Here is a 115,343-nt window from a genome sequence, read left to right as displayed (position 1 = left end):
TGTCAGATGATTTCTCGCCTCAAGTCAGATGAGCGCTTTGACGGAATTCAGGTGGTTGGCGGCAACGTAGCTACTGAAGAGGGCGCCCAGGCACTTATTGACGCTGGGGTAGATGCAGTGAAGGTGGGAGTCGGGCCTGGCTCGATTTGCACCACGCGCATCGTTGCAGGCGTTGGGGTTCCCCAGATTACGGCCATTATTGAGGCGGCGAAGGCGTGTAAGCCTGCAGGAGTGCCACTAATAGCCGATGGTGGCTTGCAGTATTCGGGGGATATTGCAAAGGCGATCGCTGCGGGAGCAGATACCGTGATGCTAGGTTCGTTGCTGGCGGGTTGTGAGGAATCACCTGGTGAACTCGTATTTATGAATGGTAAGCAGTACAAGCACTACCGGGGTATGGGTTCCTTAGGTGCGATGAGCTCGCGAGGGCGTAAGTCTTATTCGAAGGATAGGTATTTTCAGGCGGATGTGTCTTCTGATGACAAGATCGTCCCTGAGGGTATTGAGGGACAGGTTCCGTATTCTGGCTCTCTAGCGGCGGTTGTTTATCAGCTGCTCGGGGGGCTGCACCAGTCGATGTTCTACGTTGGCGCTGTGGATATTCCGACCCTGAAAGAACGTGGAAAGTTTGTGCAGATTACTGCGGCAGGGCTGCGTGAGTCCCATCCGCATGATGTGCAGATGACTGTGGAGGCACCCAACTACCACGGGCAGTCTCAAAAGTAGGTATTTTCGGGGGGCTTGCAGGGCCCTGACCCAGGGTTTTTAAGTGTACGTTCACTCTTCAGAAATTTCGAGGAGTGAACGTACACTTAAAATTGTGAAAAACGATGGAGCAAATGTGACCCCGCTCGAAGCTTGGCAAAATACTCGTGTGCTTGGGTTCGATACTGAAACAACAGGTACTAACCCTCGCGAGGACCGTATAATTACTGCTTCTCTCATAGGGCGTCTCTCGCCCTCGGAGAGTACGAACTGCAGCGAACGATCATGGATCGTGAATCCTGGAGTACCAATTCCGCCTGCTTCAAGGGCTGTCCACGGGATGAGCTCTGAGTTCGTGGAAGCTAACGGCATGGAGCCTGCGGAGGCGCTGTCAGAAATTGCGGCGACGATCGCCGAGGAGACCAGTGCAGGATCCGTCCTCGTAATATTCAATGCCAGCTACGATCTGACGATTCTTGAGAGTGAACTTGCGCGTTATAATCTTCCTGCGCTCCGTCACCGAGTTGATACTGGGCACGTCCCCGTATTTGACCCTTTGGTTTTGGACCGCGCGTTCGTTCCGCGCCGAAGGGGTAAGCGTAGGCTTGCTGATTTGCTAAAACATTACGCGGTGGAAATGCCCGATGGGCTCCACAATGCTGGCGTAGATGCTGCAGCAACGCTCAATTTAGCCAATGTTATGTTGACATTTCATCGCCAATTCGCTGAGGTCAGTCCGGAGCAAATAAACGCCTTGCAGAAGGCTGCCCACGAACAATGGGCAGTAGATTTTGAAACATTTTTGCGTGAGCGCCGCGGCGATGGGGTACACATTGATCGTAATTGGCCACTTGCTGAAGGGATGGGCCAGTGGTAAAGAAAATTGGCTGGGCTCTGTGGTCGCTGGTGTTGCTAGTAGTACTAGCTGGGCTGTGCTATTACGTGTACGGGGTTTCAACGGGCAAGCTTGGGCCAGCTGCCCAAAAGGTCGGCGGTAAGGCCACGGTTGCCCCCAGTAGTGCTGATCCGGATGATGTGGTAGTTCCCCAAGGAGCTGATAGTTCAATTGGTGCTTTGTTGGGCATGCCGAGGTCGGATTTGGCGAGTTTCAAGGTGGGGAACGCTTTGGTTTTTCGTTCAGAGTCCGGGCATGTCGTTTGTTCCTTCTCTGACGCTGGTGGAAAACTTGGTACGGACCTGATTTTGCCGTATAGGGGAGCTGATGGTTCAACTGCCGCTTCGCCTAGCATTCAGTGTGGGTTGGTGCGTGCGTTGGATTTGCATACTGAGGATCAGGTGGGTTGTGTAGAGGGCAACCGTACGGGTGACACGCTTGCTGTTTGGCCCGGAGGTCGTGGAATCGGCGCCTGTGTTGTTAAAGGGCAGCCTCTGCGCTATGACGCGGAGGTTGAAGATAATCCGGATCCCAATCAGCGAATGAAGATTCGTTCGTTGGAGTATGGTAAACGTATACAAAAGGACGGTTGGGCTTGCGGCGACGACGGCGAGAACTTGGTTTGTGCGGAACTTGCTAGCGGGCGAGGCTTCTTGATTGGTTCTGACGTATATCGGTTGCTGGGCCCTGAGAAGTAGTCCTTCCCCATTTCAGATGTGAACGTACACTTAAGGGCTTAATGCTTTTAGGTGTACGTTCACTATTTAATGTGTCCACAGGTGCGTCGGTCTATGTTTTCCACAGCTTTCCGGGATGGTACTGGCAAAGTGGTGTATTTTTGCCGAAACTTCATGTATGTTCACACAACGAAGGCGTTATAGATACAGGCTTAAGCCTCCAATGGGGCTTGTTTTCCACGCGCGGAGGCGCTGTAGTGATGGTGATTCTTCGCTAGTACGTGTAAGTCCAAATGCTTCCGTGGTTCCGATTGAGGTCGGGCCTTTAGCTGCAGACGTCGATTTCTTACGTCGCGCGCGAGTGCTCGCGAGTATTGACCGGTGTGGTGGGGGCGTAGCTTGCCTAGAGTCAGCTGCGCTCATCCATAAGATTCCTTATATGGCTACTAATCCGGACGTGCACCTTTTAGTTGACAGGACGTGCAGGAAGCGTTTGAATTTGCCGTCTTTGAAGGTTGGGAGAACACGGTTGCGGGAGGCCCAGGTGATTCGGCATGAGTGGGTTGTGCCGCCCCACGTCGAGCGCATAGGTGGGGTTTGGGTAACTAGCGTCGAGCAGACAATTTTAGATATGCTGCGGCTTGCTCCACCTGCTGATGCGGTAGCGTTTGGTTGTATGGCTCTTCGTAAGCTTGTTGGGTTTGATCGCGACGATCCGAAGGCCTCGTATAGTGCCGCTCAGAAGGTGTCGGCCAGAATTTATAAGCGTCTGAGACGAGAATATCCGCCTGACCGGAGGTTTCGACAAGCCGAGCGGTTATTAGACTTACTAACTCCCGCTGTGGATTCTGTGTTAGAGGCTGTAATGGTTTGGGTTTGTTATTTGGCAGGATTGCCGAGGGCGAAGCTTCAGGAGAGGGTATGGACCGGGACTGGGTGCCGTTATATTGATGCGTTTTATCCGCAAGCCCTTGTTGCGTTGGAGTTTGATGGTCGTATTAAGTTGGGTTTTTCTGCAGAGGCTGCCATGTACGAGAGGACTCGGCAGTTGCACCGCGATAGGGAACTTGAGAGTTTAGGTATTCATGTGGTGCACGTCAGCTCAGATGAGGTTGGAAACTTTACTGTGTTGGTTGCTAGATTGCGTAGGGAGCTTTTCAGTCTCGGTGTTGGGGATTATGCAGTGAGGGGATGGATCACTACTAGAATGCGATCCTGGAGGCCGCGAGGATCTACCGGGTGGTTCTGAGGGGAGCGTAGCAAGTTATGGTTTGTCTATGTGTTTCCCTCATTCAATATTTGTGAACGTACACTAAATAAAAGTGTGGGGCCTGTTCTCGAGGGCAACTCTGAAGGGTGCGGGTCGGAGTTTTGATCCTGGCATGTGGAGGACCTGAGGGCGAGGAAGATACTCAGCAAATTATCTCGACATCGAGTAATCTGAGAGTAAAGGACATCTTTGCAACTCGATTGAGGAGACTTTATGACCAAAATAAAGGTCAAAGGGCCGATTGTGGAGCTTGATGGCGATGAGATGACTCGTATTATGTGGCGTTTTATCAAGGAGCGGCTGATCTACCCGTATCTTGACATTGATCTGCGCTATTTTGATCTAAGTATCGAAAGTCGCGATGCGACGGATGATCAAGTGACGATTGATGCTGCGAACGCCATAAAAAGGCACGGCGTAGGTGTCAAATGTGCAACTATAACTCCTGATGAGGCGAGAGTTGAAGAATTTAGTCTCAAGAAAATGTGGAAATCTCCCAATGGCACGATTCGGAACATCCTTGGTGGGGTTGTTTTCCGGGAGCCGATCATAATTTCTAATATTCCGCGCCTGGTACCGGGGTGGAAGAAACCAATCGTTATTGGGCGCCACGCTTTTGGAGATCAATATAGGGCTACGGATTACAAGGTTCCCGGTGCAGGAACCGTGACGTTGACGTTTACGCCTGATGATGGCTCGGAACCAATTGAGCATGAGGTTATACGTACTCCTCCCGAGGGCGGGGTAGTTATGGGGATGTATAACTTTCACGAGTCCATACGCGATTTTGCCAGGGCCGCTTTCAACTATGGGTTAGATCGTGGCTTTCCGGTGTTTTTGTCGACCAAGAATACTATTTTGAAAGCCTATGATGGGGCGTTCAAGACCATATTTCAAGAGGTATTTGATTCGGAATATAGAGAAAAATTCGAGGCTGCAGACCTAACCTACGAACACCGCTTGATAGATGACATGGTAGCGTGCTCGCTTAGGTGGGAGGGCGGATACGTATGGGCATGCAAGAACTACGACGGCGATGTTCAGTCCGATACTGTAGCTCAGGGGTTTGGGTCCCTGGGGCTTATGACGTCGCTCCTTATGACACCGGATGGCAAAACAGTGGAGGCCGAGGCTGCGCATGGCACGGTAACGAGGCATTACAGAAGATACCAACGGGGGGAGCCGACTTCCACTAATCCGATAGCTTCAATTTTTGCTTGGACTGGGGGATTGCGCCACCGTGGAAAGCTTGATTCTACCCCGGAGGTCATCGGTTTTGCCGATGTGCTAGAAAAGGTCGTAGTAAGAACTGTAGAAGGCGGAAAGATGACGAAGGATTTGGCGCGTTTAGTAGGCAGCCAACAACCGTTTTTGACGACGGAACAGTTCTTGGAAGAGCTGGACGAAGCAGTTCAGCAGGAGCTAAGTTAGCCCCCCTTGAAAATAAGATAGTGAACGTACACTCTAGCTTGGTTGCAAGTCCCCCCTCGAAATTGTGAACGTACACTATCCGGGGAAGTAAGGAAGGTAGGGGAGGCACAGTATGTTTTGCAGGTTTCAGTATCTTTGTCCTACTCACGTTGCGGAAATTAGGGAACAATAGAGTTGCGAGTCACTAAACGCTTCGCAGAACCTTGCTTACCAATGGAGGGATGAATGGGCAGCGAACGTACACTTAACGACCTGAGGGGCAAATATTCAAATCCTGACGGCAGTCAGATCAAAGTTGGAGTTTTGACGTCTGGTGGGGATGCCCCGGGCATGAACGCAGCTGTACGTTCAGTGGTTCGTACTTGTATTGCCCTCGGCGCCCAGCCTTACGCGATACTAGACGGGTGGGCTGGTGCGGTAGCGGGTACTGACCGGATCCGGCCGCTCCGGTGGGGGGACGTCTCTTCGATACTCAACCGAGGCGGAACTGTAATTGGTACTGCCCGCTCAGCTGAGTTCCGCGAACGTTCGGGTATGAAAAAAGCTGCACGAAATCTGCTGGAAAAGGGCATTTATCATCTGATCGTGATTGGTGGTGACGGTTCACTGTCGGGAACGGAAGAGTTCCGTGCAGAATGGCCGTCTATGCTTGATGACCTGGTGGCTGAAGGAGTCATTTCAAACGAATTGGCGAAGGCCCATCCCACACTTTATATCGCAGGTATTGTTGGTTCCATTGACAATGATCTGGTTGGCTCAGACATGACTGTGGGTACTGATTCTGCCCTTCACAGAATATTGTCGGCAATCGACGAGATTTCTTCTACCGCAGCCTCCCACCAGCGCACGTTCGTCCTCGAGGTTATGGGACGCCACTGCGGTTATCTGCCGCTTATGGCTGCTGTGGCAGGGGGGTGTGATTATGTTTTCATCCCCGAGGAGCCTCCCGCCCCGGGTTGGGAGAAAGATATGGTGCAGGCCTTGAAAGTAGGCCGAGCTGCAGGCAGACGGGAGTCTATTATTATCGTGGCCGAGGGCGCCGTGGACACTGAAGGTGAAAAGATTACGGCGCAAACGGTGGCCGATGCAGTTGAAAAGTACGCTGGTCAGCAGGCTCGAATAACTATTTTGGGGCACACTCAACGGGGCGGTACGCCCTCGGCATATGATCGGTGGATGCCGACCGCTCTCGGGTATGCGGCCGTGATCGAGGTATTGAAGGCGACGCCAAAGTCTGAACCCTATATTTTGGGTTCGCGTAAGAACAGGATCGCGCGTCTGCCGCTCGTGAAATCGTTGGAGCACACTCGCAAGGTAAAAAAGTTGACTGCGGCGCATTGTTATGAGGAGGCCGTGCGCGCCCGCGGCCGTTCGTTTACCAATATGCTCGCTTTGAATCGGATACTGTCGTTTCCGCCTGAAAGGGGCGAGTGCGAAACTTCTGGGAGGTCGGCTAAGCGTGTGGCAATAATGCACGTGGGTGGGCTTGCTCCGGGGATGAACACTGCCGCTAGAGCCGCGGTGCGTATAGGCGTGGACAAGGGTTTCGAAATGCTGGGCGTGCAAGGATCGTTCGCTGGCCTGATGGATTCGAAGATTGTGCCTTTGGCGTGGAGGGATGTTGAGGGATGGGGATTTGACGGGGGCGCGGAACTGGGAACCCGGCGGCATATTCCCGAGGTCGATGAGCTCTACGCAGTGGGTAGGGCGATTGAGAACAATAATTTGGACGGCCTCGTTATTGTTGGCGGAATGAACGCCTATCTTGCGGTTTACCGGATGGTTTCTGAGGTGGGGCGTTATCCGGCTTTTAGAATTCCAATTGTGTTGGTGCCGGCGACTATTGATAATAATTTGCCGGGTTCTGAGTTGTCGATTGGGACGGACACGGCTTTGAATAATGTTGTTTGGGCATTGGATCGGATTAAGGAGTCTGCGGCGGCGTCTAAACGTTGTTTCGTTGCTGAGACGATGGGCCGATATTGCGGATATTTGGCGCTTATGGCTGGGCTTGCTTCTGGGGCAGAGCGAGTGTATCTAAATGAGCTGCCAACGAGTTTGCGCGAGATCGAGCAGGACGCAAATCTTATGCGCTGTTCTTTTGAGCAGGGCCGGAGATTATTTTTGGCGGTTCGTAATGAGGAGGCGTCCGGCTTGTACAATCTTGAGTTTTTGGAGCGCGTGTTTGAGCAGGAGGGGCGTGGCCTTTATGACGTGCGTGCGAGTGCAATTGGGCACTTGCAGCAGGGCGGTTCGCCTACGCCGTTTGATCGGTTGTTGGCCACGCGTCTTACTGCGCGGGCTATGGACGAGGTCGAAGCCCAGTTTGAGGAGGGCAGGTTTAGGGCCGTATATGTTGGCGAGTCTGAGGACGATGCCGTCGTTTTCCCTGTTGAACGCATGATGGATCAGTTGGATTTGCAGCATAGGCGTCCTTTTGAGCAGTGGTGGACGCAGTTTGTTCCTATGGTTCCGGTGGTTAGCCTTGAGGAGGCTGCTTGTCCTGTTCCGCCCATGCCAACGATTGGTCCAGATAACTTGGAGTGCTTCGAATAGGGTAGCGTCGGTTGGAGCATCTACTGGCCGCCCGTTTTCGCTCTCTCGCTGAAAGGAGTGAACGTACACTTAATTTTCTTGTTGGCGACTAGAACGTACACTTGGGTATGAAACGGAAAGGAACTAGCATGAGCGACCATGTAGAACCGATTGATCCAACTCAACTTGCGTCTTGGCGAAAACTGCAGGACTTGAAGGATAATTTCGAACCGGACTTGCGTGGATGGTTCAATGATGATCCTGAACGCGCCGACAATCTGACGTTCAAAGCCGCTGATTTGTATGTGGATCTGTCAAAAAATCTGATTACGAAACCAATTTTTTCGGCCTTGCTCGAACTTGCCGAGGGGGTGAACGTACACTCAATGCGCGCGGCAATGTTCTCGGGCGAACATATTAATGTGACTGAGGACAGGGCTGTTTTGCATACGGCTTTGCGTCGGCCAGTATCAGATCCTTTGCAGGTTGACGGGCAGAATGTCACGGCGGATGTGCAGGATGTTTTGCAGAAGATGTTCTCTTTTGCGAAAAAGGTTCGTGCTGGTGAGTGGAAGGGCGCTACTGGCAAACCGATTGAGACTGTAGTCAATATTGGCATCGGTGGTTCGGATCTGGGACCTGTTATGGCATACGAGGCGCTCAAGCCTTATTGTCAGGATGGTTTGCAGTGCCGGTATGTTTCTAATATTGATCCAACAGATATTGGCGAGAAAACTGCGGATCTTGATCCTGAAACAACGCTTTTTGTAATCGCGTCTAAGACTTTTACGACTCTCGAGACTTTGACTAATGCGAATGCTGCTAAGCGTTGGCTGTTGGCGTCTTTGAGGGATCGCGGGCTGATTTCTGGTGATGGTACATCCCAGGATGAGGCCGTAGCTAAACATTTCGTTGCGGTTTCGACGGCGTTGGATAGGGTTCAAGCGTTTGGTATAGACCCTGCTAATGCCTTCGGCTTTTGGGATTGGGTTGGCGGACGTTATTCGGTTGATTCGGCTGTCGGGCTGTCATTGGCGATTGCGATAGGGCCGCATGGGTTCACTGATTTTCTGTCGGGTTTCCGGGCTATGGATGAGCATTTTATGCATGCTCCTGCGAACGAAAATGTTCCGTTGTTGATGGGGATGCTGAATGTTTGGTACCGGAATTTCTTGGATGCTCATACGCATGCTGTTTTGCCGTATGCACAGTATTTGCATCGGTTTCCGGCGTATTTGCAGCAGCTGACTATGGAGTCAAACGGCAAGAGTGTGCGTCGCGACGGTTCTCGAGTGACTACGCTAACTGGCGAAGTGTTCTGGGGCGAGCCTGGAACTAATGGTCAGCATGCGTTCTATCAGCTAATTCATCAGGGCACTGAGCTGATTCCAGCAGATTTTATCGCGGTGGTAAATCCTGCTTGGCCGCTGAAGGCTCCGGATGGGGCCGATCAGCACGAATTGTTCTTATCTAATTTCTTTGCCCAAACGAAGGCTTTGGCTTTTGGCAAGAGTGCTGAAGAGGTGCGGGCTGAGGGAACTGCTGCAGAGATCGTGCCGGCCAGGGTGTTTGAGGGCAACAAACCTACTACGTCTATTATGGCGACTGAATTGAGTCCTAGAGTGCTGGGAGAACTGATCGCCTTATATGAGCACATAACTTTTGTAGAGGGCGTTGTCTGGGGAGTCAATTCCTTTGACCAATGGGGTGTTGAGCTGGGAAAGGTACTAGCGAAGCAAATTTCTTCTGCCGTTGCGGGTGACGAGGAGGCTTTAGAAATGCAGGATTCGTCCACCAAGGGGTTGGTGCAGTTCTATTTGGATAACCGCCGGTAGTTGTGCAGGAATGTGAAAGAGGGCGGTGAGTTCGTCCTCTTTCGCGCGTTTCTGTGCGATCTGTACCCCAGTTTTAGTGAACGTACACTTAAGCGATTAGGTGAACGTACACCTTAGCAAGTAACGAAAAGGCGGGCCCACAGGCTGTGTCCGTGGGCCCGCCTAATGACCTCTGTAGCCGCGGGAGATACCGTAACTATTTAGAAATATCGACCGTATATTTTAGAGTGTGTGTCTTCCCAGACTTCAGGCGCAATGTGTCGTCTAATACGTTGGCGCCTTCGATACAAACAAACCGGCGCCATTGAGAACCCTCAATATCGGCAAAATCCTTCGCCCTTTTTGCACCGGGATTCCAAATTACGATGTTTGACGCACCGTCAGTCGATACCTCTATCCGCCGGGCGCCATCTACAATTTCTACCGGCCCCGAACCAAAGTAGATTCGATCTGTTTCGCCAGAGAAGGTGATCGGCTTTTTCGCGCTCCTAGTGGCCTCCTGGCCTGGCACTTTATCTAGATACTTGACCTTCTCTAGGCCTGTAATTTGGATTTTCTCTACATCGGATACCAGCAGGTAGGCATGCAGAGCATCTTCAAATTCAACCGGCTTCTTACCCTCGTTGGTGATTGAAAGTTCCAGACGTAGCTTGTTACCGAAGGAGGCCTCAAAAGTCGCAGAAAGATTCTCCCAGCCTGCACGTTGCCCCTTCAGCGATCCTTTAGCTAGATGCCACTTGGCAACTACGCGGCCGCCCTCGTTATTTTGCTCCACGAATTCCCAGGATTGGCTTCTAGCCAAGCCGTGCTTTGGGGTCAAGTTCCCGTCTTTGCCGGAACCAAACCAGGGTAGACAAATAGGAATGCCTCCGCGTACGGCTTCGCCTGCAACCGGCTTCTTACTAGATGCCCAAAGTGCTTCGTCCTTGCCAACTTTCCAGGAAGTTACCTGAGCGCCAAAATCATAGGCTGCCCCGGTAGCATTTTTCCCTTCGAATTTTCGGGCTACGGTTGCCGCGTCAGCATCCGGATTCAGCTTGGCGACTTGAGCTTTCAGATCGGCTGCCTCGCCAGCGCGCTGGGGAGTCTTCTTGGCCTTTTCTTCCTCATAGTCCGATAATGTCTCTTCTGGCATCGTCGCGAGAACGCGCTGGCGTTCGGCGGCCACATCGTACGTGGGCTTCGGCCAGGTCGGATTCATATCTGCCAGTGTTCGTAATATTATTTCGGCGATTGCATGCCTCGAATACCACTTGTGATCAGCTGGAATTACATACCAGGGGGCTACGTCTGTGTCTGTGTGCTCGAGTATTTCTTCGTAGGCGGACTGGAATTTGAACCAGTCGGAACGCGTGTCTATATCTCCAGGAGAATATTTCCATTGTTTGTCAGGACGGTCTACGCGTTCGAGTAGCCTCTGGCCTTGTTCGTCGTAGCTGACCAGGAGAGCAAATTTGACCAACGTGATGTGTTTTTTCTTGAGCTGAGCTTCCCAGCGGTTTATTTTTTCGAGGCGTTTGGTTAGGTTCCCGCCCTTTAGCTTGTTTGCCACGTAGGGTACGAGCACGTCCTCGTAGTGGGAGCGGTCGAAAAAGCCAATGTAGCCGGGCTTGGGGAGGGCTTTTTCTATGCGCCATAAAAAGTCGTGTTTGGCTTCAACGGGGGTGGGTTTCTTGAAGGCGGTGATGGCTACGCCTTGCGGGTCTACCATTGCGAGGACGTGCCTTGCGATTCCGCCCTTGCCGGCTGTGTCAAGGCCTTGGACGAGCACTAATAGACTGTCTTGGCTTTGCCCCGTATTTGCTTGAGCCCACAGCCGTTCTTGCAGTTCAGCCATAATTTCACCGCGTTTAGCGGTTTGCTTCAGTGCGGCTTCCTTGCCTGAAGTCCAACCTGGGGTTGAGTCGCGTTCGAACTTTGCAATGGGCACGATTGCTTTTGCTCGTAGTAGTTTTCGAGGGTCCGCGCTCCAACCGTCGAGCGCGCCGTCTTTGCCGTCTTTGGTCGAGGGCGAATTTTGGGTTTTGGCCATGGGTCCACCTTTCTAGCTATTTTCACTTTACTTGGCTGCATGCACCGGCGCATCACAACTGTATTTTTGCGTCCCCATAAATTCCTACGTTAGGTGTACGTTCACTACTTTGACGGACAAATTACGCGTGGTGGGACTTATGCTGAAGAAAAAAGATAGTGACGGATCTATCCTTTAACCGTGGCGCAACGCCAGGGCGTATGCAACGCCTAATCCACGAAGGAGTTTGAGATATGGCACAGACGAAAGAACCGGTAGTTGTCACAGTTACAGGCGCGGCCGGGAATATTGGCTACGCGACCTTGTTCCGCATTGCCGCGGGCGACATGTTGGGCGCGGATCAGCCAGTTATTATTAACATGCTGGAAATTCCGCAGGCTGTGAAGGCTGCCGAGGGGACTGCGATGGAGCTGCGGGATGCAGCATTCCCCACTTTGGCCGGCTTGAATGTTTACGATGACGCGAATAAGGCCTTTGAAGGTTGCAATTATGCTCTGTTGATTGGTGCTCGCCCTCGGTCGAAGGGGATGGAGCGCGCGGACTTGCTCGAGGCCAATGGTGGGATTTTTGGGCCGCAGGGGAAAGCTATCAATGACCATGCTGCCGACGATGTGCGGGTCTTGGTAGTTGGCAACCCTGCTAACACGAATGCGTACATCGCTGCTGCGTCGGCTCCGGATGTTCCTGCCGAGCGGTTCACCGCTATGATGCGGCTCGACCATAATCGTGCTATTAGCCAGCTTGCCGAGAAGACTGGTGCTGCCGTGAGCGATATTAGGAAGGTCGTTGTTTGGGGGAATCATTCGGCTGACCAGTTCCCGGATATTTCTTTTGCGACGGTGGGCGATAAGGCTGCTACGGAGTTGGTTGACGAAGAGTGGCTGGATTCTTACTTTGTTCCGACTGTTGCTAAGCGGGGGGCCGCGATCATTGAGGCGCGCGGGGCATCTTCGGCTGCTTCGGCCGGGTCTGCGGCGATTGACCATATGCGGTCGTGGGCTTTGGGTACTCCTGAGGATGATTGGGTTTCTGTGGCGTTGCCGTCTAAGGGACAGTATGGCATTCCTGAGGGTCTTGTGTATGGCGTTCCGTGCACTTCCGATGGTGGTGAGTGGAAGGTCGTTGAGGGGCTTGATTTGAATGCGAAGCAGAAGGAGCAGTTGAAGAAGAATGCTGAGGCTGCCCAGGTGGAAATTGAGACTGTGAAGAAGGCTGGCATTTTGTAGTCAGTTTTGAGGGGTCCCGGCGGGCGTGTCCCGCCGGGACCTTTTGCTGCGTTTTAAGTGTACGTTCACTAGTTTGCGGGAGAACCTAAGGTGTACGTTCACTAATTTTGGGGGTGGCGCCTCCTTATTAAGTGTACGTTCACTATTTCAGAGGGCCAGTGTGCGTACTTTGAGCGTTTTCGTTGGGCGCTTCGGCGGCTGCGCCAGGTGGCTGCTGGCCTAGACTAGGGCGCGCGGCTATTACAAGTTATATGGGCAAACATTTTGGCTCGTTGATGTGAAAGGGGCAAAAGCGTAAAACTGCATGGGATAAGATAGGCGCGCAAAGAGATAGCTGGGGAAACGACGTGGTTTCCCATCTCTAACGCCAATGCAAAGGAGCATTAATGCGTAAATTAGTAGCGCTAGCTGGAGTAGCCGCACTGTCCCTCTCTCTTACCGCTTGTGGCGGTGGTAACGAGGCTAAGACTTCGAGCGGAGGTAAGGAGGATGCCTCCCAGGTGGATGTTGTGACTTGGTGGTCAGCTGGTTCTGAAAAAGAGGGCCTCGCTGCACTACAGAAAGTTATGCAGAAGCAGCACCCCGATACGAAATTCCAGAGTCAGGCTGTTTCTGGTGGGGGTGGTGACCAGGCGAAGCAGAAGCTGCAGGCTGATCTTGCCGCCAAGAACCCGCCTGACACCTATCAAGCTCACGCTGGTGCCGAGATTAGCGAGGACATCAAAGCCGGCTACCTCGAAGACCTTTCGGGACTTTATGACGAACTCAAACTTCGCGACGCTTTCCCCAAAGATTTGATTGAGCGCCTAACTGTTGACGGAAAGATCTACTCTGTGCCCTCGAATATACATCGAGCGAATGTTACTTGGGTCTCGAAGGCGGCTTTGGATAAGGCTGGCATAGATCCTTCGAAAGCACCTGCGAACATCGAGTCTTGGATCGCCGATATGGAAAAGCTGAAGAAGTCGGGAGTCAAGTATCCGATGGCGGTGGGGAATTCCACGTGGCAGTTGCACCTGCTCGAAACGATTTTGATAGCGGACATGGGAGCTGACGGATACCAGGCGCTCATGGATGGAAAAGGTGATTGGCATTCGGCGGACGTAACTAAAGCCTTCGAGCATTATAAGAAGATTATGGAATATGCTGATCCGTCCCTTCTAAATGAAGATTGGGAGCCCGCAATGAAAGGCGTCATAAATAACGATGGAAGTCAGGCTTACACTGTTATGGGCGATTGGACTCCTCCTGCTTTTGATGCTGCTGGGAAAAAGATGGGTAAGGACTACTTTGCCTGGCCGGTGCCCGGGACCGAGGGCGTATTCGACTTTCTTGCGGATTCGTTCACTATGCCCGTGGGAGCAAAGCATGCGGGAGGCACCAAGGCGTGGCTCGATACTATTTCCTCTAAAGAGGGACAGATTGCTTTCAATTCTGTGAAGGGATCCCTTCCTGCGCGCGCGGATCTTAGCGAGGACGAAAAAGCTAAGTTTAGCGATTACCAGAAGAGCGCCATGAAGTCTTTCAGCGAGGACAAAATTGTTTCGTCTGTTGCACACGGGGCAGCGCTGCCTTTGAAGGTGACAGAATCTATGAAGAAGGAAGGCCTAGGAAAGTTCACTGCGGGCAATTTTGATGCGAAACAGCTGCAGGAACAATTCGCGAAGTTGGCAGAAACAAAGTAGTTGCTGCCTTACAAGTATTGGGGGTGGGGTTAGTCCCACCCCCAATCATGAGGATTTGCCATGTCAACAGTAGAAATAAAAAAGTATAAACGGAAAAGATCAGTTGGTGGTATAAAGCAGTGGGGGCCAGCACTCTTATTGATAAGTCCTTCCGTGATACTGGTTGGATTCTTTGTCTATGGACTCATCGGCACCAACATTTATACTTCGCTTTTAGACAATCATACGGCGGGACAACTTAATGGCGCGGACCCGGTTCATTTTGTGGGGCTAGATAATTTCGTCGCCCTCTTTAATAATCCTGACTTTCTATGGTCTTTTAGAAATTTGATAGTGTTTACTATTGTGTTTCTTCTGGGGACTTTGATCTTGGGGTTCCTGTGGGCGTGGCTTTTGGAACGGCCTATAAAAGGGGACAGTTTTTTCCGGTCCGTATACATGTTCCCAATGGCTGTATCGTTTATTGCCTCGGGTGTTGTGTGGCGCTGGCTGCTGAATTCGGGCCAAGGAGCTGATGCCTCCGGGCTGAACCGACTGTTCCAGTCTATTGGCCTTGGATTTTTGCAGAACAGCTGGATCTCTTCGCAGCGGTGGGCAATTCTTGCGGTTGCAATACCCGCTATCTGGCAGCTGTCCGGGTACATAATGGCCTTGTTTCTCGCAGGTTTTCGGGGCATTCCTGATGAGTTGCGCGAGGCGGCACGTATCGACGGCGCGAACGAGTGGCAATTGTATAAGAATATTATTTTCCCACAGCTAACTCCTGTAGCTCTGTCGGCAATAATTATTATTGGGCATATGTCATTAAAATCTTTCGATCTAATCATGGCAATAGCGGATAAAAACTGGTATCAGACATTTGTTCCGGCTGTGGACATGTACAACGCGATGACTGTGAACGATCATTCCCGTGCTGCTGCAATTGGTACGGTGTTGCTACTTGTGGTTGCGGCCCTAGTTATCCCTTATTTGATTCATGATGCAAGGGGGAGGAATACTCGATGAGCGCAAAGCTTGAAGCAAAGACTCTGCAATCTGCGTCACCTAGGAGGAAGGGCACATCGAGGATTTCGAATGCGCTGCGTTACTTTGTGCTTGCGATGATTTTGTGCCTCGTTTTAATACCGGTGTATGTGCTTATCGTAACGTCTTTTAAAAGCGGGGCGGAGGTTAGTCCGGCCAGCGCCTGGTCACTTCCTAAAGATTGGAATGTGGATAATTGGATGAGGGCGTGGAATGCGCTAAAAGGTGGAATCGGTAGATCGCTAATACTGGTAATCCCCTCATCTATTATTTCTGCCATGCTTGGCTCGGCTAATGGTTTTGTGCTCAGCCGGTGGAAATTTCCGGGAGCTAATATAGTTTTCACCCTGATATTATTTGGTATGTTCATCCCTTATCAGGCGGTTATGATTCCACTCATGAAATTAGTGGTTGGAGCGGGACAGGCTTTAGGAGTAACGCCCTTTGGTATTCCAGCTTTGATGGTATTGCATATAGTCTATGGCGTTCCTATCTGCACGCTTATCTTCAGAAACTACTATGAGTCTGTCCCTGAGGAACTGGTGGAGGCTGCCAGGGTAGATGGAGCGGGGATGTTGCGTACCTACTTTTCGGTGGTTTTGCCTATTTCTGTCACGTCGTTCGTGGTAGTAATTATCTGGCAGTTTACTCAGGCGTGGAATGATTTCTTGTTCGCCCTATTTTTTGGCGGGTCTGCTCAGACGGGGCCTGTAACTCTAGCGCTGAATGAGTTGGCGCACGGCTCGATCATGGCGGACTATGGCGGCTCGATGGCGGGCGCCCTCATAGCTTCCGCGCCCACATTACTCGTTTATATCTTCCTTGGAAAGTACTTCGTGTCGGGAATGATGTCGGGATCGGTCAAAGGATAAAATGACGTTTTGTGCGGTAGCCTGCCCTGGTTGCGGGATTTTGCCTTGGGTCAGGGTAGGCTATCGCCATGATTAGTGAATCGACCTCTAAAGATGATTTTGTTTTAACTATTTCGTGTAAGGATAGGCCAGGCATCGTACATGCTGTAACCGGCGCGATTGCACGTGGTGGCGGAAATGTTGTTCAGTCTCAGCAGTTTGGGGATCCGGAAAGCGGCCTATTTTTTATGAGGGTTGAAATTTCCTGTGCCAGCGGGGTTGAAACTTTAGAGAGCGGGATTAGCCGCGTTGCCGAGTCGTTTTCTATGCAGTGGAAGTTGTATTCGGCAGGGAAGCGAGTGCGTACGATTTTAATGGTGTCTAAGGAAGGGCACTGTCTCGCTGATCTGTTGTACAGGCAGGACTTTCAGGGGTTGCCGATTGAAGTTGTTGCTGTGGTGGGTAATCATCCTGATCTGGCGCCTATTGCTCAGTTTCATTCGGTTCCTTTTATTTGCAAGCCTGTTACCAATCAAAATAAGGCACAGGTTGAAGCTGAGTTGCTTGAACTAATTGATGCGGAGGGCGTCGAATTAGTTGTGCTGGCGCGTTATATGCAAATTCTGAGCGACAGCATTTGTCGAAGGCTGGCGGGCTCTGTGATCAATATTCATCATTCGTTTTTGCCGTCATTTAAGGGAGCGCGTCCTTATGCGCAGGCTCATGCACGCGGGGTGAAGCTAATTGGGGCGACTGCCCACTATGTTACGGCGGATCTAGATGAAGGTCCGATTATTGAACAGGATGTGACTAGAGTCGATCATGCGGATTCAACGCTGGACATGGTGCGCCTTGGACAAGATGTGGAGCGGCGCGTGCTAGCGAGGGCGGTGAAGTTCCACGCGGAGCACAGGGTGCTGCTAAATGGCGCTCGTACGGTGGTTTTCTCCTAATTTTTTTAAGTGTACGTTCACTGTAGCGGCAAAAATTTTAAGTGTACGTTCACTAGTTCCAGGGGTAGGCGCACTTCTAAGGGCGGGCTCTTAAGTGTACGTTCACTACGAAGGCGCCGAAATTTTTAAGTGTACGTTCACTGTGTGGCGCGGAAGGCGCCCCTTGAGATACCCTTGAGCCGTCGCAACTGGCGCCTAAGGTGGACACCACCGGGGAGCGGCATTGAAAAAGGCACCCAGTCGCTCGCCTGGGCTGGTGCCTGGAACACTTCGTACCGCGACTGGAGGATAAATTGACTGACCCCCTGCAGCAATCCCTAGCTGAACTAGACCCGCAAATTAAAGAGGCGGTGGATGCGGAACTGGACCGCCAGCGCTCCACGCTCGAAATGATCGCCTCGGAAAATTTCGTTCCCCAGGCAGTGCTCGAATGTCAGGGCTCCGTCCTCACGAACAAGTATGCCGAAGGCTACCCGGGGCGCCGCTACTATGGTGGCTGCGAGCATGTTGACGTAGTTGAACAGCTGGCCATCGACAGGGCCAAAGAGCTCTTCGGCGCCGAATATGTGAACGTACAGCCCCACTCGGGGGCGCAGGCGAATGCCGCCGTGCTGCACGCACTCGCCAAACCGGGCGATACCATCATGGGCCTCGCCCTCGACCAGGGCGGTCACCTAACTCACGGCATGAAGATCAACTTCTCGGGTCGCCTTTACAACGTTGCCGCATACGGCGTTGATAAAGAAACCCTGCGGATCGACATGGATCAGGTGCGCCAGCTCGCGCTCGAGCACAAGCCCAAGGTCATCATCGCTGGTTGGTCCGCCTACCCGCGCCACATCGACTTCAAGGCGTTCCGCGCTATAGCAGACGAGGTCGGCGCTTACCTGTGGACCGACATGGCTCACTTTGCGGGGTTGGTTGCGGCTGGCTTGCACCCCTCCCCGGTGCCGTACTCAGATGTGGTTTCTACTACCGTGCACAAGACTCTGGGCGGCCCCCGTTCCGGCATGATCCTCTCGCGCGACACTAAGCTTGCTAAGAAGCTCAACTCTGCGGTGTTCCCAGGCCAGCAGGGTGGCCCTCTGATGCATGTGGTTGCCGCCAAGGCTGTGGCGATGAAGTTGGCTGCCTCCCCAGAATTCAGGGACCGCCAGGAACGCACTCTTGAAGGGGCTAGAATCCTCGCCGCACGGCTCTGTCAAAAAGATGTAGCTGATCAGGGGATTAGCTTGCTGACGGGGGGAACTGACGTCCATCTTGTGCTTGTGGATTTGCGCAATTCTCGGCTCAATGGGCAAGAGGGCGAAGACCTGCTTCACCGGGTGGGTATTACCGTAAACCGCAACACGGTTCCCTTCGATCCGCGCCCGGCTTCAGTTTCTTCTGGCTTGCGCATTGGCACTCCCGCCCTGGCTACGCGCGGGCTGGGTAAAGATGATTTTACGGAAGTTGCCGACATTATCGCTACGGCTCTGGTGCAGGGAGCTGCCGGGCAGGAAATTGACGAGGCCGGTCTGCGCGCCCGCGTCGACAAGCTGACGGCGAAGTACCCGCTGTACCCCGAACTCGGCTAGTGCGCTATCCGTGGGATGGTCCCGCCTCCCTTATGGACGGGACCGCCGCGGCCAGCCAAATTAAGGCCGAGCTCGCGGTGCGCGTCGAGACATTAAAGAAGAAGGGCCGCATTCCGGGGCTAGGCACTATTTTGGTGGGTGAGGACCCCGGTTCCAGGAAATACGTTGCTGGTAAGCATCGTGACTGTGCTGAGGTGGGTATTACCTCCCACCGCATCGAGTTGCCTGCTACGGCCAGCCACGCCCAGGTTATGGCGGCAGTCGAGCAGATGAACAATGATCCGGCAGTAACCGGCTTTATTGTGCAGTTGCCGTTGCCTAATCAGGTTGACACCAATGCCGTTTTGGAGGCTATTGATCCGCAAAAGGACGCCGACGGGTTGCATCCTGTGAATTTGGGAAGGCTGGTTCTGCGGGTGGGCACCACCGTGGATTCCCCGTTACCTTGCACTCCTCGTGGGATTGTCGAGTTGGGTAGGCGCAACGGCGTGAATTTTGATGGGGCTAACGTTTGCCTGGTCGGTCAGGGACTTACGGTGGGGCGGCCGCTGGGGCTGCTATTGGGGCGCAAGGACTGCAATTCCACGGTCACTTGTTGCCACATTGGTACCCGCAACTTGGCCGAGCACGTACGTGCCGCCGACATTGTGGTGTCGGCTGCCGGCGTGGCGAATCTCATCACTGCGGACATGGTTGCCCCCGGAGCGGCCGTATTTGATGTGGGGGTTTCACGCACTACCGATCCGGTTTCCGGCAAGTCGAAAATTGCTGGTGACGTTGCCGAGGGCGTAGACCAAGTTGCCGGAAAGATCTCGCCTAATCCCGGCGGGGTGGGGCCAATGACTCGGGTCTTCTTACTTGCAAACGTGGTGGAAGCTGCCGAGCGCAGTTAACATGGGGGCAGTGTACTTTCTAAGGAGCCCCTATGCGTAAAGCACTTGTTCTGACCGTTATCGCGGCGCTTAGCTTCTCGTTTGCCGCTTGCTCTGGTGGGCAAAAGGCGGCTGAGCCTGCGTCTTTGGATAAGGCCTGTCTGGTTACAAATCAGGCAGGTCCCAAAGACGGGGGGCTCAATGAGGCGTCTGTAGCTGGCCTTGAGTCTGTGCGCACAGCTAAGAAGGCACCTAAGACTCAGGTTTACGAAGCTAAATCGTCTTCGGACTACCAGCAGGTGTTGCAGAAGGCTGTTGCTGATAAGTGTTCGATTGTGGTGGCCGTCGGTGCTCAGATGTCGGAGGCTGTGGGGAAGGTGGCTAAGGCCCACCAGGATTCGCGTTTTGCCCTCGTCGACGCTCGCCCAACGCTAAATGGGAAAACCGTTGAGCTAGATAACGTTCGCCCGATCCTATTCGATACTGCCCAGGGAATGTTTTTGGCGGGCTATTTGGCGGCGGGTACCACCACTACTGGTCTCGTCGGTACTTATGTGGGCCAGGTAAATGAGTTTACGCAGGCGGCCGCTTCCGGCTTGGCCGAGGGGATCGACCGGTACAACGACGCCAAGGGCACTTCGGTGTCGCTGCAGGGGTGGGAGCCGGATGGCAAGTCCGTGCTTGCCGTGGGCGATTTTGTCAATAAGGAGAAGGCAGGCCAGCTTACCCAGTCTCTGTTGGATAAGAAGGCGGGGGTAATTGTGCCCATTGCTGGTGCGGCCTCTGAAGGTACTTTGGCGAAGATCGGAAACAATCGCGATTTGGGAATTATTTGGGTTTCTGCAGATGGGGCAAGGAAGCATCCGGAGCAGAAGGATCATTTTGTGACCTCGGTGTTGAAGCGGGTAGATCGCGGAGTGCAGGCTGTGGTCGAGGGGTCTACGGCCTCGTCTGACTCTGCGGGAGCTTGGGTGGGCACCTTAGAAAACGGGGGATTGGCCCTGGCCGGCTATGGGGCTTACGATTCTAAGCTTACGCCGCAGCTGAAGGAAGAGGTTAGGGAACTTCTAACTCAGGTGAAGAAGGGGCAAATTCGCGTTCAGTCTTCCATTTTGCAGGGGGAATAGGTGCTAACTGTTGCTTCTATAAATGTAAACGGGATTCGTGCGGCCTTCCGCAAGGGTATCGAGGGGTGGCTCGATTCGGCTGCTCCGGATGTGGTGCTGGTGCAGGAGGTGCGTGCCGACCAGCAGATTGCCGCGGACCTTTTTGGTCCTGCTTGGCGGGTGGTCACCGTGCCGTGTCGGCTGAAGGGGAGGGCCGGGGTCGCCATCGCTGTGAAGGCTGATGCGCCGGTGCTTTCAAGTCGCGACTATTTGTACGAGGGCGAGTCCGATGTAGATTCTGGGCGTTGGGTGGAGCTGACTTTGGACACGGCGGATGGAAACGGCAATGCCTGCCCGTTCACGCTGGTGTCGGCGTACTTGCATTCTGGGGAGTTGGATACTCCTAAGCAGGAACAGAAAATGGCTTACCTGGCTAAGGTGGGGCCCCGTCTGGAGCAGCTGCAGGGCGCCTGTGTTGTGGCGGGTGACTTTAACGTTGTGCGCTCGGAGTTTGACATTAAGAATTGGAAGCCGAATCATAACAAGCGCTCGGGGGTGTTGGATTCCGAGATCGCCTATCTGGATGGTTGGATGAGTGGGCGTTGGCACGATCTGACCCGCACTAAGTTAGGTGAGGGCGTTAGAGCTCCTTACACCTGGTGGTCTTTTAGAGGGCGGGCTTTCGACAACGATGCGGGGTGGCGCATAGACTACCAGATGGTCACTGACGAGGCCTTGGCCCTGGCCGGGCCAACTAGGGTGGACCGGGCTAGTGGGCACGATTCTCGTTGGTCGGACCACGCCCCGCTCGTGGCCACGTATTCTTTGAGTTACAGGTAGTAGTCGGCCTCGGCCTTTTGGAGGCGGCGGCGCAAGTGTTGCAGTCGCCAGGTTTTGTACCTTCCGACTAGGCCTCCCCACTTTGGGGTGCGGGGGGCTGTTTCTATGGTCAAAGGGTCGTGTTTAGGGTCTGGCTCTATGGCCCCGGTTAGCGACTGGTGTGGCCAGGCGAGCGTGTGCGGATAGGTTACGGAAATGTAATTGGGGGTTTCGTCTGCGTGGATGTGTTCGCGGTTGGCCGGGATTGCCGGCCGGGGCGGATTTGCCATAAAAGCACACACCATGAGGGTGACGCGGGCAAGTAGGTTTACCCACAGCAACAAGGTTACGAGGGCGGCGGCTGAGGCTAACAGTGGATTGTCGGATACGGAGGCTACTAGCGAGGTGCCGGCCCACCGCAAGATTCCTGCTCCTAGTGCGAATACCACGAGTCCTTTTAGTAGGTCGGCCTTTGGAACCTTTACCGCTGCGATGAAGCGCACTAGCATCCAGAAGACGCCGGCGTCGATTAGGGCCGCCCCGGCGAGCACTAGAACGCGGATTAGGAATGAACCAATGCCGCCTGGAAGGCCGATGGCAGCGAAGATGGTTCCGCCTGCGGTGGAGGCAACCACGCCGACCGCTGCTGTAGCGAGTACAGAGAGGGCTATTACTACGAATCCTGCGGCGTCGCGCAGTTTGTCTGAGAGGGCAGAAACGGGCATTACTGTAATGCCGAACATGTCGCGGATTGAGACTTTTAGAGCCTGCATCACCCGGGTTGCGGAGAGTAGGAGCGAAATTAGCGCTATCAGGCCGGCAAGGGTGAAGGGAGAAGATAGCACAAGCGATTCCGGATCTACTAGCCCTTCCTTTCCGCCTACGGTGATTAGCCCGGGCATGGCTGAGTTAATTGCTTTGAATACTGACTCGCGTAGTTGCTCGTTTGACCCCAGTAGGGCCATGAACACCGTGATCCCAATGGCTAGTGCGGCAAACAGGCTAAAGAGGGCGGTGTAGGAGATTCCGCCGGCGAGCAGCGCTCCCCGCTGGACCCCGTAGCGAGCCAGAAAACGGCCGAGGCGCGAATCCTTGTACCAAGAGAGCAATGCCTTTATTTTCGCCCCCGCTCCTTCTTGCGACAGGGCGCTTTTGAGGGTGTGGGCACCTTCGGGGTACGTGTGGTGGTAGGGGTCGGCTCCCGTTGTTACTTGTGCGTTTTTGGCCATGGCTCAAGGTTACAAGGTATTAGACAGGTGCGTATTGGATCGGGCTCCTCCTGTAGGATTGGAGGGTGAGTGAAAGCGTTTTGTTGCCAGCTTGGTCCCGCGAGGAAGCGTCTGCAAAGGTGAAGCAGCTTTTTGCGGCGACCTTTTCGTATGCCCCGCAGGGGGTTTGGTTCGCGCCTGGGCGGGTGAATTTGATTGGCGAGCACACTGATTACAACGGGGGGCTCTGCCTGCCCATTGCGCTGCCGCACGCGACCTATGTTGCTTGCGCGCGTCGCCAGGATCGTTTAGTGCGCATCGTTTCTGCCCAGGTGCAGGGCGTCGCCGAGGTTGACCTGGATCGCGTGAGCCCGCGAACGCGCCAGGCCATTCCCTCTTGGGCCACCTATGTCGTGGGGGTAGGGTGGGCTCTCGCGGAGGCTGGCTTCCACGTTTCTGGTCTCGATATTGCGGTCGATTCCTGCGTGCCGTTTGGGGCCGGGCTTTCGTCTTCTGCAGCATTGGAGTGCGCCGTAGCGGTGGCCTGGTCAGACCTCAATTCTTTGGCGCTTGCCGAGGGCGGCCGACAGGTTTTGGTAGAGGCCTGTAGGGAGGCCGAGAATCAGATTGCGGGGGCTCCTACGGGTGGTTTGGACCAGTCGGCCTCGTTGCGTTGCGCTCGCGGAAGGGCGCTGGAACTGGATTGCAAAGATATGTCCGGGCGCCAGGTACCTTTTGAGTTGTCGGGGGCTGGGGCACAGTTGCTGGTGGTAGATACTAGGGCTACCCACGAACTTACCGATGGCCAGTATGGCAGCCGCCGGCAGGCATGCGAGCGGGCAGCTGAGAGGTTGGGTCTGCATTATTTGGCGGAGCTTACCCCGGATGCTCTTCCCGCGGCGGTGAAGAGGTTGCCTGCCGGGGAATCTGTGCGACTGGTGCGTCACGTGGTTACAGAGGTGGCGCGCGTTCGCGCGGCGGTGCGCCTGTTGCGGAGCCGGAAACTGGATGTTGGCTTGGCAAAGCGTTTGGGGGAGTTGTTTGTGGCTTCCCACATCTCGCTGCGCGACGATTATCAGGTTTCTTGTCCTGAGTTGGATGTGGCGGTCGAAGCAGCTTTGAAAGCAGGGGCTTACGGGGCCAGGATGACGGGTGGCGGTTTTGGTGGCTCTGCGATTGCCTTAGTAGACGGGGCAAAGACAGGGCGGGTGCAGCGCGCAATCGCCGAGGCTTTTGAACGGGCAGGTTTTACTCCGCCCAGGTTTTTGGTTGCCCTCGCCCAGGATGCGGCAGGGAGGATTAGCTAGTGCGCGCTATTATTCCAGCAGGGGGAGCGGGAACTCGCCTGTGGCCGTTGTCCAGGCGCAATCGTCCCAAGTTTTTATTAGATCTGGCTGGTTCGGGCCAGTCGCTGCTTGCCGATGCTATAGGGCGTTTGCGGGGGGCAAAATCTGTCATGGTGGTCACCGGGCTCATGCACGAGGACGCAGTGCGCGCGCAAGTTGGCCGTTCGGTGGAAGTAATAACTGAGCTTTCCCCTCGCGATTCGATGGCCGCGATCGGCCTTGCGGCAGCTATTGTAGAGGTCCGCTACGGGCGCGAAGAAGTTGTAGGTTCTTTCGCAGCCGACCACGTGGTTGCCGACAATACTGAATTCGCCAGAGCTGTTAGGAGCGCTGAGGAGGCCGCTGAGGCCGGGTGGATTTGTACTATTGGCATCGGCCCACGTTTTGCTGCCACTGGCTTCGGCTACATTGCCCCTGGCGATTCCACCGAGTCAGGGGACACTTTGCAGGTAAAGCGTTTCGTTGAAAAGCCCGACCAGGAAACTGCCAGCCGGTACGTGCGCGAGGGGTATTTGTGGAACGCCGGAATGTTTGTGGCCAAGGCGGGATTGCTGCTCGATACGCTCAGCCTAAATCATCCCCACCTGGCCTCCGGATTGCGGCAAATCGCTGCTGCTTGGGATAGCCCGGACCGCGACGACGTACGCGAACGCGTTTGGCCGGGCCTAACTAAGATAGCCATTGATCACGCCGTAGCTGAGCCGGCTGCCGCCCTCGGCAAAGTAGCGGTGGCCCCCACCGCGCCCACTTTGGGCTGGGACGACGTAGGCGATTTTGGAGCCCTGGCTAAGATGGACAACATTTTGCAGGTGGGACAGGCCCGCGCCGAGGTGATCGCTTCTGGCTCTACGCTTGTGGCCACCGACCTGGATAGTACCGAATTGATCGCCGTGCTCGGCATCGAGGACGCCGTAATTGTTAGAACCAAAGACGCCACGCTCGTGGCCAGCCCGCAAAAGGCCCAAGAGATAAAACAGCTTACTGCCTCCCTTCCTGCCGAATACCGATGAAAAAGTATCTGCCACTCCTGCTCGCGATAGGTCTCTTTGCAGGCTGCCAGGCGAATGAACCCGAACGTGTAGCCGCCCCTGTGCCGAAGGCTTGCGCGGTGATGGAAGGAGCCGACATCGCTGGCACAGGCGCTTCGGCAGTGGGCAGAGGGGTCAGTGCGGCTGGGGCCGCTACTGGCCAGCAGATCTCAGCACGGTTCGTCAGCGAGCCAGCTGAAGGGCAAAAAGCTATGGAGACGCTAATAGAGGATGGATGCAACCTGCAGGTGGTGTTCGGTTCCTCCCTGGAAGCCGGGGCGTTGAAACTAGCCAACTCCCACAGGCAAGTTCGCTTCGTGTTAGTGGGAATGTCATTGCGGGCAAAGGACGTGCCCGAAAATGTAAAACCCGTAGTTTTCGACCTGTCTGTTCCCGCCTGGCAGGCAGGCTATGCTAGCGCAGCCTACACGCGCACTAAGAAGATCGGGCTCGTAGCCGGGGCATACAACGACCAAAGTGCCACATTGCTCGCAAATTTTTCTGCGGGAATAGGGGCGCGCGACACGGCCAACTCTAAACAAAAACCTGCCCAGGCTAATGCTACAGATAAGGGCGAGGGGTACTACCTGGGGGCTCAAGCCGCCTACGAACAGGGCGAAGAGGCCGGCCGCCAGCTTTACAAGGCCGGTGCCGACGTAATAGTTGCGGCTGCCTCCGAGCAAGCCAACAAGGCGCTGGTGCGTGCGCTCAAACAGAAAAGGGACGAAACTAAAAAGGTCAAAGTTATTGTTCTTTCGCCCTCGGCAATTTCTAAGGAACAGGCGGCCAACCTGATTGTGGCCACGGTGGAACCGCGCTACGAGGTAGCCCTAAAAAACCTGCTAGTTTCCTCTATAAAGAATGGCTTTAGCTCCGCCCGCTACATAGCGAACGCTCAAAATGGGGGAGTGGGCATCTCTCTCGCAGGCGCCGGCGAGGGCGAAGCAGAGCCATTTGCGAAGGCGCTGGAAAGTGCGAAACAAAGGCTTTCTAAAGGGCAAAAGCTCCTGGTAAAACCCGATTCGGCACCCGGTCAGATTAGTGCGACAGCTTTTGCGCCCCCTACTGAGGCGAGTAAAGAACTGGACGAAAAGTAAGCGTTAGTCTGAAAAAATGGTGAACTCGAGGTCGCAAATCGGAAAAAATTATCCAGTTGGCACACAAAATATTTGAGTGTAAGGCATGCTGGTTTAGTGAGTAAAAGTGAAACGTATAGACGCGGCCCGGTGATGCTGCGGGGGCGGATGATCCCAAAGGAAACTACCGACACTAGACTACTAAAGAAGGGCCAGGAATCCGACTGGCTGCACATGGATCCGTGGCGGGTCATGCGCATCCAAGCCGAATTCGTAGAGGGATTTGGGGCCCTCGCCGAATTGGGGCCGGCAGTATCAGTATTCGGATCCGCCCGCTCGAAAGTTGGTTCTGAACACTACAAATTCGCTTATGAGGTAGGCCGGCTTTTAGCTGAGCGCAACATAGCCACCATTACGGGGGGCGGTCCCGGGGTGATGGAAGCTGCCAACAAGGGGGCGCACGACCACGACGGCGCCTCGGTGGGCTTAGGGATCGAATTGCCGCATGAACAGGCGCTAAACCAGTGGGTGAACCTGGGCGTGAACTTTAGGTATTTCTTCGTCCGCAAGACCATGTTTGTAAAATATGCTTCCGGGTTTATTGTGATGCCGGGTGGATTCGGCACTTTGGACGAAATGTTTGAATCAGTCACGCTAGTGCAAACCCGCAAGATCAAGAAATTCCCGATTGTGCTCGTGGGGGGTCACTACTGGAACGGGCTGCTGGACTGGATTAGGGGAACGGTTTTGGAAGCCGGCTACATTGCGGCCGAAGACCCTGACATGTTCCGGGTAGCTAACACTCCAGAGGAAGCCGTCCGCTTGGCTACGGCCGATATCTAGCCCATCTCGGGCCGCTTTTATATCGATTTGATAAAATGGGCTCATGCTACTTCTGTAGCTGGCAATCATGCCAAGAAATGTAAGGACAGGTGCGCACATGGCAGCAATGAAGCCCAGGACTGGCGACGGTCCACTTGAAGTTGTCAAAGAGGGTAGGGGGATCCTTATGCGGATTCCTTTGGAAGGCGGCGGCAGGCTGGTCGTAGAGCTCAGCGACGACGAGGCTCAAGATTTAGCCAAGGCACTCGAGAACCTATGAAAGTAAGGGGCGGCTTAAGGGCCGCCCCTTCGCTTATCCCCCTTACGCTGGGGGTCTGTCTATTTGCGTGCTATTGCAATAGCTAGCCCGTCACCGACTGGGAGCAGGGAGGTTATCCACAGATCCTTGTCTAGCAGAGTTTTCACAGCCTCGCGCATCGCGACTGTTTCTGGGTCTCGGCGGGCCGGATCTGCCACCTGGTCGTGCCAGAGGGCATGCACCAGCGCCACCACGCCGCCCGGGCGCACGAGCAAGCGGGCGTGCTGCAAGTATTGTCCGACTTCGGCCACGTCCCCATCAATTACCACCATGTCGTAGGCGTTGTGTGCCATGCGGGGGAGCACATCCAGCGCCCTGCCTGTGATTAGGCGCGTGTGTTGCGTGGGGATGCCGGCCTCCCTAAACAGCTTTCGGGCGGCCTTGTGGTACTCGGACTCTATGTCAATAGAAGTAAGGACCCCGCCCTTTGCCATACCCTCGAGTAGGTAGAGGGCGGACGTGCCCGTACCCGTACCAATTTCTAATACTGTCCGGGCGCTGGCAGCTCCAGCAATCGCACGCAGGGCACCTCCACATGCCCTCGAGACAGCGGGCGCACCGAGTTCTTCGCCTAGCGCACGCGAGGCTCCAATAACTTCGTCTTGGTATGCGATCTCTTCGGCATAAGTCCAGGAGAGGGCTTTCTCGGACAAGGTAACTCCTTAGGAAATGAACTAGCCGGCTGTTAACAAACTAGTTTAGCGCCCTACAGGGGCGAAACTCCCAGATTGCGTCCGGACAGGCCGCGCGAATGGTGAGCGAGCTTGCCGGCTAGCGCTTGCAACGCGCTGGCAGCTTCGCCTTCAGAAAGAGCAACGGGGGTGCCGTTGTCTCCGCCGATGCGCAGGTCCATGTCCAACGGAATCTGGGCTAGCAGCGGTACGGGATAGCCGAGCACTGTGGCCAGGCGGGCCGAAACGGTTTCCCCTCCGCCCTCGCCGAATATCTGAAGCTTCTGCCCATCGGGGGTGGACATGTAAGCCATGTTTTCAACAACGCCAATGACGCGTTGGTGGGTTTGGGCGGCAATAGACCCGGAACGCTCCGCCACTTCGGCAGCGGCAATCTGCGGGGTGGTAACGAGCAGGATCTCGGATCCAGGAAGGAGCTGCGCGATAGAGAGGGCGACATCGCCGGTGCCCGGTGGGAGATCCAGGAGCAGCACGTCGAGGTCGCCCCAGTAGACGTCGGTGAGGAATTGTTGCAGAGCGCGGTGCAACATGGGCCCGCGCCAAACTACAGGTTGGCCGTCGGGAACGAACATGCCGATGGACATGACCTTTACGTCGTGAGCCACAGGAGGCACAATCATGCCGTCGATCATGGTGGGTTCGTGTTCTACGCCCAGCATGCGCGGAATCGAAAAACCGTAAATGTCGGCGTCGACTACGCCAACCTTCAAGCCTTGCTTCGCTAGCGCAACCGCCAGATTCGCGGTGACCGATGATTTACCTACGCCGCCTTTGCCGGAAGCTACCGCAATGACCCGCGTTAGCGAATCCGGCTTCGCGAAGGGAACCTCGCGAGTAGGTCCACTCAACTTTTCACGAAGTGCCTTGCGCTGTTCTTCATTCATAACGCCTAGGCGGATCTGGGCCTGACTGATGCCTTCGACGGTAAGAGCCGCTTTAGTAGCGTCCTCTTTAATAGTGCTCTGTAGTGGGCAGCCAGCCACAGTCAGGTCAATATCAATTGTGGCGACTCCGTCTTTTACGGAAACTTCGCGCACCATGTCGAGGTCGGTAATTGGGCGACGCAATTCTGGATCGATCACGGATTGCATCGCTTGGGTAACGGCTTGTTCTAACTCGGTCATATTTCCAATCGTATTGGGTTAGGTTTGGTGGACGGCAGAAGGTTATGCCTTTGGCGAATCTGAGCTGGCCCCATCGGAGGCCGTAGGGCGCAGTTCTTCTAACAAATCGCGTATTTCGGAACGGACGAAATCGCGCGTGGCAACATCGTTCATCGCGATGCGCAACGAAGCAATTTCGCGCGTTAGGTATTCCGTATCTGAAAGCGAGCGCTCTGCCCGGCGCCTATCTTGTTCGGCAAGGACTCGGTCGCGATCATCTTGCCTGTTTTGAGCAAGTAGCAAGAGGGGGGCCGAATAGGAGGCCTGGGTTGAAAAGGCTAAGTTCAGCAAAATGAACGGGTACGGATCGAAAGGGGAGGCGCCGTGCACCCGGGCCAAAACCACATTCGAGATAATCCAGGCTCCTACGAAGATGGTCATCCACAGCAGGAATTTGGGGGTGCCGAAAAATCTGGCTATGGCCTCGGCAGCGCGCCCAAAGGTCTCGTTTTCGCCGCCGGAAGATCGTCGTCTGGAGCGGTTCATAAAGCGTCCGAAGCGGCTCCCCGATTTTGAGGGGGTATCTAGGCGCTCATTCATCAGAATGCTCCCTATCCATTGACTGGTCAGTTATCTGCTCGTCGGCTTCGCGCCAATCGTCAGGCAGAAGTTCGTCTAGTACGTCGTCTACTGAAACAGCTCCTAGTAGGTGCCCGTCGGCATCTACCACCGGCAAGGCAGTTAGATTGTAGGTTGCCAGTAGCCTGGTTATGGTGCCGATGCCCACCGAGGCATCCACCCCGTCTAGGTCCCCGTCCAGGATTGACCCCAGTAGCGTTTGGGGGGGCTCCCTTAGGGCTCGTTGGATGTGTACGATGCCCAAAAATCGGCCCGTGGGAGTTTCCAGCGGGGGGCGCACAACGCAGACAAGTGCGGCGAGGGCGGGGGGCACATCTACCTTGCGAACGTGTGCCAGCAAGGTGGCCACATTGGCGTCAGGGGGCAAGATCACGGGCTCTGTAGTCATCAGGCCACCCGCGGTGTGCTCGCCATAGGCAAGCAAGCGGCGTACGTCCTCGGCCTCTTCGGGCTCCATCAATTCCAGCAGCTGGCTGGCCTTATTGTCAGGTAATTCTTGTACGAGGTCGGCCGCGTCGTCAGGCTGCATTTCGTCTAGCACGTCTGCGGCCCGGGGGGCAGCTAGGTGGGCCACGATCGAAACGCGGTCCTCCTCGCCCAGTTCTTCTAGAACGTCAGCTAGCCGTTCGTCAGGTAGCTCGGCAGCCACTTCCAGACGGCGATCGTCGGGGAGATCGTGGAGCGCGTCGGCCAAATCTGCCGCTCGCAGCCCCTCGTAGGTAGCCAGTAGGTGTGAGGTGTCGGCGGGAATCATATTTACGCGCATGCCGGTAATCTGGTTGGGATCAACCAGTGCTTCTCCGCCGGTACGTTTAAAACCGAAGGTTCCGGGCCGGCCTCGCTCTACGTAAACTTTCGAGATGTACCAATCAGAGTTTTGGTCCTGCTCTATAGCTAGATCGGCGATGCGTCCCTTTCCGGACCCATCGCGGAACGTGACTAGGCGCCCCAGAACTTCGCCAACCACGAGCGATTCGACAGGTCGTTGGGAAAAACGCCGCAGATTCAGCATGCCCGTAGTAATAACTGCGCCCGGTTTAATCGAGGTAACGCGGGTAAGTGGCATAAAGACGCGACGCAGGGAACCGACCTCGACAACTAGACCTATTGCCCTGTGGTTGCCGGTGTAGCGCATCATGACAACCACGTCAGAGACCTTGCCAATGGCGTCACCTACCGGATCGAACACGGAGGTGCCTGCGAGTTTGGCTACGAATACGCGCCCACCAACACTCTTTACCGTTTTCGTATTGTGGTGCATGGGGACCTCCAGTTGGCGAAATCATGGCTAGCAAGCGCGCCGGCGGCAGTTTTCTGGCAATATCAATAATATGTCTACACCACTAAACTTTACTTCACCAGTTGGCAAGGCACCTGCGCCTACCGGAACTGAGGTGGCTTCATTTAGAACTTATGCTGAGGCCCAAACTGCCGTAGATGCGCTGGCTGAGGCGGACTATCCCGTGCATACGCTCACTATCGTCGGCACTGATCTGGTAATGGTTGAACGGGTCACAGGGCGTGCTACCGCTGGGAAGGCTTTTGCTCGCGGCGCCCTCAATGGGCTTTGGTGGGGGGTGATGCTCGGCTTGTTGAGTGCTTTCATCAACCCCGATTTTGGCGGAGCCGTAATCGTTATAACCGCAGGCGTAATAACCTTACTGTTTGGTCTTATCAACGTTGCAGTGCACGCTATGGCTGGTAAAAAACGACGTCAGGATTACACGTCTGTAACCTCGGTTGCTGCTTCGCGCTTCTCGGTGCTTGCTCTCTCGGATGCGGCTCGGGCAAGGCAGGCACTTGCTGGCGCGCCCGGGAACCAGCTGCAAAGGCAGAACCGTCCGCTCACTTCCGCGCCTGCCAACGAATCCCAACGGGAGCAGCAGCCGCAGGGGGCCCCTGCCTACGGGGTGCGCTTGAGTGAGGAAGAGAAGGCCGAGCGTGCGCGCAGCCAGGGCCATGGCCGCCACCGCGGCCCCGAACCTGACGAGGAGGCCTCTGAAAAGCCCCAATCGTGATCAATACCGCCTCGCCTGGGGCGGGAATCCTAATGAGCTAGACGTACCATTTTAAATGGTCAGATTGGCCGCTAAGAGCCTTAAGGAGCAATATGGCAATTCGCCAAGACCTTCGAAACGTCGCAATCGTTGCCCACGTCGATCATGGCAAAACTACGCTGGTAGACGCCATGCTCTGGCAGTCTGGTGCCTTCGGCGAGCACGACACGGTCGAAAGTCGTGGCGAGCGCATTATGGACTCGGGGGATCTGGAACGCGAAAAGGGCATCACGATCCTCGCGAAGAACACGGCTGTGCGCTACTCAGGGCCCGCGGTCAAGCACTCTGGCTGCGACGAGGTAGTGATCAACGTAATTGACACCCCCGGACACGCTGATTTTGGCGGCGAGGTTGAACGCGGCCTTTCCATGGTTGACGGGGTAGTGCTGCTGGTAGATGCTTCGGAAGGCCCGTTGCCTCAGACCCGCTTCGTGTTGCGCAAGGCACTAGAGGCCGGGCTGCCCGTGATCGTGGTAATCAACAAGGTGGATCGCCCCGACCAGCGCATCGACGAGGTGCGCGAGGAAACCATGGACCTCCTGTTGAACCTAGCCGACGACTTGGTAAACGACGGCGCGGATATAGACGTGGATGCCCTTTTGGATGTGCCGGTGGTCTACGCTTCCGCAAAGGCAGGTAAGTCTTCTCTCAACCAGCCCGCTCCCGGTGAGCTTCCCGATTCGAACTTAGAGCCGCTATTCGAAACGATTATCAAGCGTATTCCTGGACCCTCCTACGATCCGGAGGCCCCGCTGCAGGCCCACGTGACGAACCTGGACGCGTCGCCTTACCTAGGCAGGTTGGCGCTGTTGCGCATTCATAATGGGACCTTGAAAAAGGGGGCCACCGTTGGTTGGGTGCGCCACGACGGTACTATGCAACGCGAGCACATAGCTGAACTGCTGGCTACCGAAGCGTTGGACCGAATTCCTGTTGAAGAGGCCCACGCGGGTGACATTGTTGCCATTGCGGGCATTCCCGACATCACTATTGGCGAGTCCCTAGTGGACTTAGAGGATCCGCGGCCGCTGCCGCTCATCAAGGTGGACGATCCGGCGATCTCGCTGACTATCGGGATTAATACTTCGCCCATGGCCGGCCGCGTAAAGGGCGCCAAGGTTACAGCCAGGCAGGTAAAAGATCGTTTAGACCGGGAACTCATAGGCAACGTCTCGCTTCGCGTTTTGCCTACCCAGCGCCCCGATACCTGGGAGGTGCAAGGGCGCGGCGAACTCGCCCTCGCGATTTTGGTCGAGCAGATGCGCCGCGAAGGCTACGAATTAACGGTTGGCAAACCGCAGGTAGTCACCAAGGAAATTGATGGCAAGCGGTACGAGCCCATGGAAAATATGACCATCGACATTCCCGAAGAGCACCTGGGAGCGGTCACCCAGCTTATGGCAGCCCGCAAGGGGCGGATGGATTCCATGGCAAACCACGGCACCGGTTGGATCCGGCTCGAATACGTAGTGCCGGCGCGCGGTTTGATCGGATTCCGCACCAAGTTCCTGACCGAGACCCGTGGTACCGGTATTGCCTATTCCATTTCGGCCCCCTACGAACCGTGGCATGGCCACATAGAACGTCGTCTGACTGGCTCGCTTGTGTCTGATAGGGCCGGCAAAGCCATCCCGTATGCGATGATCAAATTGCAGGAGCGGGGTTCCTTCATGGTGCAGCCGGGCTCCGAGGTATATGAGGGGCAGGTAGTTGGCGAGAATGCTCGTAATGAAGACATGGACGTCAATATCTGCAAGGAAAAAGAAAAGACCAACATGCGTGCGGTGAGTGCGGATTCTTTCGAGGGGCTGGTGCCTCCGCGCACTCTGACGCTCGAGGAATCTTTGGAATTTGCCGCCGAAGATGAATGCGTCGAGGTCACCCCCGAGGCAATTCGCATCCGCAAGGTGGTGCTGAATGCCCAGGAGCGTTTCAAGATTGCCGCTAGGGCACGTCGGGAAAATAAGTAGTTGATCTGTTACTAACGAGGGCGGCAATGCCGCCCTCGTGTTGTATTGGGCGGGCGAAAGGCGACAATAGCCACGTTATAGGTAAAGTGTTTAACGCTGGCGGGCGGTGATAGGTCTCGTTACAGTAGAGCTGTCAGTTGCGAATACCGCAAATGCGATCTAAGGAGTTTATCTTGTCTCTTATTAACACCAAGGCTCCCGAGTGGAAGGGTACCGCCTACCACAACGGTGAATTCGTTGACGTATCGTCCGACGACTACAAGGGCAAATGGGCAATCATCTTCTTCTACCCGGCCGATTTCACCTTCGTATGCCCGACCGAACTCGAAGATATGGCCGAAAACTACGACGAGTTGAGCTCACTCGGCGTCGAGGTGTACTCCTTCTCGACCGATAAGCACTACACTCACAAGGCTTGGCACGAAACTTCCGAGCGCATCGGCAAGATCAAGTTCCCCATGGTTGGGGATCCCACCGGCGAAGTGGCCAGGGCATTTGAATCGCTAGATGAGCAGGAAGGGTGCGCTCACCGCTCTACCTTCGTGATCGATCCCAACGGTGTAATCCAGTACCTAGAAACTTCCGCCGAGGGCATTGGCCGTAACGCCACCGAATTGGTGCGCAAGGTCAAGGCCGCTCAGTACATTTACAACCACCCGGGCGAGGTCTGCCCCGCAAAGTGGGAAGAGGGCGAGGAAACCCTCACTCCTAGCTTTGATCTGACTGGCAAGCTCTGATGCTCGAAAAAAAGGTTCTAGATCAGGTCGCTGGCGTAGTTGGCATGATCGCCAATCCCGTCGAATTTGTGGCCTCCCTAGACGATTCTTCGCGGTCGGGTCAGATGCGCGAAATGCTCGGGCAGGTTAGTGAGCTCTCTCCACTAATTTCAGTCGTGGAAGCTCCCGCAGAGCGCACTCCGTCTTTCGGTATTCGCCAAAAAGGCGAGGCCGAGTCGGTGCGCTTTGCGGGCCTGCCCATGGGCCACGAGTTTTCTAGCTTCGTTTTGGCTCTCCTGCAGGTGGGAGGCCATCCTGTAAAAGCTGATCCCGAGGTCATTGAAGGGGTAACCCGGCTTGAAGGTAACTTCGAGTTCGTGACCTACATGTCCCTCACCTGTCAAAACTGTCCGGACGTGGTGCAGGCACTAAACGCTATGGCGGTGCTAAACCCTAACGTCAAGCACACTGCGGTCGAGGGAGGAGCTTTTCGCGAGGAGGTAGACGCCAAGGGAATAAAAACAGTCCCAAGCGTGTACCTAAATGGCGAGCCGTTTGGCCAGGGGCGCATGAGCATGAGCGAAATTTTGGCTAAGCTCGACACCGGTGCAGCCGAGCGGACAGCGGAAAAGCTCAGTGCCAAACCACCTTTCGACGTGCTTATAGTTGGCGGAGGCCCAGCCGGAGCTGCGGCGGCCATCTACTCAGCGCGTAAGGGACTAAAAGTGGGCGTTGCTGCCGAGCGCGTCGGCGGGCAGGTAAACGATACCGCTGGTATCGAGAATTTGATCTCGGTAACTAAGACGGAGGGGCCTGAGCTAGCAGCCCAGCTGCGCCAGAATATGACCTCAAACGGGGTTGAGCTGATGGAGTCCCTGCGTGCCCAGAAGCTCTTACGAGAAGATGGCAACTTAGTCGTCGAGTTTGCCGGAGGGGGAAAGCTTTCTGGTAAATCCGTAATCTTGGCTACCGGAGCCCGCTACCGCACTACGGGCATGCCGGGTGAACAGGAACTGCGCAACAAGGGCGTCACCTTCTGCCCGCATTGTGATGGACCGCTGTTTACGGGTAAGCGTGTGGCTGTCATTGGCGGGGGCAACTCTGCCATAGAGGCGGCTATCGATCTGGCGGGACTTGCTAGTCACGTAACGGTGGTTGAGCTCATGGATCACTTGGGCGCTGACCAGGTACTGATCGACAAACTGAATTCACTTTCGAACACCCGGGTGCTTACCTCTGCCTCTTCGAAGGAAATTAAGGGTACTGACTCGGTTTCCGGCCTCGTGGTATCCCACGACGGAATCGAAGAAACGCTCGATGTGCAGGGCGTATTTGTGCAAATTGGTTTGGTTCCTAGCACCGACTGGCTCGAGGGTACCCTGGAACTCGAGCGCGGTCAGATCGTAATCGACGAGCAGAATGCGACCTCTATGGAGGGCGTATTCGCAGCGGGTGACTGCACCACGGTGCCACGCAAGCAAATCGTAGTAGCTATGGGCGAAGGCGCGAGGGCAGCCCTCGGCTCTTTTGATCATTCCATCCGCAATTAGGCAGAAGGAGTCCTGTTGAATCTTAGGTCTCTACAATATTTAGTGGCTCTGTCCCAGCAGGGCTCCTTCCGCTCCGCGGCCAACGCACTAGGGGTAGCCCAGCCGTCTATTTCAACCCAAATTAGGCGTTTTGAAGATGAACTGGGCGCCAAGCTCGTAGTGCGCTCAACTCAGGGGGCTCAGCTCACTGAGTTGGGGCAGAAGGTAGTAATTGAAGCCCTTGAAATTTTCTCGATAGTCGACCGAATAAAGTCGCTTGCCAATGGGAAGGATCCTTCCCATCGCGAGATTCGGTTGGGCGTATTTCCCACCTTGTCTCCGTATTTGTTGCCTTACCTACTGCCGCAACTGCGCAAGGTGGCTCCCGATATACACGTGTTGGTCTACGATCAGAAGTCGCCTGTGCTTGTGAAAGAGCTACAGGAGGAAACTATCGATGTGGCTATCTTGGCAGACGACAACTTTGACGATTCATTGGCGCAGTTTCCGGTGCTTGACGAGTATTTCGTGCTGGCTCTGCCTACCGACCACCGGCTGGCTCGCTCGTACGGTCCTATCGATGCGCGTGAGCTGAAGGGTTCCGAGTTGTTGTTGCTGGGCGATGGCCACTGTCTACGCGAGCAGACGCTCGTACTCTGCTCTGAGGTTGGGGCGAGTGAGCGCAAAGACTACCACGTGAATTCTGTGGAAACTTTGCGGCAGATGGTGCGTTCCGGAGTGGGGCCGGCCCTGCTGCCGGCACTGGCGGTATCCGGGGCTGACGAGGCTAGCCAGGATATGCGCTTTAGGCGTTTTGCCGCCCCCGCTCCCAAACGCGTGCTGCGCGTGGTAGTGCGTCGGGACGATCGCCAGGCTGATTTTGTGCCCCTGTTGCGCAAGGCACTGGGGACTATGCCTCAACGCGTGCGCAACCCTGGGTTGCGGATACATCCCGCCTAAATACGGAAGGCTAGAGTAACTTTTTCCGCCTCGCCCGCTAGTTAATTCGCTACCAGCGCCGAGGCGGAACTTTCTTTCCCGTCACCATTTTTTCTGCGGGTACTCGCACTTTGCCTTTGCGGGTCATGATGTCCACAAAATCGGTCTCCACCTGCACTACTTCGCCGAGGGCGTCGTAAAAACCATCCTCTTTGCGGTAGCGCAGCACCACTCGCTCGCCCTCGTTCCAGGCAAGCCACGGGAGGGCTGGAGGGTTAGGGCTCTCACATGAATAAGCTTTTTTCTCCATCGTGGGACATACTAGTTTAGACGCTTGGAAAGCGGAAGAACCAGGAAGGTGTATTCATGACTTATGTCATCGCTCAACCGTGTGTGGATGTGAAGGACCGCGCCTGTGTGGACGAATGCCCGGTGGATTGTATATACGAGGGCGCCCGCACTTTGTACATTCATCCTGATGAGTGCGTTGACTGTGGGGCCTGTGAGCCCGTTTGCCCCACTGAAGCTATTTTCTACGAGGACGATCTTCCCGAGGAATGGTCTGACTACTATCGTGCGAACGTCGAGTTCTTTAACTTGAAAGACCTGGGCTCGCCAGGTGGGGCCGCCGCAGTAGGGCCGGTAGATTATGATGATCCAATGATTGCTGAGCTTCCCCCGCAGGCGTAACATGTTGCCTCGCGCTCTAGAATTGCCAGTATTCCCTTGGGACACACTGGTTTCGGTAAAAGAATTGGCTGGCCGCCACGCGGGTGGCATTGTAGATCTTTCGATTGGTACCCCCATCGATCCTGTCCCCTCGTTTGTTCGGCAGGCGCTTGTAGGTGCCTACGACTGTCCCGGTTACCCGCCAGTTGAGGGGCTGCCTAAGCTGCGCGAACAAATTGCCGAGTGGTATAGGATCCGCCGCGGCGCCAGTGCGGTTACTGCTACGGGGGTTATTCCCACGGTAGGGTCCAAGGAGCTAGTCGCGGGGCTGCCCTTTTATCTGGGACTGCGGGCAGGCGACAGGGTGCTGCGCCCCAAGGTGGCATACCCAACGTACGAGGTCGGCGCTCGGGTTACGGGGGCAACGCCCGTGGCGGTGGGGCCTGACCCTAGTACTTGGCCTAGCGCGCAGATGGTGTGGCTCAATTCGCCCTCGAACCCTGACGGGAGGGTGTATTCGGTCGAGCAGTTGCGCAAGATAGTGCGGTGGGCTCGCCATCACGGAGCGATTGTAGTGAGTGATGAATGCTATGCAGAACTCGTGTGGGATGGCTCTGAGGCCCCCTCTATTTTGGAAGATAGGGTTTGCGACCGCGACACTACAGGCCTGCTGTCGGTGTACTCACTTTCGAAGCAGTCGAATTTGGCGGGTTACAGGGCGGCATTCATGGCTGGCGATCCAAAGCTAGTGCAAACGGTGTTGGGAATTCGCAAGCATTGCGGAGCTATGGTGCCCGGCCCAATACAGCAGGTTATGTGTGCGGTCCTTGCTGACACGGAACACGTCGCCCTCCAGCGCGAAACATATTTGCGCAGGCGCAACAAGTTGCTTGCCGCTACTGCTGAGGTAGGGCTTTCTCACGACCCGGAGTCGGTAGCTGGCCTCTATTTGTGGCTTTCTGCTCCGGGAGCTGATGCATGGAAAATTACTGAGGCTTTAGCAAAACTTGGGATACTTGTAGCTCCCGGTACTTTTTACGGTGATGAAACCCATGTGCGCATGTCCTTGACCGCAAGTGATGAGCGTATTGCCGCCGCTGAGTATAGACTTGGTAAAGAAGCGGTAATCCTCCGCTGAAGATTTACCTCTTTTGGCGCTTTCGCGCCCGAGGTCTACCAGGTAGGGGGCGCAATGGGCGAGCCAAACTACAGTGCAACGCTGCAGGTAGATGGGAAGAAACTGGAACTTCCCCTAGTGGAATCCACTGCGGGTTCTGCCGGAATTGATATCTCGCAGGTGCTAGGTGAAACCGGCCGGGTAACGCTCGATTCGGGATTTTCCAACACGGCCTCATGCGAATCTGAAATAACTTATATCGATGGGCGAAACGGAATCCTCCGTTACAGGGGCTATCCAATTGAGCAGCTGGCTAAGCAATCTACCTTTTTAGAAACTGCCTACCTGTTGATATATGGGGAGCTACCCACACTTGGGCAGTATGCGCAGTTTATTGAGCGCATCATGCGGCACAGGCTCCTGCACGAGGATTTCAAGGCTTTCTTTACTGCTTTTCCGCACGACGGCCATCCGATGGCTATTTTGCAGGCGGGCATTGCTGGGCTGGCCACGTATTACGAGGACACTATCAACCCGTTAGATCCTGAAAAACAAGACTTACAAACTGTCTTGCTGCTGGCGAAAGTGCCAACCATGATCGCCTATATCGCTAAGCGGGCAGCGGGTTTGCCCTTGCTGTATCCCACTTCGGACAAATCCTATACCGAGGATTTTTTAAGGCTTACGTTCGCCTTGCCGTATCAGTCCTACGACATTGACCCCGCCATTGTGCGGGCGCTCGACACCTTGTTTATTTTGCACGCGGACCACGAGCAGAACTGTTCTACTTCTACTGTGCGGGTGGTGGGGTCCGCTCACGCTAATACCTACGCAGCTGTGTCCTCGGGGATTGGCGCATTGTCCGGCCCGCTTCACGGGGGCGCGAACGAAGCAGTTTTGCGCATGCTGAGGCAGATTCGGGACGAGGGGATGTCGGTTTCCGAATTCGTAAAGAAGGTAAAGAACAAAGAAGACGGAGTACGCCTGATGGGGTTTGGCCATCGAGTGTACAAAAATTACGACCCACGGGCGGCAATTGTAAAGGAGCTGACCCACGACGTGCTCAACTCGATGGGCCAATCCAACGACCTCTTGGAAATTGCGATGGAGCTAGAAGGGGTGGCGCTCGAGGACGAGTATTTCAAAGAGCGCAAGCTATACCCCAACGTCGATTTCTATACGGGTATAACCTATTCGGCGATGGGATTCCCAACCAAAATGTTCACCCCGCTGTTTGCTCTGGGTAGATTGCCTGGCTGGATAGCCCAGTTCCGCGAAATGCTTTATCAGTCCAAACCGCGTATAGCGAGGCCGCGGCAAGTGTATGTGGGCCCAACCGAACGCGACTATGTGCCAGCGCGCAGGCGCAACAACTAAGCCCATAAGTCCGGCCAAAAACCGCCCAATTCGGTGTACATTTTGCGCAGCAGAGGCAAGGAAATGCCCACTACGCTGTGGTAGTCGCCCTCGATAGAGGTAACGAAGGGGCCACCCAAAGAATCTACGGTGAAGGCGCCGGCTACCTCTAGGGGCTCCCCGGTTTTTACGTAGGCCTCGATTTCGGCGTCGGATAGATCTGCAAAATTTACTGTGGTTGCGCAGGTTGCGCCGCGGCTAGCCCAATTTTTCGATGTGCCCACCATTAGGAAATGCCCGGTGAGGAGGTTGCCAGAACCTCCGCGCATCTTTTTCCAACGTTTTGTAGCTTCTTCTGGGGTGTGGGGCTTGCCTACTAGGGCACCCTCGATTAGCAGCATCGAGTCGCAGCCAACGATGCAGGTGGGATGCTGGTAGTTAGTGCTCGCTGCGATTTTTTGCGCCTTGGCACGGGCCAGGTGCTGAACCCGCTCTGCAGGGGTCTTATCTTTGTCTGCCTCCAGTAGGGCCTCCTCGTCAACGTTTGCTACCTGTACATGCGGCGAGAGACCCGCGTTTTGCAGAGTCTTCAGGCGGGCGGGGGATTGGGAAGCGAGAATTAGATCCATACCTTCATTTTATGGACACTTCATAAGTGGCGGCGCGTCGCCTGCCAAAAACGGGTAGTGTGAACTAGGCGATATCGTCTACTGGAAGGTAAGGGAATTGACCCAGGCGCGGGAATCAGCGAGCTCATTTTCAGGAGCCACCATCGATACAGCCAGAAATCTGCTTATCGGTGGTAGACCCACAATGAACCTGAAAGAGCTCGCTCAGGCGGCAGGATGCGAGGTAGCCTACGCGGAGCGATTTTGGCGGGCCATGGGGTTTCCCGATCTGAAGTCTGACGAGGACATGTTCACCGAACTCGACCTGGCTTCCCTGAAGTCGTGGCTATCTCTTATGACTGAGCTGGGGCTCAAGACGCGTTCGGCAACTTCTCTTATACGGGCCCAGTCGCACACGATGGACCGTTTGGTGCTGTGGCAGACCGAGGCCATCGTACAAGACTTGGTTAGCCAGTACGACCTAGACGACACAACTGCCCGACTGTTGCTGCTAGACCGTATAGATCAGTTCACGGGCATCTTGGAAAAGCAAGTTCGCTACGCTTGGAGGCGCCAGTTGGCTGCGCTGCTCACCCACATTGACGACGAGGTCGGGCAGCGGGGCATGGAAGACATGACTGCCGATACCTATCCCTTGCGGCGCACTATGGGGTTTGTCGACATGGTTGCCTATACTCGCCGGTCCGCTGGCCTGGGTGCAGAGGCGTTGGCGGATCTAGTAGAAGGTTTTGAGTTTCGCTGCCGCGACGTAGTAACACGCAATGGTGGCAGGGTAGTAAAGACTATTGGCGACGCTGTGTTGTGGGTGTGTGACGATTTGCAAACTGGACTTGCGATTGCCTCGAAGCTGGTGCACTCGCTGGTTACTTCCGCCGAGCTGTTACCTGTGCGGGCCTCGATAGTTTGCGGGCGGGTGGTATCTCGCTCCGGGGATATATTTGGTCCGCCAGTGAATTTGGCCTCGCGTCTGGTAGACATTGCGCCTACTAAAGCAATTTTTCTGGACGAGGCTACTGCGCAGATGCTGTATGAATTGAGCGACTTCGATTCTGGGTTAATCAAAAAGGCTGATCCTGCTGATTTGCGCGGGGTGGGTACGGTGGTTCCATATTCCTTCGACTGGGAAAAATATTTGGCTAATCTGTAGGTACCTGGTCTCACACCGGGGGAATAGTCAAGTTCTAGTAAATGTTAAATATTCAGATAGTAAACGTATTTGTGGCTCAATAACAATTTTTTGCCCCGGTGCGTTACGATTGAGCCGTGACTAGAGTTTTACTTGTTGAAGACGACCCAGCAATTTCTGAGCCGCTTGCGCGTGCACTAGGGCGCGAGGGGTATACGGTGTCTGCACACGGTACTGGCAAAGGCGCCTTGGCCGATCTAGCTGGAACTGACCTGGTGGTGCTAGACCTGGGGTTGCCTGACATTGACGGTCTAGACGTGGCACGGCAGATTCGGGCCGGGGGCTCCTCGGTTCCGATTATGATTCTTACGGCTCGTACTGACGAGGTCGACATGGTGGTTGGCCTCGACGCGGGATCTGACGATTATGTGACAAAGCCATTCCGCTTGGCCGAGCTGCTGGCTAGGGTTCGCGCGCTCCTACGTAGGGCGGGTAGCGAAGCTACCGATGGGTACCTGGAGGCTCAGGATATCCGCATCGATGTTGCTGCTCACCGCGCCTTCCGCGGCGATGTGGAGCTGCAACTTACCGCCAAAGAATTCGAGCTGTTGCGCGTACTGGTTCGCGAGGCCGGAAACGTGGTTGAACGCGAGACACTAATGCGTGAGGTTTGGTCTTCTGATCCAACTGATTCCACTAAAACATTGGACATGCACGTATCGTGGCTGCGGCGCAAGCTAGGCGACGATGCTGCCCGCCCCCGCTACATCACCACGGTGCGGGGCATGGGGTTCCGCTTCGAAAAAGAGGCATAGGTGCGCCGCCGTGCGCTTTTGATGTCTTTGTGGGCGGCAACTGCCGGCGTCTTATTGCTGGGGTTGCCGCTCGCCTTCTTGGGGTCGGTCTACGTTTGGACCTCCACAACGGCTTCACTCAACGACAAGGCGACTTCTATAGCTAGGCTTACCGATCATACCGTTGGGGCCGGCAATTCGATGGACGGAACCAATCTCAGGTATTGGGGAGCTGGCCCTTCAACCTGGATTCGTGTATACGGGCCGGACGCGGCTGTAACCGAGGCTGGTAAACGTCCTTCCTGGCCGTCGCTAGCGGTATCTACCGTTTCCTCCAACGGCAATACGGTTTCCATCGAAACCTCCGCATGGCCAACTATTGGGCAGGCCGCGATCCTGGTGTTGCTGGTAGTGCTCCTTTCGGGAGTAGCGCTCGCGGTGGCCTCGATTTTGGCATTGCGTTCTTCTAGGAGGCTGTCGGCTCCGCTCATATATTTGGCTGCGCAGGCCGAGCAGGTCGGCCAGGGGCAGGTGCGCGCCCGCATGAAGCCTTCGGGTATCGAAGAGATTGATCTAGTTGCCCAGGAACTGGCTCACACATCTGAGCGCATAGCTGGTCGCCTTGCAGCGGAACAACAGTTTGCCGCCGATGCCTCCCATCAGCTGCGTACTCCGCTTACCGCTCTGTCTATGCGGATCGAGGAAATCGAATTGATTTCCGACGACGAGGAGGTGCGCAAAGAGGCAGGTGCCTGTTTGGAGCAAGTGGAGCGGCTGACCCAGGTAGTAACTGATTTGCTCTCGTCTCAGCGGCGCAGTGGGGGAACAACTCAGGCAGTAAAACTAGAGCCTATTTTTGCCCAGCAGAGCGGGGAGTGGCAGCCCGCTTTTGAAGCGGCTGGGCGTGAACTCGCTTTTGCAGATCAGGCAAAGCGGGTTGTGCTGGCAACACCGGGTAACCTTTCGCAAGCTCTTGCCACGCTAATCGAGAATTCCCTGCGTTATGGGGCTGGCAAAGTAAGCGTGTCCACCCGCAGGGGGAAATCGTCCAGGTCCGTTTTCATTGAAGTCAGTGACGAGGGCGAGGGGGTGGCAGATGAACTGGCGCCAAGAATTTTCGAAAAAGGAGTATCTGGGCACGGCTCATCGGGGATTGGGCTCGCCTTAGCCCGCGAATTGGTACAAGCGGACGGGGGGCGGATCGAGTTGACGCAGAGGCGCCCCCCGGTGTTTACCATTTCGCTTTCTGCGCTGCCCACGTCTTTAGATCCCGACAAAGTTATGCCACAAGGTGCTATGGTCTCGATGGGCCGTCGGCGGCGCCGTTTCTGACTATATAGTTGTAGGATTTTATGTCCCGGCGCAGGCACCTTCCTCCTTTCAGAATGGAGAAAAATGGATAAAGGCAATGCCCTTTCTGCACCGCTGAAGGCAAGAAGATCTTCTTTACTTGTGTGGGCCTTTGGGTTCGGATTGGCCACTACGTTTGCCGACCTTGCGACGCAGCTGGTTCCCCGCGACAAGGAACTGCCTTGGGGAGGGGGCTCTGCATTGCGCCTTGTGGCAGTGTTCGTTGTTTCAGGAGCCGTATTTGCGCTAATTGCCGCGCTCTCGAATCGATTTGCCAAAACTTCTCCCTCTCGGAGTTGGAAATGGCGCGCAAGCGCCTTTTTTGTACCGCTAGCGTGTTGGGGGATTCTATTGGCCCACCTGTGGCCTGCAGTATCGATGAACGATTCGTGGTGGATAATTGCTGATCCGGTGGGTGCGTCTAATCAGCACCCGCTGGCATATGGGATTTACCTGCGAGGCCTCACTGACGTTGGGAAATTCTTGCTGGGCACTTATTCGCACGGACTCGCTTTCACCGCATTAGTGCAGATGTGTCTCTGTGCCGCGGTGGTTGCATTCATGGCCGACACGCTAGATTGGCTGGGTGCTCCTCGAGTGGTCTGGGGGGCTTTCGTTGGTTACATGGCGCTGATGCCGCTCGTGGGCGACTACGCTATCGCCCTCGTTAAGGATTCCCCGTTCGTTATTGCGCTCGCTGGACTTGCGCCGTTCTTAATTCGAATATGGCACAGCCGGGGGCGAGCCTTTAATAGTGTGTATTTTGCCGTGGCATTCTTCTTGGACCTGGTATTCGTTGGGGCCATGCGAAATAATGGGCTAGCGGTTGTGGCTGTGCTTTTAGTCGTCATATTTGTCATCAGTGGAAAGTTCCGCTTTCGAGCGGTGACGGTAACACTGCTAGCTCTGGTTGTCGCTTGCCTACCCTCGCAGGTGTCTAAGCACTATGTGGGCGAACATAAATACGTGGAATCAGTTTCTATGCCGCTGCAAATGATTGGCTACGGCCAGTGGGCTCATCGAGACTGCATTCCAGTTTCCACGCAGCGCTACTTTGCGCGTATTATGCCACCGCAAAAATGGGCAGATGTTTATTGGGCTCAATCGGTAGACGCCACCAAGGATTCGCCAGATTTTGACAAGAAATTCTTGCAAGAAACGAAAAAAGACTTCCCACGTCACTTTTTGAACTATGTAAAATCATGTCCTGCAGCGGCGGCTAAAGGGTATCTGATCCATACTCGCACCTACTGGTCGCCGCTTACGTTGCCGCTTGGAAAAACTGAGCAGTCGCTGTTTACTTCCCTAGTGTCCAATAAGTCAGGGGCTACAGCTGCCATCGTTGCGCGCTTGAAAGACCAGGGAGTAGCAAACCATTCGCTATTACCAAAGACGCTGGATGCGCCGGTGCAGGCCTGGTTTAGTATTGGCACTAAGTATTTGCCTGGCCCGGGTACCTGGATGTGGCTGTTGCTTGGCATACTGGTAGGTTTCTTCTATAGATCGTGCGTTGCCGAGGGCGTATTAGTGGTTTTGCCAGCGGTGTTGATTTACCTCACATTGTTGGTGGCGTCGCCGGTTGCTTTCCCCTTTAGATACGTAGCCTTCTTAGCTTTTTATGCACCTTTTGCTGCCGCCGTTCTAACGATTCGGCCTAGTTGTCAGGCCGTGGCGGAGTCAAAAATAAAAGATCGGTTATTGAGCGAGTGAAGCTGCGTCGCGGTGGCGTTCTAGCTGGCAGGGCGAGTGCCAATATAATCAGTGCGTAAGTTTTCGCAGCCAGCTACGTAGCCGAGGCGTTTTAGAAAGGTTCACTTTGGGGAAGCGAGACCAGATTGCAGTAATAATTCCTTGCTACAACGAAGAGGCAGCAATTGGCACCGTGGTGGCAGATATGTCAGCTGCGCTGCCCGAGGCAACCATCTACGTATACGACAACAATTCGACGGACAATACTGCTGCGGTTGCCTCAAAGGCTGGAGCTATTGTTCGTACTGAGCCCCGACAAGGCAAAGGCAACGTAGTGCGGCGCGCCTTCGCCGACGTTGATGCAGACATTTATCTAATGATCGACGGAGACGATACCTACGACGCTGGTGCTGCTCCGGCGATGGTAGCAATGCTGAAAGAACAGGGGCTGGATCATGTGCTGGGGTGCCGGCAGGATAACCCGGCAGCCTCGGCATACAGGCCTGGGCATGCCCAAGGCAACAGAATATTTAACCGGTTGGTTTCTTGGCTCTTTGGAATGCCGGTAACCGACATGCTCTCGGGTTACCGGGCCTTTTCGCGTAGGTTTGTGAAATCTTTCCCCGCGTTGTCGCAGGAGTTCGAAATTGAAACAGAACTGACAGTACACACTATGCGTTTAGGGGTACCCCAAGGCGAGTACGCGGTCGGATTTAAGGATCGGCCTGCTGGCTCTGATTCCAAATTGCGCACGTTTCACGATGGATTTAAGATCTTGGGAACCATTGCGCGCTTACTTTCGCACGAGCGCCCCTTTGCTACCTACGGTTTTGTAGCACTTGTGGCAGCTGTGGCCTCTCTGGCCATAGGAGTGCCGGTAATTTGGGAATTTGCGCTAACCGGGTTGGTGTCCCGCCTACCCAGCGCCGTGTTGGCTTCAGGGCTCGGGATTATCGCTTGTCTATCGGTGACGGTGGGGCTGACTCTAAGTGGGGTTTTACGAGGGCGGCAGGAACTGGCACGCCTGGCCTACCTGCAATACGAGGCGCCTGGGCATGCTGAGTAAGAAAATTTCTCCTTCGCTAATTAAGTACCTTTTTGTAGGAGTAGGCACTTCTCTTTTAGACTTCGTGCTATTTCTGACGTTTTCGTCTCTATTGGGCATACCTGAAGTTGTGGCAAACATATTGTCTACCACCATTACTATTGTGGTCTCGTACTTTGTTAACAACTTCTTTGTCTTTGAGGCAAAAACTCCATCCTGGCGTTCTTTTTTCTCGTTTGCAGGACTAACTTTGTTTACCGGAATGGTAGTGCAATCGGTAATTATTTGGGCAGTCATGCATATTCTATCGCTCTGGTGGGTAGGGCCGATTGTGGCTTTTAGAGCGGGCGCAAAAATTTTGGCTATGGCAGTTGGAGCTACCTGTAACTATCTAGGTTATTCAGCCCTATTTTCTAAAAGGAAGTAGGCGCTGGGGTGGAGCGTCGTTGAGGGGAGTAGTATGCGCATAGCACAAAAAATAACTGGTCAGGTTCGTACGGTTTTATATGCGCTGTTAATTGGGGCTATTTTCGCAGCTATAAATGCGTTCGGCATATGTGTCGCTCGACAACTCAATGCTGACGTGCCGGCGGTAAACTTCCTCAAAATTTTCACGTACTTCCTGCTCGGAGCAGGGGCGTTTGCGTTCTTAGTGTGGGGCTCTAAAGCAAAACAGCTCCCCAAAGTTGCACCGCTCCAAAGGCGAAGGCTAAATGTTTGTACTTTTGTGTTACTAACCTGCTCTTGGATAGTTCCATTCGCCCATTTTTGGCCAGCAGTGGCAATGAATGACACGTGGGCAATATACGAGGGGCCGGTGCGAGTTTCGAACCAACATCCGCTGGGGTACGGTCTGTACCTGACGGGCCTTAGCTCAGCTGGAACCGCGATTTTCGGTTCTGAGGCAAGGGGATTGGCGTTCGCCACAGCAGTGCAAATACTGCTCTGGGCGGCCGGTGTGGTGTTCGTAGTCGACACGTTGAACGTCCTGAGGGTGAAACCAGCATTTATTTGCGCGTTTGTAGCCTATGCAGCATTTTTCCCGGTCGTGGCAGACTATGCTATCGCTCTAGTAAAAGACTCTCCGTTCATCCTCGCCTTAGTTTTGCTCAGCGTACTGCTGGTTTGTGTATGGGTTAGAAAAGGCGTGGATTTTAGGCGACCAGGTTTCGCTTTGGTCTATATAGCCGTGCTAATAGGACTTGCAGCCACACGTAATAACGGAAAAATCCTTGCGCTTGTAGCTGTTGTGCTTGTTGGAATCTGGGCGAGCAAGAGTCGAACAATTGCTGTTGTAGCCGGGGTGAGTGCTTTAGTAATCGGAGCGATTCCAGGCGTGTGGTCCTCATACTATGTAGGTCCGCACAAGTATGTGGAATCTGTTGGAGTGCCTTTGCAAATGATTGGTTACACTCTGAAAGTAAATAGGCAATGCCTACCTCAGCAGGATTTAGACTACTACAGCAAGATTTTCCCTCTAGACCTATGGGCTCAATTTTATGATCCGGTAACAATCGATAGAGTAAAATATAATCCCCATTTTCAATGGGATTATATGCAAACAACAAAAGATGAATTTCCAAAACACTTCGTCAGTTCGGCATTGAGCTGTCCTCGTAGTTTTGCTAGAGGATATATAAACCATACCTATCCGTACTGGACTGCGTCGGCTAAGAACGTTGGGCAGACGACTCAATCTACGTTTACAGCGCTAGTTTCTAACGAGACAGACTTTGAGCACGGGTACACAGCTATGTTGCGCGGACGTGGCGTAGTAAATCATTCTCAGCTGCCTCAAAAACTCGACAAAGCGGTCTGCGCTACGTGGATACCACTGCTTATGAAGACAAAGGGCACTGGTAGTTGGGTGTGGGCAGCCTTGCTAATTGGCCTTGCTGCTATCGTGAACAGGAAACGGGCGGTGTTGGTGTGCCTGTTGCCATCCGCAGTAATCATGGCAACCCTACTAGTTGCCTCGCCCCACACCCTAGTGTTTCGTTACTCTGCGTTTCTTACCATTACCGTGCCTCTGGCGCTGATTATTTTATTTTCATCTGGAGGAAAACGAATGGGCACCTGCTGAATTTTGTTTATGCGGCGGCAGAGCGAAAGGCTCCCACTATAACGGCGACGGCGCCTCCTCCCGCTCCCACAGCGTAACCGATTAGCGAGCCGGATTGACCGAGTAGCGGCGACAAAATAGCCAGCAAGACTGTGCCAATTGCAAAGGCAGCAAGGCAGATCTTGGCATAGATTTTTTGCCTGCCTGTAGTAACTAGATACGCTGATGGGACGCAGGTTAGCGAAATCAGCATTACTATTGCCAAAAGTATCTGCATTGGCAGTGTGCCGGCTGCATATCTTGTCCCAAAAAATAGCGAAACTAGCCAGGGGGATACCGCTATTAGAAGTAGGTGCAAAGGGATCAAAAATGCGGCAGATAGAAAAAAGAGGTGTCTTTGGGCTGCTTTTGCGGCCGCTGGATCTTTGATTTTTGAGAGGTGCGGAACTAGTACTTGGTTTAGCGCTTGGGAGAATAGATTTACGGGAGTAGCAAGTGAAATTGCCACGGCAAAAGTGCCTGCAGTAGTGGCGGAATCGAATGCCCGCACCAAGACCATTGTTGCTGGTAGTAATCCACCATTGGCGAGGGCAGCTAGCGAGTTATCGCGCACGAAACCAACTACGGCGGCCTTAGGTAAGGACCTGCCCACTGTGCCGGCACGAGGCCAGTTGACGGCTGCGAAAAGCCCATACCCGAGGGCGAGGGGTAGCAACAGTGCCCAGTGTAGCTTGCCAAGTACAGCGGCAACCAGCAAACCTATTGCAGCTATTGAGCTAATCGTGTCCCAAAGTGCAGCCCTATCGATGCGGTCTTTTCCTAGCAATGAGCCCCGAGTGAATACGTAGGCGCCGTATGCGCCAACGAGTAAAAATGAGCAGATTGTAGTAGCCACATTCCCGAGCAATATGTGTGCGATTATTGCCCCTATGAATGCACTCGCTAAAAGAGCTATCGAGGTAGTGCGCACTAGCACCTGGCGTCCGGACTCGTAGAGGTCAGTTTGCGAAAAGTAGTTGGCTGCCGCTACCGCAGCTCCTTGGGGCCAAAATAAGGCAGCGTATACGGCCAGTGACAAGACTGTATTCACTCCGCCTACTTCCTCGGGGCCCATGAAGTTCGCTATGAGCCAGGTGTAACCGAACCGGGCCACCCCTTGGATTGCCATTCCATAGGACGAGAGTAGGGTCTTGCTAAGGATGGAATTACGAAGTTTCACTTAACTAGCCTTTGGAAGAGATGGAAGTATTTGTCCGCTACGGCCTGCCCCGAATATTTCGCTTCGGCCCGCTTGCGCGCTTTCTGGGATAGCTGCACACGCTCAGCAGGGCTTAGCTCGGCATAATCTAGCAATGCTTGTGCTAGTGCCGGTACATCTTGTGGGGGTACTAAAAATTTATCTTCATCGACAAAATCGGAGCAGGAGCCCACATCTGTAGATATTACTGGCACTCCGCACCCGGCGGCCTCAGTGCCGATTATAGGGAAGGCCTCCCCATATGCAGAAGAAATTACCAGCGCTCCACTCTCTGAGAGTATCTGGGCGGGATCCAAGGTGGGGCCCTCCAGGCTAATGCGTCCTTTAGCAAGTAGTTGCTCACATGCTGAGTTAGGCATTGTGAGTTTGTTTGGGATTACGTCGGGCCCAATTAGGCGCAAGTTCCAGTCGGGGACTTGGGCAGCTATCCGCGAGAATGCTTGGAGTAGGTATTTGTGCCCTTTGACGGGGTGGTTTCGCGAAATATTTGTGAAGGTCTTGGAGTTAGAGAAGGTGGCCTGGGCTGGCAGAGCTGTGCCGTTCGGTATTGGTTCCACGACGTGGCGCATGTGTAGGTGCTCTAAAAACTCGCGCATATGTGCGCTTGCTGAAGAGGGGACAACCGCACTAAAACGGAATGAGAGAGTTCCCACAACTTTTGCGATGGCGCGGGTAAGCGGGTGATCGGCAGGTCCTAGTCCGTGAGTATGCATTGTGGAAATGCGCACACCTTTGGCTGGGGAGAGTAGAGAGACCAGGTCCGCGTGGAATAGGTGGGACCAGATCACATCCGGGCATTCCCGTTTCACTATCGCCGAAAAGTTACGAACCATTGCCAGAAGGTTTCGCGAATTTTTGTCAAAGTTTAGGTAGTAGACTTTGTCGAATGCGTCTTCCAGCTGATCTGACAGGGCGTCTGGTTGCATTAGAATGACAAGCGTGTGACGCGAAGAGTGGGGCCAAGCTTTCCCAAGCGTCACCAGTAATTTTTCGGCCCCACCAATAGCAGCATCGGTTATGAAGAAGAGCGTGTTCATATGATTTTCCAAAACTTTCCTAGGGCTTGGCGTCGGTAGGGACCAACATGCACATCCTGTTCTCGGTAAACAATTATCCGCCCAAAGTTGGCGGTGTGGAACTGCACGTGCACGCGCTTGTACGTTACCTTACTGCGAGCGGGCACAGGGTAACAGTTGTGACTTTGGGACAGGATAGGAAAGAAGAACGTCGCGACGGAGCGCGCGTGTTTACCTTCCCGGAGCATTTCCGCTTTGGTGGGGTATTTGGGGTTCCGAGTCCCGCAGTAGTGCAGTTTTTGCGCAGGTATATTGCCACCGAGGGAGTAGACGTAGTTTCGGTGCACACGCGCTTTTTCCCTATGACGTGGGCGGGTGACGTTGCCGCTAGGAGCTTGAAGATACCGGTGGTTCACACCGAGCATGGATCAGATTACGTTTCTTCGAATTCTCGTATTGTTTCGACTGCGGCTTACCTTGTTGACCAGACTTTGGGGCGGGCGAGTTTGCGTTCGGCAACAGCAGTGCTTGCGGTGTCCGAGAGCGTTGCTGATTTTGTCTACCGACTTTCGCGTGTGCGTGCGCAACTGTTTTACAACGCCATCGATGCTTCCCCGTGTCCGCCTGTCAGCCGCGACCCGAACAAGTTACTTTTTATTGGCCGCATCGTGGCAGGAAAGGGATGGCGTGAATTCGTCTATTTAGTGAATGGTTTGGTGGCGCAGGGTATGCCTGTTCGGGGGACGCTTATTGGGGGCGGACCTCAACTCGAACAGCTCCGCCAATATGAGTCTGAGCATCTGCGGGTGCTCGGCGCGATCGCGCCAAAAGAGGTGCCGGCGGCATTGCGGGGGGGAATCTTGGTAAATCCGACTAGCCTGTCTGAGGGCTTTCAAACCACTTTGTTAGAAGCACTGAGTCAAAATAGCGCAGTTGTAACATTTCCAGTTCCCGGTGCTAAGCGGCTGGCAGAAGATGGGGCTCCTGTTGTTATCACCGAAAAGTCTGTGGCCGGTTTGGAAACGGGGATAAAGCAGCTGTGGGAGCACAATCCCCAGTCATATCCAGCAAAGAAGATGGAGCAGTGGACTTGGTCGGCTCGGGGAGCCCAATTTGTGTCTATCCTTCGAGAACTTCTTAGTTAAAATCCCTGAAAACTACTCGCTTATAAAGTACGTAACGCAAGATAGTGCCGAAGAAAAGGCCTATAACGTTCGCCGAAATTGTGTCTGCCAGCGGCGAGATCAGACCGAGGCCGTAGTGGCTTACTAGCAGGCACACAAGCGGGGGCAGCATTCCCAGAATATTGGCGAGGGCGAATTGGGCCGCTTCTCGGCGAAGAGATTTTGTTTTGGGGGAAGAAAATGCCCAGTTGCGATTTAGCCCCCACGAAAAAATTGTGGCAATTATAGCCGCCCCCACTTTTGCTAGTAGCGGCGGCGTGCCCCAGTGCAACAGCCCGTTGAGGGTGACCGTGTCCACTATCCAGGCAAGGACTCCCGTTATACAAAAACGTGTTATCTGCCCCAAATCTAGGCCGTTTAGGTAAGTAAGAAGTCGCACGCACCCAGGGTACGTGAATGCAAAGTCTCCTCCCAAAGATAGGATTGTTACGTGAGTGCACCAATAGTCGCAGTAGTAGGAGGCGGGCAACTCGCCCGCATGATGCAAGAATCGGCCAACGCCCTCGGAATTCATCTGCGGGTTCTAGTTGAATCGAAGGAGGCGGCTACAGCGCAAGTAACTCCGGATTCTCCGGTAGGGCAGGCCTCCGATACGCAGGCGATCGCCGAAATTTCGCAGGGGGCTCAGGTCCTGACGTTTGAGCACGAGCATGTGCCAAACGAATTTTTAGAGACACTGTCGATACCTGTCCGCCCAGCTCCGAAGGCCTTGCTATACGCCCAAAATAAACTAAAAATGCGCCAGGTTATGGATGCTCTGGGGGCGCCCAACCCGCGCTGGGCCGAAGTGTCCACCAAGGGTGAGCTAGCTGACTTTGCACAGAAAGTTGGTTTGCCGTTGATTCTGAAAACCCCCACTGGAGGTTACGACGGCAAAGGGGTATTAAAGATCAACTCGCTTGGCGAGGCCGAAGAATGGCTATCCGCCCTTGGCGAGGGCGAATCCTTGCTTGCAGAAGAGGCCGTAAAATTCAACAAGGAACTAGCTGTTCTGCTTGCTCGCCGCCCGTCTGGGCAGGTCCGTTGCTGGCCAGTGGCGGAAACAATCCAACAAGATGGGGTCTGCTCTGTGGTGTTAGCTCCGGCTCCTAACCTCTCCGATAAGGTTGCTGACCGGGCATGCGAGTTAGGCAAGAAGATAGCTTCTAAGCTCAACGTTACCGGCGTGTTAGCCGTGGAAATGTTTTTGGTAGGGCAGGCAGACGAGGCAAAACTCTACGTAAACGAACTGGCAATGCGCCCTCACAACAGTGGACACTGGACCATCGAAGGGGCCGTCACTTCGCAATTTGAACAGCACTTGCGGGCAGTATTGGACCTTCCCCTAGGCGATACCTCGCCGGTGAACGGGGCAGCGGCGATGGTAAACCTACTTGGGTCAGATTTCTCGGAACCGCGTGAGGCATACCCGCAAGCGCTCGCGGCAGATCCGGCGGCTAAGGTGCACTATTACGGCAAAGGCGTCCGCCCCGGCCGTAAACTGGGGCATGTGACCGTGGTTGGCCCTGACAGCAGCGAGTGCGCGCACAGGGCACGCAAGGTCGTAAACATTCTTCAGGGAAAGGAAGCCGAGTGAAGGTTGCAATAGTGATGGGCTCCGATTCAGATTGGCCCACAATGAGGGCGGCAGCCCAGGAGCTGACTGACCTGGGTATCGACTACGACGCAAAGGTCGTATCGGCTCACCGCATGCCTGCGGACATGATTGCGTTTGGTAGGCAGGCAGTTGCAAATGGCTACAGCGTGATTATTGCCGGTGCCGGCGGGGCCGCCCACTTGCCGGGAATGCTCGCAGCTGTTACCCCTCTTCCTGTTATAGGCGTTCCGGTCCCTCTCAAGTACTTGGACGGGATGGATTCCCTCCTGTCGATCGTGCAGATGCCGGGCGGTGTCCCGGTGGCCACTGTCTCGGTCGGAGGGGCTAAGAACGCGGGGTTACTTGCGGCGCGTATTCTTGGTTCCGGGCAAGGGGAAGAGGCAGCTCGAATTCGCAGAGCGATGGAAAAATATCAAGACAATTTGCGCGAAGTTGCGATCGAAAAAGGCAAAAGGCTGGACGCAGACCTAGGGCAGAAAGGGAAGTAAAATGAGTATTTTAGTTGCAGGTGGAGCCGGATACATTGGGGCTCACGTAGTTAGGTTGCTGCGTCAGCGCGGGCAAGACGTAGTGGTTGTAGACGACCTGTCCTACGGCAAAGCTGATCGCATTGGCGACGCCAAGCTCGTTGAGCTAGATATTGCTTCTGCAGGCGCTGTCGAAAAACTCATTCAGACTATTGAGCAGGAATCGGTTAGTGCTGTTATCCACTTTGCCGCGCGCAAACAGGTGGGCGAGTCAGTAGAAAAGCCAACCTGGTACTATCAGCAAAATATTGGCGGCCTGGCTAACATGTTGCAAGCCATGGAGGCCACCGGGGTCAGGCAGATGATCTTCTCTTCCTCTGCTGCAGTATACGGTATGCCACCGGTAGAGGTAGTAGACGAAGACATTGAGAAGCACCCCATCAACCCCTACGGCGAAACGAAGCTCATAGGCGAGTGGATGATGGCTGACTGCGAGCGCGCCTGGGGGTTGCGTTGGATCGGTCTGCGCTATTTCAACGTTGCCGGTGCCGGTTGGGAAGATCTGGAAGATCCCGCCACTTTGAACCTGGTTCCGATGCTCTTGGACAGGCTTGCCAAGGGGGATAACCCAAAGATATTCGGTACGGACTACGACACTCCCGATGGCACCTGCATCCGCGACTACATCCATATTTTGGATCTTGCGGATGCCCACCTTTCCGCCCTCGACTACGTGGAATCAGGCTCGAAGATGCAGTACCACACGTTCAACGTGGGGACCGGCAAGGGCACTTCAGTCCGCCAGATTGTAGACGGTCTTCGCGAGGTTACTGGATTGAACTTTGAGGCCGACGAATTGGATCGCCGCGCCGGCGATCCGCCGCAGCTTATTGGCAACGCCTCGCGGATTACGGAAGTGCTTGGTTGGAAGGCTAAGTACGATGTGCATGACATTTTGGTATCGGCTTGGAAGGCCTGGCAGGCCCACGATCGGGCAATCGACGTGGAGGCATTAAACGCTAACAAGTAGCACGCGAGAGTAAAAGTTATGGCGTGACCGATTTGAGGTCACGCCATAACTTTATTCTGTTTTTTGGAAATCCTCTTTACTGAGGGTGCCCTCGCGCAGCTTCGCGAAAAACTCTGGGGATTTTTCCTCGTCTAGTAGAACCGTCGAGCCTGCTCCCTCAACGTAATAATCAGTGGATTCAATGGGAGGAATTCCGGACAGGCCGGCTCCCGTAGCATTCTTATAGGCCAACCCGAGCCGGGCTAGTGTAACCATTCCGGTGTCGGGATCGGTAGTAAGCGAGCTAGCAACCGCGCCTCCCAGCGCCACATGGCGGAAGGGGTTTACGAGACTGGAAGGAGAAAGTCCTTTTTTGAGCACTTGGTTTACCACCTGACGTTGCCTATCAGCGCGCCCCAAATCGCCCCTGGGGTCGAATTTGCGCATGCGGGAAAAAGCTAGTGCAGTCTTTCCGTCAGCATCGTGGCAGCCCGCTGTCCAATCCAGTTTGGCCTCCGGGTCTTGTACGGTCATATCCATGCAGAGGTTCACGCCGCCTACGGCATCGACCATTTGCTCGACGCCCCCCATACCAATTTGTACAAAGTGGTCTACATGTATCCCAGTTAGTTTTTCTACCGAGCTCACTAGTAGTGGGGCACCCCCAAAGGCATATGCGGCGTTCAGTTTGTTGTAGCCCCACTGGGGAATGTCGACAAGGGTATCTCGGGGTAGTGAGACGGCCGCAGCCTGGCCATTGTCTGCCTTGTGGATCAGCATTATGGTGTCGGCTCGGTGCCCCTGGGTCCCGTCGGGACCTATGCCATTTTGCCCTTCGGAGGTGTTACGCTCGTCGGAACCTGCAAGCAGATAGGTCTGCCCGGAACGTATTCCCTGCCCGTCTAGGGCGTCCACATGGCTCAGTTTTGAATTGGCCCACAGTAGGAGCCCCAGTGGCCAACAGATGAAGGCGATAACTACCAGTAGCGCTATCGGCTTGGGGGTGAAATGGTAGCGCCGCCGTCTGGGTTGTGGGCGCAGGTTAGTAGAAGTTGGTTCTACCGTGGGGAAAGTAGGTTCCTCACGAGGGCGAGGGGGCGCCTGATCCGGTCGGATGCTCCTGCGCGTAGGAGGATACGAGGGCGGAGAGGCAGGAGGGTACGAACGCGGCTGCGAGCTTGCTCGCCTGGACGGGGTGGACGCGCCAGTCCGATTAGGGGCGGCAGAGGAAGCCGAAGCTGAAGGCCGGCGGCGCCGTCTGGGCTGGAAAGAGGGCGGATTGCTCACGGCTCGCACCTCTTCTGGGCGGCCTTGTTATCCTCTTCCACTTCTGCTCCAACCGGCGAGGAAGGCGACGGGGCAGGCTCTGCAGAGGGCGAGGAAGTAGGCGCCGCACTGGGAGCTGGAGGTTGTTCGCCGCCCTCGTCAGGAGCGGGTTTAGCGGCCTTCTTATCCGGTTTCTGGGCAATTACATAAGTCTTGGAATTTCCGTCGCGCACCGGCAGGCCCGCCGGCAGCGGGCTGTCCTCGCGCAATGCGGTCCAGACAGCTTCGGCGTCCTCGGAAAAAATTACCCGGTCGGGATCTGCCGGATACGGCGCGTATGGGGCAGTGGCAAAACGTACGTTCGCTGGCTTAATAGCTTGTAGAGAGTAGGCGGTGCCGCCCAATGCGGCAAGCGAGGAAAACCCCGAGGAAACGGTGAGTGAAGAGAGCCCAGCCTTAGTAAATCCGTAGAGGGAGGAAATGTTAGTCAACACGTTCTTTTTCAGTGCGGTGCGAATCATGATTCCCAACAGGCGTTGCTGGCGCTGGATTCGGGAGAGGTCTGAACCATCACCTACATGGCGCAACCTGGCATAGCCAATCGCGGCCTTTCCGTCCAAATGGTTACAGCCCTTCTTCAGATCTAAGTGGGCATCTTCGTCAGAAATGTCCTCGTCCAACCAAAGTTTTAACCCCCCGAGCGCTTCAACCATGGAAGAAAAGCCGCTGAAGTCGGCCAGTACATACTCGTCTATTTTGACCCCGGTGTTCGCCTCCACGGTCTTCTTTGCGCACTCGATTCCAGCAGTCGTGTCAGAACGGCCTGCAGCCTGGGCAAACGCGCTGTTCACTTGGCCAAAGCTGGGTTCTGTTTCGCTGCCGTCCTCGGTGCGGCAAGAGGGCAAATCAACCATCGTGTCGCGGGGAATAGAAATCACCGACACGGATTTCCGGTCTTTGGCCACGTGGGCAATCATCATAGTGTCAGAGCGCATACCCTCGACACCTGTATCCTCGCCCTCGCCAGACTTACCAGAACGAGTATCGGAACCAAGCACCAAAATATTAATTGGTCGATTCGTGTAATGGTCATAGGGCAGGAAGCCGCCGTCCTTCTTACCCGCCACATTTATGGAATCGTTCAAATCTTTGTAAACCAGCGCGCCCGCCGTCACAAAGAAAACTACTAGGGCTAGAAAACCCGTGAGTAACCGTGCTGGCCAACTGAGCCCCCGCGGCAATTTGGAGGCATGAGTGGGGTGGTCACGGTAAAGTGCACGCCAATTGGTCATCGCTCTAGTTTAGTTTCCGTATCCGGTTTGTGGGCATTCATGATAGCTAGCTCACGCGCCAGGCGAGTGATCTTGCGCTGCTGGTAGTGCGCCCTCTTCGACTGGTATGCAAGAGAGGCGAAGAACGCAATCACGAGCAGATACAGCAATAGGTCGGCCCCGCGCTGAACGCCAACGAGTAGTGCCACCTTAGAAGTTATAGAAGGCCACAAAATCGCCACCACAGCCAATATTGCAAACACCGATATTGACAGGCGGCGCAAGGCGAGCTTTTTGTCTGAGCCCTCGCGGGAACGAATTAGCAGGATAGCTACAACTAGGATTCCAACAATCAGAATGACTTTGATAAGCATGATTTCCTTAGTGCAACAGCAGATCCGTGACAATATTGATTGAGTTCAACAGTGACTGCCCCTTCGCTCTGGAATAGTCCGTGTAGCGGATGTGAACAGGGAGCTCCGCCCAGGGCAGTCTTGTTGCCGCCAGCTGGGTAACGATTTCGCTAGCGTGAGCCATGCGGTTTTGATTTAGGTAAATACTTTGAACTGCGTCGCGGCGCAGAGCTCGCAGACCGTTGTGGGCATCCGTTAGTTTCAAGCCTGTCTCTAGGCGAGTTACGAATGCAGCAGTCTTTAGCACGAGCTGTTTCATTTTGGAGGCTTCGATGTTACCTCCCAGAAAGCGCGAGCCGAAAATAATCGCCTTGTTGTGCTGCTCGGCGTATTCGACCATGGCGATTGCATCAGAGGTCTGGTGCTGGCCGTCTGCGTCGAAGGTGACTACGTACTTACCGGCAGTGGCCCGCAAAAAATACGAGAATCCTGTTTGTAATGCTGCCCCCTGGCCCATGTTGATCGGGTGGGTGAGCACTGTAGCTCCCGCCTGGCGAGCAATCTCGCCTGAACCGTCGGCAGAGCCGTCGTCAACGCAGATAATATTCGGGAATACCTTCCTGGTATCGCGAATCACCTGACCTATAACTTCGCCCTCGTTAAAAAGAGGTACGACGAGATAGGTCTGCGAGGCTAGTGATGACATAGCAATAGTTTTGCACATGAATCTTTGAAACTCGGTATATACAGTCTGTGAGCGAGGTGAAAAGTGTCATGGTATCTCGACCTCTGCCTAGAAGACAACGCTGAGCTTGCCGAATAGTGTGCAGTTTCGCAGGCAGTGTGAATGCGCTAATGTACAAGAGTAGTGCAAATTGTATATGCGGAGGAAAGATGACTCGAATCGTCTCCAGTGCCGACGTCTCTGACCGGGCTCACATTGGCGAAGGCAGTTCAGTTTGGCATTTGGCTCAGGTTCGAGAGAATGCGGTGTTGGGGGAAAACTGCATCGTTGGTCGTGGGGCATATATTGGCGAAGGGGTCCAGCTCGGAAGCAACTGCAAGGTACAAAATTATGCGCTCATCTACGAGCCAGCCAAGATTGGCGAGGGCGTTTTTATTGGGCCTGCTGTAGTGCTAACTAATGACCATTTTCCCCGTGCCGTAAATCCGGACGGTTCCCTGAAGTCTGCTTCTGACTGGGACCAGGTCGGGGTCAGCATTGAGCGGGGGGCGTCTATCGGGGCACGCTCCGTTTGCGTGGCACCCGTACACATTGGAGCCTGGGCCCTGGTGGCTGCCGGATCCGTGGTAGTCAAAGATGTGCCCGCGTTCGCACTGGTTGCAGGCGTGCCCGCAAAACGGATCGGCTGGGTCGGTAAAGCGGGGGTAAAACTTGAGAGAGTGTCCGAAGGTTTCCGCTGTCCTGTCAGTGGAGTCCTCTACAAAGAAGAAGATGGCGAACTGACGGAGGTTTGCGAATAAATGTCTAAGGAATTCATTCCTGCAGCCAAGCCTTTAATTGGCGAGGAAGAAGAAGCGGCTGTACAGCGCGTGCTGGAATCTGGGATGGTCGCACAGGGCCCCCAGGTAGCAGCCTTCGAGGAAGAATTTTCGGCCCAGATGGCAAGAGGGGCGTCTTCGTGCGCCGTTAACTCGGGTACGTCGGCGCTGCACGTCGGGCTACTTGCTGCAGGCATCGGGCCTGGCGACGAAGTGATTGTCCCGTCCTTCACTTTTGCGGCAACTGCTAATTCGGTTGCTATGACCGGGGCCAAACCCGTGTTTGCGGATATCGAGGCCGACTATTTCAACCTGGATCCAAAGCACGTTGAAGAGCAGATTACTGCTAACACGAAGGCGATCATGCCTGTGCATCTGTACGGACAGCCTGCGAACATGAATCAGATTGTGAAGATCGCTCGGGAACACAAGCTCTTTGTGTTTGAAGATTGCGCCCAGGCTCATGGCGCAACGTTAGATGGCCAACAGGTGGGGACCTTCGGTGCTTTCGGCGCGTTCAGCTTCTACCCGACTAAGAACATGACTGCTGGTGAGGGCGGCATGATCACCACCTCTGATCCCGAACTGCTTCGCCGGGCGAAGATGATTCGCAACCAGGGCATGGAAAAGCGCTATGCGAACGAGCTCGTCGGAGTTAACAACCGGATGACCGACATCAATGCTGCCATTGGTCGCGAACAGCTGAAGAAGGTTGGAGGTTGGACCAAGACCCGTCAGCAGAACGCGAAATACCTGTCCGACAATATTGAGGGAGTAATAACCCCCAAGGTCATGGAGGGTGCCACTCACGTCTACCACCAGTACACGATTCGCGTAGAATCTGACCGCGACGGCTTCCAGCAAGCTCTCAAAGACGAATACAATATTGGTTCGGGCGTTTACTATCCGATCCCGAATCACAAGTTGCCTTCGCTAGCTGAGTACGCTCCGAACCTGGAGCTGCCCGTTACCCAACAGGTTGCGGAGCAGTGCCTGTCGCTTCCAGTGCACCCGTCCTTGGACCAGGAAGACTTGGAGCGCATCGTCTTTGCAGTAAACGCTCTGGCTAAGGCGGGTGCGTAGTGGCTAACCTGCGTTACGGCCTTATTGGACTAGGCTCTATGGGGCGCCATCACGCCCGCAACATTCGCGCCCTCGAAGGGGTAGACCTGGTGGCAGTAGCCGATCCGTATGGTGATAAGTACGGGGTTGCTGGCGACTTGCCTGTGTTGCCTGACGTTGATGCTCTTATTGAGCAGAACTTGGACGCCGCGATGGTGGCAGTGCCCACGGCATTCCATGCGGAAACTACCCTGAAGCTCGCAGCTGCGGGCGTGCACACTATGGTCGAAAAGCCGCTCGCCTCTTCTATCGAGGACGGCGAGGCCGAGGTGCGAGCTTTTGAGGAGGCGAACCTGGTGGGTGCAGTTGGCTACGTGGAGCGCTGTAACCCGGCCATTCTCGAGATGCGCAAGCGCATTGCCGAGGGGCAGCTCGGTAAGGTCTACCAGATTTCGACTCGCCGGCAGTCCCCGTTCCCAGCTCGTATCTCAGATGTCGGCGTGGTGAAGGATCTAGCCACTCACGACGTCGATCTTGCGGCCTGGGTTGCCGATTCGGCCTACGAAACAATTTCGGCGCAGACTGCCTTCCGCGCCGGGCGCGAGTTCGAGGACATGGTTATAGCGTCCGGCAGGCTCAAGAACGGAATTTTGGTCAACCACACAGTCAATTGGCTCAGTCCCTTCAAAGACCGCACCACGGTTGTGCTTGGCGAAAAGGGCGCACTAGTTGCCGAGACTGTCATGGGGGATCTGACGTTCTACGAAAATGGCAAAGTGCCGTTGGGGTGGGACCAAATACGCAACTTCCGGGGTGTTTCCGAGGGCGAAGTAACCCGCTACGCTCTGAAGAAACGTGAACCGTTGGCTGTCGAACACGAGCACTTCCGCGACGCTATTTTAGGCAGGTCTAAAGAGCACGTAACAATGCGTGAGGCGCTAACTACTATGAAAGTCGTGCAGGGAATTTTAGATTCTGCAAAATCTGGGCGGCAGGTGAGTTTTTAGCTAGGCCCGCGCGGGCGCACTGGCTACAGACAACATGAAACGTTTCCAGCTTGCGAGCAGAATTTTTGCTCCTGAGATAGCCGCGGCGACTCTGCGCCTGGACGCGGTGGTAAAAGCACTCCTCAGCTTGGGAAATAGAGTTGATGTCTACACCACCACCTATGCGGGAGCTAAGAGTGAGTGGCGCCCCGGACTGACTGTGAGCAGGTGGCCAGCGAAGAGGGATGCAGAAGGCTATTTGCGGGGTTACCTTCCCTACATGTCGTTTGATTTGCCGTTGTTTTGGCGATTGCTTTTTGCCCCTAGCGCGGATGCGGTGCTGGTTGAGCCTCCGCCCACCACCGGAGTTGTAGTTAGGCTAGTGTGTGCGTTGCGGCGCCGCCCGTATTTGTACTATGCGGCTGATATCTGGTCGCGGGCGGTGGCCGGCAGTGCGCCTGCGCTGGTCACTGCTGCGTTGAAGGCTATTGAGCGTTTTGCGCTCTCTGGAGCCGCAGGCATCGTTGCAGTCAATGCCGATGTCGCGGCGTTATGCAAGGAGTTGGGCGGAAAAAACATTCGCGTTGTGGAACAGGGGGTAGACACTGAACTATTCTCGTTTGCGGGAGCTACGCCCTCGCCGTTGCAGAGGGCGGAACTTGGGCTTGGGAATCGGCCGTACCTGATCTATGCGGGAAACGCCAGCGAAGTGCATGGGGCTGAGATATTTCTGGAGGCCTACTCGCGAATTGTGGACGAAGTCGATTTTGATCTGGTGTTCTTCGGGCGCGGCACCAGTTGGCAAGATCTAACAGAGCGTGCAAATAGCCCGGCACTTTCTGGGCGCGTACACGTAAACGGTCTGTTGCCTCCGGAAGAACTCGCTACGTGGCTGCGCGGGGCGAGTGGCGCATTGGCTTCTATTCATCCCCAGAGTGGTTACGAGCTTGCCTACACCACCAAGGCGCTTTCTGCATTTTCGTGCGGGGTTCCGCTCTGCTACGTGGGCGAAGGTCCCACTGCGCGCGATATTAGGGAAAATCGGCTGGGAGTGGTTTCCCGATACGAAGCAGCGGCGCTAGCTAGGGGCATGGCCGAATTGGCAACTACCGCGTGGGATAGGTCAGCTATTAGAAGCTGGGCTGAAGAGAATAAATCTATCGTTTCTAGTGGCCTGAAGGTTGCCCAGGAGCTGGTTGCAGTGAGTGAGCGAAAATGAAAAACATTTTGGTGATTAGCTACTCGAATATCCCCAAAGACGCCCGGGTATTGAGGCAGCTATCGGTTGTAAAAGAGTTCGGTCACGTAACGACGTTGGCATATGGGGATAAGGCTGTTTGGGCAGATGAGCACCTGCAAATCGATTCTTCTTTGCCTTCCCTGCCCCAGACGCTGCCGGGCGTTGCCGCCCTGGCTAGCCACCGGTTTCGCACAGCTGAGAAATTAATTCCAGCGGCCCGGAGGGGAGCCGAACTGGTAGCGGGGCGTAAATTTGACGCAATTGTCGCGAACGATGCCCGGGCATTGCCCTTGGCTATGAAACTTTCGGGGGGAGGCACCCCCGTGTGGGCAGACCTTCATGAGTGGGCCCCCGAAGAGCGCACTCAGGTGCTCTCGTGGCGTCTTTTAGTAGCGCCTTTTATGCGCGATATTTGTGCCTACTATTTGCCAAAAACCGCCGCCCAAACAACCGTGGGGGAACAAATTGCCAAGTTATATGAGCGCGATTTTGGCGTACGCCCTCTGCTAATGCGCAACGCTCCCGCTTGGCAGCAGCTGTCGCCCTCGCCAGTGGACGAGGACAAAATTCGGCTGGTACATTCCGGTAGCGCCGTCCCCGGCCGGTCGATCGAGAAGATGATTGAGGCCGTAAAGCAGCTGGACGATCGCTTTAGCCTGGACTTTTACCTTACAAGCGCAGGAGATGGCGGTAGATACCTGCGCTCCTTGAAAGAAATAGCAGGAGTAGATAGTCGGATTACTTTTCACAATCCGGTTGCTCCGGCTGACCTGCCAGCGACCTTGAACGCATACGATGTCGGGATTTTCTGGATCCCTCCGTTCAATACGAATGCGCGGCTAACCTTGCCAAATAAACTCTTCGATTTTGTGCAGGCACGGCTTGCTGTAGCAGTTGGCCCAACCGTGGAAATGGCAAACGTGGTCAATCGCTACGGCCTTGGAGTAGTCTCGGAAGGATTTCAAAGTGCCGACATAGCCCGCACCTTGTCTAACTTGGAGGCTGCTACGATTCGAGAGTGCAAAGAGCGGGCACACCAAAGTTCGAAAGCACTTTCTTTTGAGAACGAGGCTGAGGTCGCACGCGGTATTTTCCGCCGTCTACTGGGTGAAGTCGCCTGAATGCCTAGGTATTGCCCGGAGCTGAAAAGTGCCTAGCCTACTTTTAGTCCACTTAGACGCATTTGCATTAGCTGCGCTCATCTACCTGCCCGGGCTGTTGCTCGGCTGGTTCGCGCAGATTAGACGCCGATATTTATTTGTCTTGGCCCCACTCATATCGTTGGCGCTCTTGTCGGCGCTGCCGGTGCTCTTTAGGCTGATCTCGATGCGCTGGTCTGCGGGCTCATTTTTGGGGGTGGTGGCCCTCGGCGCATTGGCTTTGTTTCTTCTCCGCAGACCGAAGAGGTCAACCCTGCGCGTAAAAGTGCCACCCTTGCTACTGGTAGGTGGGGCACTGGCTTGGCTGGGCCAAGTTTTGCCGATCTACCTTTCGCGTTCTTTGACTAAACCTATCCAGCAGATAGATTCCACCTACCACATGAACCTGGCGTGGCTTATTGCCAAAACGGGAAATGGTTCCTCCCTCAGCGCTCCAACTCGAATGTTTGGATTAGATACCTCTAGGACTACTGCTCCTTCAGGATGGCACGACCTTGTCGCTCTGCTCGGGACCAGGGTAGTTGAGTCCACGAATGCTTTGAGTTTGGTTGTGCCGCTAGTCTGGGTTCTGGGTATTACCCTGCTTGCATATCGGATTTTTGCGCCAAACTTGCGGTTGGTATTTTACACCCAGCTGGTCACCCTTTTGTTCAGTGAATTTCCTACTTTGGTGCAGTCGACGTACCCGATTTTGCCAAATACGCTGGCTATAGCTCTATTGCCGTACGCCCTGTGTGCCCTCTACCAGCTTTGGTGCGACGAGAGCGGCAAATCGCTCGCGCAGTGCCTGCTTAGAGGCTTGTTTGCCGCTGCCCTAGGGTTAGCGCTGGCACTGGTGCACCCCAGTTTCATTTTCAACCTGGTTGCTTTGTTGACTCTACCTGTTGGATACCTGCTCTTCCGGGGGGTTCGCCGAGCTAGTGCCAGAGGGCGTAAGAGGTACGCGGTTAGGTTAGCGGTAGCTACTTTGGTACTAATAGTTGCAATTGTTGCACTATTTTGTGTGCCATATACTGCGGATCTTTTCTACCGAATGACTCATGCCTACGCTGGGCGACAAAATATCGATATTGTGACGCTGCTGAAGATAGTCTCGGTCGCTTCGGTGCATCCGACCTCAGTCTCGGCAGTGGCAACGTATTCTCAGCTCATTTTGGAAGGTTGTGCCCTAGTAGCTTTTATTGGCGCAGTGGCTGCCTCTAGAACGATGCGCCTGCCGCTTCTGTGGTGTTCGTGGTGCTCGATTGCAGTAGTTGCCCTTGCCGTAATGTGGCGCGTAGGGTCCGCGCTCGGTGGGTTCTGGTACATGAACGCTCACCGCATTTTGGCTCCGCTACAGATACCGGCTGCCCTTCTTATGGCGGTGGGAATATGCTGGTGGTGTGAGCAGCTGCGGCGTATTTTGAGCGGGATACGGGTAAGAAATAATTACCAACTAAGCGCGTCCTTAACCTGTGCTTTTGCTGTTCTAATTGGGTTCAGTTGTGGGGTAGCTGCGAAAGAAGCACATTACACTCTGGTCTACAGCCCCTCTTCGGCTTTTATCACCGTAAATGCTTCTGCTGCGGAGCAAGCCATGATTACCAGGGCCGCAGATAGGATAAAAGGCCGGGTAAGAGTAATTGGGAATCCCACTAATGGGAGCGCGCTGATGCAGGCGCTAGGTGGGGTAGAAGTGGTTTTCCCGCAGATGTATTTCCGCTCTTCGAACGTGGCTGAGGGATATCTGCGAACTAATTTCCACCGACTGGGAAGCGACGGCAAGGTATGCCGGCTGTTGCGTAGATATCAGATTGAATATTTTTACTACGACACGGACCCTGGCCCAGGTGGCAAAGGAATGGGGGCTAAAACAGACTTCGTTCGTCTGCCGGCCCCTTCGACAGTGCAAAAAGTTGATCAGGGTGGAAGCGCAAAGCTTTACAGGATTGTTGCCTGCGGTTTTGGAGGGCAGAATTAAATGTCCTCTGCAAATCCCAAAGAGTTGCGAGCCCATAACTATGGCGCTCATACAATAGAAACAGCATCGAAAGTATGGAGGACGCATGCGTATTGCAGTAGTTGCACTGGGTAAAATTGGTTTGCCTTTGGCAGTCCAGTTTGCAGATATGGGCCACGAAGTCATTGGCGTGGACGTAAATTCGAAGACCGTCGAGGCAGTAAATGCTGGTAAGGAGCCTTTTCCTGGCGAGGCGCAGCTGCAGGAAAAACTCACTGAGCTGATCCCTACAGGCCGGCTGAGGGCAACCACTGACTACGGCGAAGCTATCCCGCAGGCCGACGCCGTGGTGCTCGTTGTGCCGCTATTCGTAAATGATAAAACTTGGGAGCCCGATTTTGGCTGGATGGACGCGGCAACGAAGTCGCTTGCCAGCCATCTGCGGCCGAATACTTTGATTTCTTATGAGACAACATTGCCAGTGGGTACTACCCGAGGCCGTTGGAAGCCGATGATTGAGCAGATCTCTGGGTTGCGCGAGGGCAAAGATTTCCATCTGGTGTTTTCCCCGGAACGCGTTCTCACAGGTCGAGTTTTTGCTGATCTTCGCAAATACCCCAAGCTTGTGGGCGGTTTGAACGAGGCTGGAACTCAGGCTGGCATTGACTTCTACAAGCAGGTCCTTACTTTTACTGAGCGTGAAGATCTCCAGCGGCCCAACGGGGTTTGGGATATGGGCTCCGCCGAGGCGGCTGAGATGGCTAAGTTAGCTGAGACTACCTACCGAGACGTCAATATTGGGCTGGCTAATCAGTTCGCTGTTTACGCCGATAAGGTTGGCATAGATGTTGAGAAGGTTATAGATGCCTGCAATTCTCAGCCGTATAGCCATATTCACAGGCCTGGTATTGCGGTAGGAGGACACTGCATTCCTGTTTATCCGCGCCTGTACTTGTCGACCGATCCGGAGGCCTCGATTGTGCGGACTGCTCGTAAATACAACGCGGCGATGCCGGACTACGTAGTTGGCCGCCTGAGTGAGGTAATGGGCCAGCTGCGGGGGCAAAAAGTTGCGGTGTTAGGCGCTTCCTACCGTGGTGGGGTAAAAGAAACTGCATTTTCAGGCGTGTTTCGCACAGTAGAGGCACTTGAAGAAAAAGGCGCTGAGGTACTGGTGCACGATCCCATGTTTAGCGACGAAGAACTAGCTTCCTTCGGGTGGCAGCCCTACCACTTCGGTGAGGCAGCCGATGCTGCCATAATTCAGGCAGATCACAAGGAATATGCGCAGATTAGCGCCAGGGATATTCCGGGAATTAAGGTCCTCTTCGACGGGCGGAGGATTTCTTCGCCGCAGGCCTGGGCTGGCACGCCTAGGCTCGTGATCGGCGACGCCCAGCACGAATAGTTTTAGCTAGACTGGACGCAGCTTTGCGAGCAACTTGGCTGCGTCCACTTAGAAACAGGGGGAATACATGGCTCTGCCAACTGCAGACATACTCACTCAGGTGCACAGTTGGGGAGGATTTGTAACCTCTTTAATATTAGTGCTGGCTATCCTGTATTTGCCTGGACTTTTAGTTGGAAAGGCAGGCGGATTAAGGGGCGCTTCCCTAATGGCTGCCAGCCCGGCGTTTTCTGTTGGTCTTTGTGCTAGTGCTGCGATTATGGCTCCGGTACTGGGCTGGGCATGGGCCCCGCCCGTAGTGATCTTATTGACACTAGTAGTTGCCGCTCTAATATTCGGTTATCGAGGTCTGGCGCACCCTTTCGCTGAAGTTTCCCGGGGATCAGGTAGGAGCACTCTGCCGGTTGCCCTCGCGCTGTTTATTTTCGTGCTCTTCACGTGGCGCTTTGCCTATTGCATGCATGATCCGGGTACCTTTAGCCAGACTTGGGATACGGTATTTCATTTAAATACCGCGGAACTAATTCAGTCTCGGCGGGATGCATCCTCTTTGCATATCGACTTCACCTCGAGTGGAAAAACGTTGTTTTACCCTGCCGCCTGGCACGGCATAGTGGTGCTGGTTATGAATATGGCTGGGGTCATTTCCCCGGTCGCTACCAACGCCATGGCGGCGGTTATCTCCTTTTTGGTGTGGCCGATAGGCGTCTATGCGCTCGCAAAACGTGTCACTTCTGCCCGTTCTGTACAGATAGCGGCGCTGGCACTAGCGCCAATCTTTCCCCAGTTTCCCGTCGCCTTTTTGTGGTGGGGTAACCTCTATCCGAATCTGCTGGCCTACGCGCTTTTGCCTGCCTGTCTGCTGCTATTTGACAAGTTGATAACTGGGTTTACCAAGGCCAGTCCTGTATACGCCCTCCTGCTGATAGTCGCCACTATAGGTTTGGCATTGGCTCAACCGGTGGCGGTAATAACGTTGGCCATAATGGCGATTGCCTGGTTAGTGCTACGCCTGTGGGCCAAGTCTAGGCGAAAGATTGCACTGGCTCCTGTAGCCGCTTTAGTTTGGATCGGTTTGCTAGCGGCGTTGAATGTGGTCATGGACAGGGTGCCACAACTTGCCACAATGCGTCACATCCCCTCAAGCTGGCCCTCCCAGGGAAACATATGGCAGGGGCTTATGCAGCTTTTTGCCTTCACTGGGGGAAAGCCGCACGATAACTGGGATGTTAACTCCTTTTGGCACTTGCTGTTGCCTGCCGCCTTAGTTGGAATAGGCTTTCTTGTTAGTTTGGCTCATAAAAAGGCGTGGCCTCTCGTAGGCGCACAAGTTTCTATGGCGGTGCTGTTTCTGGCGGGATTTGCGCTCAGAGGCACGGCTCGCACTTACTGGACTGGGCCGTGGTATTCGGATGTGCCGCGAATGTTCGCCCCGCTGTGCGTTGGCGCCCCCATCTTTGCAGCCTTTGCCTTGGCGGCGGTGGGGAGCATATGTGTGCGGCTGCTGGGGCGCGGAGTGCGGGTGCTAGTTGCGCCTGCGCTCGCAGTGGTTGTCGTTGCCGGTTTGTTTTCCCCGGCCCTCAACGTGGCGTTCGGGCGGATCTCTTTAAGTATGCAAATGCTTTCTCCTACTCAAGACGGTGGGCTGTTAGATACTGACGAGTTGGCACTTTTCTCGCGTCTGAGCAAGCACGTGCCCGCGGATGCGAAAATTCTGGCGAATCCCTGGGAAGGAGGCGCCCTCACCTGGCCATATGGGAAACGCCAGCCCTACTTTTCGCAGATCGTAGCCGGTCTCCCTCAAGATAAGAAGGAGCTCGCAAACCACCTCGAGGACGCTAACCGGCTGCCGCGCGTATGCGAAATCCTGCGCCGCAATAAGATTGAATACGCCTTGCAACTACGCGATTCCTACCTGTGGAGGGGCTCTGGATGGTCCATCGAGAATAACTTCTCCTCCCTTGATAGGCTCACCGAGTTGCCAGGAGCAAAAGTGGTAGACCGACAAGGAGAAGCTATATTGGTAAAACTACCAGGGTGCAAACTAACTAAGTAGTCGCCTAAGTCTGCGTAATATCCTGCGGGGACTGGTAACTCTTTGAAGCTGTCTGTATGCGAACATGCCGGCCCGTGCACCCGGATTTGTCAGTACGCGGCGTTCTGCTAAATAGGCTTCGGTCAGGTTGTGCTGCTGTTCCATAAGCTGGTCGCTAAGTAGGGCTTTTTCGGCTGTGAGCGAGGCGATTCGCCGCTCGTAGGATTCGAGTAATTGCCAGTTTCTCGACAAATATTCTTGGTTAGCTCTAGCGGCCTCAAGCTCCGAGAGCTGGTAGCTGAACAGGCGGCGGGAAGCGCGGATAGCTTCGGGCACCTCTCGGGTAGAGGTGGGCGCGGAAACGTAGATGCCGGGCGTTACGGATTTGCCCTCGCAGGCAGCGACGACCGTCTTCCACCAGGCAGCGTGGTCTTTTTTGAGCTGGGGCAGCATCTGTGTCAGCGAGGAATTGATATGGGCTGCGCCCTCCAGATAGGCGGCTAACACGTCATCTAGATAGTTGCTAGCTAAGACTGCCTCGGGCAGAACCCACTCTTGGCTGGCGCCAAAATTGGCAAATAGGTCAGAAAAACGCAAATCAGCGTAAGCATTCGGTGCGATTGCCAGGCAGGGGACGGCAGAAGAGAGTGAAAAAACTGCCTGGTGAAAACGGTTGGTCACGGTCAAGAAGGCGCCTTCGAAACCCTGAGCCACTTCTTTAGGGCTAGACGGGGAGGACAGTGTTACAGGGGATCCCATGTAAGAGGCGATGAGCTCGTGGAATGCAACGTCCTGGTCTGCTTTGGAGGGATCAGACATGTGCGAAACAAGCCGGGTGGGTAGACCGGTGAGAGTGGACAATTTGTCTAGAGTCTTTGCAATTAGCTTACTGGCCCCAGCGGAGCTAAAAGTTGAGCGGGCGTCGTTGAAACAGGCCGCAATATATTTCTTACCCCAGCAAGGCTTTGCGCCCGAAAAAACGATGGCATCGTCGTGTGTCACACTAACCGGCGCCTCAGTGTATTTTTGGGCGTTTTGCGCCGAGTATTTTCCGCGCACCCCAATAAGGCTGGCGGCATCGAAGAGGGCAGCCATGGCTGCTTCCTGGTGGCCCAACACTAATGGGCCCACGGATTGGCCAGTCACTACTACGGGAATAGATAGGTGTGCGGCGTATTGGGCAAATAAGGATCGTTCAAGAAAGAGCCAGGAGTAGTAGGAGTTGAGCGATCCGCCCCCGCCAATTATTAGGGCATCTAAATCGTGAAGCTGGGCGAGCTCAGTAGCGAATGGGTTGCGCTCAAAATCGGTAAAGTCGCAACCGGCAAGATATTTTTCTTCTCGTTGCAGGGGTTGGTTGGGAAATTCGATTGAGTGCAAGAAATTAGCGCCAGGTATCAGCTGGGCACTTCTAGCCGGGCTATGAGTGAACATGTACGGGGTGTGCCCTGCCCGGCGAACCTGCTCGTAGGAGGCTATAGCAATAGCATCGTCGCCGACGTGCCAGGAAGGGTTCCCAATATCAGTCAAAACGCCAATCTTAGCCATATTCAACCTCCCAGGAGGGGATACTCTACTTTGCTCGGAACAAAATTCTACCTTGTGTGAATGCTAGCTTGCGGGAGCCCCTCCCAGGCTTTGGGCGGGTGGGTTGTATGATGGGGCGAATGGAACAAGTCAGTTGTACAACGGAGCATGGATAATGCGGCCTAAAGTAAGCGCTGTGGTAGTTGCGTACAATCGCGAGGAACTACTGGCTAAGTGCCTACGAGCGCTAAATAATTCCACGGTACGTTTGCACGAGCTGGTGGTTGTAGACAACGCCAGCACTGATAATTCAGCTCAGGTAGCTACGAGCTTAGGGGCGCGGGTAATTCCACTCGCCGAAAATACCGGCGGAGCTGGGGGATTTACTGCAGGCATTGCGTGCGCCCTAGAGGCGGGGCCAGATTTTGTTTGGCTGATGGACGACGACACGATCGTAAGTAATACGGCGTTAGCGGAACTGCTGAAAGTGCAAAAAGACTACAGGGGCCAGCCTGCCTTCCTTTGTTCCAAAGCAGAGTGGTTTGACGGACAGATTCACCCCATGAACACCCACCGCCCTCGTCCCCTTATTTCACAGCGTCAGCGTGACCATGCCAAGGAGGTAGGCGCAACCCCGGTGCGTTCAGCCTCGTTCGTGTCGGTATTGATAGATTGTCGTGCCATAGCTAAAGAGGGGCTTCCTATAGCCGACTACTTTATTTGGAACGACGATTTGGAATATCTAAGCCGCATTGGCAAGAATCGGGTGGGGCTGTATGTGCCGGCTTCGAGGGTGTTGCACGCTACTAAGAAACTTGCCGATGTAAACGCGGATCCGCGCGATCGCTTCTTTTACGAGGTGCGTAACAAGATCTGGTTCCTGAGGTTTAGCAGGGGCTTGCACCTGCTGGACCGGCTGCTTTACGGAGCTTCCTGCCTGCGGCGATGGGCAAAAATGTTCGCCGCCTCTACGGCTCGCAGGCAAATGCTTCGGGTGGGGCTGCAGGGGCTAGTAGCATCTTGGCAACCGCCAAGACCAAATTCGCAGATTTTCCCACCTAACACGCCAGTCGGACGTGCTATAGCTAAGGCAGAGCGCGCATGAAGAAAAAACTGAAGGTGTTGTTCGTCGGCTCTTCCGGCGGTCACCTCGCCCAGATGCTCTCTATCAAACCGTGGTATAAGGATCATCAGCGTATTTGGATTACTTTTGACACCCCTGATGCAGTCAGTGCTCTAGAGGGCGAAAAAGTATTTTGGATGCACCATTCCCCCGAGCGGAAAATTGTGGATTTGCTAAAGACTACCCAGGCAGCGGTGCGGTTGTTGCCGAAGATTCGCCCGGATGTGGTGATCTCTACGGGGGCATCTTTGGGCGCAATCTTCATTATTATTGCGAAACTGGCGCGCATTCCCACCCTGTACATTGAAGTTTTTGATCGCATCACCCTCAGATCCATGTCGGGGCGCATCTGCTACAGAGTTGCCGATACTTTTGCTGTGCAGTGGGAAGAACAGCTCAAGATTTATCCGCGTGCCCAGGTAGTGGGGCCTTTGCTATGAATAACGCGGAAGTAGTAGTAATGGTGGGAACTCACCATCTGCCCTTTGACCGATTGGTGCATTGGGCCGACCAATATGCGGCAGGTAGCTCAGCGAAGGTCTTTGTCCAATACGGCAATTCAGTGGCGCCCACGATCTGCGAGGGGGCTTTCTCGCTCACGCAGGCGCAGATGGCCGAACTGCGCCAGGGTGCGAAGGTGCTCGTCTGCCACGGCGGTCCCTCGATTATGGTGGAGTGGTTGCGCTCTGGATTCCGGCCTATCGTGGTGCCCAGGGACCCGGCTTTAGGGGAGCATTTGGACGAGCATCAGATACTCTTCAGTCAGTTTATGGCTTCTCGCGGCTGGATTGATCTAGCTGATTCCAGCGAGCAGCTGGCTAAGTTGATTGACGAACATCTAAACGGGCAGGCGCAGGCAGTTGATATCTCCGGTTTGGATTCGGTTCAAGCTGCACAGAACGTGGGTCGCATAGTCGAAGATATGGTGTATAACCGCACTAAGTAGTTTGGGAAAAGAAGCGAAGTCGGCGCAAATGCCCGCCCGTGTGCTTATTTCCGCTAAGGTGAACGGGTATGCTGTCTCCGACAGAAAATAGGAGAAATACTGATGAACGTTGACTTGGTTGTGGTCGGCTCCGGTTTGTTCGGACTGACTGTTGCGGAGCGGGTAGCCTCTCAGCTGGGCCGAAAAGTAGTGGTCATTGACAAGCGTGGTCACATTGGTGGCAATGCGTATTCTGAAGAGGAACCTACCACCGGGATAGAGGTTCATAAATACGGTGCTCATCTGTTCCACACTTCGAACGAGCGCGTGTGGAAATACGTCAACGAGTTCACTTCCTTCACCCCCTACGTGCATCACGTGTACACCACTGTTGGGGGCGAGGTCTATCCCATGCCCGTAAACCTGGGGACGATAAATCAGTTCTTCCGCTCGGCATACGGGCCCGAAGAGGCGAAGGCGCTTATAGCAGAGCAGGCTAGTGAGGTGGCTGGCAAAGACGTCGACGACTTCCAGTCCAAGGGGATCTCGCTGGTGGGACGCCCTCTATTTGAGGCCTTCTTCCAGGGGTATACCGCGAAACAGTGGCAGACGGACCCGAAGAACCTGCCGGCCTCCATAATTTCGCGCCTGCCCGTGCGCTACACCTACAACAACCGCTATTTCAACGATACTTGGGAAGGTCTGCCCGTTGACGGGTACACGGCATGGCTGAACCGCATGGCAGATCACCCGAATATTGAGGTGCGCTTGGATACCGATTTTTTCGACGAATCCCAGCCCTTCAACAAGAAGTCCTGTGTGGGCAATGTGCCGGTGGTTTATACCGGCCCAATCGACAGGTACTTTGACTATGCCGAGGGAGATCTTTCTTGGCGCACAATTGACTTGGACCTGGAAGTTCTAAACGTGGGGGATTTCCAGGGCACTTCGGTTATGAACTATGGCGATCTGGACGTGCCCTACACCCGTATTCACGAATTCCGCCACTTCCACCCTGAACGCGACTATCCGAAGGATAAGACGGTAATTGCGCGCGAATATTCCCGCTTTGCGAAGCGAGGTGACGAACCATACTATCCGATCAATACCGCCCAGGATCGGCAGCGCCTTTTGACCTACAGGCAGGCCGCAAAGAACGAAAAAAACGTTTTGTTCGGAGGTCGCTTGGGGACCTATAAGTACCTCGACATGCACATGGCGATTGGCTCGGCTTTGTCGCGGGTTGATAATGTACTGAGGCCCTTCTTCGAGGGCAACCAGGAAGTCGAGTGGGAAAGCGGAGAATAAATGACCGCTAAAACTGCTGACGGGTTTACTATTCCCGGTCGGTCCAAAGGCTTAGTGCAAGCCCTCAAACAGCGCTACCTGTTAAACCTGATCGTCCACAAAGAACTGCGCGTACGCTACCGCGGCTCGATACTTGGCATGCTCTGGTCCTACGCGAAGCCTGCAACCCAGTTCATTGTTTTTTATGTGGCGATCGGCAAATTTATGGGCATGAACCGGGCTATTACCAACTACGTGGTGTACATGTTTGCCGGGGTAGTAGTAGTCAACTATTTCAGTGAAATATTTGGCAATGCAACCCGCTCTATCGTGCAGAATACGGCTCTAGTGAAGAAGATATATTTACCGCGCGAGCTGTTTCCCCTGTCGTCGGTGTGGGTAGCGATGGTACACATGTTCCCCCAGGTGCTGATTTTGGTGGTGGGCGCACTAATCTACGGTTGGCGACCCGGCCCACTCAATATCTTGGCTGCGTTGGTGGGATTCGCCATCATTACCATATTTGCTCTGGGGCTGGGGCTGTTTGCGGGAGCGCTGAACGTGATGTACCGCGACGCTGAAAACTTTGTGGATTTACTGCTGATGATTGCGACCTGGGCCTCGCCGGTCCTGTATCGCTGGGAAATGGTTTCGAATGTGTTCGAGGGGCCGGCCCGGTGGTTCTGGTACCTATACCAGATAAATCCCATAACTCCGGTAGTTGAACTATTCCACTACGCCTTCTGGCTACCCACTGCCGGGGTGACTGATCCCATGCCTCCGCACATGGGAATTTGGACCCTAGTAGCTGGTGTAGTCTCGCTCGCATTCTTAGGGCTTGGGGAAGCTACCTTCAGGCGTTTCGACGGAAAGTTTGCGCAGGAACTTTAAGATGGAAAACAAAGAAGTAGTAATCCGCGTCCAGGATGTAGTCCAGGATTTTACGCTGCGACACGCTCATACTTTGAAAGAAATCCTAGTTTGGTCCCTCACCGGCCGTAAGGGAGAGTTGCGCGATAGATTCCGAGCATTGGACCACGTTTCCTTCGACATCTACAAGGGCGAGACCGTGGGGCTAATGGGCTTCAATGGCTCGGGCAAATCCACGATGTTGAAGCTAATAAGTGGGGTTATGCGGCAAAGTAGCGGTTTCGTGGGGCACAAGGGAAGGATCGCCGGCCTAATCGAAGTGGGGGCTGGGTTTCACCCGGATCTGACCGGCCGCGAAAATATTTACCTGAATGGCGCGATCTTGGGGATGACCAAAAAGCAGATCGACGCCGCTTTCGACGACATCGTGGCTTTCAGCGAAATTGAGCAGTTTATCGACACCGAGGTCAAGTTTTACTCCTCAGGCATGTTCTTGCGCTTGGCTTTTTCGGTGTGCGTGTACACGGACCCAGACATATTCCTGATCGACGAGATTTTGGCGGTTGGGGACGAACCGTTCCAGAAGAAATGTTTGGCGCGCATCAAGGATTTGCAGAAGCAGGGGAAAACCCTTGTTATAGTCAGTCACGACTTGGACATGATGTCTAAGCTCTGCGACCGTGGGATTTTACTTGACCACGGTAAAGTGAAGATCGATGGAACCGCTGCTGAGTGTGTTGAAAGTATGAGGGGCTAAGCATGACACAGGAAGCCAAAGACATGAAGGTTGCAGCTGTAGTTGTTACATACAATCGGGTGGAGTTGCTGAAGGAGACTCTAAGTGCTTTAGAGGCTCAGGATTACCCGCCTTCTGCGATCGTAGTTGTCGACAATGCCTCTACAGACCAAACCCAGCAGATGCTGAAAGAACGCAAAAATAAGCTGCCCATCGAGGTACACAGACTGAAGAAGAATACGGGCGGTGCCGGTGGTTTCTTCTTCTCGATGGACGTTGCCTACGCGGGTGGTTACGACGCGTTCTGGATGATGGACGACGATACTAAGCCCAGGCCTGATTCTTTGGGAAAGTTGGTGCGCGGCTTACAGCAGGCAGCCGAATACCGCGACGGGCAGATGCCTTCGTATGCAGCCTCCATGGTGGTTTGGAAAGATGGCCGGGCCTGTGACATGAACATTCCCACTCCCAGCTGGGATTGGACTCGCCCTCTGGCCGAGGGCAAGGATTGGATCGATATAGACTGTGCCTCTTTCGTGTCCTGCCTGGTCACTCGCGAGGCAGTAGAGGCTTGCGGTTTGCCCCATCCGGAGTATTTCATTTGGTTCGACGATGCTGAATACACCTACAGGATGGCTAAATGGCGTAGGGGAATATTTGTTCCGGACTCGGTGGCGGACCACCTAATGCCTGCCAATTCGGCTGTGTTCTGGGGGCAGGCTACCGAGAAAAATCTTTGGAAGTTCGGAAGGGGAGCGCGCAACCAGGTGGCAGCGGCAATCTCGCTGCGCAAAGCGCGGATACTGGCCGATCTGTTCCAGAATTTGGTGAGCCAACTCAAGGGGTCGCAGGTCCCGTGGAAGGTGCGGGCAAAACTGGTTCGCTTTGCCCTGGATGGACTCGTGCTGCGCCCGAAGGTTCGCTACCCACGCACTATGAATAGGCATTAGCTGCCCGAACGCGCTAAGACGAATAAAAAATGGGAGGGCAGCTTTGGCTGCCCTCCCATCAGCGTTTAACGCTTATTGTTTTTTGCCCTGTAGATGAATGCTGCCATAGCATTTCGGTCGATAGAGTCGACGGGGCGGAAATTGCCATCTGGCCACCCGGTAGTTATTCCAGCATCTTTTAGCCAGCCAATCTCGTGGTGGAACGGTGCCACTCGCAGATCGTTGTTGTGTTTGTAGCGGACGTCCTTAAACAGATCCTTGTAGACGGGCTGGTATATCTTAGTCGCTACATCGGGGGAGCACTTGGTAGGATATTTGTCGCAGAAACGATATAGGAAAGCAGCCATTGCACCGCGTTCTACCGGCTGGAAGGGGCGGAAAGTCCCGTCAGCCCAACCTGTTGTGATGCCGCTATCTTTCATCCAACTGATTTCTTTGTAGAAGATATTCGCCTTGGGCACATCTTTGAACGTTGCTTTGGCAGGGGCGTTGTATGCAGGCGAGCCTGCCATTCGGTACATGAACGCGGCCATGGCATCGCGATTGATCTTGTTGTAGGGCCTAAAGGTGTGGTCGGGCCAGCCTGTAGAGGTCTTTGAATCTTTCATCCAAGCGATCTCGGCGGCAAACGGACTCCCTGTAGTCACGTCTTTGAACGGGTTTGAACTCGGTGCAGGGGCAGTAGCCACCTTGGGGTGACGGGGATTCCACTTGGCAAACAAGACGGTGTCATCTTCCAATGTGAAGCCCTCATTTACCGGTTTGGTGAAGTTTGCGTCCAAATACCAGCCCTCAAAGTGAGCGCGTGGATCAGACAGGTTAGGCAGATTGGTTATGCGGGTGCCTACCGGCTGATCTTTGAGGGCGGCCGGCTGCTCGCCATAGCCGCCGGTCTGGTATTTCACGTAGGCGAGATTTTGGCCTTGCTGCTGCTCTTTTGTCTGGTAGACCCTAAAATGGTCGATTTGGAAGGTCTTAGACCAGTCCGTCCTCTTGTCAGGCCGGGCTGCCCATCCGCCCATAGCCAAATTGGCTATGACGTAGAACTTTTTATCGAACGGTTCGGGCATCGCCCCCTGGTAGTGCGAGCCGTCGGGGCGAATCCACTGATTTTGCCAGGCGGAGCGGCGCGAATATTCTTTGCCGTCTACGTAGAACACAAAACCGGAGGGGCTCCAGTCCATAGTCCAGGTGTGGTAGGAACCGGGTAGGTCCACCGGGCCAATAGACTTTGAATCTGCGTCTGTAGCATGGTCGTTCTCGGAGCGGCGGGTATTCCAGGGGACTGTGGAAGCATGGATTGAGGTGAAGTTGATTTTCCGCGCCCAAGCGTCTCCCAGATTTTCGAACCAGTCTAATTCGCCGTCTTTCGGCCAACCGTAGGGGTTTTGCTTGGGCATGAGCCAAAATGCTGGCCAGGTGCCGTGTTCACCGGGAGTGCGAAGGCGCACTTCAAAGCGACCATACTTCCAAGCCGCGTGGTCGCGCGTCGAGATCGAACCTGAGGCTGCAACAATGGGGATCTTTCGACTGTTCAGCCCACTGGCAGGATGGGCCCTAATATTTAAAGCCCCGTCTTCCACGAATAGGTTTGAATTTGGATCAGTCTTGGGGCCTTCCACACTTGGGTAGCTAAAAGGTCCATTTTCGGGCTCTCCGTGCTTATTCCATTTTTTGTTCCAGTCGACACCCCCGCCACAAAACTCGTCATTCCAAACCAAGTCGTAGGTGCGTCCCTCGGCTGTGACCGTACGAGGAACGGGTTCGGACTTCGCGTGGCCATTCGGGCTGGCAACGCAGGCTTCAGGCTGAATGTCAGACTCTTCGGCCTGAGCTCCCTGCGCGGGCACAAATATGGCGGTGAGTGCTAGTGCCAGCGGCGCTGCCAACAGGATCCCTTTTTGCATGTGTGCTCCTGAAAACTATTAGTTCGGTCAAAGCAAATTTTAGCTAAGCACTAACCGAAATATGAGAAGAAAGGCACGGATTGTGACCGGATCTACCAGGTATTATGAGAGCGTCTAATATACATCTTTAATCTAATTGAGGGTTACATGGCAAAACACTTATTGGTCCCCATTGCGGCTGCCGCCTCCGTTGTGGCGGCTGGGCTCTTAGCCCCGGCTGCGAGTGCGGACGAGCAAACCTTCGCCCCTGCTCCCCGCACCGTTACTTCCGGTGGAAAACGATACGAGTTGGTGTGGAGCGACGAATTTAACGGCACCAATCTAGATCCGGCCTGGGGAGATATATCGACTAACAAGCCGTATGCGAACGGGGCGATGGTATATCAGAACAAGTTCGACCCGGCAAATCCGGAGAAGTCTAACCTGGTGCTGAAGGACGGGTATCTTCGCTTGCAGGCCCGGCCATTGCCCGAGGTGGAGGGAAAGGATGCCTCGGCTGGAATCCAGACCGCCGGGCACAAGACCTGGAAATTTGGCCACTACGAAGCCCGCGTCAGGTTTCATTCAGCTCCGGGTACTTGGCCGGCGCTGTGGATGATGCCAGAGGAAAATCCCTACGGGTGGCCAAGGGACGGAGAGATCGATTGGATTGAATACCCGCGTTCGGCCACTCCAGAGCAAAACCAGACGGTACTGCACACCTCCGGTGCTACCTCGACGCGCTACGGTGGCGATAGTGGATCGCAGGCTTTTTCACTAAAGAATGGCGATCTGGCAGGTAGCTGGCATACCTGGGCAATGGACTGGACCCCGGAAGGTTTTGTCTTCTACATGGATGGCAAGGAATATGGCCGCAAGGATACCCATGGTCCAGAGGGATCAGCGCAGGAAAAAGCCAGTGGCAACATTTATGGAAACAAGCATTGGGATTCTTCCTGGAAAAACAAGGAGAATGGTAGTATCCACAAGGATTCCCCAGCTCTTGCCCCATTTGATAAGAAATTCTATCTGATCCTCAACATGGGTCTGAAGGCTCCGGAAGATTGGGCAGGAAGACCTAAAGGGACTGCTCTGGACTACCAGAACGCCAAGATTGACGTCGATTATGTGCGCGTTTACCAAACTGAACGCCAACAACGCGCCCAAAACGGAGTGTATTTGAAATTCGACACCAGGGGAGAGGGCGCCAATCCTGATACTCGCTATTTGACTGTTGGGCAGAAGGTCGGCGAGCTACCTAAGGTAAAGAACAGCAAGGGCGAGGAAGCGCTCGAATGGTACCGTACTCCAACTCTGGAATGGGGAAAGGTAGACGCAAATACAGAAATCAAGCAAGATTGGACCTTGTTCCCCAAGTGGGGAACGCCTGCGGAGACGGAAAAGCCCAAGCCTGCTCCTAGCGAGCAACCCAACCCTGCAAAGACGGAAAAGCCCAAGCCCGCTCCGGAGGAGCTTGCTAAGCCGCAAGGAAAAGTCTTTTCAGATGTGCAGGCTTCTAGTCCTTTCGCTTCCGAGATTAAGTGGTTGAAGGATCAGAAAGTTACTACTGGTTGGCCGGATGGGACTTATAGGCCGTTTAATAAGATTAATCGTGATGCGATGGCGGCTTACCTTTATCGGTTGGCTGGTTCTCCTGCTTATACCCCAAAGAAGCAGGTTTTTAAGGATGTAACCCCAAGTAACATTTTCTACAAGGAGATTTCCTGGGCCGCTGAGCGTGGGATTACCACGGGTTGGGACGTACGTGGGCATAAGGAGTTCCGTCCGTGGCAGCCTATTGATCGTAATGCGATGGCGGCGTTCTTGCGTCGGTATGTGCAGACTCCTGAGTTCAGGGCTAAGTACCCTTCCTCTAAGGCTCTAGCGATGGTTGCTGATACGGCTGATCGGCATGGGTTGCGCGATGTGAAAAAGGGGATGGCCTTTGCCGACGACATCTTTTGGGCCTACAACAGTGGGGTGACTACTGGGTGGAAGGAAGATCAGACTTTCCGCCCCTGGCAGCCGATTGATCGCAACGCGATGGCAGCCTTCCTATACAGGATGACTATTTCAAAGTAGTGGACAATAGTTTTAGGGGGCAGCCTGAAGGCTGCCCCCTAAAACTATCTATAACTTATTTCTTTTTCCCACGGCGCGAGGCGAGGAAGTTCTTGGCTTTCCACTTTGCCCACCCGAAAGCGGTCTCTTGCCCGGCCCGCAGCTCGTTGAACATCGCAGCCTGCCAAAGCAAGGCTCCCATACCATTTTTTTTCGCATATTCGCGCAAGTATTCGTCGCGCACCTTGAGTTCGAAATAGCGATGTTTTTCAGCCCCGGCAAATACCGAGTTGCCAAGAACCCCGCCCTGGTTGCGGCGCTGATGCCAGAAGGCCAAAGGGGCGCCATCGAGGAAACCGACGTCGTAACGGGCCGCGAGGCGAATATGGAATTCCCAATCGCCAACCACAGGTAGATCGTCGCGGAACCCCCCAAGGTCGTCAATGACCGCGCGCGGGTACATGCAGGAAATGGGCACCGCGATATTAGAGCTCATGAGTTTCGAAAGCGAGAACTGGGTTATCTCGGGCCAGGCGGGTTCCCTCCCAATCTCGGTTACCGTATTTCCCTCCAGGCGTTCCAAAACTATTTCAGTTCGCACAGCAACGCCCCCGTAGGTGGGGTGATCCTGCAAGAACTGCGAAGTCTTTTCCAAAAACCGGGGGGACCAGGTGTCGTCGTCGTCGTGAATGCAGATATAGCGGCCGGTCGATGCCTCAATTGCAATATTGGAAGCTCGCTCCATGCCCAGCGAGGTTTCGTTGTGGATAACCCGCGCACGGCCCTCTAACGCAGTGGCGTGCTTTTCCAAAAGTGCATCTACTGGAGCCGGAGCGCCCCCGTCATTTACTACTATTAGTTCAAAATTCCGCATGGTCTGCTTGGCGCAATCCAGCAGTGCTCGCTCCAACAAGACAGTGCGGTCCTTGGTTCTAGTGACAATAGAAACTAGCGGCCGAGTTGTCATGGCATCTCCTGTTCGGCGGTACAAAACATCTTCATGCTACCCGTAACGTAACTAAAACCCGCATACCTAGTTGGTAAGACCGAGATTTTGAACCTCTCTCACAAATAGGGCGCCCATGGATCTGGAATAGGTGCCCGAAATGTGGTTGGTGTCCTGCATAGTGTAAATGTTGCCCACTATTGGGCGGCAGGTGCCCCCTGGGCAAATCCAGGGGATTGGATCAATCTGATAGTACCTGCCCGGTCCCGAAACTTCCTGTGGAAGGCCAGCCGCAGGGGAGGGGTCAGCAAAGAGCTTGGAAGCGGCAAAAGAACACTGGTCGACGCTCTTATCGGCGAGACAAGTCAAAGGTTGCTCTTTTAGCCTAGGCATGTCTCGGATGCCCAGTACATCGATGCCCGCAGAAGTGAACTTTTGTGCAGCCTGGGCAATATTTGGCGGAAGTTGTTCCTTTCCATCCTTAGGTAAGTAGGTATCTTCAAAAATCACCAAGTCTGGTTTCTTCTCAAGTACATATTTTTGTAGCTTAGCGTTGTTTTCTAGGCAGACCTTTTCGTCCTCGCGACTAGCCTTAGACGGATCTCCGCCCATAAAGGTGCAACCACCAAAGTAAAAGCCGAATAGTTGCCACCCAAGTTTGGGTGCTGCCTGCGCGATCATGCCAGAGTACTGCTGGAGCCTAGAATTACCTATTAGCACCACGTTCTTCTTGGGGTCAGCTACCGGCTCAGACTGGCACACGTCCGCCAAATGCTTGTCAGCGGGGGACCACTTAGCGTTGCAATCTTCGTTAGAAAGTCCCACCCAGTCGCCAGATAATTCTGTTTTCAAAGGCAAAATCTGTGCCTTGGAGGGCGGATTCTTCCCTGTAATAAGAATTGCTGCGCCAGGATTGTTGAGATGTGCCCTAGCTTCGGCCTTCTTGATCTTTCCATCTAAATAAATGCTGGCCCCAGAAATGGGAAGCAGGCCAACCACTGCAGCAACTGCAATTACTGTGACAGAGCGGCGACGCTTTTGATTTAGCCACTTTGAGTAGCGAATTGGAGCATCGACGAACTTAGTAATTAGACCAGCAGCAGCAATGGCCCCGACTAAAACAGCTATTTTGCGGAGCCAGCCGGGGTGGCCGTCCTTGGCAGTAACCGTCAAGGTTATCAGCAGAGGCCAGTGCACTAGGTAAAGAGAATAAGAGATGTCTCCCAGATACTGTAGCGGGCGTGTAGACAGCAGCCTGTCCGCAGCCCAAGGCAGATAGGTGCGGCCTGCAGCAATCACCAAAAGTGCCCCAGTGGTAGGCCACAAAGCCATAAAACCTGGGAAACCACCCTGCACATCCCAAATAACTCCGCACAGCAAAATAGCAATGAAAGCTACCCAGGCGACCACAGCACGAACAAGCCTATTTATGTAGCTAGGATCGCCCTCGTAATTAGGCCCGAAATTAAAACGCCTTTCAAACGGGGGCAGCGCCAACGCAAAAAGTGCTCCCATGGCGAACTCCCACAGCCTCGTGAAAGTTGAAAAATACGCGTAGGTTTGGTTGGCATTGGTTAGGTAGACGGACCAAGCTAGGGAACAGACAAATATGGTTCCGTAGACCACCCACAGGGCGGTACGCTCGCGCACCTTTATTTTGCGGGCCACCCACACGGTAAGCAGAATCAAAATAGGCCAAGCCAAGAAAATCTGCCCCTGAATAGACAAAGACCAAAAATGTTGGAAGGGGCTTACCTGGTCCTTATTCGCATAGTAGTCAGCCGAAGTAAAAGCCAAATACCAGTTCTCGTAGTAGGCAGCCGAAGAGAAAGCTTCGGCAAGTGCTCCGCGCAGGCGCTCTGGCGGGTAGAAGAAAAATACTAGCGCCAAGGTGGCAAGAATCGTGATCACAGCTGGCGGCATCAACCGCCGGAAAGCTTTCAGGCAGTACTGGACCACATTTAATGGCCCACCCCGGTCAATCCTGCGCAAAAACGTTTGCATCAAAAGGTAACTGGAAATAAGCAGGAAGATGTCTATGCCGCCGCTAACGCGCCCAATCCAAACGTGGTAGACAACGACCATCAAAACTGACACTGCCCGCAGCCCGTGCAGCTCAGTGCGGAACTTACCTGCCGAAGTTATCGCAGGGTGTGTGCTAGCTTGTTTCATCGGAATAAGACCCTACAGCCGAAATAGGCAAAATTTCCACAAAAATATTCCTCCCTGGCCAAAATCACAGCTGGCGAGTACCCGCTGGGACTTATGACTAGCCACAGAAAAATGTGTGCGAGACAATAGTTGTAAGGCGCTTCGCGCCACCGACTAGCAAAATAGGAGACAAGTCAATGGCTGACGAATTCCGTATTGAACATGACACTATGGGCGAGGTAAAGGTGCCAAAGGATGCCCTCTATGCTGCACAGACGCAGCGCGCAGTGCAAAACTTTCCGATCTCGGGAAAGACTCTTTCAGACCACCACATTGCCGCCCTCGGTCAGGTAAAACGTGCCGCCGCAATTGCCAACCTGGAACTGGGCGTAATCGACGAAGCAACGTCGAAGGCCATTCAACAGGCCGCCGAAGAGGTAATTGAAAACAAGCACGACCAGGAATTCCCAATCGACATCTTCCAAACTGGTTCGGGTACCTCTTCCAACATGAACACCAACGAGGTCATTGCCACCCTGGCAAGTCACATCAAGGGGCAGACAGTTCACCCAAACGATCACGTAAACGCCTCGCAATCTTCTAACGACGTGTTCCCAACCTCCATTCATATCGCCAGCGTGCAGGCCGTGAACGAAGTGCTCCTGCCCGGGCTCAAAAAACTAGAAGCCTCGCTAGAAAAGAAAGCAGAAGAATTTAAAGACGTAGTCAAATCCGGACGTACCCACCTGATGGATGCCACCCCCATAATGTTGGGGCAAGAATTCTCGGGCTACGCCATGCAGATTCGCAACGGCATCGCGCGAATCGAGGGCGCGCTGCCGCGACTTTGTGAGCTGCCGCTAGGCGGTACCGCGGTTGGTACCGGTATCAACACGCCTACGGGATTTAGCCAGCGCGTCATTGAGCTAATCGCCGAAAACACCGGCCTACCGTTTACTGAGGCCCCTAACCACTTTGAAGCCCAAGCCGCCCAGGATTCCCTAGTTGAAATGTCGGGGGCCATCCGAACGGTAGCTGTTTCGCTAGTGAAGATTTGTAACGACCTGCGCTGGATGGGCTCCGGCCCCCGTACAGGCATTGGCGAGCTGGCTCTACCGGATCTGCAACCCGGTTCCTCGATCATGCCCGGCAAGGTCAACCCGGTAGTGCCAGAGGCGACGGTTATGGTGGCAGCTCAGGTGATCGGCAACGATTCGACCATCGCCTTCGCGGGCGCACAGGGGAACTTCGATCTGCTAGTGATGCTCCCAGTAATGGCTGCAAACCTACTCGAATCTATTAACATAGTTGGTAATGCGGCCGCGACCCTAGCCGAAAAAACCGTTGACGGCCTAAAAGCGAATGTCGAGCGCTGCAAGGAACTAGCGGAATCTTCGCCCTCGATCGTAACCCCCCTAAACCGAATCATCGGCTACGAGGCAGCCTCCAAGATCGCCAAGCACGCGGTAAAGGAAGGCATCACTATTCGCGAGTCCACCATCGACCTCGGATTTGTAGAACGCGGTGAAATAAGCGAACAGGATCTGGACGCCGCCCTCGACGTGGCTTCTATGACCCATCCCAAACAGAAATAATTAGCAATAAACTCTAGCGGGAGCACCCAGACGGTGCCCCCGCTATTGTTTAATCATGATTTACGGCGCAATGGGGCTCGGCGGCTCCTGGGAAGGCACTCAGCTTACAGAAGCCAACAAAACCCAGGCACTTGCCGCTCTGCGAGCAGCAAAAGAAGTTGGAATCGGCACAATCGACACTGCCGACATATACAAAGATGGGCGTGCCGATGCGGCGATAGGGGCCGCCCTCAAGGCCGACAAAGAGTTGCGCAGCCACTTCAAAATTCAAACCAAATTTGGCATTCACCTAAAAGGGGTGCCCAGGTACGAACAAACCAGCGAGCACCTCAAACGTTCCGTTGCCGGTTCACTCGAGCGGCTCGGGGTCGATCATCTAGACACCCTGCTGATACACCGGCCCGATCCTCTAGCCGATAAGCAGGCAGTAGCGAAGGCGCTGACACAGCTGCTCGAACAAAAAATTGTGGGCCAAATTGGCGTGTCCAACATGCATTCGGCCCAACTGCGGGCATGGAGCAAATATGTCCCGCTGGCGGTAAACCAGCTGCAACTATCGTTGGGCCACCACGCTTTCGTAGACGCCGAGGTAGACTTCAACACGCCCTCACAGGCTAACTTCGACCCGCACACAGTTGAATGGTGCCTAGAGCAGAACCTCAAACTTCAAGCCTGGGGCCCGCTCGACCAGGGCCGTTTCACCAAAGACCACCCCCAAGAAGGTGACCAAGCAACCGCTCGTGCAGTGCAAAAAATCGCCCGTGCGCAAAACCAACCTGCCGAGGCCGTAGTATTGGCATGGTTGGAAAAACACCCGGGGCGTATCGAACCAATAATTGGGACGACCAAGCCGGAACGCATCCGGGCCTGCGCATGCTCCAAACAGGTGAGACTAGACCGCAGCCAATGGTATGAGCTGTACCAGCAGGCTCGAGGAAGGAAAATTCCCTAATGCTGAAGCTTAGCGGAGCTAAACAACGCTACGCGTGGGGATCGAAGAGCGCGCTGCCTGCGCTACTTCGGGAAAGTGCCGATTCTCGCCCCGTAGCAGAAATCTGGTACGGCTCCCATCCTATTGCCCCAACCCTGCTGGAAGAGGGCGGCACCCTAGCCGAGCACATCCAAAAAGACCCGTTGGCCGCACTAGGGCAAGACACGGTGGATCGATTCGGCGAAACGCTCCCATTTCTAATGAAATACGTCGCCCCCGCGCGCCCGCTATCCCTGCAAGTACACCCATCCAAAGAAATCGCGATGCAAGGGTATGCCAAAGAAGAAGCCGAGGGAGTAGACCGCACTTCGCCCTGGCGCTCCTACAGAGATGCCAACCACAAGCCCGAAATGCTTATGGCCCTAACCGACTTTCAGGCAGTAGTGGGTTTTCGTGCCCCCCGAAAGGCGCGCGAGATCTTGCGGGCGCTCGCGGCCCCACTTGCCCGCGAACTGTTCGACATCTTGGACAGGCAAACTAACGCCCGCGGGATGCGTACGATCGCCACCCAACTGATGGATCCCGACACGGCACCCGACCAAGCAGCGGTAAACGAGGTAGTGGTGGCATGCAGGGACCGTATCGACCGGGGCACCACGCCCTCAAAACGTGCCGACACCATAGCCTGTGAGCTCGGCGAGGAATACCCAGGTGACGCCGGAGCTGTACTCTCGCTACTACTCAATCCCGTCACGCTGCGGCGTGGAGAAACCTTGTTCATTCCCTGTGGGCACATCCACGCTTACATGTCGGGCCTGGGCTTAGAACTCATGGCTGCCTCAGACAATGTGCTGCGCGCCGGACTGACGGAAAAGTACGTGGATGCCCGAGAAGCGCTGCGGTGTACCGATTTTTCTGCGGCGCCACCGGTTCGTATAGCCCCCGAATGGGTAAACAATTGGACCGCGGTCTACTACGCCCCCGTAGACGACTTTGAGCTTTCACTCGCCGAGCTCGGCAAGGAATGGCGGCCTCTGCCCGGCCACGGCCCTAGGATTCTGACCTGCCTGGACGGGGAGGCAACAGTTGGTACCAAAGCCACCGAGATGATCCTGCCGCGTGGGCACGGTATTTTTATAGATGCCGCCGACGGGAGCGTGCGAGCACGAGGAGTTGGGCACCTAGCCCAGGTTGACGTCCCCTAAGCCCGCGCGTTCAGTCTGCATAATCTTCTCCAGTTCCCCACTTGTAGCTTCTGGCGGAACTAACACTACAGACCCGCCCCCGGCCCACATTCTGACGCATTGCAAGCACACTGCATTTAGACTTCCCCCTATCACCAGGCGCTGCGGGGGGAGGGCGGAAATGCTATTTACCTCGGCAAAGGTAGGCCCGCCCTCGAAAAGGGCCACGGTTGGATCCGGCTCTTCCGCCCAAACCAGCGAATCAGCATTAGCCATAGTTTCGGCGGCCGCATCCACGCAACCAGCCGGAACTGAACCCGGGTACGTTAGGTCGAGGGCGGGCAGCGACAAAATAGAAACCTGCTCGGCTGCCTGCTGGTCTACCCAACTAGTCGCCTTCTCGGGATTATCTGTCACTGCCCAAACTGGCTCGGGCCCACCCACGGGAGCGCTGGCATGCCAGGTTCCCACCGTCCAACACACAGAGCGCCAATGCAGGGGAAGATCTATCAACACCCCCGCTGTGGGGCCGCCCTCGTTAGAGACGATCAGATTGGCGATCTTCGAAAGCCAGTTGGCCAGAACGTGCCCGGTAAGTTCCAAACGCTCGCCCCCAATGTAAGAGGTGAGGGCCGGGCTTACCCTAGAGTCCAAGTCTCGAACAAGTGATACAAGATTCATACTTCCAATAATAAAGGCCAAATAAATTTAGTTTCGCGCGCAATGATGCCGAAGCGCGAGGGGGCAGAAGGGGAGGGACACAAAAGTAGGGCTCGCTATCATGTATGCTCGTGGCATAGACTAATGACACGGATGTAGTTTAGATTTGTATCCAATAAAGGGGGCGCTGTGTGGAACATACTTGGCGAAGGTGATCTAGATCTTACCCAAGCCTTCGGTACTGAGTATGCCGACATGGACGTGCTCGAAGGCCCGCTGGCCTGGCAAGAACGCGCCCTTTGTGCACAAACAGATCCGGAAGCCTTCTTCCCAGAAAAAGGCGGCTCCACTCGCGAGGCAAAAAATGTGTGCGCAGCCTGTGAAGTAAGGCAGGAGTGCTTGGAATACGCCCTCGAAAACGACGAACGCTTCGGGATTTGGGGCGGGCTTTCTGAACGTGAGCGGCGGCGTTTGCGTCGCAAAGCAGTTTGAACGGCAAGCTTTCCACTGCCCACGCCTTTGCCCCGGTGCGGGTTTTAGTATTCACGCCCGGCGCCAGCTCATACTTGGAGCGGACGCTGCAGGCTCTACTCGCTTCCACCGTAAAGCCCGATCGCGTAAGTGTCGTAGATACTTCTAACTCTTTTGAACTAAAACAGGTCGACTCGGATTGGGTAGACATTATTTCGGTGCCAGGGGCTAAGTCTGTGGGGCAGGCCCTAGCCCAAATTTCCGAGGTCGAGGAAGAGCTAGTTTGGCTGCTGCACGACGACAGCGCTCCGGAGCCGGAGTGCTTGGAGCTGCTTTGCAGGGAACTCGAAAATGGGCGTTCTATCGCAGCTTGCGGGCCTACCCAATTAGATTTTGAGGGCAATAAACTGCTAAGCGCAGGTATTGAGGCTACGCGCACGGGGTGGCGCATGCCCCTAAACGACGACATTGACCAGGGCCAATACGACGATCGTTCGGACGTGCTGGCGCTAGGAACTGCGGGGTTGTTGCTGCAGTGGCGAAAAGTTAAAGCAGCCGGTGGGCTAGACCCGGCAGCCGGCCGCTACGGCGAGGGCCTGGAATTAGGGCGTCGTTTGCACCTAGCAGGAAACCGCGTAACGTTAGTTGCCAAGGCCAAGGTCCGCCATGCGCAAGAGTCGATGCGCGGCCAGCGCAAGGATATTGTCGAGGCGCGCAGGGCTCGCTACTACAACGCAGCTCTGGCGGTTCCCTGGTTTTTAGTTCCGTTAGTTGCCGTATGGGCTGCCGGGCAAGGGGTGGTGCGGTGGCTAAGTGGCCTGACCCACCTGCACCGCCAGGATGGTGCCGCATACCTGCGGGCCGCCGGCCAGTTCCTTTCCCAACCGGGCAAGGTCTGGGCTGGCCGAAGTCGCATTAGACGTGCCAAAGTAATGCCGAGGTCGAAGCTCAAGCCGTTGGAGCTTACCCACTCCCAGGTGCGTACCGAACGCAAGATTGCCAAGAAAATTGAGTTGGATGCCGCCCAGCCTGCGCCACTTGAACCGGTGGGAGCGGCCCAAGTGCTAGCTAGGCAAGGCCGCGAAAGGGCGGCACTTGGCGCAGTCGCCGTTTTCGGGCTCGTGCTGAACTTGTTTTTGACCAGGCAGGTTTGGGCACACCCGGCCGGGGCAGCCTGGGAGGACCTGCCCAGCAGGTGGCGCGATCTGCTAGAAGCTGCTTTTTCTGCCTGGATTCCCTCAGGCCTTGGCGAGGCTGGTATGGCCGACCCCATACACATCGTCTTGGCTATCTTTACCGCCCCCTTTGCGCTAGTGGGAATTCGGCCCACTCAGACGCTCATTGGCCTGTTCGCGTTTTTACCTTTTATAGCCCTTTTCACCGGCTGGTTGGCCAGTGGAATCCTGACCCGTTCGCCCTTCGCGCGCAGCGCAGGGGCACTGGGGTGGATGTGTGCCCCATTTTTCTTGGTGGGAATGGCCCAGGGGCGTCTTGCGCCGTCTTTGGCGCACGCCTTTTTGCCCCTGTTATTTTGGGGACTTGCAGGTCTGGCCAGAGCACATGCCCCCCACCTGGCTTACGGAGTTGAGGGGCGTGAGATAGCTGGTCAGCTAGGCAAGCCACATAGGAGGGCACTAGTTGGGGCGGCAGCCCTATTCATCTTTGGTACTGCCTCCCCTGTGCTTGCCGTAATTGGGGTAGCAGCTTACCTAGGCGTCGGCATTTATCTTACGGCTGTGCGGAAACCGGGGGGCCTAATCGCTTTTCTATCTCCACTCCCCACAGTGGTGGCGATCGTTCCCGCCCTCGTTCAAGCCGGCATTCGCGGCCACGCGGCTACAGCGTTATTTTCTACTGCAGGTAGGCCATTGGGCTTTGAAAAACTTGAAGTTTGGCAGCTCTTGCTGGGCGGGGTACAAAATCTGCCTTGGCTACTTCCGCTCGCAGTTGCACTGTTGGGGGCGGCCTTGGTCTCGCTCTTTTTGGTGGAGCGTGCTCTACCTAAAGTGCTGCCGTGGCTAGCTGTCGCCCTCGGGGCGTCGATAGCTGTTGCCGCGCTACACGTAACAGCTGGCCAAGGCGTCAACGGGCAACTAGTTTCCGCTTGGCCCGGGCCGGGGCTGTCACTGGAATGGAGCGGACTAGCTGGGGCCGGTCTCGTCACCATCGAATACCTCCGCCGCCCCTGGAGGGCGAAGCCACTGCGTGCTGTCGGGGCACTTACCTGCCTACTTGTGCTTGCTTGCGCGGCGGGCGGTGCAATCTACTCGCTGGGGCCCGTAATTTCCGGCCGCTTCGAAGCCGCCCCAGCTCGCTACGTTCCTGCCACCCAGGCGGGAAATCAAGATTCTGGGCGCCGTTCAAAGGTAATGGTTCTACGCCCAACGAAGAACGGGGTAGACGTGGAACTGCTGCGTACCAGCTCCCCCTCGCTCACCGACTCCAACGTCCTTTCTAGGCTGGCTCCCCGCACGGATTACAGCGCAACCCTGGCGCGACGGCTCGTAGCAGACCTACTTTCTGCAACGGGTACAAATGTTTCCAGAGGGCTTGCGGACTACGGGATTGGCCAGATCATACTGCCGCGGGAAGTTCTTGGGGCAGCGGGTACCGAAGCGCAAACGAGTCAGCAGCTAAAAGCCCGCACCCTGGCAGAAAACATCGATGCAGGCCACGGGCTAGAACGCTCCGGGGCAAACGACTTAGGGCTCCTCTGGCGCGTGCGCCCCGAGGGGGTACGGCTACGGCTCGAAAGTAAGCCCCTCCCGTCCGGGTACCTGAGCGCACGCACTGAGGTCGAAGCTTCCTCGCACGAACGGGAGCTAAAGCTTTCCGAGCGTTCCTCTTCCCGCTGGCATGCAAGCATCGGTGGGCAGCGCCTGAAAGCCGTACAGGGGAAGGCAAATCAGACTTTCACAGTCCCCGCCCACCTCAAAGGCACCCTGAAGGTGAACGCTAACCCGCTATGGCTGTGGCCGTGGCGGTTGGGAGTTGCTTTTACGCTTCTGGTACTTGGGGGCGCCCTCTTCTGGCCAGAACGGAAGGAGCAGGTGACATGGAAATTAGGCAAGTAGCCCGACTGGTTTCTGGCCTGGTTCTAGCCGGAGCCGTGGGCGCTTTAGCCGCCTGGAACCCCACCTCAGGGATTGGTGGCGTAGAGAAGCCGATCTACGCTACAGGGCATTTGGGGCCAAACTACGCAGCGTGCGCCCCAACAGAACAAAAGGGGACAGCAATAGTAAACGGTCTCACCCAAAGTGGGGGCGAGGCCGAAATAAGCGCGGTAGCCGATAGCCCTATTGGGCAAAATGGGAGCCAAATAATGGCGGCCCCAGTAGGCAACGAGGCAGCCGTGCCCGTGGGTACTCTGACCAACGAAAAAGCTGACATTTCTGCTTGTGAGCAACCGCAAAATTCCCTGTGGCTACTGGGCGCGTCAACCCAGACGGGGAGCGAGTCCTCTCTGCTCCTTTCTAACCCTGCCCCAACGGCCACCACGGTAACTTTACGCGGGTACACCAAAACTGGCCCGGCAGACCTAGTACAATCTCGCCTGCGTGTGGAAGGACACAAATCTGTGCGTCTCCCGCTGGCGGGCATCGCTCCCGATTCTGAACGGCTGTCACTACAACTTACCGCCTCGGGGCGGGGAATCAGCGCCTGGGTATTCCAATCCGAATCGAAGGGGCTCGACCACCTGGGCAGCGAGGTAATTGAAGCAGCGGGCTCAGCTAGTAAAACTAACCTAATTGCTGGAGCGGGATTCGCAAATGCCAAACTGCAACTGACGAATCCGGGGGCTCGGCCAGCGAAAGCTCAGGTTATCCGCATAGAAGGGGATAAATCCTCTCCAGTGGCCGGCGGGGATATAAAAATTCAGGCGGGAACCGTAACAGAGCTCTCTCTAGATGGTTTGGGGCAGGGGCGCGGGGGCCTGTTGATTCGCTCCGATCAGCCGTTAGTTGTTGCAAGCAAACAGGCGCAAAACAATGACTTTTCTTGGACCAGCGCCCAAGAGGGCGACACCTCCGGCACAATCACCATGCCAAAATTAGACGCAGAGGTATACGCAACTTCCGTGGCTGGGGCAAAAGTAGTTTTGACCGGCCCCAACGGGCAAAAGCACAACCTAGAGGTGGGCCCGATGGGCAGTGCCAAAATGAAACTGCCCGAGGGGAGCTGGGTTTGGAACGCAAGTGGACCGGTTGCTATTTCCGGGATCACCTACCAGGATGGAATCTCGACCTTCTCGGGTTCTAAATCTGCCCAGGAGCTAACGGCACTGGCAGTCAGAATCCGTTAGGATCGAAATCCGAATCCACCTCGTCTGGGGGTATCGAGAGGGTGGAAGCAATCTGATCCACTAGGACTAATCTGATTAGCTTCGTTAGTTCTTTCTGGTTCGAGGCGCGGCTGCTGAGCGGGATTCGATATAGGACCACGCGAGGTTTCAATCCTGAGCCCCTACTGCCTGTAAATGTGCGCGCCAAGACTGGTATTTGGCGTTCCCAAGGGGCTGGATCCGATGGGGGAACGTCCTCGACAGCGAATTCCCAATCGGAAATTGTGGGAAATCCAGCCGCTAAAGAACGGGCGTTTGCTACTACGGCCCTGTCGAAGAGTTGAGCGCGGGTAAGAGCACCCGGAAGCTGCGGGGACAGTAAAATCCCCCTCCGGCCGCGGCCGTGCCTGTCCCTTCTAATACTCACGGTTCAAACTTTAGCGAGCTTGCTACAACCGGCAAAACGGAGTCCACCCGGGGCGCTCTGCGGTAACAACGGCCTAGCCCTCCAGGCAAGAAATCTTTTGCTTGCGTCCTCCCCAGAGCAGGCCGAGGGCGAGCACGGTGGAAGCAATCGAGAAGTAGGCATAGCGATAGTCTGGAACCGGAACTAGGGGAATTTGGCTTATCAGCCAAAATAAAGAGGCCGCCGACAACCACAGCGCGAACGAATAGTTCTCGCACTGCAGGGCCGCCTTATGGCGACGTAGATAGGCCAGAGTAAACACGTTGCAGACCAGGTAAAATGCCGGGCAAAAGAACAAAGGAGCCCACCTTGTGCACGTGGTATCTGTGTAAAACGTGGTTGCTGTAAACAGGTGAGGGAAGCGGGGCGAGAAATGACCGGAGATTTTTCCTACTGTGGGGGACCAGGTATCGAATACAAAACGCGTAAACGCCTCCACCCGATAGGCAGTGTACCTAAGCGGGTGACGGGGGATCACTGCGAGCCATGCTTTTTGGAAATCGCCGTGGTAGTGGTAAATCCCCGAGAACACCTTGGTACCACTTTTTAGTTCAACCTGTTTGCCGTCTGCGCAGGTGAACCACATGAGATTTTGCTTGCGCGGTTCGGTGTGGCACCGCGTTATTGCCCCAGCCAGGTAATTCTTAAAGCCTTCCGATACAGGCAGTGCTTTTATTTGTTCAGGTGGGGTCACGTTTACCAGATCGTCCAGGAAGAGCTGATCTATTTGATGGGTTTTGTCGGGTTTGGCCACGGTTTGCACTCCAACTGCCATCCCTGCTGTAGCCACCGCAAATATCGCGACGAGGGCGAATAGAACGGGGACGAACTTTGTCCCAGAAGCCCCAAGTGGATGGCCTGCCCCGCCCTCTACCGCTAATTTTAGTTTCTGTGCAGCAAGCGGTAGCAGGAAAAGAACGGCAAATATTCCATTGGCTCGCAACAATACTGCCGCGCCGGCGAACACCACGAAACCAGCGATAAGCACAATATGAAGGCGAGCTTTGCCGCTAATCCACACGAGTGCCAGAGCGAAGAGGATCATGTACGTCAGTAGCTGATCTTTCCAAAGCCGCCCTGATTGAATTAATAGTGGAGCATATAGGGGAGCCAAAGACAACACAACAGCCCAAAACCACTGCAGCCTCTTAGTTAAATACCCGCCTAGAGCAAAAAGGAAAAAGGAACCAACGAACAAACCTGTTTCGGCCAGGAAAAGAACGGAATCTCTCCCGGTCAGTTGTATACCCCAGCGCCACAGCAGGGCCATAAGCGGGGGATGCCAGTCGTTGAATGGGATGTGTCCATTAGCTTGGGCTAGCTGCTGCTCTAGGTCGGGACCGTAGATAATTCCCGGATAGTAGCTCACTAGCACCGTGATAAAAGAAATGAAACTTGTAGCGCAAATTATTAGACTCTGCATTATTTTTTGCTGTTTCACCGGAGCATCTCCTAATTGCTGTTGCGCCAAGCGATGTCGCTTTTATTTGAGTGAGTTAGAAAAAGTACAGCTCAAAATTGCGAATAACAGTTGGTTTATCCAGTTTGGGTATTCTAATCCGGCTTATATGTGGCGAGTACGCCCTTTTGGGCGTTCTATAGGAAATTAGAGTGGGCTGAAGCAACTTGCCACGTGGCGGCGCTGCCAAACGCCCAAATTGTGTCAGGACAGGTAACCTGCACTTGTGAGACCTATTCGCACCTGCTTCAAAACCACCTGCAACCGCCCTGCTGTAGCTACTTTGACATTCGACTACGACAGCGCGACCGCCGTGCTGGGACCCCTGGCTACGGAAGCGACCCCCCAGGCCTACGATCTGTGCGCAGATCATGCCAACCGGCTCACCGTGCCCAATGGGTGGGAGGTTATTAGGTTGGAAACGAAATTCGAAGAGCGCGACCCAACCGACGACGATCTCATGGCACTCGCTAACGAGGTGCGCAAGGCTTCTGCCCCGAAACCTCCCCGGGAGGACCAGTCTGCTAGGGGGGCGGTTAGCGAAGTGGATGCTGCTTTGTCTCGCCATCCAGCTTCCAGAGGTCAGGTGGGAAGAAAACGTGGCTATCTGCGCGTAATATCTGGACAGGAAACATCGTCCCCAGGTACTGACACAGAGTAGGAGCTCGCATGCGTGAATGGGTAAAGGAAATATTGGTGTCGCCAACTACCGGGCGCAAGCTCGAAGAGGCTGGCAAGTACCTGGTAGAGCCAGAACAGGGCCTTGCCTACCCGGTGCGCAACGGGGTTGCACTTCTCTTGGCAAGCGAGGCCACCACCTTGCCTGAGAGCGAGCAAAAGTGAGCGCCGAGGGGTCTCACAAGGCTATCTTTGCTGCGGCCGGCGCAAATTTGACTATTGCGGTCGCCAAGGTTGCGGCATGGGCACTTACGGGTTCGTCGGCAATGCTCGCCGAAGGTATTCACTCGGTTGCCGACACGGGCAACCAGGGGCTCTTGCTGCTCGGTTCGAAGAGGGCGGCCAAAGCTCCCGACGACGAGCACAACTTTGGTTACTCCAGGGCCCGTTACCTGTATGCCTTTGTGGTTTCAATTGTCCTATTTTTAGCTGGGGGATGCTTCGCCCTCTACGAGGCCTACGACAAATTTGTGGATCCTCACCCGATCACATCTTGGCGGTGGGTCCCGGTGCTCGTGCTGCTCATATCTATAGTCGCCGAAGGTACTTCGCTGAGAACTGCCCTGGCAGAAGCCAAGGCGCTGCGCGGTAACCAGTCCCTGATGGGCTACATACGTTCCTCGCGTGCCCCCGAAATTCCCGTGGTGATGCTCGAAGACATTGCGGCTCTTACCGGGCTCGTATTCGCCCTCGGTGGGGTGGGGGCCACGCTGGCAACCGGAAACGGGCGTTGGGACGCGGTTGGCTCTGCCGCGATCGGTGTGCTGTTAATTGTGGTGGCGGCATTCTTGGCCTCCGAAATGGCATCGCTGCTTTTGGGGGAATCTGTAACTCCGAAGGTGGAAAAACTCTTGCGGGCGGGTTTCGCACAGGCAGGATTGAACCTCATATACCTGAAAACTTTGCACTTGGGGCCCGAGCAGGTATTGGTGGCTGCGAAAATAGCCGTGGCTGAAAAAGCCACGGGGAAAGAAATTTCCCAGCACATCAACGCTGCAGAGTCTATAGTTCGCCAATCGCTGCCAAAGTATGAGCTTGCTATTTTCATAGAGCCGGACCTTTCCAAGTAAACTGGGGCCATCCCTACAGAATAGGAATTCAATGAGTGCGCGGATTTTGGTTGTTGATGACGACGAAGCATTAGCCGAGATGATTGGCATCGTCGTTGGGGCAGAAGGGTTTGAAGCGACTTTCTGTGCCGACGGAGACAAGGCGCTGGAGGCGTTTGAACGCGACCAGCCTGATCTGGTCCTGTTAGACGTGATGCTGCCCGGCCTCAGCGGAATCGAAATTTGCAAGCGTATTCGCACGGTTTCGGATGTGCCTATCGTGATGCTCACTGCCAAAACTGACACAACCGATGTGGTGCGCGGTCTTGAAGCCGGTGCCGACGACTACATTCCGAAGCCGTTCAAGCCAAAGGAACTGGTTGCCAGGGTACGGGCGCGCCTTCGCCACGTGGATAATTCTGAAACGGAAAAGATCCACATCGGTGATCTGCAGATCGATGTTGCCGGTCACGAGGTGACCAGGGGCGGGAAGGACCTGGGCCTGACACCCCTGGAATTCGACCTCCTTGTTACCCTGGCGCGTAAACCCTGGAAGGTGTTTACTCGCGAGGAATTATTAGAAGAAGTGTGGGGCTACCGCCATGCTTCCGACACTAGGCTAGTGAACGTACACATCCAACGGTTGCGTTCCAAGATCGAGTCGGACCCAGAACATCCCACAATAGTTTTGACTGTGCGCGGAGTTGGTTACCGCGCCGGTGGCGACAAAGCGTGAGCTTTGCGAACAGGATAGCCGTTTCACGGCCGGTAAAGTGGTTTCAAAACCTATACCTGGTGAAGGCGGTACGCCAGAACTTGGGAGTGTTTATTACCGTGGTGTTGGTTGCCTCCACTGCGGTGATGATGTTGCTGCTTTCGGTGTTCGTCTCTTCGCACATTCGCGACGGGCTATTTCAGTCTCGACTCGACCAGATCATCTCGGATGCTTCGGTGCGGCGCGCTGCTGTGCAAACTGTGCTAGACCAGTCGAATGTTACCGACGGCGGCGAATTGCAAGATGTGGCCTACCAGCTTATGCAGGACCAGCGGGAAAGCGCAGCGGGGGCCGGAGCTGTTGGGGTAATGCTGCTGCGCAGCCCCCAGGAGGCTTCTAGCGTACGCATCAACGAGGTGGCGGACACCTCTTTGCAGGGCGTGCTTACCACGCAGATGCGCCAGGCTGTAGCCGCTGATTCCACCCCCCAATGGCAGTCGGTGAAGCTAAATGTAGCGGGCAAAGAGGTACCGGGGATAGTGGTGGGCCAGTCGCTTTCGTTGCCTATGGCCGGGGCACACGAATTTTATATCGTGTATTCCCTTGCCCCGGAGCAGGGCACTATTGACATGATCGTGCAGGTGCTGGCCGTGGGCACGTTGATTATTTTGATTCTTCTGACGGTCACGATCATAGGGGTTTCCTACCAGCTGATCACCCCGGTGCGTCGAGCGGCAGCTGCTGCTTCTAGGTTTGGCGAGGGCGATCTGGGGGCGCGGCTCGAGGTCGAGGGCGATAACGAGCTGTCGATCCTGGCTTCGAATTTCAATAAGATGGCCCAGTCTTTGCAAGAACAGATTGCGAACTACGAGACTCTGGCTGACTTGCAGAGGCGTTTTGTGTCTGACGTTTCCCACGAGTTGCGCACTCCTCTTACCACCATTCGCATGGCAGCGGAGGTGTTGCACGATTCTAAAGGCGACATGGGGCCGGTGGAATCGCGTTCGGCAGTGATCTTGTACGAGCAGGTCGAACGCTTTGAGCGCATGCTGTCTGATCTGCTGGAAATTAGCCGAATAGATGCCAATACGGCGCTCTCTACCCGCGAAGATATGGACATAAGCCAGATTGCGGCTAGAGTTATTTCCGATTCTGAGGCGCTGGCCCAGGCCAACGGGGTCGAGACTATTTTTGAAACCACAGGGCCGGCTGTGGCAGCTATAGATTCGATCCGTATCGAACGAATTATCCGGAACTTGTACACAAACGCTTTGGAGCATGCAGAGGCCAAGCCTGTAAAAGTGTCGGTCGCTTGCTCAGAAAGCGCAGTTGCGGTGAGGGTGCGCGATTGGGGAGTGGGGATGACTGATCAGGTAGCCTCACATGTTTTCGATCGCTTTTACAGGGCAGATCCGGCTCGTGCGCGAACTACCGGTGGGACTGGGCTGGGGCTGGCGATTGCTGCCGAGGACGCTCACATTCACAATGGGCTTTTAACTGTCATCGGGTGCCCGCAGGCAGGTTCCGCCTTTATGCTGGTCGTTCCCGTCAAGACGGACGTACCCATTGCCGAGTTGCCCCTACAGATTTCTGATCCTGAGCTCGATCAGGCTAGAGCGCAATGGTCGCGCACCCACCCCGAGGACATCACGCTGGGCTCGGTTTCTGCCGACGGCGAGGAATCTTTGGAGTTACTTTCGGTGGAGGCTTCGCCCTCGATGTTCGAAGCCGATCCGGAGGACGTTTCCGAGGGCGAATACGACGAAGAGCAGGGAGGTCGCAGTGAAGCGTAGGTTAGTGGCAGCGGCTGCTTTGGTGTCGCTGCTTGCAGGTTGTGCTTCTTTGCCAACCGCGGGGCCAGTGACTCCCGCCAAACCTGAGCAGGACGTGCAAGATCCGCTGGCTCAGCTCGCGGCGCCTCCTACGAAATATGCCGATCCGCAGCGATTAACCGAGGATTTCTTGCGTGCTGCCGCAGCTGGCACTTATGACGATTTTGCAACTGCCAGGCAATACCTAACTAAGGAGGCATCCCAAAATTGGGATCCTGCGCGCGAGGTAAACGTGACTCAGGATGCTATCAGGGTCACTTACGATCAGGGGAAACAAATTTCGCGCCTCAACGGGGTCAGAAGATTGCGCATTGACCAAAGTGGAATAGGTGATTCAACCCAGGTGGGCTCTAGGGTGGGAGCTCAGATAACTTTCGGTAAGGTCGATGGGCAGTGGCGCATTACGTCGCTGCCGCAGGGCATAATGATCCCGCTCGATTCCTTTAACACTGCTTACACCAAACGGAATCTCTACTTTGTTTCCACCGATGCCAAAGTTTTTGTGGCTGACCCACGCTGGCTCCCCAGACAGGGCCTGTCAACCAACCTGGTTAAGCTGCTGCTGGGCGGGCCTTCGCCCTCGCTAGCGCCCGCGGTGCGTACTTTTATTCCCAAGAACACTAGCCTTGACGACACAGTCAAGGCCGACGGGGCTGAACTGTCGGTAAAAGTGTCCGGAGGCATGCGCACGCTTTCTTCGAAAGACTTGGGGTGGGCCAGAGGGCAGATAGAGCGGACGCTTTCTGGCATGACAGGTTCGTCTCGGCTCAACATAGTTTCCTCTGGCACTGCCTTGCCTGCAGGGACGGATCCTGACGAGCAGCGCTACGATGCCGATTCGCTGTTGGGAGTGCGCGAAGGAGCCATAGTTGCAGACGCGGGTGGCCATGCCCGCCAGCTGGTTTCTTCGCAGAAGACTCGCCCCTATAAGCTTGTCGACCCAGCAATGTCTCCGGTTGGCGAATCCCCGTTGGTGGCCAACGACAAGGAATCAGGTTTGGTGTGGTTTCGCGAGTCGGGTCCGATCGTCGCCTACCAGGGGAAGAATTTGCGGCGTCCAAGCGTAGATCGGCGGGGATGGGTTTGGACAGGACCGGCGGATTCAGCAAAAGTAGACGTAATTGACGAAGCAGGGCAGTTGCACTCGGTGGCTGCCAGGTGGCTTGGCGAGACTGCGGTTTCTAAACTTGCACTATCGTTAGATGGTTCTCGGGCAGTACTTCTTGTAAACAACAAGAATGGGAGCGAGGAGGCATTTGTCGCGGTGGTGCATCGCGACGAGAAGGGGATGCCCACCGCGTTGGTAAATCCGGTTCGGGTGGCTTCTTCAATTCAGTCAATTCGCGATGCGGGCTGGGTTGACGGAACTACCGTTGCCGTGTTGGCTAAGGCTGACGGGGCTTCGGCCCCAGATATCGAGACAGAAGAGGCAGGCTCCCCGGCCACTAACCTGGTGGGCCCGGTGGGGGCCGCAGCAGTTTTGCGGGGTGGACCTTCGCAAACCGTGCGGGTGAGCGATCTGCTGGGGCGGCTCTTTGTGAAGTCTGGGGCGGGTTGGAAATCCGTAGAAACTAAGGCAAGCTCTCTAAACTATCCCGGTTAGGTTCGTCCACAGGCACTCTATCCACAGCCGTGTTGGAGAGGGCTGTTTTCCCTGCCTGCTCGAAGCAGGATAGTCACATGGGAGCTTTTCTAGATCTGGTGGTGCCTACGCAGTGTTTTGGTTGTGGAGACTGGGACACGAAGCTGTGTAGTAAGTGCAGGGACGCTCTAAGTGGCAATCCTTTCGAAATTTCCTCTTCACTGAGGGTGTCACTTGCCTCAGTCTTCGCCCTCGGCTGGTACCAGGGGCGCTTGCGCCAGTGCGTAATTTCGCTCAAGCATAACAAGCGGCTAGATGCTGGTTTCTATTTGCGCTTTATTGGACATCAGCTAGCGGCAGCTCCACTGCTGGAAGATATTGAGGGACCAATCTCGCTAGTACCAGCTCCGCCCTCATGGAAACGGCGTCTATTTGGGGTGCCCATCGGTCGCCCACTCGCACTCGGAATAGCTGAACAGCTAGCTAAGGCGGGCAAAAAGGTGCGGGTGGACGACATTTTGGCGCTGCCTTTGGGCGGGCACCAATCCGGCAGATCGGGGGCAACCAGAACCCAAAGAATTAGAAGTGGCATTTACTGCTTCGGGAAACCGGGCCGAAAGGTGGTGCTGGTAGACGATGTAGCAACAACCGGTGCCACTTTGAAGGCCTGCGCGCTGGCGCTGCAAAAGCGAGGTGTCTCCGTAGCTGGTTCCCTGGTAATTGCAGCTGCACCACCGCCTGTCCGAATGACAAATACAGACCCGCATATGTGAGGTGGAATACGTGAATCGAAGGTAAAGTTAAGGGAAATCAGGTACTTACCTGAGCTCTTGTGGAAAGGGGTGGTAACTAAACGCATAACCACCGCTAACGGTGCGGTTGGTATCTACAAGATGGCCTTAGGCCAACGGAGTGCCCCGGAGGACACAATGGATATTATCGTCAATGCTAGAAATGCCGAGATTCACCCGAACTTCCGCGAGTATGTAGAAGAAAAGGTGTCGAAAGTAAGTCAGTTTTATCCACGAGCCCAACGCGTGAACGTGGAGCTAAACCACGAACGCAATCCGCGTCAGGCAGATATTGCAGAGCGCATCGAACTGACTGTGCATGGCAAAGGCCCGGTGATTCGCGCCGAGGCTTCTTCTTCGGATCGGTATGCCGCCGTCGATATTGCGGCAGGAAAATTGTATGAACGGCTGCGCAGAGCGCGCGATAGGGCAAAGGACCACCGCAGGGGGGTAAACCCACACGAGGCCGAAAAGCCGCTGGATATCGAGGCGCTTAAGTTTGAGCTCAATGTAGCCGATGCGCCGGAGGCAATCGACAAGAACGCTAAGCCGGCATCCGAGCTGAAGCCCGGCGAAGAGCGCGAAGATCAGCTGGGTGATTCGCCCATAATCGTTCGCCAGAAGGTGCACGAGCCAGATCGAATGACAGTATCCGAGGCGCTCTACCAGATGGAGCTGGTCGGGCACCCGTTCTACCTTTTTGTAGATTCTGAAACGGAGCAGCCTTGCGTGGTTTACCGCAGGCACGGCTGGACCTACGGCGTTCTACGTTTGAACGCCAGGGTAGAACACTGATCGTGGTGTAGGCGTGACCCGGTCTTCAATGGCGAAGGCCGGGTCATCTTTTGCGCCCTCAGAAAATGTGATGGACTCCAGTTGTTACGCGCCCTACTTTGGCCGTTAGACTAGGCATGTTGTGTGCGATCAACTGAAGGAGCTCACGTGTCGATTCTCGACAGGATTCTGCGTATTGGCGAAGGCCGGACGCTGCGTCGCTTAGAAAAGCTAGCCGGGGAAGTACTCGCGAAGGAAGATGAGTACAGGGCCCTCAGCGACCAGGAACTGCAAGGCAAAACAGCCGAATTTAAGGCGTTGTTAGAAGATGGAGCTACTTTAGACGAGATTCTCGTCGACGCCTTTGCTACTGTGCGCGAAGCCTCTGATCGAGTACTAAAGCTGCGCCCGTACAAGGTTCAGGTTATGGGTGGCATTGCTCTGCACGAGGGCAATATTGCCGAAATGAAAACCGGTGAAGGTAAGACTTTGGTTGCTACCATGCCGTCCTACCTGCGCGCTCTCGCCGGCAAAGGCGTGCACGTGATTACGGTAAACGATTATTTGGCCTCCTATCAGAGTGAGCTCATGGGCCGCGTTTACCGTTTCTTGGGCCTTACTGTTGGTTGTATCGTGGCGAACCAGAGCCCCGACGAACGCCGCAAGCAGTATAACGCCGACATAACTTATGGCACCAACAACGAATTTGGGTTCGATTACTTGCGCGACAACATGGCCCAGTCTGTCGACGCCCTGGTGCAACGCGAGCACTACTTCGTGATTGTCGACGAGGTTGACTCGATTTTGATTGACGAGGCTCGTACGCCACTTATCATTTCTGGTCCCGCCGAGGGCGAGGCAGATCAGTGGTACACCAAGTTTTCGCAGATGGTAAAGCTACTTGAGCGTGGCAAAGACTACGAGGTAGACGAGAAGAAGCGCACGGTTGGGGTAACTGAGGCCGGCATAGAATCTATCGAGGACATGCTCGGAATTGAAAACCTCTACGAGGCTGCCCACACGCCACTAATCGGCTTCTTGAATAATGCCATCAAAGCGAAAGAGTTGTTCAAGCGCGATCGGGACTACATTGTTAGCGGCGGGGAAGTCATCATTGTAGACGAACACACCGGCCGCACCATGGAAGGGCGCCGCTATAACGAGGGCATTCACCAGGCCATTGAGGCCAAAGAAGGGGTGCAGGTAAAAGCTGAAAACCAGACTTTGGCAACTATTACGCTGCAGAACTATTTCCGCCTTTACGATGTGTTGTCGGGCATGACCGGTACTGCCGAGACTGAAGCAGCCGAATTTAACAATACTTACAAGATTGGGGTTGTCCCCATTCCCACCAATAAACCCATGATCCGCAAGGACCAGGTCGATTTGGTTTACCCGACCCGGGCGGGCAAATTGGCTGCGATCGTGAAAGACATCGCTGCTCGGCACAAGAAGGGGCAGCCGGTCCTGGTAGGCACCACTGACGTGGCTAAATCCGAAGAGCTTTCGCAGCTCTTGAAGGAAGCTGGTGTTCCGCACACTGTTTTGAACGCTAAACAGCACAAACGTGAGGCCGAGATTGTTTTCGATGCTGGGCGCAAGGGCGCTGTAACCGTGGCAACTAATATGGCGGGTCGTGGTACCGATATCATGCTCGGTGGCAACCCCGAGCGCATTGCGGAACAAAAGGTTCGTGCGGCCGGATTCGATCCGGAGGAAGATCTGGATGAATATCGCAAGGCTTATGAACAAGAGCTACCCAAGGCCGAAGCCACGGTGAAGGCGGAACACGACGAAGTCAAGAAACTTGGTGGTCTCTACGTGCTAGGGACTGAGCGTCACGATTCTCGTCGCATCGACAATCAGCTCCGCGGTAGGTCTGGCCGTCAGGGCGATCCGGGTGAATCTAGGTTCTACTTGTCGATGGAAGATCCGCTAATGGTGAAGTTTGCTACGGGCTTCGCGCAGCGGATTATGGCTTCCGGCGCATACCCCGAGGACCTACCTCTAGAGAACCGCCTGGTATCGCGCACTATTGAATCGGCGCAGAGTCAGGTCGAGGCTCAGCATGCCGAAATGCGTAAGAATGTCTTGAAATACGACGACGTTATGACCGACCAGCGCGAACTAATCTATGACCAGCGCCGGCAGGTGCTGAATGACAAGGTGGATATGGGTGAGCAGGTTCCCGGTTTTATAGATCAGGTTATCCGCGAATCTGTTGCAGCAGTTACGGCCGAGGGCAGCCCCGAGGATTGGGAACTCGAGAAACTGTGGTCTGAACTGCGCTCTATCTACCCGATTGGTATTAAGATCAAGGAGTTGGAAGAGGAAGTTGGAGGCCGCCTCGCTCTCTCAGCAGAAGATGTAACCGAGGCCCTGCTGGACGATATCTCGGAAGCCTATAACCGAGCAGTCGAGGAAGTAGATAACAACCCCATTGCTATCTCGCAGCTGGGGGAAGCGCCTATGAACGAGTTAGAGCGACGCGTGCTGCTTGGCACCGTCGATAGGTTGTGGCGTGAACACCTATACGAGATGGATTACTTGAAAGAAGGCATTGGGCTGAGGGCCATGGGGCAGCGCGATCCGCTAGTGGAGTATTCTTCGGAGGGCGCCCAGATGTTCACTGCGATGATGGGGCGTATCCGCCAGGACACCGTATCGTCTGTGTTCGGTTTTGCCCATCAGTTCAAAGCTGTTCGCGAACAGATGGAGGCAGAACAAAACGCGCACTCTGATTCCGTTATGGGTACCGTAGGCGCCGAAGAAGAACCTGCGCAGGTCGCTTATTCGGGCCCTTCAGAAAATGTTTCAGAACCGGAAGAATCCCCGAAAAAAGAGTCGGAGCGTCCTCTGAATCGCTCCCAAAGGCGCGCTGCAAAAAAGGCGAAGCGTTCCGGCAACTAGCCAATTTCTAGGGCCGTAACCACCCAGCGTCCGCGCAGCGGTTCCAGCCGGAGTGCTACGGCCCTAGATTTTTTCCCGTCGAAGATTACAGTGGCAGCCTCGACAGCTTTGAGGTTGCCACTTTTTAGTGCGCGCACGCCCTCGACATGGCAACTTATGATGCGGGCAGACTTTGCTGGCACATTCCTGCGGGACTGGCGGGCTATCTGGACGCGGGTAAGGAGTGCGTCGTGAATTTCTGGTAAGACCCATTGGCGCAGAGGCGAGGTGGGACGAAACCCGGTTAAAAGCTCGATAGCTGTTTTGGCTACGTTAGCTGCCCAGGGGCCAGGCTTTGGCATATTTAGCTTGGGAAGTTGCTGGTTTACAGCAAGCCGTGGGCGATGGTCAATTGTGCCGGCTTGGAAAGATCGAATTTCGGTGCGGGTGGGTGGTGCATCTAGCGGGCGCTTTGGCTCCAGCTTGGCTAATTTTGCTTTATTTAGAAGGTTTGTACTCATTTGTCTTCCTTTGGGATAGAGAGGGTTTGGCCGGGGTAAATTAGGTTGGGATCGGAGCCGATGACGGCCTTATTCGCTTCGTAGAGGGTTTGTAAGGAGCGGTGGTAGTACTGCGATATTTCCCAAAGTGAGTCGCCTTCGCGCACCTTGTAGTACGAAGATGAACTAGTTTTCCCAGGAGCTAGATCAAAAGGGGAGTTCCCTGGGCCCAGGTCGATAGTTGCAGCTGATGAGCTCGCCGGTGGACAGGCGTTTGCCAGCAGCGTCGTTGCCGGCAACATTCCGAGCAGGGCGGAGGCGGAAATGCCAACGCCTGCGGCTTTGCGAAGAAGTGGAGGGCCATACCTACCCAGCGAACGCCTAATTGCCGCGGAGGTTTTAGCGGGAGCGAACTGGGCGACGAGTAAAGCTAAACCGCCTAAGGCATACCACAAGCTAAAAATAGTGCCAGCGCTAGCTACTAAGAATGCAATGAGGGCAGAAAACTGGTTAGCTGGCACGCTTGCGCAGATGAACTGGCGGAGCGAATCTATAGCCATGCTCGCGCAATACGCGGTGCTGGTTGGGGCAACTAGAGATGTGGCGCTAGCGCCAATGGTTACTAATCGCTTCATTACGACCCTAATCGTTATGTTTGAGATTGTTTGATACCTAACGCTAACTCAAAAAATGTGAGCGTGTCAACAGTAAAATTTGACTATGAACTTTTTGGATTCTTTGGAAGCGGCTTTTGAGGGGATGCGTTCTGTTGAGCGCTTCCAAGAGGCGCATGAGTTAGCAGAGGCTGCCCGGCTCAGTGTTACGTTGGCGGATTTGCTGCGCGAGCGGCAAGGGGCGCCTGTAGCTTTAGAGATGATTTCAGGAGCCAGGCATGCTGGCTTTGCTCAGGAGGTAAATTCCGTTTGGGCGCAACTGGTAGATGCCTCTTCTAACCTGGTAATTGTGGCCATTGCGGCGGTGGCCGCATTTAGTGACCCCGGGCGGGCTGGCAATGTTGAATCGCCCTTGCAGGCGCGGCAAAGAATCGGGATGGTGATGCGCAATATTGCTCGTACCGGGAGGAGCGTGCTACTTACTTCCACCACCGGTAGGTCTTGGCGCGGGCACATAAGTGGGGTGGGAAAGGACTACCTAGAGTTGGATCGAAAGACGGTAGTGCGTCTGGAACTAGTAGAAAGCCTGCGCGTTGTCTAGATGGTTTTGGCCTTCTGAGCCGAAGCGGCGTAGGCCGACTGGATGTAGTCCTCGAGTACCGATTTCTCGATGCGCCACTGCTTGCGCCCGCCGATTTGAATGGCCGGTAATTCGCCCGATTTGATCATTGCGCGTACGCCCTGTTCTGAAAGTGCGAGCAGGTCTGCAACGTCAGAGATTGTGTAAAACCTAGGTTCCATACCTATATTATGCTCTATCAGCATGTTTGATGTCTACAGTTTATGTATTATTGTTTGCAGTGAAATATTCCTTTCCGCTTTCGCGCAGGGCAAAACCGATGCAGAATGGTAAAGGTTGTAAACGGCAAACGGAGACAAGATGGCTAATGCAATGAGGCTTCGCGATCCCAGACTCCTGGCGGGAATTGTGCTCATTATTGGATCGACACTGGCCGGTTGGTTCATTATCGATCGCAGTAGTGGCGGTCCCGCGATGGTAGCGGCCAAGACAGATCTGGCCGCGGGCGCGGTACTAAACAAATCCAACACCATGGTGGTCGATGGTTTAGGGGCAAAATCTGACATATACCTGCAGGCTGCGGACTTAAAGGGGAATCGGCCACTGGCGCGGCCTGTAGGAAAAGGCGAGGTAGTTCCCAAAGCGGCATTGACCTCTCCAGATTCTGTCAAGTCGCGACCGCTGGTGGTAGCAGCAGGGTCCCCGCTGCCGGCTTCTGTAAAAACTGGCGACCAGATTGAGTTATGGGAGGTAGCCAATTCTGAAACGGGACAAGCCCACGAACCGGCGCTTATGTGCGTTGCGTCTTTAGTTGCGGCCACGGAAGAAGAACGGGCTTTTTCCGAGGGCGTCCGCCTGGAGGTACGAGTCCCGAACGAATCCGTTTCCAGGGTGCTGGCCGCCCAGGGCAACGGTTCTAAAATCGTAGCGGTGGCAAAGCACCGATGATTGGCGTTTTACTTTGTCTCGAGGGCGAACTCGAAGTTGATTTGGTGCGCGCTATTTCGGCTGGGCGTGACATTGCAGTGCAACGGCGCTGTGCCGACATGACAGAACTGCTGGGGGCAGCCGAGGCAGGACTCGGTTCCGTAGCTATCATCAGTGCGGGGGCCGATGGGCTTACCGTATCGCTCGTGGAGCAACTCCACGAATCGGGCCTGCAAATAATAGTGGTATCCGACGAGCTCACCGAGTTCGGGAAGGCCCAGGTAGTCCCCGCCGAGCAGAACGCGATCTTATCCTCCATCGCTTCTAAAGCTCCAGCCAGGAAGGTCGAGAAGCCGGTTGCTCCCAAAACTGAAACTCAGGTGAGTGGCAAAGTACTGGCTATGAATTCGCCTCTCGGTTCCCCAGGGCGCACTACTTTGGCTGTGGCACTGGCCGCCCATATTGGGAAAGCTCACTCTGTTCTGCTCCTCGACGCCGATATTGCGGGTCCTGCCGTAGCGATGACACTCGGCATCGAAGATGCCAGCGCAGCTATAGCGGCAGCTGCCCGCTTAGCAGATAAGGGGGCTTTAGATGCACTGGAATTCGAGATGCTCCTCGAAGAGGGGCCGGGCTTCAAAGTGCTCACTGGCTTGAACAAGGCACACAAGTGGCAAGAAGTTCCTGGACCTTCCCTGGTGCAAATTTTGCAACTGGCAAGAACAATGTTCGACTGGGTAATTGTCGATACGGCTGCGCGCAGTGATCCTGACGATTCCGGCACGGTATTCGGCCCAGCTAGGGACGACGTATTGGACGCAATCTTGGCCGAGGCAGATACGCACCTGCTGGTTGGCCGGGCAGACCCCGTGGCAATCAGGCGTTTACTCGGAACTTTCCAAGACGAAGTTGATCGTGGCAACAGGCCGGATGTAGTAGCAGTCACAGGTACAGGCGTAATTGGGGGCATGCGCGAACGCCATGTCGGAGACGTGATGGCTCGCTTTGCCCACACGAAAATCGTTGGTATAGACCACGACGGGCCCGGTATCGCCAAAGCGTTGTTGGAAGCAAAACCGTACGAGTCTATAGGTATTTCAAAACTCGCTGAAAGGATTACGGGGGAGCGCGCTTACAGATCTCGTAAAGACATGCGAAAATAGTTTTATGCGCATCTATCTTCCCTTGCTCAAACCTGAACTTGCTGCCCAGGCTCTGCCCAATCGGCCCGCACTTGCTGCCACTGAGCAGTTCCAAAAGCTTTACTACCAAGATGGGTACGAGGAAGAAGACTACGAGTTTTTGGCTATGCTGGCGGCCGGCGCAATGTGCCAGGAGCTAGGCGGTGATATGCGCATAGTTGCCGCCGCCGATGCCGACGTCCAAGAGCTCGAGGGCGGCCTAGTACAGGCCCCGGAGGTAGGCTGGGGCGATGTAGTCTCGATTCATGTCGATGACGAGGACACCAGGCGCCTAACGGAGACCGGGCGCTGGGAGGAGGCACTGGACGAGGCTTTGCAATGGTACGACATTTCCGAGCGGGAACGCCTCATAGCCTCCTTGAAGAGGTAATTTTTAGGGCGGATCCGGATTCGGAGGCTATCACTTCTACCTTCGGGCCAATCTGGTTAGCCAATTCGCGTACATGCGAGATGATTCCCACCAGCCTTCCCGCTGAAGAGTGCCGAAGCTGGCTCATCACAGAATCTAATTTTTGTGGATCCAGACTTCCGAAGCCCTCGTCGATCAACATAGTCTCGATAACGATGCCGCCTGCCTCTAAGCTCACGACCTCGGCTAACGCTAGCGACAGTGCCAACGAACAGTAGAACATCTCGCCTCCAGAAAGCGAGGAAGCGCGCCTTACGGTATCTGAGAAATGGTCGCGCACGGCGAGGGAAAGAGCCTGATTTACAGAACGCCCCCCGTCGGAGTTGGTGCGGACGAGCTCGTACCGTCCAGCCGACATTGCCTGCAGGTGTGGATTAGCCACTTCCAAGATTTGGTTGAGCCGTTCGAGCAGGACCCAGGTGGTAAGGGGAATTGAATCTTGGTTTGCTGGCCCTGCCGTGACTAATTCGGTTAGCCACAGCACTTCGGCGCCTTCTCCTTGAACTTTTTCTAACTGGTCTTGGGCTCGTTCTGCCCGTCCTAGCGCCGCCAGAAGATTGTCGCGCTGAGCCTGCAATCTTCCCAGGGATTGGTTTGCTTCGTCTGAAGACTTTCCTGCTTCGGCTACACGTGCCTTTAGAGTCTCTAGGTTGGGAATGTCTTTGGCTGCCAATTCTTGCAGTTCTGGTTCTTCAAGCTGAGTTGCACAGGATTCTTTTTTTCCCTGCCAGGTAGAGACCACCTCGAGGCGCTTGGATAGTTCGTCCTGGTCTAAATAGTGTTCCCTGGCTTGGGCGAGGTCGGCAAACTTGGTATGCGCAAGTGCCTCTAGTAGGTGTTGGTGGGCGCGTTTTGCACTAGCCGAGGCTGAGGCCAGGTGCTCTTCAGCAGTTTTCAGGCGAACCTGGCCGGCCTGAATATGCGAGAGCTTTTGGTGTAAGTCAGCTACCGATAGGCCACCAGTATTTATTCCCGCCAGCTTTTCCTTTGCCTGGGTTATCTGCGTTTCTAATGACTCTTTTTGCTGCTTTGCTCGTTCTAACGCGTCTTTAGCGAGGGCAAGACAGGTGTCTAAATGTGCTTCTGTTTCCTTTTGCTGGTCCAAATCCTGCCTGTAGCTTGGAAGTTTGTCGGCTTGCCGTCGAGCTTGCTCGTACAGGGTTTGCTCCAGCTGCAGCTGGGGTTCCAGCTGCTGCGCAGGAATGGATATCGCCTGTTCAGCCTGCGTAGTTTTTGCTAGCGCTTGCTTATGCTTTTCGACTAGCGTTTTAAATTCCGCAGTGGCTGCAGCAGTGTCTTTGTAGGCTTGAGTCAACTCGGCAAGTGAGACCTGGTGCCCGCTGGCGGGGGCAGGGTTGGGATGTGCAGTAGAGCCGCAGGCCGGGCAGGGAACGCCGGGGGACAAGTGGCCGGCGAGCTCGGCAGCTAAATTTTGCATTCTGAGCCGACCTAGATGCTCCTCGTTGGATTTGGCAGTGTCGAGGGCGCGCGCGGCTGTAAACTTTTTGTCGGCTGCCTCCACTAGTTCTGCTGCGGCCTGTTTCCAATTGAGATTGGCGCGTTGTTGCTCTTGCAGAAAATCGAGCTTTTCCTTGTGCTCTTTGGAGGCCTCGAGTGCGTTTTCGGAGGCTTTGACCTTGATAAGTAGTTTTTCAATTTTTTCCCGGGACAGATCGAAAGCCCGCTTTCGGCCAGCCATATCGGATTCTGCCTGGTTTACCTGCTCGGTGCATTTAGCCAGGTCGGTACGCATCTTTGCCAGTTCGGCTTCGAGCCCTACGTAGGGCAGTAATTTCTGTGCGAGCTCGGAGGAACAGGAGGCAACTTGGGGATGGTAAAAGGCAATTTCTGCGATCTGGGACTCGGCGGCTTCACTGGCGACCTCAAAAGCTTTAGTAGCGCCCTCTAAAAGTTCTTTTTCGCGATTGTAGGAGCGTGCATTCTCGAGTACCGGCCGCGCTTCGTGGCTTGCTTCAACAGAAGCAGTAAGTTCCTTCATAGCGGGTTCTTGAGCAGTCAGCTCAGCTAACGTGGCCTGAAGCTTTTCTTGCCTTGAGCGGGCCGCCATTATCTGGCGGCCCTCAGCTAGCGATTTGTCTAGTTCGCGCAGACGCGTGCGAGCCTGGTCCAGATGCTGGGTAGCAGCTTCGATAGGGCCGGCAAAAATCCGGCTTACTTCGGGTGCAGAGGGGGTGCGCGTGTCGAAAGCTAGTTCTTGCGTTGTAGCCTGCTCCCAGAAATCGCCCCAGGCGGCTTCTACCTTGCCTGCAGCCTCTCTTGAGGCCGTTTTTGCCTTCTTCGCACGCCCTCGCAGTTCGTCTTCGAACTTTTGGTACTTCTGAGTACGAAAGATTGACTCCAGAACCTTCTTGCGCTCGTCGGACTTGGCGCGCAGGAACGTGTCGAACTTGCCCTGTGGCAAGATGACGGTTTGGCAAAATTGTTCAGCATTTAGACCAACCAGATCGTTTACCAAAGGCCCCACGTCTACTGGGCGGGTAGCTAAAGGATTGGCTAAATCGTTCAGCCGGAAGAGCTGGGCTGTGGCCACCTGCTCGGTAAAACCTGTGCCCCGCTTTTTAGGGCGCAAATAAGCGGGAGAGCGGCGTATGCGGTACTGGCCGGAAGACACTTCGAATTCTAACTCCACCCACGTGGGATCCGCCGGGTCGCAATATGCCGAGCGCATACGAGAGGGATCAGAATCGGTATCTGCAATGCGACCGTAGAGGGCGAAAACAATGGCATCTAAAATAGTTGTTTTACCACCGCCAGTAGGCCCGCTAATTAACATCAACCCGTCTGGTTCAAAATCTTCGAAATTGATCTCTTGGCGTTTCGGGTAAGGTCCGACTCCGCAGTAGGCCAATTTAAGAAGCCGCATGTTCGTCCCCTTTTTCTAGCTGATACCACAGCTCGTGAACTAGCTTTTTGCCGCTCTCTGAAAGCTCGCGTCTACCTACCTGTTTGGCGAAATCTATGGTCACCTCTGCTCCCTGCCGCTCAATGCGACTCCTAGAAGGAAGTTTAGCTAGGTGGGCAGAACCGAAGAATTCCACTGACAATAGGTGCGGAAAATATGCTAGGAGACGCTGATGCAAATGGGGCGGCCGACAGGTGTCAGTAACCTCGGCACGCACCCAAGATTCGCGTTCTTTTTCAAAGTTGCCGCCGAGCAATTCTTCTAATGTCCCACGCAAAACGGAAATTGGACGTAGTTGCGGCACGGGTAACTTTTCCACCCGCGTTCCGCTTTCGGTGCAGGTAACTAGCAGTGAAGATTTTGCAACCGCGGCCTCAGAAAAAGAATACGGGACAGGCGAACCGGAATAATACATGGGAATCTGTGCAGAAATCTGCTGACTGCGGTGTAAATGCCCCAACGCCACGTAAGAAAGCTCGCTTCCGAAGGTATCGGCTGAAACTATTTGCATCCCGCCTATGGAAATATCGCGTTCTGATTCGCTGGTGACGCCCCCCGACACGAAGGCGTGAGCCATCAGAACAGCGGGGATCTGAGGGGCGAACTGGCGCCGACGAGCAAGATCTGCGTGCACCCGCGCAAGCGCCGCCTCCATGACAGCCTGGTGGGACGGCTGTGTATCGAAAAATCTGCTAGCCACGAGTGGCTCCAGATAGGGGAGCGGATAGACCAGTCCGTCGCCAACCGACAGCCCCTGCCCGACCTGTTCTAGTTTGGAAACCACTACTAGTTCTGGGCGGTAAAACTGGGATCCAAAACCGAGCCGTTTAGCTGAGTCGTGGTTCCCCGGAGTAACGATTACCTTAGTGAAAGACGTAAGGCGTACCAGCGCGTCCTCGAGCAGGTCAACGGCTCCGGCTGAGGGAAGTGCGCGATCGTAAACATCGCCGCTAATTAGAACCGCATCCACTGCTTCCCGGCGGGCCTGGCCTACAAGAGAATCGATAAATAGGGCTTGCGCCTGGCTAAGGTCGGCACCGTGCAGGGTACGGCCCAGATGCCAGTCGGAAGTATGGATGATCTTCATGTTCTCCAGGTTATGCCATACCTCTGACAGTTGAAGACAGCCTTAGGGCCTTTCCCACGATTCCATGCCGGCTTCGCGCGAGGCCGCCAACCTGCGGAAAGAAGCCACTCGTTCGGGGGCAGCGAGGCCTGAATCCAGGGCACAGTCGGGCGAATCGACCCCGTGCGTACACCCGCGCGGGCAGAGCCTCTGGGCGAGGGCGGCCAAGTCTGTAAAGCCGGCTAAAACATCTTGGGGACTAACGTGTGCAAGCCCAAAAGAGCGGACCCCGGGAGTATCCACCACCCAGCCGGAAGTGGGCAGCGGCAGAGCAACAGCAGACGTTGACGTGTGTCGACCACGGCCAGTTACGGCATTAACGTGCCCGGTCGCCCGCTCGGCGGTAGGAACGAGCGCGTTGATGAGCGTGGACTTACCCACTCCCGAGTGGCCCACCAACACGGTCAAATTGTCCTCAAAGAGGTGCGCTAGCTCGTCTATCCCCTCAATTCCTGCAGAAGTAACCGAGGTACGCACGAGTGCTATGTCTAAATCTTTGTAGACGGAAAGCTGATCTTCCGGATCGGCGAGATCGGTCTTAGTGAGTACTAAAATAGGTTCAATTCCGGCTGAAACTGCAGCCACTAAACATCTGTCGATCATGCCTACACGGGGAGGAGGATCGGCGAGGGCCGTAACAATTGCCATCTGGGTGGCGTTTGCTACCATCGGCTTTTCGGTACCCTTAGAAGAATCATCTTCGGTAGAGCGCATCAGCACGCTGCGGCGCTGCTCAACCACCACGATGCGCGCCAAGGATCCTGCGCTCCCCGACAGATCGCCCACCACTCGGACCCGATCGCCGACGATCACCCCGCGTCTGCCCAGTTCCCGGGCTTTTACGGCGTGGAGCGTCTTCTTGCCGACGGCCAGCGTGAACCGGCCTCGGTCAACAGCTATGACGGAAGCGATCTGGGCCTGCGAATAGTCGGGGCGCTTCTTCGAGCGCGGCCGCGAGGAGCGGGCAGGACGCACCTTCACCCGAGGATCGTCCGTGCCAATGTCACGCCAGCCCATCTAAGCTCCTCCACATTTGCGCAAAATCTGGCAGCGTTTTTGCGGTGGTAGCAATATTTTCCACCCGCACCCTAACCCGCAGCCCCACAATAGCAGCAAAAGTGGCCATTCTATGGTCCGCGTAGGTGCAGATATCCGCCGGGTGCAATTGGGTGGGAATAACGCGCAAATAATCTGGGCCCTCCTCGACGTGGGCTCCCAATTTTTTAGCCTCGGTGGCGAGCGCGCTGAGCCGGTCGGTTTCATGCCCGCGCAAATGCCCGATCCCGTACAGGTGCGATTCTCCCTGCGCAAAAAGAGCGAGGGCGAAGACGGTGGGAACCAGTTCGCCTTCGGCGGACATGTCGCGCTTTATTCCCACCAACTTTCCTCCGCGAACCGTAAATAGGCCATCGCGCAGGGATACTTCAGCCCCAAGCTGAGGTAGGATCTGTTGCCAATGGGCTCCTACCTGGGTGGTTTTTGCCGGCCAGTGGGGAATGGAAACTGTACCTCCCGTGAGCGCTGCCGCGGCCAAAAAAGGGCCCGCGTTAGACAGATCGGGCTCGATTTGAACCTGCCCTCCGCTGGGAGCGTTGCCCTCACAAATAAAAGTGTTGCCCCGCACCTCGACCTGGACATTGTGGGAGGCCAGCACTGAAAGCGTCATCTGCACGTGCGGGCGGGACGGAGCCTTGCCCTGCAAGGTTACTTCGAAA

Annotated in this window: 103 protein-coding genes, 1 pseudogene and 1 riboswitch (2 of these 105 running past the window's edge); of the genes and pseudogenes, 75 read left to right on the top strand and 29 right to left on the bottom strand. The window is 54.9% G+C overall.

Annotation, left to right across the window (positions count from 1 at the left end):
• The 7 genes from guaB to pgi form a co-directional block, all read left to right on the top strand.
• Window positions 1-726, top strand: partial view of an IMP dehydrogenase gene (gene guaB / locus G437_RS0102520; RefSeq protein ID WP_024331027.1) — the end only. 780 nt of this gene lie to the left of the window's left edge; only the last 726 of its 1,506 coding nucleotides appear in the window; its start codon lies beyond the left edge, outside the window; it ends in the stop codon at window positions 724-726.
• Window positions 727-820: 94 nt separating this feature from the next.
• Window positions 821-1,582: an exonuclease domain-containing protein gene (locus G437_RS0102515; protein WP_158237506.1), complete on the top strand. Its 762-nt coding sequence runs from the start codon at window positions 821-823 to the stop codon at window positions 1,580-1,582.
• Window positions 1,576-2,298: a hypothetical protein gene (locus G437_RS0102510; protein ID WP_024331025.1), complete on the top strand. Its 723-nt coding sequence runs from the start codon at window positions 1,576-1,578 to the stop codon at window positions 2,296-2,298. The genes G437_RS0102515 and G437_RS0102510 overlap by 7 nt, the downstream gene beginning before the upstream one ends.
• A gap of 418 nt (window positions 2,299-2,716) precedes the next feature.
• Entirely contained in the window at window positions 2,717-3,526 is an 810-nt protein-coding gene (locus G437_RS0102505) for a hypothetical protein (RefSeq protein ID WP_024331024.1), read from the top strand.
• Window positions 3,527-3,760: 234 nt separating this feature from the next.
• Window positions 3,761-4,978: an NADP-dependent isocitrate dehydrogenase gene (locus tag G437_RS0102500; RefSeq protein ID WP_024331023.1), complete on the top strand. Its 1,218-nt coding sequence runs from the start codon at window positions 3,761-3,763 to the stop codon at window positions 4,976-4,978.
• A 225-nt stretch (window positions 4,979-5,203) separates the two neighbouring features.
• Entirely contained in the window at window positions 5,204-7,534 is a 2,331-nt protein-coding gene (locus tag G437_RS0102495) for a 6-phosphofructokinase (RefSeq protein ID WP_024331022.1), read from the top strand.
• Between the two features lie 128 nt (window positions 7,535-7,662).
• Window positions 7,663-9,348: a glucose-6-phosphate isomerase gene (gene pgi / locus G437_RS0102490; RefSeq protein WP_024331021.1), complete on the top strand. Its 1,686-nt coding sequence runs from the start codon at window positions 7,663-7,665 to the stop codon at window positions 9,346-9,348.
• 196 nt (window positions 9,349-9,544) lie between these two features.
• Here pgi and G437_RS11400 read toward each other — a convergent pair whose 3' ends face one another.
• Complete coding sequence (locus G437_RS11400) at window positions 9,545-11,380, bottom strand: PPK2 family polyphosphate kinase (protein WP_024331020.1); 1,836 nt, start codon at window positions 11,378-11,380, stop codon at window positions 9,545-9,547.
• Window positions 11,381-11,613: 233 nt separating this feature from the next.
• On the opposite strand from G437_RS11400, the gene G437_RS0102480 reads away from it, so the two are divergent.
• The 9 genes from G437_RS0102480 to G437_RS0102440 all read left to right on the top strand — a co-directional run bounded on the left by G437_RS0102480 (window position 11,614) and on the right by G437_RS0102440 (window position 21,513).
• Window positions 11,614-12,606, top strand: coding sequence for a malate dehydrogenase (locus G437_RS0102480; RefSeq protein WP_024331019.1), 993 nt, complete (start codon window positions 11,614-11,616; stop codon window positions 12,604-12,606).
• 386 nt (window positions 12,607-12,992) lie between these two features.
• Complete coding sequence (locus G437_RS0102475) at window positions 12,993-14,291, top strand: ABC transporter substrate-binding protein (RefSeq protein ID WP_024331018.1); 1,299 nt, start codon at window positions 12,993-12,995, stop codon at window positions 14,289-14,291.
• Between the two features lie 60 nt (window positions 14,292-14,351).
• The gene (locus G437_RS0102470; RefSeq protein WP_024331017.1) at window positions 14,352-15,296 is read left to right on the top strand and encodes a carbohydrate ABC transporter permease; all 945 of its coding nucleotides are present in this window, start codon (window positions 14,352-14,354) and stop codon (window positions 15,294-15,296) included.
• Window positions 15,293-16,186: a carbohydrate ABC transporter permease gene (locus tag G437_RS0102465; protein ID WP_024331016.1), complete on the top strand. Its 894-nt coding sequence runs from the start codon at window positions 15,293-15,295 to the stop codon at window positions 16,184-16,186. The genes G437_RS0102470 and G437_RS0102465 overlap by 4 nt, the downstream gene beginning before the upstream one ends.
• A 68-nt stretch (window positions 16,187-16,254) precedes the next feature.
• Window positions 16,255-17,118 carry a formyltetrahydrofolate deformylase gene (gene purU, locus G437_RS0102460; protein ID WP_024331015.1) on the top strand — a complete coding sequence of 288 codons (864 nt, stop codon included), beginning with the start codon at window positions 16,255-16,257 and terminating at the stop codon, window positions 17,116-17,118.
• Window positions 17,119-17,292: 174 nt separating this feature from the next.
• A riboswitch (ZMP/ZTP riboswitch) is annotated at window positions 17,293-17,379 on the top strand.
• A 32-nt stretch (window positions 17,380-17,411) separates the two neighbouring features.
• The gene (gene glyA, locus G437_RS0102455; protein WP_024331014.1) at window positions 17,412-18,695 is read left to right on the top strand and encodes a serine hydroxymethyltransferase; all 1,284 of its coding nucleotides are present in this window, start codon (window positions 17,412-17,414) and stop codon (window positions 18,693-18,695) included.
• A complete protein-coding gene (locus G437_RS0102450) occupies window positions 18,695-19,588 on the top strand; it encodes a bifunctional methylenetetrahydrofolate dehydrogenase/methenyltetrahydrofolate cyclohydrolase (protein WP_024331013.1) in 894 nt (297 codons plus the stop codon). The genes glyA and G437_RS0102450 overlap by 1 nt, the downstream gene beginning before the upstream one ends.
• A 32-nt stretch (window positions 19,589-19,620) precedes the next feature.
• Window positions 19,621-20,694 (top strand): BMP family lipoprotein, encoded by a 1,074-nt coding sequence (locus G437_RS0102445; protein ID WP_024331012.1) that lies wholly within the window; start codon window positions 19,621-19,623, stop codon window positions 20,692-20,694.
• Window positions 20,695-21,513, top strand: coding sequence for an exodeoxyribonuclease III (locus G437_RS0102440; RefSeq protein WP_024331011.1), 819 nt, complete (start codon window positions 20,695-20,697; stop codon window positions 21,511-21,513).
• Here G437_RS0102440 and G437_RS0102435 read toward each other — a convergent pair.
• The gene (locus G437_RS0102435) at window positions 21,504-22,721 is read right to left on the bottom strand and encodes a YihY/virulence factor BrkB family protein (protein ID WP_024331010.1); all 1,218 of its coding nucleotides are present in this window, start codon (window positions 22,719-22,721) and stop codon (window positions 21,504-21,506) included. The two genes, G437_RS0102440 and G437_RS0102435, sit on opposite strands and share 10 nt — an antisense overlap.
• A gap of 65 nt (window positions 22,722-22,786) precedes the next feature.
• On the opposite strand from G437_RS0102435, the gene galK reads away from it, so the two are divergent.
• From galK to G437_RS11130, 5 genes are all read left to right on the top strand, one after another.
• Window positions 22,787-24,007, top strand: coding sequence for a galactokinase (galK, locus tag G437_RS0102430; protein ID WP_024331009.1), 1,221 nt, complete (start codon window positions 22,787-22,789; stop codon window positions 24,005-24,007).
• On the top strand, window positions 24,007-25,056 hold the full coding sequence (locus G437_RS0102425) for a mannose-1-phosphate guanylyltransferase (RefSeq protein ID WP_024331008.1): 1,050 nt from the start codon (window positions 24,007-24,009) through the stop codon (window positions 25,054-25,056). The genes galK and G437_RS0102425 overlap by 1 nt, the downstream gene beginning before the upstream one ends.
• Complete coding sequence (locus tag G437_RS0102420; RefSeq protein ID WP_024331007.1) at window positions 25,053-26,171, top strand: BMP family ABC transporter substrate-binding protein; 1,119 nt, start codon at window positions 25,053-25,055, stop codon at window positions 26,169-26,171. Before G437_RS0102425 ends, G437_RS0102420 begins: the two co-directional genes overlap by 4 nt.
• A 96-nt stretch (window positions 26,172-26,267) precedes the next feature.
• A complete protein-coding gene (locus G437_RS0102415) occupies window positions 26,268-26,993 on the top strand; it encodes an LOG family protein (protein WP_024331006.1) in 726 nt (241 codons plus the stop codon).
• Between the two features lie 97 nt (window positions 26,994-27,090).
• A complete protein-coding gene (locus tag G437_RS11130; protein WP_070454404.1) occupies window positions 27,091-27,252 on the top strand; it encodes a DUF3117 domain-containing protein in 162 nt (53 codons plus the stop codon).
• 59 nt (window positions 27,253-27,311) lie between these two features.
• Here the strand turns inward: G437_RS11130 and G437_RS0102405 are convergent, their stop codons facing one another.
• The 4 genes from G437_RS0102405 to G437_RS0102390 are packed head-to-tail and all read right to left on the bottom strand — an operon-like array spanning window position 27,312 to window position 30,986.
• Window positions 27,312-27,944 (bottom strand): O-methyltransferase, encoded by a 633-nt coding sequence (locus tag G437_RS0102405; RefSeq protein ID WP_024331005.1) that lies wholly within the window; start codon window positions 27,942-27,944, stop codon window positions 27,312-27,314.
• A 53-nt stretch (window positions 27,945-27,997) separates the two neighbouring features.
• Complete coding sequence (locus G437_RS0102400) at window positions 27,998-29,107, bottom strand: Mrp/NBP35 family ATP-binding protein (protein WP_024331004.1); 1,110 nt, start codon at window positions 29,105-29,107, stop codon at window positions 27,998-28,000.
• Between the two features lie 42 nt (window positions 29,108-29,149).
• On the bottom strand, window positions 29,150-29,686 hold the full coding sequence (locus tag G437_RS0102395; protein ID WP_024331003.1) for a DUF1003 domain-containing protein: 537 nt from the start codon (window positions 29,684-29,686) through the stop codon (window positions 29,150-29,152).
• Window positions 29,679-30,986 carry a magnesium transporter MgtE N-terminal domain-containing protein gene (locus G437_RS0102390; protein WP_024331002.1) on the bottom strand — a complete coding sequence of 436 codons (1,308 nt, stop codon included), beginning with the start codon at window positions 30,984-30,986 and terminating at the stop codon, window positions 29,679-29,681. The genes G437_RS0102395 and G437_RS0102390 overlap by 8 nt, the downstream gene beginning before the upstream one ends.
• 70 nt (window positions 30,987-31,056) lie before the next feature.
• Here G437_RS0102390 and G437_RS10465 point away from each other — a divergent pair, with 70 nt between their 5' ends.
• The 5 genes from G437_RS10465 to G437_RS0102365 all read left to right on the top strand — a co-directional run bounded on the left by G437_RS10465 (window position 31,057) and on the right by G437_RS0102365 (window position 36,957).
• Window positions 31,057-31,743 (top strand): YflT domain-containing protein, encoded by a 687-nt coding sequence (locus G437_RS10465; protein ID WP_024331001.1) that lies wholly within the window; start codon window positions 31,057-31,059, stop codon window positions 31,741-31,743.
• Between the two features lie 92 nt (window positions 31,744-31,835).
• Window positions 31,836-33,752, top strand: a complete 1,917-nt coding sequence (gene typA, locus G437_RS0102380) for a translational GTPase TypA (RefSeq protein WP_024331000.1) — start codon at window positions 31,836-31,838, stop codon at window positions 33,750-33,752.
• Window positions 33,753-33,925: 173 nt separating this feature from the next.
• Window positions 33,926-34,489: an alkyl hydroperoxide reductase subunit C gene (ahpC, locus tag G437_RS0102375; protein ID WP_024330999.1), complete on the top strand. Its 564-nt coding sequence runs from the start codon at window positions 33,926-33,928 to the stop codon at window positions 34,487-34,489.
• The gene (gene ahpF, locus G437_RS0102370; RefSeq protein WP_024330998.1) at window positions 34,489-36,018 is read left to right on the top strand and encodes an alkyl hydroperoxide reductase subunit F; all 1,530 of its coding nucleotides are present in this window, start codon (window positions 34,489-34,491) and stop codon (window positions 36,016-36,018) included. The genes ahpC and ahpF overlap by 1 nt, the downstream gene beginning before the upstream one ends.
• A gap of 15 nt (window positions 36,019-36,033) precedes the next feature.
• Entirely contained in the window at window positions 36,034-36,957 is a 924-nt protein-coding gene (locus G437_RS0102365; RefSeq protein ID WP_024330997.1) for a LysR substrate-binding domain-containing protein, read from the top strand.
• Between the two features lie 49 nt (window positions 36,958-37,006).
• Here the strand turns inward: G437_RS0102365 and G437_RS10855 are convergent, their stop codons facing one another.
• Window positions 37,007-37,246: a putative acetyltransferase gene (locus G437_RS10855; RefSeq protein WP_024330996.1), complete on the bottom strand. Its 240-nt coding sequence runs from the start codon at window positions 37,244-37,246 to the stop codon at window positions 37,007-37,009.
• A gap of 56 nt (window positions 37,247-37,302) precedes the next feature.
• Here G437_RS10855 and fdxA point away from each other — a divergent pair, with 56 nt between their 5' ends.
• From fdxA to G437_RS0102345, 3 genes are read left to right on the top strand one after another with little or no spacing between them, the layout of a single operon-like run.
• A complete protein-coding gene (gene fdxA / locus G437_RS10460; RefSeq protein WP_034490146.1) occupies window positions 37,303-37,626 on the top strand; it encodes a ferredoxin in 324 nt (107 codons plus the stop codon).
• Window position 37,627: 1 nt separating this feature from the next.
• On the top strand, window positions 37,628-38,743 hold the full coding sequence (dapC, locus tag G437_RS0102350; protein WP_024330994.1) for a succinyldiaminopimelate transaminase: 1,116 nt from the start codon (window positions 37,628-37,630) through the stop codon (window positions 38,741-38,743).
• 54 nt (window positions 38,744-38,797) lie between these two features.
• Window positions 38,798-40,099: a citrate synthase gene (locus G437_RS0102345; RefSeq protein WP_024330993.1), complete on the top strand. Its 1,302-nt coding sequence runs from the start codon at window positions 38,798-38,800 to the stop codon at window positions 40,097-40,099.
• On the opposite strand, the gene G437_RS0102340 is transcribed toward G437_RS0102345, so the two are convergent.
• Window positions 40,096-40,707, bottom strand: coding sequence for a Maf family protein (locus G437_RS0102340; RefSeq protein WP_024330992.1), 612 nt, complete (start codon window positions 40,705-40,707; stop codon window positions 40,096-40,098). The genes G437_RS0102345 and G437_RS0102340 overlap by 4 nt on opposite strands.
• Before the next feature lie 184 nt (window positions 40,708-40,891).
• On the opposite strand from G437_RS0102340, the gene G437_RS0102335 reads away from it, so the two are divergent.
• The 7 genes from G437_RS0102335 to G437_RS0102305 all read left to right on the top strand — a co-directional run bounded on the left by G437_RS0102335 (window position 40,892) and on the right by G437_RS0102305 (window position 48,794).
• Window positions 40,892-41,854, top strand: a complete 963-nt coding sequence (locus tag G437_RS0102335; RefSeq protein ID WP_051141864.1) for an adenylate/guanylate cyclase domain-containing protein — start codon at window positions 40,892-40,894, stop codon at window positions 41,852-41,854.
• A gap of 116 nt (window positions 41,855-41,970) precedes the next feature.
• Window positions 41,971-42,648 (top strand): response regulator transcription factor, encoded by a 678-nt coding sequence (locus G437_RS0102330; RefSeq protein ID WP_024330990.1) that lies wholly within the window; start codon window positions 41,971-41,973, stop codon window positions 42,646-42,648.
• The gene (locus tag G437_RS0102325) at window positions 42,649-43,959 is read left to right on the top strand and encodes a sensor histidine kinase (RefSeq protein WP_024330989.1); all 1,311 of its coding nucleotides are present in this window, start codon (window positions 42,649-42,651) and stop codon (window positions 43,957-43,959) included.
• Window positions 43,960-44,022: 63 nt separating this feature from the next.
• Window positions 44,023-45,687, top strand: coding sequence for a DUF6020 family protein (locus tag G437_RS0102320; RefSeq protein ID WP_024330988.1), 1,665 nt, complete (start codon window positions 44,023-44,025; stop codon window positions 45,685-45,687).
• A gap of 106 nt (window positions 45,688-45,793) precedes the next feature.
• Window positions 45,794-46,732, top strand: coding sequence for a glycosyltransferase (locus G437_RS0102315; RefSeq protein ID WP_024330987.1), 939 nt, complete (start codon window positions 45,794-45,796; stop codon window positions 46,730-46,732).
• Window positions 46,722-47,138, top strand: coding sequence for a GtrA family protein (locus G437_RS0102310; RefSeq protein WP_024330986.1), 417 nt, complete (start codon window positions 46,722-46,724; stop codon window positions 47,136-47,138). The genes G437_RS0102315 and G437_RS0102310 overlap by 11 nt, the downstream gene beginning before the upstream one ends.
• Window positions 47,139-47,171: 33 nt before the next feature.
• Window positions 47,172-48,794 (top strand): DUF6020 family protein, encoded by a 1,623-nt coding sequence (locus G437_RS0102305; protein ID WP_024330985.1) that lies wholly within the window; start codon window positions 47,172-47,174, stop codon window positions 48,792-48,794.
• Window positions 48,795-48,801: 7 nt separating this feature from the next.
• Here G437_RS0102305 and G437_RS0102300 read toward each other — a convergent pair whose 3' ends face one another.
• Both G437_RS0102300 and G437_RS0102295 read right to left on the bottom strand, forming a co-directional pair.
• Window positions 48,802-49,992 (bottom strand): lipopolysaccharide biosynthesis protein, encoded by a 1,191-nt coding sequence (locus G437_RS0102300; protein WP_024330984.1) that lies wholly within the window; start codon window positions 49,990-49,992, stop codon window positions 48,802-48,804.
• A complete protein-coding gene (locus G437_RS0102295; RefSeq protein WP_024330983.1) occupies window positions 49,989-51,068 on the bottom strand; it encodes a glycosyltransferase in 1,080 nt (359 codons plus the stop codon). The genes G437_RS0102300 and G437_RS0102295 overlap by 4 nt, the downstream gene beginning before the upstream one ends.
• Before the next feature lie 47 nt (window positions 51,069-51,115).
• Here G437_RS0102295 and G437_RS0102290 point away from each other — a divergent pair, with 47 nt between their 5' ends.
• The gene (locus G437_RS0102290; protein WP_024330982.1) at window positions 51,116-52,192 is read left to right on the top strand and encodes a glycosyltransferase family 4 protein; all 1,077 of its coding nucleotides are present in this window, start codon (window positions 51,116-51,118) and stop codon (window positions 52,190-52,192) included.
• Here G437_RS0102290 and G437_RS0102285 read toward each other — a convergent pair.
• Window positions 52,185-52,610 (bottom strand): GtrA family protein, encoded by a 426-nt coding sequence (locus G437_RS0102285; protein ID WP_024330981.1) that lies wholly within the window; start codon window positions 52,608-52,610, stop codon window positions 52,185-52,187. The two genes, G437_RS0102290 and G437_RS0102285, sit on opposite strands and share 8 nt — an antisense overlap.
• A gap of 51 nt (window positions 52,611-52,661) precedes the next feature.
• On the opposite strand from G437_RS0102285, the gene G437_RS0102280 reads away from it, so the two are divergent.
• From G437_RS0102280 to galE, 3 genes are read left to right on the top strand one after another with little or no spacing between them, the layout of a single operon-like run.
• Window positions 52,662-53,807 carry a 5-(carboxyamino)imidazole ribonucleotide synthase gene (locus tag G437_RS0102280; protein ID WP_024330980.1) on the top strand — a complete coding sequence of 382 codons (1,146 nt, stop codon included), beginning with the start codon at window positions 52,662-52,664 and terminating at the stop codon, window positions 53,805-53,807.
• Window positions 53,804-54,316 carry a 5-(carboxyamino)imidazole ribonucleotide mutase gene (gene purE / locus G437_RS0102275; RefSeq protein WP_024330979.1) on the top strand — a complete coding sequence of 171 codons (513 nt, stop codon included), beginning with the start codon at window positions 53,804-53,806 and terminating at the stop codon, window positions 54,314-54,316. The genes G437_RS0102280 and purE overlap by 4 nt, the downstream gene beginning before the upstream one ends.
• Before the next feature lies 1 nt (window position 54,317).
• Entirely contained in the window at window positions 54,318-55,325 is a 1,008-nt protein-coding gene (gene galE, locus G437_RS0102270; protein ID WP_024330978.1) for a UDP-glucose 4-epimerase GalE, read from the top strand.
• A gap of 51 nt (window positions 55,326-55,376) precedes the next feature.
• Here the strand turns inward: galE and G437_RS10455 are convergent, their stop codons facing one another.
• The 4 genes from G437_RS10455 to G437_RS0102250 are packed head-to-tail and all read right to left on the bottom strand — an operon-like array spanning window position 55,377 to window position 58,900.
• On the bottom strand, window positions 55,377-56,591 hold the full coding sequence (locus tag G437_RS10455) for an LCP family protein (protein WP_029769178.1): 1,215 nt from the start codon (window positions 56,589-56,591) through the stop codon (window positions 55,377-55,379).
• A complete protein-coding gene (locus G437_RS10450; protein ID WP_024330977.1) occupies window positions 56,588-57,862 on the bottom strand; it encodes an LCP family protein in 1,275 nt (424 codons plus the stop codon). Before G437_RS10450 ends, G437_RS10455 begins: the two co-directional genes overlap by 4 nt.
• On the bottom strand, window positions 57,859-58,215 hold the full coding sequence (locus G437_RS0102255; RefSeq protein ID WP_024330976.1) for a DUF2304 domain-containing protein: 357 nt from the start codon (window positions 58,213-58,215) through the stop codon (window positions 57,859-57,861). The genes G437_RS10450 and G437_RS0102255 overlap by 4 nt, the downstream gene beginning before the upstream one ends.
• A 7-nt stretch (window positions 58,216-58,222) precedes the next feature.
• The gene (locus tag G437_RS0102250) at window positions 58,223-58,900 is read right to left on the bottom strand and encodes a glycosyltransferase family 2 protein (RefSeq protein ID WP_024330975.1); all 678 of its coding nucleotides are present in this window, start codon (window positions 58,898-58,900) and stop codon (window positions 58,223-58,225) included.
• A gap of 188 nt (window positions 58,901-59,088) precedes the next feature.
• Between G437_RS0102250 and G437_RS0102245 the strand changes: the two genes are divergently transcribed.
• The 8 genes from G437_RS0102245 to G437_RS0102210 all read left to right on the top strand — a co-directional run bounded on the left by G437_RS0102245 (window position 59,089) and on the right by G437_RS0102210 (window position 69,548).
• A complete protein-coding gene (locus tag G437_RS0102245) occupies window positions 59,089-59,679 on the top strand; it encodes an acyltransferase (protein ID WP_024330974.1) in 591 nt (196 codons plus the stop codon).
• A complete protein-coding gene (locus G437_RS0102240; RefSeq protein ID WP_024330973.1) occupies window positions 59,680-60,780 on the top strand; it encodes a DegT/DnrJ/EryC1/StrS family aminotransferase in 1,101 nt (366 codons plus the stop codon).
• Window positions 60,780-61,766: a Gfo/Idh/MocA family protein gene (locus G437_RS0102235; RefSeq protein WP_024330972.1), complete on the top strand. Its 987-nt coding sequence runs from the start codon at window positions 60,780-60,782 to the stop codon at window positions 61,764-61,766. The genes G437_RS0102240 and G437_RS0102235 overlap by 1 nt, the downstream gene beginning before the upstream one ends.
• A gap of 34 nt (window positions 61,767-61,800) precedes the next feature.
• Complete coding sequence (locus tag G437_RS0102230; RefSeq protein WP_024330971.1) at window positions 61,801-62,964, top strand: glycosyltransferase; 1,164 nt, start codon at window positions 61,801-61,803, stop codon at window positions 62,962-62,964.
• On the top strand, window positions 62,961-64,106 hold the full coding sequence (locus G437_RS0102225) for a glycosyltransferase family protein (protein WP_024330970.1): 1,146 nt from the start codon (window positions 62,961-62,963) through the stop codon (window positions 64,104-64,106). Before G437_RS0102230 ends, G437_RS0102225 begins: the two co-directional genes overlap by 4 nt.
• 28 nt (window positions 64,107-64,134) lie before the next feature.
• Window positions 64,135-66,105, top strand: a complete 1,971-nt coding sequence (locus tag G437_RS0102220; protein ID WP_024330969.1) for a DUF6541 family protein — start codon at window positions 64,135-64,137, stop codon at window positions 66,103-66,105.
• Between the two features lie 85 nt (window positions 66,106-66,190).
• Entirely contained in the window at window positions 66,191-67,492 is a 1,302-nt protein-coding gene (locus tag G437_RS0102215; protein ID WP_024330968.1) for a nucleotide sugar dehydrogenase, read from the top strand.
• A 67-nt stretch (window positions 67,493-67,559) separates the two neighbouring features.
• On the top strand, window positions 67,560-69,548 hold the full coding sequence (locus tag G437_RS0102210; protein ID WP_024330967.1) for a DUF6541 family protein: 1,989 nt from the start codon (window positions 67,560-67,562) through the stop codon (window positions 69,546-69,548).
• Here the strand turns inward: G437_RS0102210 and G437_RS0102205 are convergent.
• A complete protein-coding gene (locus G437_RS0102205; RefSeq protein ID WP_024330966.1) occupies window positions 69,537-71,075 on the bottom strand; it encodes a polysaccharide pyruvyl transferase family protein in 1,539 nt (512 codons plus the stop codon). The genes G437_RS0102210 and G437_RS0102205 overlap by 12 nt on opposite strands.
• A gap of 154 nt (window positions 71,076-71,229) precedes the next feature.
• Between G437_RS0102205 and G437_RS0102200 the strand changes: the two genes are divergently transcribed.
• From G437_RS0102200 to G437_RS0102170, 7 genes are all read left to right on the top strand, one after another.
• Window positions 71,230-72,159, top strand: coding sequence for a glycosyltransferase (locus G437_RS0102200; protein WP_034490141.1), 930 nt, complete (start codon window positions 71,230-71,232; stop codon window positions 72,157-72,159).
• The gene (pssD, locus tag G437_RS0102195; protein ID WP_024330964.1) at window positions 72,156-72,617 is read left to right on the top strand and encodes a PssD/Cps14F family polysaccharide biosynthesis glycosyltransferase; all 462 of its coding nucleotides are present in this window, start codon (window positions 72,156-72,158) and stop codon (window positions 72,615-72,617) included. The genes G437_RS0102200 and pssD overlap by 4 nt, the downstream gene beginning before the upstream one ends.
• On the top strand, window positions 72,614-73,123 hold the full coding sequence (locus G437_RS0102190) for a glycosyltransferase (RefSeq protein WP_024330963.1): 510 nt from the start codon (window positions 72,614-72,616) through the stop codon (window positions 73,121-73,123). Before pssD ends, G437_RS0102190 begins: the two co-directional genes overlap by 4 nt.
• A gap of 102 nt (window positions 73,124-73,225) precedes the next feature.
• Window positions 73,226-74,410: a UDP-galactopyranose mutase gene (gene glf, locus G437_RS0102185; RefSeq protein ID WP_024330962.1), complete on the top strand. Its 1,185-nt coding sequence runs from the start codon at window positions 73,226-73,228 to the stop codon at window positions 74,408-74,410.
• Window positions 74,411-75,280: an ABC transporter permease gene (locus G437_RS0102180; protein WP_024330961.1), complete on the top strand. Its 870-nt coding sequence runs from the start codon at window positions 74,411-74,413 to the stop codon at window positions 75,278-75,280. It abuts the gene before it with no gap.
• Between the two features lies 1 nt (window position 75,281).
• Window positions 75,282-76,016 carry an ABC transporter ATP-binding protein gene (locus tag G437_RS0102175; protein ID WP_024330960.1) on the top strand — a complete coding sequence of 245 codons (735 nt, stop codon included), beginning with the start codon at window positions 75,282-75,284 and terminating at the stop codon, window positions 76,014-76,016.
• Between the two features lie 2 nt (window positions 76,017-76,018).
• Window positions 76,019-76,945 (top strand): glycosyltransferase family 2 protein, encoded by a 927-nt coding sequence (locus G437_RS0102170; RefSeq protein WP_029769175.1) that lies wholly within the window; start codon window positions 76,019-76,021, stop codon window positions 76,943-76,945.
• Window positions 76,946-77,010: 65 nt separating this feature from the next.
• Here the strand turns inward: G437_RS0102170 and G437_RS10850 are convergent, their stop codons facing one another.
• Window positions 77,011-78,852, bottom strand: a complete 1,842-nt coding sequence (locus G437_RS10850; RefSeq protein ID WP_024330958.1) for an S-layer homology domain-containing protein — start codon at window positions 78,850-78,852, stop codon at window positions 77,011-77,013.
• 147 nt (window positions 78,853-78,999) lie between these two features.
• On the opposite strand from G437_RS10850, the gene G437_RS10845 reads away from it, so the two are divergent.
• Entirely contained in the window at window positions 79,000-80,913 is a 1,914-nt protein-coding gene (locus G437_RS10845; RefSeq protein WP_024330957.1) for an S-layer homology domain-containing protein, read from the top strand.
• A 55-nt stretch (window positions 80,914-80,968) separates the two neighbouring features.
• Here the strand turns inward: G437_RS10845 and G437_RS0102155 are convergent, their stop codons facing one another.
• Window positions 80,969-81,859 carry a glycosyltransferase family 2 protein gene (locus tag G437_RS0102155; RefSeq protein WP_024330956.1) on the bottom strand — a complete coding sequence of 297 codons (891 nt, stop codon included), beginning with the start codon at window positions 81,857-81,859 and terminating at the stop codon, window positions 80,969-80,971.
• 66 nt (window positions 81,860-81,925) lie between these two features.
• Complete coding sequence (locus G437_RS0102150) at window positions 81,926-84,010, bottom strand: acyltransferase family protein (RefSeq protein WP_024330955.1); 2,085 nt, start codon at window positions 84,008-84,010, stop codon at window positions 81,926-81,928.
• A gap of 176 nt (window positions 84,011-84,186) precedes the next feature.
• On the opposite strand from G437_RS0102150, the gene G437_RS0102145 reads away from it, so the two are divergent.
• The 3 genes from G437_RS0102145 to manA are packed head-to-tail and all read left to right on the top strand — an operon-like array spanning window position 84,187 to window position 87,720.
• Entirely contained in the window at window positions 84,187-85,584 is a 1,398-nt protein-coding gene (locus G437_RS0102145) for a class II fumarate hydratase (protein WP_024330954.1), read from the top strand.
• Between the two features lie 55 nt (window positions 85,585-85,639).
• A complete protein-coding gene (locus G437_RS0102140; RefSeq protein WP_034490139.1) occupies window positions 85,640-86,536 on the top strand; it encodes an aldo/keto reductase in 897 nt (298 codons plus the stop codon).
• On the top strand, window positions 86,536-87,720 hold the full coding sequence (gene manA, locus G437_RS0102135; protein ID WP_024330952.1) for a mannose-6-phosphate isomerase, class I: 1,185 nt from the start codon (window positions 86,536-86,538) through the stop codon (window positions 87,718-87,720). The genes G437_RS0102140 and manA overlap by 1 nt, the downstream gene beginning before the upstream one ends.
• On the opposite strand, the gene G437_RS0102130 is transcribed toward manA, so the two are convergent.
• A complete protein-coding gene (locus G437_RS0102130) occupies window positions 87,697-88,380 on the bottom strand; it encodes a TIGR03089 family protein (RefSeq protein WP_024330951.1) in 684 nt (227 codons plus the stop codon). The genes manA and G437_RS0102130 overlap by 24 nt on opposite strands.
• A gap of 234 nt (window positions 88,381-88,614) precedes the next feature.
• On the opposite strand from G437_RS0102130, the gene G437_RS0102125 reads away from it, so the two are divergent.
• The 3 genes from G437_RS0102125 to G437_RS0102115 are packed head-to-tail and all read left to right on the top strand — an operon-like array spanning window position 88,615 to window position 93,133.
• Entirely contained in the window at window positions 88,615-88,851 is a 237-nt protein-coding gene (locus tag G437_RS0102125; protein ID WP_176744646.1) for a WhiB family transcriptional regulator, read from the top strand.
• Complete coding sequence (locus tag G437_RS0102120; protein ID WP_024330949.1) at window positions 88,848-91,904, top strand: glycosyltransferase family 2 protein; 3,057 nt, start codon at window positions 88,848-88,850, stop codon at window positions 91,902-91,904. Before G437_RS0102125 ends, G437_RS0102120 begins: the two co-directional genes overlap by 4 nt.
• Window positions 91,886-93,133 carry a DUF5719 family protein gene (locus tag G437_RS0102115; protein ID WP_024330948.1) on the top strand — a complete coding sequence of 416 codons (1,248 nt, stop codon included), beginning with the start codon at window positions 91,886-91,888 and terminating at the stop codon, window positions 93,131-93,133. The genes G437_RS0102120 and G437_RS0102115 overlap by 19 nt, the downstream gene beginning before the upstream one ends.
• Here the strand turns inward: G437_RS0102115 and G437_RS11125 are convergent.
• A complete protein-coding gene (locus G437_RS11125) occupies window positions 93,120-93,539 on the bottom strand; it encodes a metallopeptidase family protein (RefSeq protein WP_081638880.1) in 420 nt (139 codons plus the stop codon). The genes G437_RS0102115 and G437_RS11125 overlap by 14 nt on opposite strands.
• 73 nt (window positions 93,540-93,612) lie before the next feature.
• Complete coding sequence (locus G437_RS0102110) at window positions 93,613-94,947, bottom strand: hypothetical protein (RefSeq protein ID WP_141739490.1); 1,335 nt, start codon at window positions 94,945-94,947, stop codon at window positions 93,613-93,615.
• Between the two features lie 316 nt (window positions 94,948-95,263).
• Here G437_RS0102110 and G437_RS0102105 point away from each other — a divergent pair, with 316 nt between their 5' ends.
• The 9 genes from G437_RS0102105 (at window position 95,264) to secA (ending at window position 105,368) form a co-directional block, all read left to right on the top strand.
• Complete coding sequence (locus tag G437_RS0102105) at window positions 95,264-95,698, top strand: DUF3499 domain-containing protein (protein ID WP_024330946.1); 435 nt, start codon at window positions 95,264-95,266, stop codon at window positions 95,696-95,698.
• Window positions 95,699-95,706: 8 nt separating this feature from the next.
• Entirely contained in the window at window positions 95,707-95,880 is a 174-nt protein-coding gene (locus tag G437_RS11300; protein ID WP_101590512.1) for a Trm112 family protein, read from the top strand.
• On the top strand, window positions 95,877-96,785 hold the full coding sequence (locus G437_RS0102095; protein ID WP_029769171.1) for a cation diffusion facilitator family transporter: 909 nt from the start codon (window positions 95,877-95,879) through the stop codon (window positions 96,783-96,785). The genes G437_RS11300 and G437_RS0102095 overlap by 4 nt, the downstream gene beginning before the upstream one ends.
• A 31-nt stretch (window positions 96,786-96,816) precedes the next feature.
• A complete protein-coding gene (gene mtrA / locus G437_RS0102090; protein ID WP_024330945.1) occupies window positions 96,817-97,500 on the top strand; it encodes an MtrAB system response regulator MtrA in 684 nt (227 codons plus the stop codon).
• Window positions 97,497-99,272, top strand: a complete 1,776-nt coding sequence (gene mtrB / locus G437_RS0102085) for an MtrAB system histidine kinase MtrB (RefSeq protein WP_024330944.1) — start codon at window positions 97,497-97,499, stop codon at window positions 99,270-99,272. The genes mtrA and mtrB overlap by 4 nt, the downstream gene beginning before the upstream one ends.
• Window positions 99,262-100,914, top strand: coding sequence for an LpqB family beta-propeller domain-containing protein (locus tag G437_RS0102080; RefSeq protein ID WP_024330943.1), 1,653 nt, complete (start codon window positions 99,262-99,264; stop codon window positions 100,912-100,914). The genes mtrB and G437_RS0102080 overlap by 11 nt, the downstream gene beginning before the upstream one ends.
• Window positions 100,915-100,991: 77 nt before the next feature.
• Complete coding sequence (locus G437_RS0102075) at window positions 100,992-101,666, top strand: ComF family protein (protein WP_024330942.1); 675 nt, start codon at window positions 100,992-100,994, stop codon at window positions 101,664-101,666.
• 156 nt (window positions 101,667-101,822) lie between these two features.
• Complete coding sequence (hpf, locus tag G437_RS0102070; RefSeq protein WP_024330941.1) at window positions 101,823-102,479, top strand: ribosome hibernation-promoting factor, HPF/YfiA family; 657 nt, start codon at window positions 101,823-101,825, stop codon at window positions 102,477-102,479.
• 147 nt (window positions 102,480-102,626) lie between these two features.
• The gene (gene secA, locus G437_RS0102065) at window positions 102,627-105,368 is read left to right on the top strand and encodes a preprotein translocase subunit SecA (RefSeq protein ID WP_024330940.1); all 2,742 of its coding nucleotides are present in this window, start codon (window positions 102,627-102,629) and stop codon (window positions 105,366-105,368) included.
• On the opposite strand, the gene G437_RS0102060 is transcribed toward secA, so the two are convergent.
• Window positions 105,365-105,868, bottom strand: a complete 504-nt coding sequence (locus tag G437_RS0102060) for an Rv3235 family protein (RefSeq protein ID WP_024330939.1) — start codon at window positions 105,866-105,868, stop codon at window positions 105,365-105,367. The two genes, secA and G437_RS0102060, sit on opposite strands and share 4 nt — an antisense overlap.
• Complete coding sequence (locus G437_RS10445) at window positions 105,865-106,482, bottom strand: LysM peptidoglycan-binding domain-containing protein (protein WP_024330938.1); 618 nt, start codon at window positions 106,480-106,482, stop codon at window positions 105,865-105,867. The genes G437_RS0102060 and G437_RS10445 overlap by 4 nt, the downstream gene beginning before the upstream one ends.
• An 85-nt stretch (window positions 106,483-106,567) precedes the next feature.
• Between G437_RS10445 and G437_RS0102050 the strand changes: the two genes are divergently transcribed.
• Window positions 106,568-107,062, top strand: coding sequence for a hypothetical protein (locus G437_RS0102050; RefSeq protein WP_024330937.1), 495 nt, complete (start codon window positions 106,568-106,570; stop codon window positions 107,060-107,062).
• Here the strand turns inward: G437_RS0102050 and G437_RS0102045 are convergent.
• On the bottom strand, window positions 107,059-107,262 hold the full coding sequence (locus G437_RS0102045) for a helix-turn-helix domain-containing protein (protein WP_024330936.1): 204 nt from the start codon (window positions 107,260-107,262) through the stop codon (window positions 107,059-107,061). The two genes, G437_RS0102050 and G437_RS0102045, sit on opposite strands and share 4 nt — an antisense overlap.
• A gap of 151 nt (window positions 107,263-107,413) precedes the next feature.
• On the opposite strand from G437_RS0102045, the gene G437_RS0102040 reads away from it, so the two are divergent.
• Genes G437_RS0102040 through G437_RS0102030 form a run of 3 tightly spaced genes read left to right on the top strand, consistent with a single transcriptional unit; the run spans window position 107,414 to window position 109,540 of the window.
• Window positions 107,414-107,989, top strand: coding sequence for a hypothetical protein (locus G437_RS0102040; RefSeq protein ID WP_070622401.1), 576 nt, complete (start codon window positions 107,414-107,416; stop codon window positions 107,987-107,989).
• Window positions 107,986-109,131 (top strand): CpaE/TadZ family protein, encoded by a 1,146-nt coding sequence (locus G437_RS0102035; RefSeq protein ID WP_024330934.1) that lies wholly within the window; start codon window positions 107,986-107,988, stop codon window positions 109,129-109,131. Before G437_RS0102040 ends, G437_RS0102035 begins: the two co-directional genes overlap by 4 nt.
• Before the next feature lie 4 nt (window positions 109,132-109,135).
• Window positions 109,136-109,540: a DUF6912 family protein gene (locus G437_RS0102030; protein ID WP_024330933.1), complete on the top strand. Its 405-nt coding sequence runs from the start codon at window positions 109,136-109,138 to the stop codon at window positions 109,538-109,540.
• Here the strand turns inward: G437_RS0102030 and G437_RS0102025 are convergent.
• From G437_RS0102025 to aroA, 4 genes and pseudogenes are all read right to left on the bottom strand, one after another.
• Window positions 109,518-112,463, bottom strand: a complete 2,946-nt coding sequence (locus G437_RS0102025) for an AAA family ATPase (RefSeq protein ID WP_024330932.1) — start codon at window positions 112,461-112,463, stop codon at window positions 109,518-109,520. The two genes, G437_RS0102030 and G437_RS0102025, sit on opposite strands and share 23 nt — an antisense overlap.
• Window positions 112,450-113,589 (bottom strand): exonuclease SbcCD subunit D, encoded by a 1,140-nt coding sequence (locus tag G437_RS0102020; protein ID WP_024330931.1) that lies wholly within the window; start codon window positions 113,587-113,589, stop codon window positions 112,450-112,452. The genes G437_RS0102025 and G437_RS0102020 overlap by 14 nt, the downstream gene beginning before the upstream one ends.
• Before the next feature lie 42 nt (window positions 113,590-113,631).
• Window positions 113,632-114,645, bottom strand: a complete 1,014-nt coding sequence (gene rsgA, locus G437_RS0102015) for a ribosome small subunit-dependent GTPase A (protein WP_024330930.1) — start codon at window positions 114,643-114,645, stop codon at window positions 113,632-113,634.
• Window positions 114,632-115,343: pseudogene (gene aroA / locus G437_RS0102010) on the bottom strand (3-phosphoshikimate 1-carboxyvinyltransferase); its annotated part runs 455 nt beyond the window's last position; the annotation flags it as partial. The gene rsgA and the pseudogene aroA, both read right to left, overlap by 14 nt.

This window comes from Winkia neuii subsp. neuii DSM 8576, assembly GCF_000420405.1.
Classification (GTDB): Bacteria; Actinomycetota; Actinomycetes; order Actinomycetales; family Actinomycetaceae; genus Winkia; species Winkia neuii.
The sequence above is the reverse complement of the archived record's forward strand: the minus strand, read 5'-3'. Positions and strand labels throughout refer to the sequence as shown.

Excerpts from the sequence above, each read along its gene's own strand:
- G437_RS0102505 (WP_024331024.1), top strand. The coding sequence starts at position 2,717 with ATGGCTACTAATCCGGACGTGCACCTTTTAGTTGACAGGACGTGCAGG.
- G437_RS0102500 (WP_024331023.1), top strand. The coding sequence starts at position 3,761 with ATGACCAAAATAAAGGTCAAAGGGCCGATTGTGGAGCTTGATGGCGAT.
- G437_RS0102495 (WP_024331022.1), top strand. The coding sequence starts at position 5,204 with ATGGGCAGCGAACGTACACTTAACGACCTGAGGGGCAAATATTCAAAT.
- pgi (WP_024331021.1), top strand. The coding sequence starts at position 7,663 with ATGAGCGACCATGTAGAACCGATTGATCCAACTCAACTTGCGTCTTGG.
- G437_RS11400 (WP_024331020.1), bottom strand. The coding sequence starts at position 11,380 with ATGGCCAAAACCCAAAATTCGCCCTCGACCAAAGACGGCAAAGACGGC.
- G437_RS0102480 (WP_024331019.1), top strand. The coding sequence starts at position 11,614 with ATGGCACAGACGAAAGAACCGGTAGTTGTCACAGTTACAGGCGCGGCC.
- G437_RS0102475 (WP_024331018.1), top strand. The coding sequence starts at position 12,993 with ATGCGTAAATTAGTAGCGCTAGCTGGAGTAGCCGCACTGTCCCTCTCT.
- G437_RS0102470 (WP_024331017.1), top strand. The coding sequence starts at position 14,352 with ATGTCAACAGTAGAAATAAAAAAGTATAAACGGAAAAGATCAGTTGGT.
- G437_RS0102465 (WP_024331016.1), top strand. The coding sequence starts at position 15,293 with ATGAGCGCAAAGCTTGAAGCAAAGACTCTGCAATCTGCGTCACCTAGG.
- purU (WP_024331015.1), top strand. The coding sequence starts at position 16,255 with ATGATTAGTGAATCGACCTCTAAAGATGATTTTGTTTTAACTATTTCG.
- G437_RS0102445 (WP_024331012.1), top strand. The coding sequence starts at position 19,621 with ATGCGTAAAGCACTTGTTCTGACCGTTATCGCGGCGCTTAGCTTCTCG.
- G437_RS0102435 (WP_024331010.1), bottom strand. The coding sequence starts at position 22,721 with ATGGCCAAAAACGCACAAGTAACAACGGGAGCCGACCCCTACCACCAC.
- G437_RS0102420 (WP_024331007.1), top strand. The coding sequence starts at position 25,053 with ATGAAAAAGTATCTGCCACTCCTGCTCGCGATAGGTCTCTTTGCAGGC.
- G437_RS11130 (WP_070454404.1), top strand. The coding sequence starts at position 27,091 with ATGGCAGCAATGAAGCCCAGGACTGGCGACGGTCCACTTGAAGTTGTC.
- G437_RS0102400 (WP_024331004.1), bottom strand. The coding sequence starts at position 29,107 with ATGACCGAGTTAGAACAAGCCGTTACCCAAGCGATGCAATCCGTGATC.
- G437_RS0102395 (WP_024331003.1), bottom strand. The coding sequence starts at position 29,686 with ATGAATGAGCGCCTAGATACCCCCTCAAAATCGGGGAGCCGCTTCGGA.
- G437_RS0102390 (WP_024331002.1), bottom strand. The coding sequence starts at position 30,986 with ATGCACCACAATACGAAAACGGTAAAGAGTGTTGGTGGGCGCGTATTC.
- G437_RS10465 (WP_024331001.1), top strand. The coding sequence starts at position 31,057 with ATGTCTACACCACTAAACTTTACTTCACCAGTTGGCAAGGCACCTGCG.
- typA (WP_024331000.1), top strand. The coding sequence starts at position 31,836 with ATGGCAATTCGCCAAGACCTTCGAAACGTCGCAATCGTTGCCCACGTC.
- ahpF (WP_024330998.1), top strand. The coding sequence starts at position 34,489 with ATGCTCGAAAAAAAGGTTCTAGATCAGGTCGCTGGCGTAGTTGGCATG.
- G437_RS10855 (WP_024330996.1), bottom strand. The coding sequence starts at position 37,246 with ATGGAGAAAAAAGCTTATTCATGTGAGAGCCCTAACCCTCCAGCCCTC.
- fdxA (WP_034490146.1), top strand. The coding sequence starts at position 37,303 with ATGACTTATGTCATCGCTCAACCGTGTGTGGATGTGAAGGACCGCGCC.
- dapC (WP_024330994.1), top strand. The coding sequence starts at position 37,628 with ATGTTGCCTCGCGCTCTAGAATTGCCAGTATTCCCTTGGGACACACTG.
- G437_RS0102345 (WP_024330993.1), top strand. The coding sequence starts at position 38,798 with ATGGGCGAGCCAAACTACAGTGCAACGCTGCAGGTAGATGGGAAGAAA.
- G437_RS0102340 (WP_024330992.1), bottom strand. The coding sequence starts at position 40,707 with ATGGATCTAATTCTCGCTTCCCAATCCCCCGCCCGCCTGAAGACTCTG.
- G437_RS0102335 (WP_051141864.1), top strand. The coding sequence starts at position 40,892 with ATGAACCTGAAAGAGCTCGCTCAGGCGGCAGGATGCGAGGTAGCCTAC.
- G437_RS0102320 (WP_024330988.1), top strand. The coding sequence starts at position 44,023 with ATGGATAAAGGCAATGCCCTTTCTGCACCGCTGAAGGCAAGAAGATCT.
- G437_RS0102310 (WP_024330986.1), top strand. The coding sequence starts at position 46,722 with ATGCTGAGTAAGAAAATTTCTCCTTCGCTAATTAAGTACCTTTTTGTA.
- G437_RS0102305 (WP_024330985.1), top strand. The coding sequence starts at position 47,172 with ATGCGCATAGCACAAAAAATAACTGGTCAGGTTCGTACGGTTTTATAT.
- G437_RS0102295 (WP_024330983.1), bottom strand. The coding sequence starts at position 51,068 with ATGAACACGCTCTTCTTCATAACCGATGCTGCTATTGGTGGGGCCGAA.
- G437_RS0102290 (WP_024330982.1), top strand. The coding sequence starts at position 51,116 with ATGCACATCCTGTTCTCGGTAAACAATTATCCGCCCAAAGTTGGCGGT.
- galE (WP_024330978.1), top strand. The coding sequence starts at position 54,318 with ATGAGTATTTTAGTTGCAGGTGGAGCCGGATACATTGGGGCTCACGTA.
- G437_RS10450 (WP_024330977.1), bottom strand. The coding sequence starts at position 57,862 with ATGACCAATTGGCGTGCACTTTACCGTGACCACCCCACTCATGCCTCC.
- G437_RS0102255 (WP_024330976.1), bottom strand. The coding sequence starts at position 58,215 with ATGCTTATCAAAGTCATTCTGATTGTTGGAATCCTAGTTGTAGCTATC.
- G437_RS0102250 (WP_024330975.1), bottom strand. The coding sequence starts at position 58,900 with ATGTCATCACTAGCCTCGCAGACCTATCTCGTCGTACCTCTTTTTAAC.
- G437_RS0102245 (WP_024330974.1), top strand. The coding sequence starts at position 59,089 with ATGACTCGAATCGTCTCCAGTGCCGACGTCTCTGACCGGGCTCACATT.
- G437_RS0102240 (WP_024330973.1), top strand. The coding sequence starts at position 59,680 with ATGTCTAAGGAATTCATTCCTGCAGCCAAGCCTTTAATTGGCGAGGAA.
- G437_RS0102230 (WP_024330971.1), top strand. The coding sequence starts at position 61,801 with ATGAAACGTTTCCAGCTTGCGAGCAGAATTTTTGCTCCTGAGATAGCC.
- G437_RS0102225 (WP_024330970.1), top strand. The coding sequence starts at position 62,961 with ATGAAAAACATTTTGGTGATTAGCTACTCGAATATCCCCAAAGACGCC.
- G437_RS0102215 (WP_024330968.1), top strand. The coding sequence starts at position 66,191 with ATGCGTATTGCAGTAGTTGCACTGGGTAAAATTGGTTTGCCTTTGGCA.
- G437_RS0102210 (WP_024330967.1), top strand. The coding sequence starts at position 67,560 with ATGGCTCTGCCAACTGCAGACATACTCACTCAGGTGCACAGTTGGGGA.
- G437_RS0102205 (WP_024330966.1), bottom strand. The coding sequence starts at position 71,075 with ATGGCTAAGATTGGCGTTTTGACTGATATTGGGAACCCTTCCTGGCAC.
- G437_RS0102200 (WP_034490141.1), top strand. The coding sequence starts at position 71,230 with ATGCGGCCTAAAGTAAGCGCTGTGGTAGTTGCGTACAATCGCGAGGAA.
- pssD (WP_024330964.1), top strand. The coding sequence starts at position 72,156 with ATGAAGAAAAAACTGAAGGTGTTGTTCGTCGGCTCTTCCGGCGGTCAC.
- G437_RS0102190 (WP_024330963.1), top strand. The coding sequence starts at position 72,614 with ATGAATAACGCGGAAGTAGTAGTAATGGTGGGAACTCACCATCTGCCC.
- glf (WP_024330962.1), top strand. The coding sequence starts at position 73,226 with ATGAACGTTGACTTGGTTGTGGTCGGCTCCGGTTTGTTCGGACTGACT.
- G437_RS0102180 (WP_024330961.1), top strand. The coding sequence starts at position 74,411 with ATGACCGCTAAAACTGCTGACGGGTTTACTATTCCCGGTCGGTCCAAA.
- G437_RS0102175 (WP_024330960.1), top strand. The coding sequence starts at position 75,282 with ATGGAAAACAAAGAAGTAGTAATCCGCGTCCAGGATGTAGTCCAGGAT.
- G437_RS0102170 (WP_029769175.1), top strand. The coding sequence starts at position 76,019 with ATGACACAGGAAGCCAAAGACATGAAGGTTGCAGCTGTAGTTGTTACA.
- G437_RS10850 (WP_024330958.1), bottom strand. The coding sequence starts at position 78,852 with ATGCAAAAAGGGATCCTGTTGGCAGCGCCGCTGGCACTAGCACTCACC.
- G437_RS10845 (WP_024330957.1), top strand. The coding sequence starts at position 79,000 with ATGGCAAAACACTTATTGGTCCCCATTGCGGCTGCCGCCTCCGTTGTG.
- G437_RS0102155 (WP_024330956.1), bottom strand. The coding sequence starts at position 81,859 with ATGACAACTCGGCCGCTAGTTTCTATTGTCACTAGAACCAAGGACCGC.
- G437_RS0102150 (WP_024330955.1), bottom strand. The coding sequence starts at position 84,010 with ATGAAACAAGCTAGCACACACCCTGCGATAACTTCGGCAGGTAAGTTC.
- G437_RS0102145 (WP_024330954.1), top strand. The coding sequence starts at position 84,187 with ATGGCTGACGAATTCCGTATTGAACATGACACTATGGGCGAGGTAAAG.
- G437_RS0102140 (WP_034490139.1), top strand. The coding sequence starts at position 85,640 with ATGATTTACGGCGCAATGGGGCTCGGCGGCTCCTGGGAAGGCACTCAG.
- manA (WP_024330952.1), top strand. The coding sequence starts at position 86,536 with ATGCTGAAGCTTAGCGGAGCTAAACAACGCTACGCGTGGGGATCGAAG.
- G437_RS0102130 (WP_024330951.1), bottom strand. The coding sequence starts at position 88,380 with ATGAATCTTGTATCACTTGTTCGAGACTTGGACTCTAGGGTAAGCCCG.
- G437_RS0102125 (WP_176744646.1), top strand. The coding sequence starts at position 88,615 with ATGGACGTGCTCGAAGGCCCGCTGGCCTGGCAAGAACGCGCCCTTTGT.
- G437_RS0102115 (WP_024330948.1), top strand. The coding sequence starts at position 91,886 with ATGGAAATTAGGCAAGTAGCCCGACTGGTTTCTGGCCTGGTTCTAGCC.
- G437_RS11300 (WP_101590512.1), top strand. The coding sequence starts at position 95,707 with ATGCGTGAATGGGTAAAGGAAATATTGGTGTCGCCAACTACCGGGCGC.
- mtrA (WP_024330945.1), top strand. The coding sequence starts at position 96,817 with ATGAGTGCGCGGATTTTGGTTGTTGATGACGACGAAGCATTAGCCGAG.
- G437_RS0102075 (WP_024330942.1), top strand. The coding sequence starts at position 100,992 with ATGGGAGCTTTTCTAGATCTGGTGGTGCCTACGCAGTGTTTTGGTTGT.
- hpf (WP_024330941.1), top strand. The coding sequence starts at position 101,823 with ATGGATATTATCGTCAATGCTAGAAATGCCGAGATTCACCCGAACTTC.
- G437_RS0102060 (WP_024330939.1), bottom strand. The coding sequence starts at position 105,868 with ATGAGTACAAACCTTCTAAATAAAGCAAAATTAGCCAAGCTGGAGCCA.
- G437_RS10445 (WP_024330938.1), bottom strand. The coding sequence starts at position 106,482 with ATGAAGCGATTAGTAACCATTGGCGCTAGCGCCACATCTCTAGTTGCC.
- G437_RS0102050 (WP_024330937.1), top strand. The coding sequence starts at position 106,568 with ATGAACTTTTTGGATTCTTTGGAAGCGGCTTTTGAGGGGATGCGTTCT.
- G437_RS0102045 (WP_024330936.1), bottom strand. The coding sequence starts at position 107,262 with ATGGAACCTAGGTTTTACACAATCTCTGACGTTGCAGACCTGCTCGCA.
- G437_RS0102040 (WP_070622401.1), top strand. The coding sequence starts at position 107,414 with ATGAGGCTTCGCGATCCCAGACTCCTGGCGGGAATTGTGCTCATTATT.
- G437_RS0102035 (WP_024330934.1), top strand. The coding sequence starts at position 107,986 with ATGATTGGCGTTTTACTTTGTCTCGAGGGCGAACTCGAAGTTGATTTG.
- G437_RS0102030 (WP_024330933.1), top strand. The coding sequence starts at position 109,136 with ATGCGCATCTATCTTCCCTTGCTCAAACCTGAACTTGCTGCCCAGGCT.
- G437_RS0102025 (WP_024330932.1), bottom strand. The coding sequence starts at position 112,463 with ATGCGGCTTCTTAAATTGGCCTACTGCGGAGTCGGACCTTACCCGAAA.
- G437_RS0102020 (WP_024330931.1), bottom strand. The coding sequence starts at position 113,589 with ATGAAGATCATCCATACTTCCGACTGGCATCTGGGCCGTACCCTGCAC.
- rsgA (WP_024330930.1), bottom strand. The coding sequence starts at position 114,645 with ATGGGCTGGCGTGACATTGGCACGGACGATCCTCGGGTGAAGGTGCGT.